Annotated in this window: 103 protein-coding genes and 2 tRNA genes (2 of these 105 running past the window's edge); 43 read left to right on the forward strand and 62 right to left on the reverse strand. The window is 64.1% G+C overall.

The window, feature by feature from the left end; all coding sequences use genetic code 11:
* The 3 genes in view from gshB to rsmI are tightly spaced (at most 9 nt apart) and all read right to left on the reverse strand, a layout consistent with a single transcriptional unit that may run on beyond the window.
* On the reverse strand, window positions 1-908 hold the 5' portion of the coding sequence (gshB, locus tag ACM9ME_RS01475; RefSeq protein ID WP_415641630.1) for a glutathione synthase. It extends 43 nt beyond the left edge of the window; only the first 908 of its 951 coding nucleotides appear in the window; its start codon is at window positions 906-908; its stop codon lies beyond the left edge, outside the window.
* Between the two features lie 9 nt (window positions 909-917).
* Window positions 918-1,286, reverse strand: coding sequence for a YraN family protein (locus tag ACM9ME_RS01480; protein ID WP_415641757.1), 369 nt, complete (start codon window positions 1,284-1,286; stop codon window positions 918-920).
* Window positions 1,261-2,091, reverse strand: a complete 831-nt coding sequence (gene rsmI / locus ACM9ME_RS01485; RefSeq protein ID WP_415641631.1) for a 16S rRNA (cytidine(1402)-2'-O)-methyltransferase — start codon at window positions 2,089-2,091, stop codon at window positions 1,261-1,263. The genes ACM9ME_RS01480 and rsmI overlap by 26 nt, the downstream gene beginning before the upstream one ends.
* Before the next feature lie 14 nt (window positions 2,092-2,105).
* Between rsmI and ACM9ME_RS01490 the strand changes: the two genes are divergently transcribed.
* The gene (locus tag ACM9ME_RS01490; protein ID WP_415641632.1) at window positions 2,106-3,278 is read left to right on the forward strand and encodes a penicillin-binding protein activator; all 1,173 of its coding nucleotides are present in this window, start codon (window positions 2,106-2,108) and stop codon (window positions 3,276-3,278) included.
* Here ACM9ME_RS01490 and hemW read toward each other — a convergent pair.
* A complete protein-coding gene (hemW, locus tag ACM9ME_RS01495; RefSeq protein WP_415641633.1) occupies window positions 3,275-4,411 on the reverse strand; it encodes a radical SAM family heme chaperone HemW in 1,137 nt (378 codons plus the stop codon). The genes ACM9ME_RS01490 and hemW overlap by 4 nt on opposite strands.
* Window positions 4,412-4,449: 38 nt before the next feature.
* Here hemW and ACM9ME_RS01500 point away from each other — a divergent pair, with 38 nt between their 5' ends.
* A complete protein-coding gene (locus tag ACM9ME_RS01500) occupies window positions 4,450-5,094 on the forward strand; it encodes a CAP domain-containing protein (protein WP_415641634.1) in 645 nt (214 codons plus the stop codon).
* On the opposite strand, the gene rdgB is transcribed toward ACM9ME_RS01500, so the two are convergent.
* Window positions 5,049-5,648 (reverse strand): RdgB/HAM1 family non-canonical purine NTP pyrophosphatase, encoded by a 600-nt coding sequence (gene rdgB / locus ACM9ME_RS01505; RefSeq protein WP_415641635.1) that lies wholly within the window; start codon window positions 5,646-5,648, stop codon window positions 5,049-5,051. The two genes, ACM9ME_RS01500 and rdgB, sit on opposite strands and share 46 nt — an antisense overlap.
* Complete coding sequence (rph, locus tag ACM9ME_RS01510) at window positions 5,645-6,361, reverse strand: ribonuclease PH (protein WP_415641636.1); 717 nt, start codon at window positions 6,359-6,361, stop codon at window positions 5,645-5,647. The genes rdgB and rph overlap by 4 nt, the downstream gene beginning before the upstream one ends.
* Window positions 6,362-6,419: 58 nt before the next feature.
* On the opposite strand from rph, the gene ACM9ME_RS01515 reads away from it, so the two are divergent.
* The 3 genes from ACM9ME_RS01515 to grpE are packed head-to-tail and all read left to right on the forward strand — an operon-like array spanning window position 6,420 to window position 8,225.
* A complete protein-coding gene (locus ACM9ME_RS01515) occupies window positions 6,420-6,608 on the forward strand; it encodes a hypothetical protein (RefSeq protein WP_415641637.1) in 189 nt (62 codons plus the stop codon).
* Window positions 6,609-6,639: 31 nt separating this feature from the next.
* On the forward strand, window positions 6,640-7,683 hold the full coding sequence (hrcA, locus tag ACM9ME_RS01520) for a heat-inducible transcriptional repressor HrcA (RefSeq protein ID WP_415641638.1): 1,044 nt from the start codon (window positions 6,640-6,642) through the stop codon (window positions 7,681-7,683).
* Window positions 7,680-8,225: a nucleotide exchange factor GrpE gene (gene grpE / locus ACM9ME_RS01525; protein ID WP_415641639.1), complete on the forward strand. Its 546-nt coding sequence runs from the start codon at window positions 7,680-7,682 to the stop codon at window positions 8,223-8,225. Before hrcA ends, grpE begins: the two co-directional genes overlap by 4 nt.
* Here grpE and ACM9ME_RS01530 read toward each other — a convergent pair.
* Genes ACM9ME_RS01530 through ACM9ME_RS01540 form a run of 3 tightly spaced genes read right to left on the reverse strand, consistent with a single transcriptional unit; the run spans window position 8,222 to window position 9,338 of the window.
* Window positions 8,222-8,413 carry a hypothetical protein gene (locus ACM9ME_RS01530; RefSeq protein WP_415641640.1) on the reverse strand — a complete coding sequence of 64 codons (192 nt, stop codon included), beginning with the start codon at window positions 8,411-8,413 and terminating at the stop codon, window positions 8,222-8,224. The two genes, grpE and ACM9ME_RS01530, sit on opposite strands and share 4 nt — an antisense overlap.
* A 23-nt stretch (window positions 8,414-8,436) precedes the next feature.
* On the reverse strand, window positions 8,437-8,895 hold the full coding sequence (locus ACM9ME_RS01535; protein ID WP_415641641.1) for a vgr related protein: 459 nt from the start codon (window positions 8,893-8,895) through the stop codon (window positions 8,437-8,439).
* A complete protein-coding gene (locus ACM9ME_RS01540; RefSeq protein ID WP_415641642.1) occupies window positions 8,895-9,338 on the reverse strand; it encodes a copper chaperone PCu(A)C in 444 nt (147 codons plus the stop codon). The genes ACM9ME_RS01535 and ACM9ME_RS01540 overlap by 1 nt, the downstream gene beginning before the upstream one ends.
* A 136-nt stretch (window positions 9,339-9,474) precedes the next feature.
* Here ACM9ME_RS01540 and dnaK point away from each other — a divergent pair, with 136 nt between their 5' ends.
* The 4 genes from dnaK (at window position 9,475) to ACM9ME_RS01560 (ending at window position 13,653) form a co-directional block, all read left to right on the forward strand.
* The gene (gene dnaK, locus ACM9ME_RS01545) at window positions 9,475-11,385 is read left to right on the forward strand and encodes a molecular chaperone DnaK (protein ID WP_415641643.1); all 1,911 of its coding nucleotides are present in this window, start codon (window positions 9,475-9,477) and stop codon (window positions 11,383-11,385) included.
* A gap of 89 nt (window positions 11,386-11,474) precedes the next feature.
* Window positions 11,475-12,575, forward strand: a complete 1,101-nt coding sequence (gene dnaJ, locus ACM9ME_RS01550) for a molecular chaperone DnaJ (RefSeq protein WP_415641645.1) — start codon at window positions 11,475-11,477, stop codon at window positions 12,573-12,575.
* A complete protein-coding gene (locus tag ACM9ME_RS01555) occupies window positions 12,575-13,126 on the forward strand; it encodes a DUF4337 domain-containing protein (RefSeq protein WP_415641646.1) in 552 nt (183 codons plus the stop codon). Before dnaJ ends, ACM9ME_RS01555 begins: the two co-directional genes overlap by 1 nt.
* Before the next feature lie 41 nt (window positions 13,127-13,167).
* The gene (locus ACM9ME_RS01560) at window positions 13,168-13,653 is read left to right on the forward strand and encodes a hypothetical protein (protein ID WP_415641647.1); all 486 of its coding nucleotides are present in this window, start codon (window positions 13,168-13,170) and stop codon (window positions 13,651-13,653) included.
* Window positions 13,654-13,891: 238 nt separating this feature from the next.
* On the opposite strand, the gene purB is transcribed toward ACM9ME_RS01560, so the two are convergent.
* Window positions 13,892-15,202 carry an adenylosuccinate lyase gene (gene purB, locus ACM9ME_RS01565; RefSeq protein WP_415641648.1) on the reverse strand — a complete coding sequence of 437 codons (1,311 nt, stop codon included), beginning with the start codon at window positions 15,200-15,202 and terminating at the stop codon, window positions 13,892-13,894.
* A gap of 142 nt (window positions 15,203-15,344) precedes the next feature.
* Here purB and ACM9ME_RS01570 point away from each other — a divergent pair, with 142 nt between their 5' ends.
* Window positions 15,345-15,821: an EF-hand domain-containing protein gene (locus tag ACM9ME_RS01570; protein WP_415641649.1), complete on the forward strand. Its 477-nt coding sequence runs from the start codon at window positions 15,345-15,347 to the stop codon at window positions 15,819-15,821.
* Window positions 15,822-15,873: 52 nt separating this feature from the next.
* On the opposite strand, the gene radC is transcribed toward ACM9ME_RS01570, so the two are convergent.
* Window positions 15,874-16,551 carry a RadC family protein gene (radC, locus tag ACM9ME_RS01575; RefSeq protein WP_415641650.1) on the reverse strand — a complete coding sequence of 226 codons (678 nt, stop codon included), beginning with the start codon at window positions 16,549-16,551 and terminating at the stop codon, window positions 15,874-15,876.
* 166 nt (window positions 16,552-16,717) lie between these two features.
* Here radC and ACM9ME_RS01580 point away from each other — a divergent pair, with 166 nt between their 5' ends.
* Genes ACM9ME_RS01580 through ACM9ME_RS01605 form a run of 6 tightly spaced genes read left to right on the forward strand, consistent with a single transcriptional unit; the run spans window position 16,718 to window position 19,426 of the window.
* Window positions 16,718-17,005: an AtpZ/AtpI family protein gene (locus ACM9ME_RS01580; protein WP_415641651.1), complete on the forward strand. Its 288-nt coding sequence runs from the start codon at window positions 16,718-16,720 to the stop codon at window positions 17,003-17,005.
* Window position 17,006: 1 nt separating this feature from the next.
* Window positions 17,007-17,759, forward strand: coding sequence for a F0F1 ATP synthase subunit A (locus ACM9ME_RS01585; RefSeq protein ID WP_415641652.1), 753 nt, complete (start codon window positions 17,007-17,009; stop codon window positions 17,757-17,759).
* A gap of 29 nt (window positions 17,760-17,788) precedes the next feature.
* The gene (locus tag ACM9ME_RS01590) at window positions 17,789-18,016 is read left to right on the forward strand and encodes an ATP synthase subunit c family protein (RefSeq protein ID WP_415641653.1); all 228 of its coding nucleotides are present in this window, start codon (window positions 17,789-17,791) and stop codon (window positions 18,014-18,016) included.
* Window positions 18,017-18,032: 16 nt separating this feature from the next.
* Complete coding sequence (locus ACM9ME_RS01595; protein ID WP_415641654.1) at window positions 18,033-18,521, forward strand: F0F1 ATP synthase subunit B family protein; 489 nt, start codon at window positions 18,033-18,035, stop codon at window positions 18,519-18,521.
* A gap of 1 nt (window position 18,522) precedes the next feature.
* The gene (locus tag ACM9ME_RS01600; protein ID WP_415641655.1) at window positions 18,523-19,095 is read left to right on the forward strand and encodes a F0F1 ATP synthase subunit B family protein; all 573 of its coding nucleotides are present in this window, start codon (window positions 18,523-18,525) and stop codon (window positions 19,093-19,095) included.
* A 25-nt stretch (window positions 19,096-19,120) separates the two neighbouring features.
* Window positions 19,121-19,426, forward strand: a complete 306-nt coding sequence (locus ACM9ME_RS01605) for a hypothetical protein (protein ID WP_415641656.1) — start codon at window positions 19,121-19,123, stop codon at window positions 19,424-19,426.
* Here the strand turns inward: ACM9ME_RS01605 and ACM9ME_RS01610 are convergent, their stop codons facing one another.
* Window positions 19,427-20,542, reverse strand: a complete 1,116-nt coding sequence (locus ACM9ME_RS01610) for a glycoside hydrolase family 130 protein (protein WP_415641657.1) — start codon at window positions 20,540-20,542, stop codon at window positions 19,427-19,429.
* 132 nt (window positions 20,543-20,674) lie between these two features.
* Between ACM9ME_RS01610 and ACM9ME_RS01615 the strand changes: the two genes are divergently transcribed.
* Window positions 20,675-20,749, forward strand: a tRNA-Glu gene (locus tag ACM9ME_RS01615).
* Window positions 20,750-20,829: 80 nt separating this feature from the next.
* Here ACM9ME_RS01615 and ACM9ME_RS01620 read toward each other — a convergent pair.
* From ACM9ME_RS01620 to ACM9ME_RS01645, 6 genes are all read right to left on the reverse strand, one after another.
* Complete coding sequence (locus tag ACM9ME_RS01620) at window positions 20,830-21,450, reverse strand: glutathione S-transferase family protein (protein WP_415641658.1); 621 nt, start codon at window positions 21,448-21,450, stop codon at window positions 20,830-20,832.
* On the reverse strand, window positions 21,447-22,313 hold the full coding sequence (gene yghU, locus ACM9ME_RS01625) for a glutathione-dependent disulfide-bond oxidoreductase (protein ID WP_415641659.1): 867 nt from the start codon (window positions 22,311-22,313) through the stop codon (window positions 21,447-21,449). Before yghU ends, ACM9ME_RS01620 begins: the two co-directional genes overlap by 4 nt.
* Before the next feature lies 1 nt (window position 22,314).
* Window positions 22,315-23,064: a 3'(2'),5'-bisphosphate nucleotidase CysQ gene (locus tag ACM9ME_RS01630; RefSeq protein WP_415641660.1), complete on the reverse strand. Its 750-nt coding sequence runs from the start codon at window positions 23,062-23,064 to the stop codon at window positions 22,315-22,317.
* Window positions 23,061-24,887, reverse strand: coding sequence for a sulfate adenylyltransferase subunit CysN (cysN, locus tag ACM9ME_RS01635; protein WP_415641661.1), 1,827 nt, complete (start codon window positions 24,885-24,887; stop codon window positions 23,061-23,063). The genes ACM9ME_RS01630 and cysN overlap by 4 nt, the downstream gene beginning before the upstream one ends.
* Complete coding sequence (gene cysD, locus ACM9ME_RS01640; RefSeq protein WP_415641662.1) at window positions 24,887-25,786, reverse strand: sulfate adenylyltransferase subunit CysD; 900 nt, start codon at window positions 25,784-25,786, stop codon at window positions 24,887-24,889. The genes cysN and cysD overlap by 1 nt, the downstream gene beginning before the upstream one ends.
* A 169-nt stretch (window positions 25,787-25,955) precedes the next feature.
* A complete protein-coding gene (locus ACM9ME_RS01645) occupies window positions 25,956-28,838 on the reverse strand; it encodes a TonB-dependent receptor (RefSeq protein ID WP_415641663.1) in 2,883 nt (960 codons plus the stop codon).
* 180 nt (window positions 28,839-29,018) lie between these two features.
* On the opposite strand from ACM9ME_RS01645, the gene folE reads away from it, so the two are divergent.
* The gene (gene folE / locus ACM9ME_RS01650) at window positions 29,019-29,624 is read left to right on the forward strand and encodes a GTP cyclohydrolase I FolE (protein WP_415641664.1); all 606 of its coding nucleotides are present in this window, start codon (window positions 29,019-29,021) and stop codon (window positions 29,622-29,624) included.
* Here folE and ACM9ME_RS01655 read toward each other — a convergent pair.
* From ACM9ME_RS01655 to rpsF, 4 genes are all read right to left on the reverse strand, one after another.
* On the reverse strand, window positions 29,621-30,283 hold the full coding sequence (locus ACM9ME_RS01655) for a Fe2+-dependent dioxygenase (RefSeq protein ID WP_415641665.1): 663 nt from the start codon (window positions 30,281-30,283) through the stop codon (window positions 29,621-29,623). The genes folE and ACM9ME_RS01655 overlap by 4 nt on opposite strands.
* 85 nt (window positions 30,284-30,368) lie before the next feature.
* Complete coding sequence (rplI, locus tag ACM9ME_RS01660) at window positions 30,369-30,971, reverse strand: 50S ribosomal protein L9 (RefSeq protein WP_415641666.1); 603 nt, start codon at window positions 30,969-30,971, stop codon at window positions 30,369-30,371.
* A gap of 11 nt (window positions 30,972-30,982) precedes the next feature.
* Entirely contained in the window at window positions 30,983-31,207 is a 225-nt protein-coding gene (rpsR, locus tag ACM9ME_RS01665; RefSeq protein ID WP_415641667.1) for a 30S ribosomal protein S18, read from the reverse strand.
* A gap of 14 nt (window positions 31,208-31,221) precedes the next feature.
* A complete protein-coding gene (gene rpsF, locus ACM9ME_RS01670; RefSeq protein WP_415641668.1) occupies window positions 31,222-31,623 on the reverse strand; it encodes a 30S ribosomal protein S6 in 402 nt (133 codons plus the stop codon).
* Between the two features lie 271 nt (window positions 31,624-31,894).
* Here rpsF and ACM9ME_RS01675 point away from each other — a divergent pair, with 271 nt between their 5' ends.
* From ACM9ME_RS01675 to ACM9ME_RS01685, 3 genes are read left to right on the forward strand one after another with little or no spacing between them, the layout of a single operon-like run.
* Entirely contained in the window at window positions 31,895-32,644 is a 750-nt protein-coding gene (locus ACM9ME_RS01675) for a class I SAM-dependent methyltransferase (protein WP_415641669.1), read from the forward strand.
* Window positions 32,641-33,192 carry a hypothetical protein gene (locus ACM9ME_RS01680; protein WP_415641670.1) on the forward strand — a complete coding sequence of 184 codons (552 nt, stop codon included), beginning with the start codon at window positions 32,641-32,643 and terminating at the stop codon, window positions 33,190-33,192. The genes ACM9ME_RS01675 and ACM9ME_RS01680 overlap by 4 nt, the downstream gene beginning before the upstream one ends.
* 3 nt (window positions 33,193-33,195) lie before the next feature.
* Window positions 33,196-33,435 (forward strand): hypothetical protein, encoded by a 240-nt coding sequence (locus ACM9ME_RS01685; protein ID WP_415641671.1) that lies wholly within the window; start codon window positions 33,196-33,198, stop codon window positions 33,433-33,435.
* On the opposite strand, the gene ACM9ME_RS01690 is transcribed toward ACM9ME_RS01685, so the two are convergent.
* Entirely contained in the window at window positions 33,436-35,175 is a 1,740-nt protein-coding gene (locus tag ACM9ME_RS01690) for an N-acyl-D-amino-acid deacylase family protein (RefSeq protein WP_415641672.1), read from the reverse strand.
* An 80-nt stretch (window positions 35,176-35,255) separates the two neighbouring features.
* On the opposite strand from ACM9ME_RS01690, the gene fabD reads away from it, so the two are divergent.
* The 3 genes from fabD to ACM9ME_RS01705 all read left to right on the forward strand — a co-directional run bounded on the left by fabD (window position 35,256) and on the right by ACM9ME_RS01705 (window position 38,445).
* The gene (gene fabD / locus ACM9ME_RS01695) at window positions 35,256-36,188 is read left to right on the forward strand and encodes an ACP S-malonyltransferase (RefSeq protein WP_415641673.1); all 933 of its coding nucleotides are present in this window, start codon (window positions 35,256-35,258) and stop codon (window positions 36,186-36,188) included.
* A 2-nt stretch (window positions 36,189-36,190) separates the two neighbouring features.
* Window positions 36,191-36,928, forward strand: coding sequence for a 3-oxoacyl-[acyl-carrier-protein] reductase (gene fabG / locus ACM9ME_RS01700; RefSeq protein WP_415641674.1), 738 nt, complete (start codon window positions 36,191-36,193; stop codon window positions 36,926-36,928).
* 116 nt (window positions 36,929-37,044) lie between these two features.
* Entirely contained in the window at window positions 37,045-38,445 is a 1,401-nt protein-coding gene (locus ACM9ME_RS01705; protein ID WP_415641675.1) for an esterase-like activity of phytase family protein, read from the forward strand.
* A 38-nt stretch (window positions 38,446-38,483) separates the two neighbouring features.
* Here ACM9ME_RS01705 and ACM9ME_RS01710 read toward each other — a convergent pair whose 3' ends face one another.
* The 13 genes from ACM9ME_RS01710 to ACM9ME_RS01770 form a co-directional block, all read right to left on the reverse strand.
* A complete protein-coding gene (locus ACM9ME_RS01710; protein WP_415641676.1) occupies window positions 38,484-42,431 on the reverse strand; it encodes a multiheme c-type cytochrome in 3,948 nt (1,315 codons plus the stop codon).
* Window positions 42,431-44,317, reverse strand: a complete 1,887-nt coding sequence (locus ACM9ME_RS01715) for a hypothetical protein (protein ID WP_415641758.1) — start codon at window positions 44,315-44,317, stop codon at window positions 42,431-42,433. The genes ACM9ME_RS01710 and ACM9ME_RS01715 overlap by 1 nt, the downstream gene beginning before the upstream one ends.
* A gap of 48 nt (window positions 44,318-44,365) precedes the next feature.
* On the reverse strand, window positions 44,366-46,252 hold the full coding sequence (locus ACM9ME_RS01720) for a heme-binding protein (RefSeq protein ID WP_415641677.1): 1,887 nt from the start codon (window positions 46,250-46,252) through the stop codon (window positions 44,366-44,368).
* Entirely contained in the window at window positions 46,249-47,613 is a 1,365-nt protein-coding gene (locus tag ACM9ME_RS01725; protein WP_415641678.1) for a multiheme c-type cytochrome, read from the reverse strand. Before ACM9ME_RS01725 ends, ACM9ME_RS01720 begins: the two co-directional genes overlap by 4 nt.
* Before the next feature lie 44 nt (window positions 47,614-47,657).
* On the reverse strand, window positions 47,658-48,596 hold the full coding sequence (locus ACM9ME_RS01730; protein WP_415641679.1) for a D-2-hydroxyacid dehydrogenase: 939 nt from the start codon (window positions 48,594-48,596) through the stop codon (window positions 47,658-47,660).
* Window positions 48,593-50,023, reverse strand: a complete 1,431-nt coding sequence (cysS, locus tag ACM9ME_RS01735; protein WP_415641680.1) for a cysteine--tRNA ligase — start codon at window positions 50,021-50,023, stop codon at window positions 48,593-48,595. The genes ACM9ME_RS01730 and cysS overlap by 4 nt, the downstream gene beginning before the upstream one ends.
* A gap of 19 nt (window positions 50,024-50,042) precedes the next feature.
* Window positions 50,043-62,774 (reverse strand): beta strand repeat-containing protein, encoded by a 12,732-nt coding sequence (locus ACM9ME_RS01740; protein ID WP_415641681.1) that lies wholly within the window; start codon window positions 62,772-62,774, stop codon window positions 50,043-50,045.
* A complete protein-coding gene (locus tag ACM9ME_RS01745; protein ID WP_415641682.1) occupies window positions 62,765-64,504 on the reverse strand; it encodes a ShlB/FhaC/HecB family hemolysin secretion/activation protein in 1,740 nt (579 codons plus the stop codon). The genes ACM9ME_RS01740 and ACM9ME_RS01745 overlap by 10 nt, the downstream gene beginning before the upstream one ends.
* 178 nt (window positions 64,505-64,682) lie before the next feature.
* Window positions 64,683-65,399, reverse strand: a complete 717-nt coding sequence (locus ACM9ME_RS01750; protein ID WP_415641683.1) for a hypothetical protein — start codon at window positions 65,397-65,399, stop codon at window positions 64,683-64,685.
* Window positions 65,386-67,344: a CHASE2 domain-containing protein gene (locus ACM9ME_RS01755; protein WP_415641684.1), complete on the reverse strand. Its 1,959-nt coding sequence runs from the start codon at window positions 67,342-67,344 to the stop codon at window positions 65,386-65,388. Before ACM9ME_RS01755 ends, ACM9ME_RS01750 begins: the two co-directional genes overlap by 14 nt.
* Before the next feature lie 68 nt (window positions 67,345-67,412).
* Complete coding sequence (locus tag ACM9ME_RS01760; RefSeq protein ID WP_415641685.1) at window positions 67,413-70,478, reverse strand: CHAT domain-containing protein; 3,066 nt, start codon at window positions 70,476-70,478, stop codon at window positions 67,413-67,415.
* A 58-nt stretch (window positions 70,479-70,536) separates the two neighbouring features.
* Window positions 70,537-70,610: transfer RNA gene (locus ACM9ME_RS01765), tRNA-Cys, on the reverse strand.
* A gap of 64 nt (window positions 70,611-70,674) precedes the next feature.
* Window positions 70,675-71,118 (reverse strand): type II 3-dehydroquinate dehydratase, encoded by a 444-nt coding sequence (locus ACM9ME_RS01770; protein ID WP_415641686.1) that lies wholly within the window; start codon window positions 71,116-71,118, stop codon window positions 70,675-70,677.
* A gap of 74 nt (window positions 71,119-71,192) precedes the next feature.
* Between ACM9ME_RS01770 and ACM9ME_RS01775 the strand changes: the two genes are divergently transcribed.
* Genes ACM9ME_RS01775 through fghA form a run of 3 tightly spaced genes read left to right on the forward strand, consistent with a single transcriptional unit; the run spans window position 71,193 to window position 73,525 of the window.
* The gene (locus ACM9ME_RS01775) at window positions 71,193-72,305 is read left to right on the forward strand and encodes an S-(hydroxymethyl)glutathione dehydrogenase/class III alcohol dehydrogenase (RefSeq protein WP_415641687.1); all 1,113 of its coding nucleotides are present in this window, start codon (window positions 71,193-71,195) and stop codon (window positions 72,303-72,305) included.
* A gap of 18 nt (window positions 72,306-72,323) precedes the next feature.
* On the forward strand, window positions 72,324-72,698 hold the full coding sequence (locus ACM9ME_RS01780) for a VOC family protein (protein WP_415641688.1): 375 nt from the start codon (window positions 72,324-72,326) through the stop codon (window positions 72,696-72,698).
* A complete protein-coding gene (fghA, locus tag ACM9ME_RS01785) occupies window positions 72,698-73,525 on the forward strand; it encodes an S-formylglutathione hydrolase (protein ID WP_415641689.1) in 828 nt (275 codons plus the stop codon). The genes ACM9ME_RS01780 and fghA overlap by 1 nt, the downstream gene beginning before the upstream one ends.
* On the opposite strand, the gene ACM9ME_RS01790 is transcribed toward fghA, so the two are convergent.
* Window positions 73,522-74,811: a glycoside hydrolase family 130 protein gene (locus tag ACM9ME_RS01790; RefSeq protein ID WP_415641690.1), complete on the reverse strand. Its 1,290-nt coding sequence runs from the start codon at window positions 74,809-74,811 to the stop codon at window positions 73,522-73,524. The two genes, fghA and ACM9ME_RS01790, sit on opposite strands and share 4 nt — an antisense overlap.
* A gap of 152 nt (window positions 74,812-74,963) precedes the next feature.
* Here ACM9ME_RS01790 and tkt point away from each other — a divergent pair, with 152 nt between their 5' ends.
* The 6 genes from tkt to ACM9ME_RS01820 are packed head-to-tail and all read left to right on the forward strand — an operon-like array spanning window position 74,964 to window position 84,130.
* Entirely contained in the window at window positions 74,964-77,027 is a 2,064-nt protein-coding gene (gene tkt, locus ACM9ME_RS01795) for a transketolase (protein ID WP_415641691.1), read from the forward strand.
* A complete protein-coding gene (locus tag ACM9ME_RS01800; RefSeq protein ID WP_415641692.1) occupies window positions 77,024-79,771 on the forward strand; it encodes a bifunctional transaldolase/phosoglucose isomerase in 2,748 nt (915 codons plus the stop codon). The genes tkt and ACM9ME_RS01800 overlap by 4 nt, the downstream gene beginning before the upstream one ends.
* A gap of 14 nt (window positions 79,772-79,785) precedes the next feature.
* Window positions 79,786-80,766: a phosphogluconate dehydrogenase (NAD(+)-dependent, decarboxylating) gene (gene gnd, locus ACM9ME_RS01805; RefSeq protein ID WP_415641693.1), complete on the forward strand. Its 981-nt coding sequence runs from the start codon at window positions 79,786-79,788 to the stop codon at window positions 80,764-80,766.
* Window positions 80,767-81,585 carry a Cof-type HAD-IIB family hydrolase gene (locus ACM9ME_RS01810; protein ID WP_415641694.1) on the forward strand — a complete coding sequence of 273 codons (819 nt, stop codon included), beginning with the start codon at window positions 80,767-80,769 and terminating at the stop codon, window positions 81,583-81,585. It begins immediately after the preceding gene.
* A 4-nt stretch (window positions 81,586-81,589) separates the two neighbouring features.
* Window positions 81,590-82,339: an HAD-IIB family hydrolase gene (locus tag ACM9ME_RS01815; protein WP_415641695.1), complete on the forward strand. Its 750-nt coding sequence runs from the start codon at window positions 81,590-81,592 to the stop codon at window positions 82,337-82,339.
* Between the two features lie 57 nt (window positions 82,340-82,396).
* The gene (locus tag ACM9ME_RS01820) at window positions 82,397-84,130 is read left to right on the forward strand and encodes a cation:proton antiporter domain-containing protein (RefSeq protein ID WP_415641696.1); all 1,734 of its coding nucleotides are present in this window, start codon (window positions 82,397-82,399) and stop codon (window positions 84,128-84,130) included.
* Here ACM9ME_RS01820 and ACM9ME_RS01825 read toward each other — a convergent pair.
* The 6 genes from ACM9ME_RS01825 to ACM9ME_RS01850 are packed head-to-tail and all read right to left on the reverse strand — an operon-like array spanning window position 84,078 to window position 91,384.
* A complete protein-coding gene (locus ACM9ME_RS01825) occupies window positions 84,078-84,983 on the reverse strand; it encodes a C13 family peptidase (RefSeq protein WP_415641697.1) in 906 nt (301 codons plus the stop codon). The genes ACM9ME_RS01820 and ACM9ME_RS01825 overlap by 53 nt on opposite strands.
* Window positions 84,980-87,640: an alanine--tRNA ligase gene (gene alaS, locus ACM9ME_RS01830; RefSeq protein ID WP_415641698.1), complete on the reverse strand. Its 2,661-nt coding sequence runs from the start codon at window positions 87,638-87,640 to the stop codon at window positions 84,980-84,982. The genes ACM9ME_RS01825 and alaS overlap by 4 nt, the downstream gene beginning before the upstream one ends.
* Before the next feature lie 31 nt (window positions 87,641-87,671).
* The gene (nusB, locus tag ACM9ME_RS01835) at window positions 87,672-88,163 is read right to left on the reverse strand and encodes a transcription antitermination factor NusB (protein WP_415641699.1); all 492 of its coding nucleotides are present in this window, start codon (window positions 88,161-88,163) and stop codon (window positions 87,672-87,674) included.
* On the reverse strand, window positions 88,160-89,428 hold the full coding sequence (hisD, locus tag ACM9ME_RS01840) for a histidinol dehydrogenase (RefSeq protein ID WP_415641700.1): 1,269 nt from the start codon (window positions 89,426-89,428) through the stop codon (window positions 88,160-88,162). Before hisD ends, nusB begins: the two co-directional genes overlap by 4 nt.
* Entirely contained in the window at window positions 89,425-90,072 is a 648-nt protein-coding gene (gene hisG / locus ACM9ME_RS01845; RefSeq protein WP_415641701.1) for an ATP phosphoribosyltransferase, read from the reverse strand. Before hisG ends, hisD begins: the two co-directional genes overlap by 4 nt.
* A 52-nt stretch (window positions 90,073-90,124) precedes the next feature.
* On the reverse strand, window positions 90,125-91,384 hold the full coding sequence (locus ACM9ME_RS01850; RefSeq protein WP_415641702.1) for a low temperature requirement protein A: 1,260 nt from the start codon (window positions 91,382-91,384) through the stop codon (window positions 90,125-90,127).
* A gap of 38 nt (window positions 91,385-91,422) precedes the next feature.
* Between ACM9ME_RS01850 and ACM9ME_RS01855 the strand changes: the two genes are divergently transcribed.
* Complete coding sequence (locus ACM9ME_RS01855) at window positions 91,423-92,475, forward strand: DUF2332 domain-containing protein (protein WP_415641703.1); 1,053 nt, start codon at window positions 91,423-91,425, stop codon at window positions 92,473-92,475.
* Between the two features lie 12 nt (window positions 92,476-92,487).
* Here the strand turns inward: ACM9ME_RS01855 and ACM9ME_RS01860 are convergent, their stop codons facing one another.
* Together ACM9ME_RS01860 and ACM9ME_RS01865 are read right to left on the reverse strand one after the other, a co-directional pair.
* On the reverse strand, window positions 92,488-93,384 hold the full coding sequence (locus tag ACM9ME_RS01860) for an alpha/beta fold hydrolase (protein WP_415641704.1): 897 nt from the start codon (window positions 93,382-93,384) through the stop codon (window positions 92,488-92,490).
* 1 nt (window position 93,385) lies between these two features.
* Window positions 93,386-93,664, reverse strand: a complete 279-nt coding sequence (locus ACM9ME_RS01865; protein WP_415641705.1) for a BolA family protein — start codon at window positions 93,662-93,664, stop codon at window positions 93,386-93,388.
* A 20-nt stretch (window positions 93,665-93,684) separates the two neighbouring features.
* Here ACM9ME_RS01865 and ACM9ME_RS01870 point away from each other — a divergent pair, with 20 nt between their 5' ends.
* Window positions 93,685-94,257 (forward strand): J domain-containing protein, encoded by a 573-nt coding sequence (locus tag ACM9ME_RS01870; protein WP_415641706.1) that lies wholly within the window; start codon window positions 93,685-93,687, stop codon window positions 94,255-94,257.
* 102 nt (window positions 94,258-94,359) lie between these two features.
* A complete protein-coding gene (locus tag ACM9ME_RS01875) occupies window positions 94,360-94,995 on the forward strand; it encodes a PEP-CTERM sorting domain-containing protein (RefSeq protein ID WP_415641707.1) in 636 nt (211 codons plus the stop codon).
* On the opposite strand, the gene ACM9ME_RS01880 is transcribed toward ACM9ME_RS01875, so the two are convergent.
* The 9 genes from ACM9ME_RS01880 to ACM9ME_RS01920 are packed head-to-tail and all read right to left on the reverse strand — an operon-like array spanning window position 94,992 to window position 100,173.
* Entirely contained in the window at window positions 94,992-95,627 is a 636-nt protein-coding gene (locus tag ACM9ME_RS01880) for a glutathione S-transferase family protein (RefSeq protein WP_415641708.1), read from the reverse strand. The two genes, ACM9ME_RS01875 and ACM9ME_RS01880, sit on opposite strands and share 4 nt — an antisense overlap.
* Entirely contained in the window at window positions 95,624-96,100 is a 477-nt protein-coding gene (locus tag ACM9ME_RS01885; protein ID WP_415641709.1) for a VOC family protein, read from the reverse strand. Before ACM9ME_RS01885 ends, ACM9ME_RS01880 begins: the two co-directional genes overlap by 4 nt.
* A 5-nt stretch (window positions 96,101-96,105) precedes the next feature.
* Window positions 96,106-96,882, reverse strand: a complete 777-nt coding sequence (locus ACM9ME_RS01890) for a VOC family protein (protein ID WP_415641710.1) — start codon at window positions 96,880-96,882, stop codon at window positions 96,106-96,108.
* 11 nt (window positions 96,883-96,893) lie between these two features.
* Window positions 96,894-97,601 carry a DUF1428 domain-containing protein gene (locus tag ACM9ME_RS01895; protein ID WP_415641711.1) on the reverse strand — a complete coding sequence of 236 codons (708 nt, stop codon included), beginning with the start codon at window positions 97,599-97,601 and terminating at the stop codon, window positions 96,894-96,896.
* A complete protein-coding gene (locus ACM9ME_RS01900; protein ID WP_415641712.1) occupies window positions 97,598-98,287 on the reverse strand; it encodes a glutathione S-transferase family protein in 690 nt (229 codons plus the stop codon). The genes ACM9ME_RS01895 and ACM9ME_RS01900 overlap by 4 nt, the downstream gene beginning before the upstream one ends.
* The gene (locus ACM9ME_RS01905; RefSeq protein WP_415641713.1) at window positions 98,287-98,712 is read right to left on the reverse strand and encodes a VOC family protein; all 426 of its coding nucleotides are present in this window, start codon (window positions 98,710-98,712) and stop codon (window positions 98,287-98,289) included. The genes ACM9ME_RS01900 and ACM9ME_RS01905 overlap by 1 nt, the downstream gene beginning before the upstream one ends.
* Complete coding sequence (locus ACM9ME_RS01910) at window positions 98,712-99,155, reverse strand: SRPBCC domain-containing protein (protein WP_415641714.1); 444 nt, start codon at window positions 99,153-99,155, stop codon at window positions 98,712-98,714. Before ACM9ME_RS01910 ends, ACM9ME_RS01905 begins: the two co-directional genes overlap by 1 nt.
* A gap of 2 nt (window positions 99,156-99,157) precedes the next feature.
* Complete coding sequence (locus ACM9ME_RS01915) at window positions 99,158-99,574, reverse strand: DoxX family protein (protein ID WP_415641715.1); 417 nt, start codon at window positions 99,572-99,574, stop codon at window positions 99,158-99,160.
* Complete coding sequence (locus ACM9ME_RS01920; protein WP_415641716.1) at window positions 99,571-100,173, reverse strand: TetR/AcrR family transcriptional regulator; 603 nt, start codon at window positions 100,171-100,173, stop codon at window positions 99,571-99,573. The genes ACM9ME_RS01915 and ACM9ME_RS01920 overlap by 4 nt, the downstream gene beginning before the upstream one ends.
* Before the next feature lie 90 nt (window positions 100,174-100,263).
* On the opposite strand from ACM9ME_RS01920, the gene cobS reads away from it, so the two are divergent.
* The 3 genes from cobS (at window position 100,264) to ACM9ME_RS01935 (ending at window position 103,407) form a co-directional block, all read left to right on the forward strand.
* Window positions 100,264-101,268 carry a cobaltochelatase subunit CobS gene (cobS, locus tag ACM9ME_RS01925; RefSeq protein WP_415641717.1) on the forward strand — a complete coding sequence of 335 codons (1,005 nt, stop codon included), beginning with the start codon at window positions 100,264-100,266 and terminating at the stop codon, window positions 101,266-101,268.
* A gap of 106 nt (window positions 101,269-101,374) precedes the next feature.
* Entirely contained in the window at window positions 101,375-101,740 is a 366-nt protein-coding gene (locus ACM9ME_RS01930; RefSeq protein WP_415641718.1) for a hypothetical protein, read from the forward strand.
* Window positions 101,741-102,195: 455 nt separating this feature from the next.
* Window positions 102,196-103,407, forward strand: a complete 1,212-nt coding sequence (locus tag ACM9ME_RS01935; protein ID WP_415641719.1) for a CaiB/BaiF CoA transferase family protein — start codon at window positions 102,196-102,198, stop codon at window positions 103,405-103,407.
* On the opposite strand, the gene ACM9ME_RS01940 is transcribed toward ACM9ME_RS01935, so the two are convergent.
* The 4 genes from ACM9ME_RS01940 to ACM9ME_RS01955 all read right to left on the reverse strand — a co-directional run bounded on the left by ACM9ME_RS01940 (window position 103,356) and on the right by ACM9ME_RS01955 (window position 107,120).
* On the reverse strand, window positions 103,356-103,625 hold the full coding sequence (locus tag ACM9ME_RS01940; protein WP_415641720.1) for a hypothetical protein: 270 nt from the start codon (window positions 103,623-103,625) through the stop codon (window positions 103,356-103,358). The two genes, ACM9ME_RS01935 and ACM9ME_RS01940, sit on opposite strands and share 52 nt — an antisense overlap.
* Before the next feature lie 83 nt (window positions 103,626-103,708).
* Window positions 103,709-104,947, reverse strand: a complete 1,239-nt coding sequence (locus tag ACM9ME_RS01945; protein WP_415641721.1) for an N-succinylarginine dihydrolase — start codon at window positions 104,945-104,947, stop codon at window positions 103,709-103,711.
* Complete coding sequence (locus ACM9ME_RS01950; RefSeq protein WP_415641722.1) at window positions 104,947-105,921, reverse strand: arginine N-succinyltransferase; 975 nt, start codon at window positions 105,919-105,921, stop codon at window positions 104,947-104,949. The genes ACM9ME_RS01945 and ACM9ME_RS01950 overlap by 1 nt, the downstream gene beginning before the upstream one ends.
* The gene (locus ACM9ME_RS01955; protein WP_415641723.1) at window positions 105,918-107,120 is read right to left on the reverse strand and encodes a hydrolase; all 1,203 of its coding nucleotides are present in this window, start codon (window positions 107,118-107,120) and stop codon (window positions 105,918-105,920) included. Before ACM9ME_RS01955 ends, ACM9ME_RS01950 begins: the two co-directional genes overlap by 4 nt.
* A 107-nt stretch (window positions 107,121-107,227) precedes the next feature.
* Here ACM9ME_RS01955 and ACM9ME_RS01960 point away from each other — a divergent pair, with 107 nt between their 5' ends.
* Both ACM9ME_RS01960 and ACM9ME_RS01965 read left to right on the forward strand, forming a co-directional pair.
* A complete protein-coding gene (locus tag ACM9ME_RS01960) occupies window positions 107,228-109,258 on the forward strand; it encodes a malate synthase G (protein ID WP_415641724.1) in 2,031 nt (676 codons plus the stop codon).
* A gap of 56 nt (window positions 109,259-109,314) precedes the next feature.
* Window positions 109,315-109,851, forward strand: a complete 537-nt coding sequence (locus ACM9ME_RS01965; RefSeq protein WP_415641725.1) for a DUF4199 domain-containing protein — start codon at window positions 109,315-109,317, stop codon at window positions 109,849-109,851.
* Here ACM9ME_RS01965 and ACM9ME_RS01970 read toward each other — a convergent pair.
* The 3 genes from ACM9ME_RS01970 to ACM9ME_RS01980 are packed head-to-tail and all read right to left on the reverse strand — an operon-like array spanning window position 109,848 to window position 111,765.
* Window positions 109,848-110,315: a CcdC protein domain-containing protein gene (locus tag ACM9ME_RS01970; RefSeq protein ID WP_415641726.1), complete on the reverse strand. Its 468-nt coding sequence runs from the start codon at window positions 110,313-110,315 to the stop codon at window positions 109,848-109,850. The genes ACM9ME_RS01965 and ACM9ME_RS01970 overlap by 4 nt on opposite strands.
* On the reverse strand, window positions 110,312-110,788 hold the full coding sequence (locus ACM9ME_RS01975) for an RNA pyrophosphohydrolase (RefSeq protein WP_415641727.1): 477 nt from the start codon (window positions 110,786-110,788) through the stop codon (window positions 110,312-110,314). Before ACM9ME_RS01975 ends, ACM9ME_RS01970 begins: the two co-directional genes overlap by 4 nt.
* Entirely contained in the window at window positions 110,785-111,765 is a 981-nt protein-coding gene (locus tag ACM9ME_RS01980; RefSeq protein ID WP_415641728.1) for an alpha/beta hydrolase, read from the reverse strand. The genes ACM9ME_RS01975 and ACM9ME_RS01980 overlap by 4 nt, the downstream gene beginning before the upstream one ends.
* Before the next feature lie 50 nt (window positions 111,766-111,815).
* Between ACM9ME_RS01980 and ACM9ME_RS01985 the strand changes: the two genes are divergently transcribed.
* The gene (locus ACM9ME_RS01985; RefSeq protein WP_415641729.1) at window positions 111,816-112,703 is read left to right on the forward strand and encodes a histone deacetylase family protein; all 888 of its coding nucleotides are present in this window, start codon (window positions 111,816-111,818) and stop codon (window positions 112,701-112,703) included.
* On the opposite strand, the gene ACM9ME_RS01990 is transcribed toward ACM9ME_RS01985, so the two are convergent.
* Window positions 112,700-113,563: an alpha/beta hydrolase family protein gene (locus ACM9ME_RS01990; RefSeq protein WP_415641759.1), complete on the reverse strand. Its 864-nt coding sequence runs from the start codon at window positions 113,561-113,563 to the stop codon at window positions 112,700-112,702. The two genes, ACM9ME_RS01985 and ACM9ME_RS01990, sit on opposite strands and share 4 nt — an antisense overlap.
* A 75-nt stretch (window positions 113,564-113,638) precedes the next feature.
* Here ACM9ME_RS01990 and ACM9ME_RS01995 point away from each other — a divergent pair, with 75 nt between their 5' ends.
* Window positions 113,639-114,648, forward strand: partial view of a 2-oxoacid:acceptor oxidoreductase subunit alpha gene (locus ACM9ME_RS01995; RefSeq protein WP_415641730.1) — the 5' portion only. It continues 865 nt past the right edge of the window; the window shows 1,010 of its 1,875 coding nt (coding positions 1-1,010); the start codon lies at window positions 113,639-113,641; its stop codon lies off the right edge, out of view.

Consider the following 114,648-nt stretch of genomic DNA (forward strand, 5'->3'; position numbering starts at 1 on the left):
GCCGTATCGGTCCCGTTGAACCGGTCGATCGCCACGATGCCCGTCGGACTCGTCACATTGATCTCCGTCAGCCATTCGCCGCCGATTACGTCGATGCCGACGAAGATCAGCCCGCGCCGCTTCAACTCCGGTCCCATGGCCGCGCAGATTTCCTCTTCGCGCGCGGTCAGTTCGGTCTTCGCCGCCGTGCCGCCGACCGCCAGATTGGAGCGAATTTCGCCTTCGCCCGGAATGCGGTTGACCGCGCCCGCCACCTCGCCATCGACCAGCACGATGCGTTTGTCGCCCTTGACCACACCGGGGACGAACGCCTGAATCATATGCGGCTCGACCCACATCGTGTTGAACATTTCGATCAGCGAGGACAAATTGGCACCGTCGGCTTCGACCTTGAAGATCGCCTTGCCGCCATTGCCGTGGAGCGGCTTGACGACCATCGCGCCGTGTTCGGCGAGGAAACCCCGCGCCGCGCCCAGCGAGCGCGTGATCATCGTCGGCGGCATGAAGCGCGCATAATCGAGCACGAACAGCTTTTCGGGGGCGTTGCGGACGCTCGCCGGATCGTTGGCGACCAGCGTTTCACCCTGAATGCGCTCGAGCAAATGTGTCGCGGTGATATAACTCAGGTCGAACGGCGGATCCTGCCGCATCCACACGACATCGACATCGCGGCCAAGGTCGAGGATGCGCGGCTCGCCTTTGGTGAAGTGATTGCCTTCCTCGCGCCGCACCTCGACCGGCCACGCCATCGCGTACAGCCGACCGTCCTGCCACGTCAGGTCATCGACCGAATAATGCCACAAGGCGATGCCGCGCGCCTGCGCCGACAGCATCAGCGCAAAGGAAGAGTCGCCGCCAATCGACAGCGTCTCCATCGGGTCCATCTGAAAGGCTGCGGTCTTGATCATTCGTCTGCCTTAGCCGCCGTGCCACACATTGGGGAGATGCTTTGGCCAATCCCGCCCGATCAGAATGACATCGATGCGAATGCTGTCGCCGGGGTGGGCATAACGATGCGCCAGCCAGTTCGCAGCGGCGGCGACACGGCCGAGACGCCGTTCATCGATCGCCAAGGCCAGATCGAAGGAAGTGCTGCGCGCCTTGACCTCGACGAAAGCCAGAGTGCGGCCCCGCCGCGCGATCAGATCGACCTCGCCAGCGCGTGTCTTCACCCGCTGCGCCAGGATTCGCCAACCGTGGACGCGCAGCCACCATGCGGCGATGGTTTCGGCCCGCCGCCCGCGCGCTTCGGCGGCGCGCTTATTTGAGCGCGAGGGCGCGGGCATAAAGCGTACGGCGGTCGGCACCGGTCGCCTTGGCGACTTCGGATGCGGCCTTGGCGACGGGCAGGCGGGTGAGGGCATTGGTCAGGAGCGCATCAAGAGCGGCATCATCCTGTTCGATCTCGACCGGTGCGGGCGGGGCGATGACGACGACGATCTCGCCGCGCGGTGCTTCGGTCGTTCCGGCGGCGAGTTCGGTTAGTGTTCCAGCGCGAACATCCTCATGCAACTTGCTGATTTCACGAACGACTGCCGCTTGGCGATCCCCCAACACCTCCGCCATCGCCGCAAGCGAAACGGCCAGACGCGGCCCGCTTTCGAAAAACACCAAGGTTGCGCGGAGCGGTGCAAGTTCCGCAAGCGCCTGCGCCCGCGCACCTGCCTTGACCGGCAAAAACCCGGCGAACAGAAACCGGTCGGTCGGCAGGCCCGACAATGTCAGTGCAGCGATTGCAGCGTTGGCGCCGGGCAGGGTGGTGATCGCCACATCCGCCGCGCGCGCCGCGCGGACCAATTCGTAACCGGGATCGGAGATCAAGGGCGTCCCCGCATCGCTGGTCAGCGCAATCGCTTCGATGCGGCATCGCTCGACCAAGGTGGCGACGGCACGCGCATCGCTATGATCGTCATGGCGAATCAGCGGGCGCTTGATCCCCAGCAAATGCAACAGCTTGCCGGTGACGCGCGTATCCTCGCACGCCACCGCATCGACGGCACAGAGCGTCTCGACCGCGCGGCGGGTAATGTCTCCCAAGTTGCCGATCGGGGTCGCAACGATGTAGAGGCCGGGAGATAATTTTTCAGACATAGGACAGGATGACCATGACAGACGGTCGGCAGCCGCGCAAAGCCGCGCGTGCGCTCGGTTTGCTCGCGCTGGCTTTTCTCGCGGGGTGCCAGGTGGTGCCCAAGCGCCGGGTTGCGCCCCCGCCGCCCGCGGTCGTGTCGGAAGCACCCCCACCGCCCGTCACGCAAGGACTGCCGACAGACCAGCAACGCCACCGTGTCGCCTTGCTCGCCCCCTTGACCGGTCCGAACGCCGCAGTGGGCAATTCGATCGCCAATGCGGCGAACATGGCCGTGCTCGATACCGGCGGCGCACTGATCCGCGTGACCGTGTACGATACCGGCGCAGGCGCAGCGGCGGCGGCGCAAAAGGCGATTGCCGAGGGTAATCGCCTGATTCTCGGTCCATTGCTGGCTGAAGAAGTCCGCGCGGTGAAGCCCGTCGCCGCCGCGGCGCATGTCCCGCTGGTCGGCTTTTCCAACGACATGAGCGTCGCGGGCGATCACGTTTACCTGATGGGCTATGCCCCCGAACAGGCGATCGCGCGCGTCGTCAATTATGCGCACGGGCGCGGCGTGACGAGTATCGCGGGACTGGTGCCGGCGGGCGTTTATGGCCAGCGCGCGTCAGGCGCGTTGCTCAAGGCGGCGGGCGATGCCGGGACACGCGTCGCCTCGATCCAGATATTCGACCGCAGCCCCCAATCGGCGGCGGCAGCGATCAATCGTTTGGGATCAAACCCCTATGGCGCGTTGCTGATCGCCGATACCAGCCGTGTGGCAGCTTCGGCGGCAACGCTGGCGCGCAAGTCCGGCGGCGGCACCAATGCACGCCTGCTCGGCACAGAATTGTGGAATACCGATCCTGGTCTTGCCACCCTATCGTCGCTTCGAGGGGCGTGGTTTGCCAGCGTGTCCGACGGCTTGTATCGCCAACTGGCCAGCAAATATCGCGTTCGCTTCGGTTCCGCGCCGTCGCGGCTGGCGAGCCTTGGCTATGATTCGGTGTTGCTGGTCACCAAGATTGCCGCCGACTGGCGGATGGGCAGCGCATTCCCTGAGGAGCGCCTGAGCGACAAAGGCGGCTTTGCCGGGATCGACGGCGCGTTCCGCTTCGGCCGCGGGGCGATCGCCGAGCGGATGTTGGAAGTGCAACAGGTCGATGCCGGTGCGATCACCGTGGTCGATCCGGCCCCAACCGGCTTCTAACGCGCCACCTCGGCCAGGATCGCGTCGAGCAGCAGCATGCCGCGTTCGCTAACGCCGATGCGATCGCCGTCGCGCCACGTCAGCCCTTGTGAGACAAGTGCATCGAAGCGCGCATTGTCGAGCATCGCGTCAGGCTTTACGCCGATCCGCGATGCCGTTGCGGCCAGATCGATCCCCTCGGTCAGGCGCAGCCCCATGACCAGCGCCTCACGCGCCCGATCGCCCGTCGCCAGCACACCCTCGCTCGCTAGGCCATGCCCGTTGCGTTCGACGGCACTCAGCCAGTTTTCGGGCTTCTTGTGGCGCACCGTTGCCATGCCGCCGCGCCGCCCGTGCGCGCCCGGGCCGACACCGGCATAGTCGCCGTAACGCCAATAGGTCAGATTGTGGCGGCTCTCCGCCCCCGGCACAGCATGGTTCGACACTTCATATGCCGGTAGACCCGCGGCCGCGGTGACCGAGCGAGTGTGTTCGAACAGCCCGGCGGCGGTTTCCGAATTGAGCGGCGTCATGCGCCCCTCGCGCACTTCGGTCGCAAACCGCGTGCCGGGCTCGATCGTCAATTCGTACATCGATAGGTGCGTGGTGCCGAAACCCAACGCGCGTTGTAGCTCGATGTCCCATGCCTCTACCGTCTGGCCGGGCAGCGCATAGATCAGGTCGAAACTCACCCGGTCGAACTGCTGCTGCGCGATCGCCAGCGCGGCCAGCCCTTCATCGACCGAATGGGCGCGGCCCAACATCCGCAACGCCGCATCGTCGAGCGATTGCAACCCGAGCGACGCGCGGTTGACACCCGCCGCCGCCAGATCGGCGAAACGCGACGCCTCGACCGAAGACGGATTGGCCTCCAGCGTGATCTCTACATCGTCGGCGAACGTCCACGACTTCGCGGCGGTATCGATGATTGCCGCGACGGTCGCAGGCGGCATCAGCGAGGGCGTGCCCCCGCCAAAGAAAATCGACCCGATCGTTCGATCCGCCAAAAGGTCGTTTTCATACAATACATCGGCGGCGAGTGCGCGCATCCACGCCGCCTGATCGATCTTATCTCGGACGTGGCTGTTAAAGTCGCAATAGGGGCACTTCGACACACAGAATGGCCAATGGACGTAAAGAGCGATCGGTTGCATAGACGGTTTGTTCACAACCGGGGGGTACGAACGTGAGGATGTCAGCGCTAGCATTGTTCGGCGCCTCCCTCGTGGCGGCCATCAATCCCTCGACACCCGTGCGCGCCCAGGGCGCAGTCCAGACCGTTGCTCTTCTCGGAGAAGGCGCGATCGAGACGACGTCCGAATGGAAAGATGCCAAGCCGGCGGATCGCGGCGGGCGCCAGTTCGTCGAATCGATGCTCGCCGCACATAATGGGTTGCGGCAGTCGCTTGGCCTCGGCGATCTGACTTGGGATCCCGGCTTGGCGGCAGACGCCGGTGTGTACGCCGCCCAGCTCGCGCAGACCCGCCGGTTCGATCATAGTGTCGAACTGCAGAAAGTTTCGCAGGGTGAGAACCTTTGGATGGGGACACGCTCGGCGTACAGCTATACCGAAATGCTTGCCAGCTGGTCCGACGAAGGCGCCGACTTCATGCCGGGCGCCTTCCCCAAGGTCAGCAAGACCGGATCGTGGCACGATGTCGGCCACTATACGCAGATGATCTGGGGCGGCACGCGCCAGGTCGGCTGCGCTGTGGCCAGCAATGCCGACGACGATTTCCTGGTCTGCCGCTATTTCCCCGCCGGCAACGTCTATGGCGGGGACGTTTTCGCTCAGAAGACCAAACCGACCAATTTGGCGAACGCATCCGCCCGGTGAGAAATACGGTGCTTGAGGTCGGGATCGATCTCGCCAAACGTCTGGTCGTCGCCTGACCGCACAAACATCGGATCATAGCCGAAGCCCCGGTCGCCGCGCGGCGGATTGACCAACGCGCCATCGACGCGACCTTCGACTTCGACTTCGCCACCATCGGGCCAGCACAAAGCCAGCGCGCACACGAAATGCGCGTCGCGTGGCGCATCCTTGATGTCGCCGAGTTTGGCTTCGATGCGGCGCATCGCCTCACCGAAATCCTTGCTCTCGCCCGCCCAACGCGCCGAGAAAATTCCGGGATCGCCGTTGAGCGCATCGACGCAAAGCCCCGAATCGTCGGCTAGGGCAGGGAGCCCGGACAGATCCGCTGCCTGTCGCGCCTTGAGCAGCGCGTTCGCCGCGAACGTCGTCCCGGTTTCCTCGGGTTCGGGCAAGTCCATTTCCGCCGCCGATACCGGCTCGGCGCCATAAGCGCCGAGCAAAGCCGTAATCTCACGCACCTTCCCCGGATTGTGGCTGGCCACGACAAGACGGCCGGGGAGGAGCTTTCGACTCACCGGTCCACGGCTTTCAATTGGGCAGCGAAAATATCGTTACACCCGATCCGAGCGAGACGAAGGAGGCGGAGCAGGGCTTCCTCATCATACGTCGCGCCCTCGGCGGTGGCCTGTGCTTCGGCGATGTTGCCGTCCGACAGCAACACGAAGTTCGCATCGGCATGGGCGTTCGAATCCTCGATGTAATCGAGGTCGAGCACCGGCATTCCCTCGTAAATGCCGCAGCTGACCGCTGCGACCTGCGCGGTCAGCGGATCGGCGGTCAGTTTGCCTTCTTTCATCAGCCCGTCGATCGCCAGCCGCAGCGCCACCCAGGCGCCCGAAATCGACGCCGTACGCGTGCCACCGTCGGCCTGAATAACGTCGCAATCGAGCACGATCTGGCGCTCGCCGAGCAGCTTCATGTCACATACCGCACGCAATGAACGTCCGATAAGCCTCTGAATCTCCTGAGTGCGACCCGATTGCTTTCCCTTGGCCGCCTCACGATTGCCGCGCGTATGCGTTGCGCGGGGCAGCATGCCATATTCGGCGGTGACCCAGCCTTCGCCCTTGCCGCGCAGGAACGGCGGAACGCGCTCCTCGATCGATGCGGTGACCAGCACGCGCGTGTCGCCGAAACTGATCAGCACCGATCCCTCGGCATGTTTGGTGAAACCGGGTTCGATGGTAATTGCGCGCATCTGGTCTGCGGCGCGGCCGGAGGGTCGCATTCGGCTCAGTCCTCGTTCATGGGAAACCGCGCCCTTAGACGTGCGTTGGAGGCCTGTCATGAAGATTGTCCTGATCATATTCTCGCTGCTCGTCATTGCCATGGGCGTTCTGTGGGTGGGGCAGGGCAGCGGCATGGTGATGTGGCCGGCGTCGAGCTTCATGCTCGGCGAACAGCGCTGGACCTTGTGGGGCGCGCTCCTTGCCCTCGCGGGGATCATCATCCTGTTGCGCGCCGCGCGCCGTTGAACGGACGTCTGTCGCCGCCTAGGTCGGGCCGGTGAGCGTTCCCGTCGATGAACTGACCACCCGCGCGCGGGATGTGTTTCGCACCATCGTCGAAGGTTATTTGCAGACCGGCGTCCCCGTCGGCTCGAAGACGATCGCGGCGGGCGGCTTCGGCCTGTCTCCGGCGTCGATTCGCGGCGTCATGGCCGACCTCGAGGGGCTGGGCCTGTTGACCCATCCGCATACTTCCGCAGGCCGAGTTCCCACCGAAACCGGGCTGCGCCTGTTCGTCGACGCGATGATGCGCACCGCCGAGCCGACGGTCGAGGAACGGGCGATGATCGAAGGATCCACGCGCGGCCCGGTCGAGGATGCGCTGGCGGCCGCCAGTACGACCTTGTCCGGGCTTAGCGCCTGTGCCGGCATCGTCATGGTGCCCGGCCGCGAGTTGCGGCTGCGCCAGATCGCCTTCGTGCCGCTGTCGCCGCTGCAAACCCTGGCCGTCGTCGTCGGCATGGATGGGGAGGTCGAGAACCGCGTTGTCGACCTGCCCGCACCGATTCCGTCGGCCGCGTTAAACGAGGCGGGCAATTTCATGACGGCGCGCCTGGGCGGGCTGACGCTGGGCGAGGCGGCATTGCGCTTGGCTGAGGAGGTCCGCTCGGGCCGTGCGGCGCTGGATGCGGCGGCGCAGTCGCTGATCGAGCGCGGGATGGCGGACTGGTCGCGCGACGGGGCGCAACGCCCGGTGCTGATCGTGCGCGGTGCGGCGAACCTGATCGATGACAGCGCCGCCCGTGACCTGGATCGCGTGCGCCAATTGCTCGACGAAATCGAAGGCGCGGAAGAAATCGCGCGTTTGCTCGAAGGCGCGCGCGAGGGCGCCGCGACCAAAGTGTTCATCGGCGCGGAGAATAAACTTTTCGCGCTCAGCGGCTCGTCGGTCATCGCCGCACCCTATCGTGGACGCGAGGGGCGGGTGGTCGGCGTCGTTGGCGTGATCGGGCCGACGCGGTTGAACTATGCGCGCGTCGTGCCCATGGTTGATCTGACCGCGCAAGCGCTCTCCCAAACCTTTCAAAGACAGGCCGGATGACCGAAGAAACGAACATGAACGACATTGAGCAGGAAGACGCGATGATCACCGAGGGCGGTCCCGCCGAACCCGATCCCGAAGCCGGACTGGCGAAGCTCGAAGCCGAACTCGCGGAGGCGAAACAGGCTGTGCTGTACGCGCAGGCTGAGACACAAAACGTCCGCCGCCGCGCGGAACAGGAAGCCAAGACCACACGCGATTACGCCGTGGTGCCTTTCGCCCGCGACATCCTGTCAGTCGCCGACAATCTTGCCCGCGCGCTTGATGCCATACCGGTGGACTTGCGCGACGACGACAAGTTCAAGGGCTTGGTCAACGGCCTCGACGCCACTGGTCGTGAGCTGACTGCTATCTTTCAACGTCACGGCATCACGCGCATCGACGCAGTAGGCCAGCCGCTCGATCCCAACCGGCATCAAGCGATGATGGAATTGCCGAGCGACGAAACGCCCGGCACGATCGTGCAGGAAATGCAGGCCGGCTACATGATCAAGGACCGCCTGTTGCGGCCCGCGATGGTCGGCGTAGCGAAAGCGGGTTAAGCCGCGCGGGGCAATTGGATCCGTTCGATTTGAGCGCGGATCTGGTCCGCCAGCAGATCGGGTGTGCGCGGCGCGGAACCCGCCGACAACGACCGCAACTCCCGCGCGATCCCGCGCAATTCCTCACGCATGGCCGCCAGATCCTGGGCTTCGGACGCCGGCGGAAAAAAGTCGTGCTTCGGGAACATGCGGCGACGCTAGGCGCACCCGGTTAACGCAGCGTAAACGGCAGGATCGTCTCGTAAACCGCCAGCGGTGGCGCGCCCGGGATCATGCGGTTGTGGCGCAACAAAAACGCATGACGGACGATCTCCGCCTGCTGCTCGATCCCGTAGCGGCGAAACACCTTGCCCGGCTTGATCGCATAACCGTATCGGCAAAACGGATGCCGCGCGAGCGGCAGGTAGATACCTTGCTGACGCTGCCAGACGTGCGTCATCTCATGGATGAACAAGCCCTGCCGGTCGATCGGTTGTTGGGAAAAATCAGCGCAATACAGTTCGCTTTTGGGATGCAGCCACAATTGTCCGTCGGGTGCCATGATCGTATCGCGCGGCTGGAAAAACGCCCATTTGCGGTTGTTGATGCGAACCTCCGTCGTGTCGATCGCGTCGCCGAACACTGACCGGGTCAGCGCGACCTCGGCATCGGTCAGCCCGCGCGATTCCACTATTTCTTGATCGGTGCCGACGCGCTTTGCGTGCCTGCGTCGACCGCGATTTCCTGCCCGCTGGCAAAGGTGAAGGTCAGGGTCACCGGCGTACCCGGCTTGATCGCCGGGTTCATCCCGAACAACATCGCATGCCGCCCGCCGGGCTTGAACTCGACCTTGCCGCCCGCGGGCACATCGACCGGGCCGGTCGGCTTCATCGACGCCATATTTCCGTCCGTCATCGATTCGTGCAGCTCGGTCTTGGTGTTGACCTCCGACGACACCTGCAACAGCCGGTCGGCCTTGGGGCCGCCATAGACATTGAAATAGGCAGCGGCGGGAGCGGTATCGACCGCGCCGAGGCGGATCCATACGTCGGTGACCTTTTGCACCGGCTCGTGCTTCTGACAGGCAGTCAGGGCCAGCGTTGCAGTCAGCATCGCCATTGTCGTCTTGAGCATCTCTGCCTCCGCTAATTCGCCGCCGATCTAGGCATGCCGCCCCGTTGCAGCAAGATTTCGGCTTCCTATATCCCGTCCGTAACGAACGACCGGATGCCTTTTCAGGGTCCGCAGAGAACGAGGGTATTGGAACGACATGGCTAAAGTTATCGGGATTGATCTGGGCACCACCAACAGCTGCGTTGCCGTGATGGAAGGCGGCAAGCCCAAGGTCATCGAAAATTCGGAAGGCGCGCGCACCACGCCGTCGATCGTCGCTTTCGCCAAGGATGGTGAGCGGCTGGTCGGGCAGCCCGCCAAGCGTCAGGCCGTGACCAACGGCGACAATACGATTTTCGCGGTGAAGCGCCTCATCGGCCGCCGCTTCGACGATCCGGTGACCAAGAAGGACACCGAGTTGGTCCCCTATACCATCGTGAAGGGCCAGAATGGCGATGCGTGGGTCAAGGCGGGAGGCGAGGACTATTCGCCGTCGCAGATCAGTGCCTTTACGCTCCAGAAGATGAAGGAAACCGCCGAGAGCTATCTCGGTGAGACGGTGACCCAGGCGGTGATCACCGTTCCCGCTTACTTCAATGACGCGCAGCGCCAGGCGACCAAGGACGCCGGCCGCATTGCGGGTCTCGAAGTACTGCGTATCATCAACGAGCCGACCGCGGCGGCACTGGCCTATGGGCTGGAGAAGCAGGATGGCAAGATCATAGCGGTTTACGACCTTGGCGGCGGCACGTTCGACGTTTCGATCCTCGAAATCGGCGATGGCGTGTTCGAAGTGAAGTCGACCAACGGCGACACGTTCCTGGGCGGCGAAGATTTCGACGCCAAGCTGGTCGAATTCCTTGCGGACGATTTCAAGAAGTCCGAAGGCATCGACCTGACCAAGGACAAGCTGGCGCTTCAGCGTCTCAAGGAAGCCGCTGAAAAAGCCAAGATCGAACTTTCATCGGCGGCATCGACCGAGGTCAATCTGCCCTTCATCACTGCCGATGCGACGGGCCCGAAGCATCTGGTCAAGACGATCAGCCGCGCAGACCTCGAAAAGCTGGTCGACGGGCTGATCAAGCGCACCATCGAGCCGATGAAGAAGGCACTCGAAGACGCCAAGCTGAAGGCCGCGGACATTTCCGAAGTTGTGCTGGTCGGCGGCATGACCCGCATGCCGAAAGTGCGCGAAGCGGTGAAGAACTTCTTCGGCAAGGAACCGCACACCGGCGTCAACCCGGATGAAGTCGTCGCCATGGGCGCGGCGATCCAGGCGGGCGTGCTCCAGGGTGACGTCAAGGATGTGCTGTTGCTCGATGTGACCCCGTTGTCGCTGGGCATCGAGACGCTGGGCGGGATCATGACCAAGATGATCGACCGCAACACGACGATCCCGACCAAGAAGTCGCAGGTCTATTCGACTGCCGACGACAATCAGAACGCCGTGACAATCCGCGTCTTCCAAGGCGAGCGCGAAATGGCGCAAGACAACAAGGTGCTGGGTCAGTTCGATCTGGTCGGCATTCCGCCGGCGCCGCGCGGCGTGCCGCAGATCGAGGTCACGTTCGACATCGACGCCAACGGCATCGTCAACGTCAGCGCCAAGGACAAGGGCACCGGCAAGGAACAGCAGATCAAGATCCAGGCTTCGGGCGGTTTGTCCGACGCGGATATCGATCAAATGGTCAAGGACGCCGAACAGTTCGCGGATGACGACAAGAAGCGTCGCGAAGCGGCTGAAACCAAAAACAATGCCGAAAGCCTGATCCATTCGACTGAGCGCCAGCTGGCGGATCATGGCGACAAGATTGACGAAGCCCTGAAGACTGAAATCGAGGCGGCGATGGCCGAGGCCAAGACCGCGGTCGAGGGTGGCGATGTCACCGCGATGCAGGACAAGACCAATGCGCTGACCCAGGTCGCGATGAAGATGGGTCAGGCGATCTACGAAAAGGAGCAGGCCGCGAACGCCTCGCCCGAAACCGGTGGCGAAACCGCAGGCGCGGGTGGCGAAGACGTGGTCGATGCCGAATTCTCGGAAGTCGACGACAACGCCAAGGCGTAATGCGATGATTTGGGCCAACGACGAGCGCGGTATAGCGACGCGTCGTTGGCCTAAACTTTGACTAAACTTCCGATGGGCCGGGGGCTCGATTGACCGACATCGATTATTACGAGCTGCTGGAATGCGAGCGCACCGCCGACGGTGCGACGCTGAAGTCGTCTTATCGCAAGCTCGCCATGAAATGGCACCCGGACAAGAACCCGGGCGACGCCGATGCGGAGGCGAGGTTCAAGGCGATTTCCGAAGCCTATGGCTGCCTGAGCGATCCGCAAAAACGTGCGCAATATGACCAATATGGCAAGGCCGCATTCCAGAACGGCGGCGGCGGCGGTCAGGATTTCTCCGGCTTTTCCGACATTTTCGAGAGCGTCTTCGGCGAATTCATGGGCGGAGGCCGGCGCCAGGCGGGACCGCGGCGCGGCGCCGATTTGCGCTACGATCTCGAAATCAGCCTCGACGAAGCGTACCACGGCAAGAGCGAGGAGATCGTCATCGACGTCTCCACGCAATGCGCACCCTGTGGCGGTTCGGGTGCCACCCCGGGTACGTCGGCGACGACCTGCAAGACCTGTGCCGGGCATGGCCAGGTGCGCGCGCAACAGGGTTTTTTCGTGGTCGAGCGTGCCTGTCCAACGTGCCACGGCGCGGGCCAGGTCATCGCCGACCCGTGCAAGACTTGCCACGGCGCAGGGCGCGTCGATCAGGAACAGCGGCTTGAGGTCAACATTCCGCCGGGCGTCGATGAAGGCACGCGCATCCGCTTGTCCGGCAAAGGCGAAGCGGGCGCGCGCGGTGCGCCGGCGGGCGATCTGTATATCTTCCTTCACGTCCGTCGCCACACGCTGTTCGAGCGCGAAGGCGCGACCCTGTTCTGTCGCGCGCCGGTCAGCTTTACGACAGCGGCCTTGGGCGGGGAGATCGAGATTCCCGGGCTCGACGGTGAAATGCACGTGATCAAGGTGCCCGCCGGCATCCAGCCGGCCAAGCAATTGCGTCAACGCGGTGCCGGTATGCCGGTGCTCAACGGGCGCGGTCATGGCGACATGGTCGTCCAGATCGACGTCGAGACCCCGACAAAGCTGAATGCCCGGCAGAAGGAACTGCTGCTGCAATTCCGCGAAACTGAAACCGGCGAGGAATGCCCGCAATCGCACGGGTTCTTCGACAAACTCGGCAAGATGTTCGGCTGATGGAAGTCGAGGTCAGCGCTGAGGCCAAGGACAAACGCCTTAACCGCCTCGTCGCGATCACCGTCGTCATCCTTTCGGTGGTCATGGGCCTCGGCAACATCAAGGACGGCAACATCGTCCAGAACATGGCGCTGGCGAAGGCGGATTCGGTTGATCGCTGGAGTGAGTATCAGGCAACCAAGACCAAGGCGCATATCGTCGAAATCGCGCGCACCCAAGTTGCGCTCGGTGCCGCGCCGGGATCGGAAAAGGTGCTGGCCGGCTTCGATCGCGACCTCGCCAAATATCGTGTGGAAGCCCCACGGCTCGCCGCGGAAGCAAAGGGGCTGGCTGACCGATACGACGCGCTCAACGTGCATGACGATCAGTTCGATGCGAGCGACGCGGCGCTGTCGACCGCGATCAGCCTGGCGGCGGTCGCGGCGTTGGTCGAGAGTTTCGGCGTCCTTGCTGCGGCATGGGTGTTTGGCGGTTTCGGCCTGTTCATGGCCCTGTGCGGCTTCATGGGCTGGGGCTTTCACCCCGATATCCTGAGCACCTTGCTCGGCTAGGCGCGCTGGTTATTCTGGCGCGCAATCAGGGGGAGCGGGACATGCCGACGAAGCAAGCGATCGTCACGGGCACACTGGTCGCGGGAACACTCGATTTGCTCAGCGCCTTCGTGTTCAGCGCGATGCCGGGCGGCGACGTGTCGCAATTCGCGGAGAATTTCGATCCCGCCAAAGTGCTCCGCGGCGTCGCCTCGGGCCCCTTCGGCGACGCGATGGCAGGCGGCGGGGCAGGGGCGGCGATGCTTGGCCTGGTCACGCACTATGTACTGATGATGGTGATCGTGACGGTGTTCGTGCTCGCGGCGAAACGCATCCCGTATCTGACGCGCCAATCCGTCACGAGTGGCTTGGGCTACGGATTGCTGGTCTATCTGGTGATGTACTGGATCGTGTTGGCGAACCGCTTTCCAGGCATCGCAGCGCGGATCGGCACCCCGTGGGGCATATGCAACGCATTGGTTAGTCACTTGCTGCTGGTCGGTCTGCCGATCGGGATGATCACGGCGCGGGAGCTTCGGCGGAGGTGATCGCCGCCCATCCGCCCCTCCTTGTGAGAGAGGCGGTCGGGCCGATCGTCAGATGGTGGTAAACACCGCACCGACCACCAGCGCCTGGGTCGCGATTGCCAGCAAGGCGCTGGCCGCGAACACAAAGCTACGCATATGTGGTCTCCGATGCCGGCTTCATTGCCGACCAGAGTGATATAGTATCGCCGATGCTGCGCTGCAACAAACTAGGTTGCAATCGCCGTTGCACCTTTTGCAATCAGCCGAAGACCCGCGCGAAAATCGTATCGACGTGCTTCAGATGATAATCGAGATCGAACTCCGCCTCGATCTGCGCGGGCGTCAGCTTCGCGCCAACCTCGTCATCGGCCTTCAGCAGTTCGAGCAGCGACAATTGGCCGTCCGATTCCCACACCTGCATCGCGTTGCGCTGGACGGCCTTATAGGCATCCTCGCGGCTCATCCCCGCTTGCGTCAGCGCGAGCAGCACGCGCTGCGAGTGAACCAGACCGCCCATGCGATCCAGATTCTTCTGCATCCGCGCCGGATAGACGAGCAGCTTGTCGATCACGCCGGTCAGCCGCGCGAGCGCGAAATCGAGCGTAATCGTCGCATCGGGTCCGATGAACCGCTCGACCGACGAATGCGAAATATCGCGCTCATGCCACAAGGCGACATTTTCCAGCGCCGGCATCACTGCCGACCGGACCATCCGCGCGAGACCGGTAAGATTTTCGGTCAACACCGGATTACGCTTGTGCGGCATCGCCGACGAACCCTTCTGCCCCGGCGAGAAATATTCTTCGGCTTCCAGCACTTCGGTCCGCTGCAGATGCCGGACTTCGGTGGCGAGGCGCTCGATCGAACTGGCGATGACGCCGAGCGTCGCAAAATACATCGCGTGCCGGTCGCGCGGGATAACCTGGGTCGAGACCGGCTCGACGGTGAGATCGAGCTTTGCCGCGACGTATTCCTCAACGCGCGGATCGATATTGGCGAAGGTGCCGACCGCTCCGGAAATCGCGCAGGTTGCAATGTCCTCGCGCGCAGCGATCAGCCGCTTCTTGGCACGGCTGAATTCAGCATAGGCTTCGGCGAGTTTAAGCCCGAAGGTCACTGGCTCGGCGTGGATGCCGTGGCTGCGCCCGATCGTCGGGGTCAGCTTATGCTCCTCGGCGCGACGCTTGAGCACGGCCAACAATGCATCCAGATCGGCCAGCAGGATATCGGACGCGCGCGCCAGCTGTACCGCCAGTGCGGTGTCGAGCACATCGCTGCTGGTCATCCCCTGATGCAGGAACCGCGCTTCGTCGCCGACATTTTCGCTGACCCAGGTCAGGAAGGCGATCACATCATGCTTGGTAACCGCTTCGATCGCATCGATCCGATCAACGTCGATCGGCGGGTTGGTCGCCCACCAGTCCCACACCGCTTTGGCCGCGGACTTTGGAACAGTGCCGAGCTCGGCCATCGCATCGAGCGCGTGGGCCTCGATTTCGAACCAGATGCGGAATCGGCTTTCGGCGGACCACAGGTCGACCATCTCGGGGCGTGAATAGCGGGGAACCATGGCTCGGGCCGGTATCAGGGACGAGCCGCGCCGTCCACGCGACGAAGCGCGGATAAATCTCGATCAAGGCACGTTGGATGTGGGAGGCTGGCGCCGGTTCCCCCCTTCCGGTGCCGCCCACCCGATTTTTAGGAGAACGACCATGAAATATCTGATCAGCGCTGCCGCGCTTGCTTTGTCGACGACCGCCATGGCGCAGACCGCGCCAGCTCCGGCCACCCCCGCCGCGCCTGCGACGGTACCGGCGGCGACCGTGACCGAATCGACGACGACGACCACGACAGCACCAGATGCAGTTGAACCCGCTGCTGCGCCGGCCCAGACCACAACATCGACCACCGAGACCAAAACGGTTGCCGCAGCACAGCCCGCTGCCGATCCCAAGGCGGTGCTCGCGCAGCAGTTTCCGACGTACGACAAGGACGGCAACGGCACGCTGAGCCAAACCGAATTCGCAGCGTGGTTGACCGAGATGAAGACGGCGCAGAACACCGAAAAGCTGACGCCCGACCAGATTTCGAAATGGGCGAATGGCAGCTTTGCAAAGGCCGACAAGGACAAGTCCAAGTCGGTGACGGTCGCGGAGCTTCAGAATTTTTTGATCCCCGCCGCCGCATAACGACGCAAACCCGATTACGAAGGGCCGTTCCTGTGCGGGAGCGGCCCTTTCGCTAAATCAGCCCGAGCGCGCGCATGCTGCTATGTCCGTTCGCGCCGATGATCACGTGATCGTGCACCGCAATGCCCAGATTGCGCGCGACCTCGGTGATCGTTCGCGTCAGGCGGATGTCCGCCTGGCTCGGCTGCGGATCGCCCGATGGGTGGTTGTGCACGAGGATGATCGAGGTCGATGCCAGTTCCAGCGCCCGGCGGATGACTTCGCGGACGTGCACGGCAGCCTGATCGACGGTGCCCTCGCTCATCATCTCGTCGCGGATCAGGACGTTCTTGCCGTCGAGGTGCAGGACCCAGAATTGCTCCGTCGCACGGTGCGCCAATGTTGCGCGAAGGTAATCGAGCAACGCTTGCCAGCTCGACAGAACGGGCCTGTCGACGACCGCGCCGCGCAAGATGCGCTCGGCGGCAGCCTGCACGATGCGGATGGCGGCCGCCGACCGGTCGCCCATACCTTTGACCCGCATCAGCGATTGCGGATCGGCGGCGAGGAGGGCGCCGATGCCGCCAAACTCGGCGAGCAGGTCCTTCGCGATCGGCTTGGTGTCGATCCGCGGGATCGCCAGCATCAGCAAATATTCGACGATTTCATGGTCGAGCAACTCGCGATGGTCGCTGAGCAGCCGCTCGCGCAATCGTTCGCGATGCCCGGCGTCGTGGGAAATCTCGGCCATGACCGCTGGCTAGAAACGCCCGAACCGTCCGTCAATAATGTTCCATACTCGTTCCCAATGTGACATCATTCGTTGACTCGCTGCACTGCAAAACCTAAGGGGCTGCACAGTCGCCGCGCGGTTACGCGTTTGGCGGCATTTTTCTATTTGCTGACCCGAGGGTTCATTGTCCGACACCGATCCCGACGCGCTGGACCGGCGCATCGCCGAGGCTAAAGCCGCGAGCGAGCGTCCGATGGCGCAGCCCCAGGCCGAAAGCCGTGGCTGGGCGATCGGCATCGAATTCGTCGGCACCGTGCTGGTCGGCGCACTGCTCGGCTGGCTCATCGATACCTATGCCGGATTTGGCACCAAGCCATGGGCGATGATCGTCCTGTTGGTGCTCGGCTTTGCGGCCGGTACGCGCCGCGCAATGCAAACGTCGAAGCAATTCGACGCGAACCCGGGAGCCTGAAATGGCCAATCCGATGGAACAGTTCGAAGTTACTCGCATCGGGCCGCCGCTCGGCGCGATGGGTTATGACGTCAGCTTCACCAATTCTTCGCTGTGGATGGCGATTGCGATGGTCGCGATTGCCGCGTTCTTGTTCATCGGCACCGCGCGCCCGCAACTGGTACCGACCCGCGCGCAGGCCGCCGTCGAATATCTGTACGATTTCGTGAGCAAGATTCTCGATGAGAATGTCGGGCCCGAGGGGCGTCGTTTCGTCCCGCTGATATTTAGCCTGTTTATTTTCGTCCTGGTTTGCAATTTGCTTGGCCTGATCCCTTGGGTCGGCGCCTTTACGCCGACCAGCCATATAGCGGTGACCTTCGGATTGGCGTTGCTGGTCTTCGTGATCGTCTGCATCGTTGGTTTTGCGCGGCACGGACTCCATTTCTTCAGCCTCTTCTGGCCGAAGGGGACGTTCTTCCCGCTGGCGGTGTTCGTCGCGGCGATCGAGTTCATGTCCTTCCTTAGCCGCCCGTTCACGTTGGCCATTCGTCTGTTCGCCAACATGACGGCAGGCCACGTGTTGCTGAAGGTATTCGGCACGTTCGTCGTGGCGCTCGGCTCGTTCGGCGCACTGCCTTATGTGTTCGGCGTCGTGCCACTGGCGGTCAACGTCGCACTATCGGCACTCGAAGTGCTGATCGCGGTGGTGCAGGCCTATGTTTTCGCGCTGTTGGCGTCGATCTATCTCAACGACGCAGTCAATCTTCACTAATTCCATCACGTTAGACAAAGGACTTTATTATGGATCTCGGTTCGGCAAAGGTTATCGGCGCAGGCCTGGCAGCGATCGGCGCGGGCCTCGCGGCGATCGGCGTGGGTTCGATCTTCGGTCAGTATCTCGGCAGCGCGCTGCGCAATCCCGAAGCTGATGCGAAGATGGGCGGTCGCCTGATTTTCGGTTTCGCAGTGACCGAAGCGCTCGGCCTGATCGCGGCTGTCGTCGCGCTGGCGCTGGCGTTCAGCAACTAGGCATAGCGGCGCTTCTATGCCTCAGTTCCAATTCGCGCAGAACCTGATCCCGCAACTTGCGTGGCTCGCAGTGTTCTTCACGATCCTGTATTTCGGGATCGTACGCCTGACTTTGCCCAAGTTGGGCCGGGTCATCTCGGCGCGTGAAGGACAGGTGTCGGGCGATCTGGCTGCTGCCGAAACGGCCAAGAATGCGGCCGACGCGGCGGCGACCGAGCATAAGGCGGCAATCGATGCCGCACATGCGTCGGGCCGGTCGACGATCCTCGATGCACAATCGCGGGCGGCGGCGAACCTCGCCAGCGCCGTGGCCGCAACACAGGCCGAACTGCTCGTGAAGCAGGGGGAGGCCGACAAGGCGCTCACTGCTCGCCGCAATGCGGCTCTCGCCGAAGTCGATGGTGCGGCACAGGACGTCGCCGCCGATATCGTCGCGCGGCTGACCGGCAAGCGCCCGGCTGCGGGCGTTCTCACCAAGGCGGCGAAGGCCGCACAGGGAGCCTGACATGGCTGACGTCGGCGCATCGAGCCTGCCCCGTGAAAACCTGGCGATGACCGAGGCGCATGGCGGCGTCGAGCACGTCGAGCCGACCCTGCTCGGTCTTGGGGCCGAGGGCTGGGTCTATGTCGGCCTGACCATCTTCTTGTTGATCACGATTTTCGTCGTCAAGGCGCCGAAGAAGATCACCGATGCGCTGGACGAGCGGATTGCCGAGACGAAACGCACGCTCGACGAAGCCAAAGCGCTACGCGCCGAAGCCGAAGCTATGCTTGCCGACGCCAAAGCCAAAGCGGCGGCCAGTGCCGGCGACGCACAATCGATCGTCAACCATGCCGAAGCCGAAGCAAAGCATCTCATCGAAGAAGCCAAGGCCAAGGCAACCGACCTGACACAGCGCCGCCAGAAAATGGCCGAAGACAAGATTGCCGCCGCCGAGCGCGCGGCGATTGCCGACGTCCGTGCGCGCGCGGCTTCGGCGGCTGCGGGCATTGCGGCGCAGGTGATCCGCCAGTCGCACGACGCAACCGCCGACGCGGCGCTGGTCGATACGTCGATCAAGGATTTGCAGCGCGCTTGATTAGTTTTTTTGTGGGAGACGGTCGATGAAGGCAATTATCACGATCCTGGCAGTGGCGCTCGCGACGCCGGCATTGGCTCAAACGGCCACCCCGGCACCTGCCGCGCCGATGGCGGCGGCCAAGTTCAATCTCGACACGCCGATCGAACAGATCGTTGCCGATCCCAAGGCAAAGACAGTGCTCGACGCCGACCTGCCGGGCCTGACGACCAACGAGAAGTACGAAATGTTCAAGGGCATGTCGCTCAATCAGGTCGCGGGTTTCGCTCCCGACAAGATGACCCCAGAGCGTCTGGCGAAGACTGCCGCCGACCTCGCGCCACTGAAGTAATTACGCGAAGACATCCTTCGGGATGTGCGTGATGCGGCAAGCGAGGTCCGCCTCGCCCGAAGCGATAATGTAATGGGCTCCGCCATCGGCAATGCCGGTGGTGAAGACCACGTCGCGCAAATATATCAGGTCGTCGAGCGGCGCGGTTAATGCCGCGTTCGGCTCGATCAACGGCGCATGCTCGGTGCGGACGCAACGCGACGGATCGTCTCGGTCGAGTATCGACCAATAGGTTCGATAGATGCCGACATCGCCGCCCGGCTCGACGCCGTGCCACAGGGTCAGCCAACCTTGGGGCGTCAGGATCGGCGGCGCGCCCCCGCCCATTCGCGCCGTATGAAGCGTCGCGGTATGGGGGCGGATGCCGGGCCGTTCGGAGGGCTTCCAGTGCAGTGCGTCTGGTGAGGTCGACAGGTTGATCGACGGTCCGGCACGCCACTCGCTATCAGGCGGATAAGCGAAATAGAGATCGCCGAGCGGCCGCGTCTGCGCCCAATATTTGCCGCCGATCAACCCTTCGAAGATCAGCATGTCCTTGTTCTGGTGATCGAGAACGATCCCTTCCATCGTCCAGTCGAGCGCGTCGGCCGAGCTGTACAGCGTCGTGCAATGCCGTTCCGGGCTGACCGAGCAGGTCGTCATGAGATAGCGGTCGCCGACACGGCTGATCCGCGCGTCTTCGACGCCATGCGACTGGTATGACGCGGCAGGGGTAACGGCGCGGTCGTAATGCACTTGGACCACGCTCAGCCCGTCCGCGGACAATTCCACCGGCAGCAACCATGACAAGGACGTCAACACCATGACGCGCCACGGCTGCCCGCGCAGCACGAATTGGCGCGGGTCGGTCATGTCGACAGCCTCGAGCGGGTAGCTGTCGAGGACATACTGCCCGGCGTCCCACCGGACGGCCCGAACCGCGCCGTCACACACCGGTTCGGTGAGCGCCTCGGCGATGCGCACCATCATGAGCAAATTGCCGTTGGCGAGGCGCGTCAGCCCCGGATTGAACGCGCCCAGGACGAATGTTTCTGCCGGAATATGCCCGGCCAGCGGCGAGCGTGACAGATCGACATCCCGCGGATCGAACACCAATCGGTCGATGATGTGGTTCATACGCGCGCGATCCGCGGGGTGTGCGGTAGTTCGGTCATCGAAACTCCTGGGGCAGGGCTTAAAAGCGGGAATGAACGCTGCGTTCCATCTTGCGTGTTTCTCGTTGCTCGCCTAGGGCGCGCACTCGCTAACGGCCCCATCGTCTAGCGGTTAGGACGCGGCCCTTTCACGGCTGAAACACGGGTTCGATTCCCGTTGGGGTCACCACAGACTCAAATCGCGCGGGGCGCGATTTGTGCTTTGGTGACGGGAGCGCAAGCGACCTCATCATCGAGACGCGAAAGTCATCAACCAACCCCAGCCTGCGCCGCCGGCCGTGCCCGCATCATGTCCGCCCAGCGCGCCAGATCGGTATGCGCCTCATCCGGCCGAAACTTGATCATCCGCGCAAAATCCAAACTGCAAAACGCCACGATATCCGCCATCGTCACGCGGTGGCCGGCGATGAATTCGCTGTCTGCCAATCGCTGGTTGAAGAACGACAATGCCCGCTCGGCACCCTGGCGCTGGACCGCCGCGAACTCCGCAGATTTCGTTTCGATCGCCGCCAGCGCCGGATGACTGTGCCGCACGGTGAGCATCAGCGGCGTTGCGACCATCATCTCCGCGCGGCGCGTCCACATCTCGATCACCGCCACTTCCCTGGCATCGCGCCCGAACACATTCGGCTCGGGATAGACGCTCTCCAGATAATGGCAGATCGCGAGGCTCTCGGTGATCGTTGTGTCGTCGTCGATGGTGAGGGCGGGGACATTGGGGACTCCCGCGCGCCGGACATAGTCGGGCGTACGATGCTCGCCCTTGAAGATGTCGGTTTCGACGATTTCCACGTCGGTGATGTTCTTTTCTGCCATGACCCAGCGGACCCGGCGTGGGTTCGGCGCACGGGCGCTGTCGTACAGGATCACGTCAGCGAAGCTTCCATCTTGTCCTGCGTTTTCGTGTCGAAATCGCTGGCGTCGTGCCGTTCGTGAAGCTGACTTGCCGGATCGCCCATGGCGCGATTGACCATCCGGCCGCGTTTCACCGCCGGGCGCTGAGCAATCAGGTCGGTCCAGCGTGCGACGTTGGCATATTCCTGTACCGACAGGAATTCGGCCGCCTCATAGACCAGCCCCTTTACCAGCGCGCCATACCACGGCCAGATCGCCATATCGGCAATGGTGTAATCTGCGCCCGCGACATATTCGCTCTCGGCAAGCCGCCGGTCGAGCACGCTCAGCTGGCGCTTCACCTCCATGGCGTAGCGGTCGATCGCATATTCGACCTTGATCGGCGCATAAGCGTAGAAATGGCCGAATCCGCCGCCCAGGATCGGTGTCGCGCCCATCTGCCACATCAGCCAGCTGAGCGCTTCCGCCCGCGCCGGACCCGAGGCCGGCAGGAAGGCGCCGAACTTTTCCGCAAGGTAAATCAGGATCGCACCGGATTCGAAAATCCGCACCGGTTCGGGCCCGCTATGATCGACCATTACCGGGATTTTCGAATTGGGATTGGCCGCGACGAACCCGCTCGAAAATTGGTCGCCGTCCATGATCTTGACCAACCACGCGTCATATTCGGCCCCCGAATGCCCGGCAGCCAACAACTCCTCGAGCATCACCGTGACCTTCACCCCGTTGGGCGTGGCCAGCGAATAAAGCTGCAGCGGATGCTTGCCGACAGGCAGATCCTTGTCGTGCGTCGGGCCGGCAATCGGGCGGTTGATCGCGGCGAAACGACCCTCTGCGGGCTTGGCGATCCAGACTTTGGGAGGCTGATAGTCGCTCATGTCAGGTTTCCTTCGCGAGTAGGTGGAGAATGGGCTCGGCGAGTTCGTGCCGGCAGATCAGCAGATCGGGAAGCGATGGGTCCTCGCAGTTATACACCAACGGTGCGCCATCGACGCGCGATACGTGCAATCCGGCGGCCAGAGCGACCGCGGCGGGCGCGCAATTGTCCCATTCATACTGCCCGCCGGTGTGAAGGTAGATTTCGGCATCGCCACGCACCACCGCCATCGCCTTGGCACCCGCCGAGCCCATGGGCAGCATTTCGGCGCCAAGCGCTTCAGCGACCATGAGAGCCTCTTTGGCGGGACGGGTACGGCTGACGACCATGCGCAGTGGCCGTGCGATGGGATGGGGCGGGTACGGGGCGTCGCTCGACCAGCATTCGTTACGCGCGGGGATCGACACCGCGCCGACTGTGGGCACGCCGTCGATCGCAAGGCCGATATGCACTGCCCAATCGTCGCGTCCCTCGGCATATTCGCGCGTGCCGTCGAGCGGATCGACGATCCAAACCCGCGACGCCTTGAGCCGCGCGCCGTCGCACAGGCGTTCCTCGGACAGCAGCGCATCTTCCGGGCGCTCGGCAAGCAGCCGCTCGACGATCAGGGCATTGGCCTGCGCATCCCCCTCGCGGCCGGCTTCCGCGCCCGAGAATGTCTTGCGCAATTCGAGAAGCAGCGAACCCGCGCCACAGGCGATCTCGCGCGCGAGTTGAGCATCCGACCTGTCCTGAGCCTGTCCAAGCGTCACGGGATCAGCGCCGCGATGATCGCGTCGGCGGCTTCGTCGGCCGTCATGCGCGACGTATCGATCCTGACTTCCGGATCTTCCGGCGGTTCGTAGGGGCTGTCGATGCCCGTGAAATTGGCGAGCTGGCCCGCCCGCGCTTTGGCATACAGGCCCTTCACATCGCGGCGTTCGGCTTCGGCCAGCGACGTGTCGATAAACACCTCCACAAATTCGCCCGGCGGCAGCATCGCCCTGACCAATTCTCGCTCGGCACGAAATGGCGAGATGAACGCGGTGATCACGATCAAACCCGCATCGGTCATCAGCCGCGCAACTTCGCCAACGCGCCGGATATTCTCGATCCTGTCGGTCTCGGTGAAGCCCAGATCGCGGTTGAGCCCGTGGCGGACATTGTCGCCATCGAGCAGGAAGCTGTGCCGGTTCATCCGCGCGAGCTTGGCCTCGACCAGATTGGCGATGGTCGATTTACCCGCGCCCGACAGGCCGGTCAGCCACAGCACGGCCGGACGCTGATTCTTGAGCGAGGCGCGGCGTTCGCGCGTCACCTCGGTCGGTTGCCACTGGATGTTGGTGGCACGGCGCAGCGCAAAATTGATCAGGCCCGCGCCGACAGTGGCATTGGTCAATTTGTCGATCAGGATGAAACCGCCGAGCGCCTTGTCCCCAGCATAAGGCGTGAACACCATCGGTCGGTCAGTGCTGACGTTCGCAACACCGATGGCGTTCAGGCCCAACGCTTTCACCGCGAGATGCTCAAGCGTGTTGACGTTGACCTCGTATTTCGGCGGCTGGACGGTCGCCGACACCGTCTGGGTGGCAAGCTTGAGCCAATAAGCACGACCGGGGATCAGCGCGTCTTCGCTCATCCAGATCAAAGTCGCTTCGAACTGGTCGGCGACCTGCGGTGGATCGTTCGCCGCAACGATGACGTCGCCGCGCGAACAATCGACTTCGTCGGCCAGCGTGACCGTGACCGACTGACCTTCGCGCGCGTCATCGAGATTGCCGTCAAGCGTAACGATCCGCGCGACTTTGCTCGTGCGGCCGGACGGCAGAATGCGAACCATGTCCCCCGGGGCGACTCTGCCCGAAGAGATCAGGCCGGCATAACCGCGAAAATCGAGATTGGGCCGCGCGACCAACTGGACGGGCATGCGGAACGGCTCGACGCGGTCCTCGAGGTCTACGCCGTCGAGATGTTCGATCAACGACGGGCCGTCATGCCACGGCATTGCCGCCGAGCGGCTGCTGATATTGTCGCCCTTGAATCCCGACACCGGGATAGGCGTAAAAGCCGTGATGCCGAGCGATTGCGCGAACGCCGCATAGTCGCTGACGATCAAATCATAGGTCGCTTGATCGTATCCGACCAAATCCATCTTGGTCACTGCCAGCACGATGTGGCGGATGCCAAGCAGATGGGCGAGGTAAGAGTGCCGCCGCGTTTGCGTCAGCACCCCTTTGCGCGCGTCGATCAGGATCACCGCGAGATTGGCGGTCGACGCGCCGGTTACCATGTTGCGGGTATATTGCTCGTGGCCCGGCGTATCGGCGACGATGTATTTGCGCGTTTCGGTGGCGAAGAAGCGATACGCGACGTCGATGGTGATGCCCTGTTCACGCTCCGCGCTGAGGCCGTCCACGAGCAACGCGTAATCGATCGCTTCGCCCTGCGTGCCAACGCGTTTCGATTCGGCTTCCAGCTCGGCGACCTGATCGGCGAACAGCGCTTTGGAGTCATGAAGCAGGCGTCCGATCAGCGTCGACTTGCCATCATCGACCGATCCGCAAGCGAGGAAGCGGAGAAGGGTCTTCTCCGCCATCAGAAATACCCCTCCTGCTTCTTGCGCTCCATCGCGCCGGTGCCGCCGTCCCGGTCGATCGCGCGGCCCTGGCGTTCGCTGGTTGTCGCGGCGCGCATTTCGGCGATGATGCTGTCGAGATCGGCGGCGTCGCTCTCGACCGCCCCGGTCAGCGGGTAACAGCCGAGCGTGCGGAACCGGATCATGCGATCGACGGGCGTTTCATCGTCGAGCGGGAAACGGTCGTCATCGACCATCAGGATCATGCCGTCGCGCTCCACAGTCGGGCGTAGCGCGGCGAAATAGAGCGGGACGATCTCGATATTTTCGCGCGCGATATATTCCCAGATGTCGAGCTCGGTCCAATTGCTCAGAGGGAAGACACGGATGCTTTCGTCCGGCGCGTGGCGAGAATTGTACAGATTCCACAATTCCGGGCGCTGGTTCTTGGGGTCCCAGCGGTGGCTGGCCGAGCGGAAGGAAAACACCCGTTCCTTGGCGCGGCTTTTTTCCTCGTCGCGCCGCGCGCCGCCGAACGCCGCGTCGAAACCGTGTTCGTCGAGCGCCTGTTTCAGCCCCTCGGTTTTCCACATGTCGGTGTGCAGCCCGCCATGATCGAACGGGTTGATGCCGCGCGCGACGGCTTCGGGATTTTTGTAGACGATCAACTCCATGCCCGCAGCGGCAGCCGCGCGGTCGCGCAATTCGTACATCGCGCGGAATTTCCAGGTCGTGTCGACATGGAGCAGCGGGAAGGGCGGCGGGGCTGGGAAGAACGCCTTGCGCGCGAGATGCAGCATCACCGCGGAGTCCTTGCCGATCGAATACAGCATCACCGGCTTGGTCGCCTCGGCCACCACTTCGCGCATGATGTGGATCGCTTCGCCCTCGAGGCGGTCGAGATGGGAGAGGGCGGTCATGCCGCCGCCGATAAGCCCGGTGCGAAGGCGCGGCTAGTTAGGATAGGTTGCCTCCCCAAAAGGAAACGGCGTGGCAAAAGCCACGCCGTCGGTCCTTCGGGGGCCCGAAGGCCGGCCGGTCTTGCGGGAGTCGGGGCGTAAGTTGCCTTACGTCCACGCCCCGCTGCGACTAGAATTTGAAGCCCGCCGCGACGCCATAACGACGCGGTTCGAGGGTGAAGGCGTTGGTGAACAGACCAGACGACTGATCGGTGACATACAGACCGGTGATCGCGTTGTTCTTGGTCAAATTCTGCACGAACGCCTTGACGAAGAACCGATCGTCCGGACCGTTCAGCTGGATCTGCGCATTGATGACTTCATAACCGGCGATGCGGTTGATATTCTTGTTGAAGATGCTCGCATAATATCCGCCGGTGTAGGTCAGGTCGATCCGCGGAACGAGGCTCCAGGTTCCGAAGTCCGCCGTATACTGGATTCCCGCCGAGAATTTATAGTGCGGCGATTGCGGCAGTTCGTTGCCCTTGACGTTCGTCGTGACGCCTTCCTGCAGCACCGTGACGCCCGCCGCCGGGTTGGCGGCATTGGCCGTCAGGACCGAGCACAGGCTGAACGCGCCGGTGGTGTTCGTGCCGGGAATGGCCGTCGGCGCGCGCAGGCCCAGGCCCGCATTGACCGCGCCGACGAAACCGTTCGACGCCGCCGCGTTGCCGCTGTTGGAGATAACGGCGCAGTTATTGCCGAATTGAAGATCCTTGATGATCACCGCATCGGCGCGGCCACCCGAAGGATCCTGCGTATTGGCAAAGAGTTTGTCGGACTTGATCTTGGTGTGGAGGTAGCTGGCGTTGAGATTTACCAGCACCGAGCGGGAGGGTTTGATAATGCCCTCCGCTTCGAGCCCATAGATGTTGGCGTCAACGTTATCGTTTACGGCGGTGCGCGCGACGATGCGGCTCAGCTGGAGCGACTTGTACTGATACATGAACGCGGTGAGGTTGAAGCGGAACGTGCCGTCGAGGAACGTGTTCTTCGAACCGATTTCATAGGCGTTGACCGTTTCCGGGCCGAAGCCGGTGGCAACCGTGAACACCGGGGTCAGCGGCGGATTGATGCCGCCCGACTTATACCCGCGCGAATAGGAGGCGTAGATCAGGTTGTGCGGCGTGATCTGCCAGTCGAGCACCGCACGACCGGTCCCGCGACCGAACTTCACGTCGTTGACCGCCAGCGGCTGAATACCCGCTTTGGCCGGATCGGCGTCATAATTGGCATATTGTGGCGATGTGTAGAAATTCGTCGTGCCATAGGGCACCACAGTTCCGGTCAACAGCGTCGTTCGTGCCTCGACGTGCTTGTCATCGTGGTTGTAACGCGCGCCCACGGTGAGCTTCAGATTGTCCGAGAAGTTTACATAGGCTTCGCCGAAGATACCGTAAGACTTCAGCTCATAGAATGACGAGTTGTTACGATAAAACGGCGTTGCGGAGAAGCCGGTGCCGCCACCGAACAAGGCGGACGCATAGTCGAGGTTGAACGAGTTGACGTAATAGTCGTTGTCCTTGACCTGATAGTCCAGATAACCCGCGCCGACGAGGAAGTTGAACATTCCGTCGAACTTCGTGCTGACGATCGCTTCGCCATGATATTGTTTACCATAGCCGGTCGACCGGTCGAAATCGAGGCTCTGCGGAGCGCAGATGCTGTGGCCGCCATAGACGCCGGTGCCGGTCGGCTCCGCGAGCGACTGGCACGGCATGCCCGTGCCCTTCGCCAATAGCGCGTTGCGCGCCGCCAGGAAGCCCGCGCCGAGTGCGCCCGATCCGGCGACCGCGTTAAACGCGTTGAGACCCGGGTTGGCGGCCAGCGACCCCTCGATCGCCAGGTTGTAGTCGACGGTCGAGTCGGTGAAACCCTTGGTATACCCACCGTCGATCTTCAAAGTCGCGGCGCCGAAATTCTGCGAGAAGTTGACCAGGATCTGCTTTTCCTGGGTGCGGAATTGCGGCAGCGAGTCGATATTCACGGTGCGCAGATCGGCCGGATTATTGAAATTCGCATAGGTGTCCGGGCCGTACACGCTGCCCAGGGCGAAGGGCGCGAGCGGTGCCGCGGCGATCCGCAGGAATTCGGTGCTGGTCAGCGTCGCCGCGAAGCTGGCATTGCCGTTGAGCGTGTCGAAACCGAGGCGGTCGGGCAAGCAACCCAGCACACCGGTCGGGTCGCGATGGCACAGTTGCTTCTGAATGCGCGAGCGATCGTCGCTTTCGTGGAAATAATGCCCGACGATGTCGAGCGTCGTGTCGGGGCTCGGCTGCCAGCGGATCGACGCGCGGACGTCATATTGATCGCGGCCGTCGATCTGGCTGTTGGTGGCGACGTTGTGCGTGAAGCCGTCGCGTTTCAGGTAATAGCCGGCGACGCGAATACCGATCGTATCGGTGACCGGCAGGTTGAACATGCCCTTGATACGATAGCTGTTGTAATTGCCGTACTCACCCTCGACCGAGGCATGGATGCCCGAGAGGTCGGGCTTGGCGGTGATGAAGTTGATCACGCCGCCCGTAGCGTTACGGCCGAACAGAGTACCCTGCGGCCCGCGCAGCACTTCGACGCGCTCCAGATCGAAATATTCGTTCTGGAAGATCGGCGAGGCGATGATCGGCACGTCGTTGACGTGGATCGCGGTCGCCGCGTCGCAGGTGACGCCCACGCACAAATCGCCGATGCCGCGAATGTTGAAGCTGGACGACGAGGTGAAGTTGCCCTTGGTGAACGTCACGTTGGGCAGGGTCAGTTGAAGATCGGATGTCGTGTTGATCTGCTGCGCCTTCAGCGCTTCGGCACTGAACGCCGAAATCGCGATCGGCACGGTCTGCAGCGTTTCGGACTGACGCTGGGCGGTCACGACGATGTCGGCAATGCCGTTATCGGCGACGTTCGCCGCTTCTCCCGAAGGCGCGCCCGACGTTTCGGTCGCGGCCTGGGCAAATGCGGCTTGCGCCGTCAACAAAGCAATCGCGGACGCGCCGATAAGGTGCAGCTTGCGCATGGTCATCCCTCCCTTTGGCGATGCTGTGTTCGCATCGTTTCTGGAGCGATTCTTGGCCCCATGCGGGACTCGCGTCAACACGTCTGTCAGCAAGGCTGTGGCACATATGTCTCAAACCGGCTTGCCGTAGCGTCACGGGGCGGGGCTTGGCAGCGCCGCCCGGCGGCCTAGACTAAGCGCATGGCCCAAATCGACCTGATCCCCGACGGCGAATCGACCAAGATTCCCGTGCCGCAAGACGTGACCGATGCGATCCGCACGCTGATCCGGTGGGCGGGCGACGATCCCGACCGCGAAGGGCTGCTCGATACGCCGAAACGCGTCGGGCGTGCCTGGAAGGAATATTGCCAGGGCTATGACGAGGATCCGTCGATCCATTTGTCGCGGACCTTCGCGGAGGTCGGCGGTTACGACGATGTCGTGTTGCTGAAGGACATTCCGTTCCAGTCGCATTGCGAACATCACATGGCGCCGATCATCGGCAAGGCGGCGATCGCCTATCTGCCGACCGATCGTGTCGTCGGCATTTCGAAACTGGCGCGCGTGCTACAGGGATTTGCCCGGCGGCTGCAGGTGCAGGAACGGCTGACCGCGCAAGTCGCCGACTGCATCTGGGACCATCTGCGGCCGCAAGGCGTGGCGGTGGTGATCGAAGCGAGCCATGCGTGCATGTCGGCGCGCGGGGTGCGCACGCCCGGCGTGGCGATGACGACCAGCCGGATGATGGGGGTGTTCCGCGACGACGAACGGTCGCGGCGGGAAGTGTTGGCGTTGATGGGGTACTAAGGCCCGTCCGACCACCGGCGCAGCAGGTTGGACAACACCGCCTGCAATCGCGTGTAATTCGCGAACTCCATTTTCAGGCCCTCGAGCGCCGCGACTTCGTGCAGTTCGTACAGCATGTCGCGCTTGAGCGGGTCCGACACGAAGCTCTGGATAAAGGTGAGCGCGACGAGCCGCGCGCCGCGCGTGACCGGCTCCACTTCATGCAACGTCGTCGAGGGATAGACGATCGCGGTGCCGGCGGGCTCCTTGAAGGTCAGGGTGCCACTGCCCAAGGTCACGCGCAACGCGCCGCCGTCATAGCTGTCGGGATCGCTGAGAAACACGGTGCACGACACATCGGCGCGGATCAGGCCGCGCGGCAGCTGCATCAGCGCGGTGTCCGCGTGCAGCCCGTAATTCATCCCGACATCGTAACGGGAAAGCATCGCGGGCGCGATCGCCTTGGGATAGACGCTGTGGCGAAAATCATCGTTGGCGAGGATCGCTGCGCGGACGATTTCGGCCGTGCGCGCCTGCGCCGGTCCGTCGTGCAGCTGAAGGTTGTTCTTGACCGTCGAATGCGGGTTGGTGATCCGCCCGTCGACGAACTGATGCGCCGCCGCAATGGCCCGCAATTCGGCGATTTCGGGTTCGGCGAGCAACGGGATCAGGCGAAACATCGTTTGCCGCCTATCGCCTCACCACGCCGGGGCCAAGAGGCCGCTGCCATCCCCTCCCGCTGGAGCGAGAGGGGACAGGCAGATATCAGGCTTCGCTCGCCTCGGCCGCGGGGGCAGCCGGTGCGTCGCTGGCGATTTCGCCCGGTTCGGCATTCGGGTTGTACGCCTCGGTAAAGCCGGCCTCGTCCTTTTCGAACATCTGGGCCATCACGTCGACGCCCTGCGATTGCAGGTCGGCTTCTTCGGGGCTGCGTGCCACGTTGACCTTGACGCTGATCGCGACTTCGGGGTGCAGCTGGACGCGCACGTCGTGCACGCCGATCGCCTTGATCGGATTGGGCAACAGCACCTGGCTCTTGGTCACATGAGCGCCATCGGCTTCGAGTGCCTCGACGATGTCGCGCACCGCGACCGAGCCGTACAGCTGGCCGGTGCTCGACGCCTGACGGATCAGGGTCACCGACTTGCCGTCGATCGACTTGGACGCGGTTTCGGCGTCCTTTTTGCGATCTTCGTTGTCGGCGACGATCTTTGCCTTGTTCGCTTCGAACACTTTCAGGTTCGCGGCGTTGGAGCGGAGCGCCTTTTTGTTGGGCAACAGGAAATTGCGTGCGAAACCGGTCTTCACGGTGACGACGTCACCGATCTTGCCAAGCTTTTCGACGCGTTCGAGCAGGATCACTTCCATGTCTGTAATCCTTACTTAACGACGTAGGGGAGGAGGCCGAGGTGGCGCGCGCGCTTGATCGCGGTGGCGAGCTCACGCTGTTTCGGCGCGGAGACGGCGGTGATACGCGACGGGACGATCTTGCCGCGTTCGGAGACGAAGCCCTGAAGCAGGCGGACGTCCTTGTAATCGATCTTCGGCGCATCCTTGGCCCCGAACGGGCAGGATTTGCGGCGGCGGAAAAAGGCGCGGGCCATGTCTGTCTAACTCCTCAAGCCGCCATCGGCGTGAAATCGTCGCGGTCGCGACGGGGACGCTCACCGCGCTCGGCGCGTTCGCGCTCGCGGCTTTCGTTACGGCGCATCATCGCCGACGGACCGGCTTCGTGGCCGTCGACCTTGATGGTCATGTAACGAATGACGTCTTCGTTGATCTGGGTCTGGCGCTCCAGCTCGGCGACGACGGCGCCGGGCGCGTCGAATTCGAGCATGACGTAATGCGCCTTGCGGTTCTTGGCGATGCGGTAAGCGAGGCTGCGCAGGCCCCAGGTCTCGGTCTTGACGATCTTGCCGCCGCCGGTTTCGACAATTTGTGTGGCCGTCGCTGCCAGCGCGTCGACCTGGGCCTGAGCCAGATCCTGACGCGCGAGAAACACGTGCTCGTATAGAGCCATCTCGCTGTCCTTCCTGCCGATCGCTGACGCCGCACCATGCGGAAACGCCCCTCCGGCCTTCTTCAAGGTTGCGGCCCGTAGCGGGGAGGGGCGCGAAACGCAAGCGCGGCGCGAATTCACTTTCCTACACACGGCACGCCGATGCATGCTCGCATCAAGACGATTCGCTCCATCGACGGAACGCCGGTCTTCCGGATTCATGATCGAAAGGAGACATGAATCGGCATGAATCGCCATGAATCAATGGCGGTGTGGGGATGGGAGATTGGCCATGAGACGGATTATTTTGACGGCTGGCATGCTCGCTGTGGCGGTCCCGCTGACGGCGAAGACAATGTATATGTCACCCTATGCCGAAGTGCTGGCCAACCCGGCGCGTCCGGCGGACGATCGCGCCAAGGATGCCGCGCGCAAGCCCGAAGTGGTGCTGCAGTTCATGGGCGTAAAGCCCGGCCAGCATATCGGCGATTTCGTCACCGGCGGCGGCTATTTCAGCCGCATCCTCGCCAGCGCAGTCGGGCCGAAGGGCAAGGTCTATGCGTTTCAACCCGCCGAGTTCATCAAGTTCAAGCCGAGCTATGCGGATGCCCCCAACGGCATCCATGCGGCGTTCCCGAATGCCGACCCGGTCATCAGCCCGTTCGATGCACCGGCCTTTCCCGAAAAGCTGGATGCCATCGTCACGATCCAGAATTTTCACGATCTGTACCTGAAGCCGTGGCCCGCGGGCGAAGGCGACCGCGCGGCGGCGGCGTTGTTCGCGGCGCTGAAACCCGGCGGCGTGCTGGTCGTCGTCGACCATGCGGCGGTCGCGGGCAGCGGCACGACCGCTTCGGACAGCCTCCACCGCATCGATCCGGCGGCAGTCATCGCGGCACTGACCAAGGCAGGTTTCAAGCTGGAGGCCAAGGACATGACGACCTTCGCTAACGTCGCCGACCCGCACACCGCCAGCGTGTTCGCGCCCGAAATTCGCGGGAAGACCGATCAGTTCATGTTGCGGTTTCGGAAGGGGAAATGAAGCTTCTCGCCCTGCTCGTCGCGTTGCTTTGGCTAGCGGCGTGCAGCGAGCAAACTTTCATCGATAAGCTGGCCACAAGTCAGGAACAGCAGACCGTCAAGCAACTGGTCCAAGCGGCGCGCGCCGGGGATGTTCCGGCAGTCGACCGGTATTCGCAGCCAGCTTTGTCACCACAGGTGCCCAAGCTGGTGGCGGCGGTGCGGCCTGTGCTCCGGCTAGTTCCCGGCGACTTCAAGATCGTCGGCCTGAACGTCTTTAAGATGAGCGGCGAGCTCACGCGCAAGAACTACACGCTGATCGGCGGCGCGGGCGACAAATGGGCGAGCGTCACCGTGGTGATGCTCGGCACCGATGCCGAGATGGATATGGCCGGTTTTTGGGTCCAAGCGTGGAACAGCGATCCGCTGGCGGCCAATGATTTTTCGAACGGGCAGGCGGGCGGATTTGGCTATTTCGTTCTGGCAATAGCGGTTATTAGTTTTGTGACGTGCGTTACCGCCGTGACACTGATCTGGCGACGCAAATGGTTGAAAAAGCGCTGGCTGTAGACCTTGGGCAGCTTGATCGGCGTAACCAGCTTCTCTCTAAACTGGACAACTGGGATCTGGTTCTTTCAGCCGATTTTCGCCTTGTTGTTCGCCGCTGGCGCTCTTCGTCCCAACTATGGTCCGTGGAATATCAGCTTTGGCGTTCCGGTTGTCGCCATCATTGTCATAATCAAGTGGATCAGAACCGGGCGGCATGCGCTTGCGGCAGACCGCACCGATGAGGGCATCGAAGCGATCGCCTGATCACTCCGCCGCTAGCGCCATTGGCTCTCGTTGTGGTCCACGGATCAGGCGGCCGGGGTGGGTGCCGAGGTACTTGCCATTCCGAAACGTTACCTCGCCGGATTTGATCGTCGCGACATAGCCTTCGGCTTTTTGGAGCAGGCGCTTGCCGCCAGCGGGGAGGTCGAAGGCGAGCCAGGGCTTGCCGAGCTTGATCGCGGCCATGTCGATGACGTTAATGTCGGCGAGGTAGCCGGGCGCGAGGAGGCCGCGGTCGTCCATGCCGTAAAGCACGGCGGTGTCGCGGCACTGGCGTTTGATCGCGTGTTCGATCGGCACGCGGCCGCGCGCGCGGTCGCGCACCCAATGCTGGAGCATGAAGGTCGGCGAGGCTCCATCGCAAATCGTGCCGCAATGCGCGCCGCCGTCGCTGAGCGAATTGACGGTATCGTCCGCGCGCTGCAGCGTTTCGAGGAAGTCGAGATTGCCGTCGGCGTAATTGAGGATCGGGAAGTAGATGAAGCCCTTTCCCTCGTCCTTCATCAGCAAGTCGTAGGCATATTCGTCGCCCGCCACGCCGGCGGCGGCGGCGCGTGCCATGATGCTGGCGCCGGCGGGCGGCTCATAATCGAAATCGGGATCCATCTCGAACTGGATGAACCAGCCGCCGGCGACGATCTTCAGCAGGTCGAGCACGTCGCTTTCGGGCCAGACATTGTCTTCGGACAGCATTCGCGCCTTGAACGAGGGGTCCTGCAAATGCGAGAGCTGCTCGGCCCAGGGCAGTGCTTCGATGCTGGTCCAGGCCGGTTTGAAGCGGAACGGGTGCACCGTGCCCTGCCACGCCATGATAATGCCGGTGCCGCGCAACGCGATCTGCGCGACGATGTTCGCGCCCTTCGCATTTTCGGCGCGCATCGTCGCGATCTGTTCGTCGAGCGGCAATTCCTTGGCGATCGATTGCAGCGCGGCAAAGGTCACGGGCAGGCCGGTTTCGCGGCTGAGCTCGCCCATCCACTCGAACTCGTTCCATTCGCGCTTCAGGTCGGATGCCATTTCGAACACGCCTTGCCCGGCGCGGCCCATAGCGCGGCCGATGCCGATCAGTTCTTCCTTGGTCGCGGTCGTGCCGGGGACCAGTTCGCCGTCGATCGATTTGTGCAGGATAGTGCGCGACGTCGAGAAGCCGAGAGCTCCGGCGCGAAGGCCTTCTTCGACGATTGCCGACATGCGCGCGATGTCGGTTTCGGTCGGCGCCTCGTTCCTCGCGCCGCGATCACCCATGACATAGGCGCGCACCGCGCCGTGCGGCACATGCGTCGCGACATCGATGGTCCGCGGCAGTTCGTCGAGCGCATCGAGATATTGCGGAAAGGTCTCCCAATTCCACTTCATCCCCTCCGCCAGCGCGGTGCCGGGAATGTCCTCGACGCCCTCCATCAATTCGATCAGCCATTGATGGCGGTCGGGCGCGGCGGGCGCGAAGCCGACGCCGCAATTGCCCATGACGACGGTGGTGACGCCGTGCCATGACGATGGGGCCATTTCCTGGTCCCAGGTCGCCTGGCCATCGTAATGCGTGTGGATATCGACAAAGCCGGGGGCGACGATCTTGCCGTTCGCGTCGATCTCCTCGCGGCCATTGGCGGTGACGTTGCCGATCCGGGTGATCGTGCTTCCATCGATGGCAATGTCGCCAGTGAACGGCGCGCCGCCCGAGCCATCGACGATGGTGCCGCCGCGAATGACGAGGTCGTGCATCGGATATCCTCTCTCGTTTTGACGGCAGCTTGCACCGGTTTGCGCGTTCCGCCTAGTGCCCGCGACAAAGGAGAGTTTCGATGCGTGCATTCATCTTCCCGGGGCAGGGGAGCCAGGCGGTGGGCATGGGATCGGCGCTGGCCGATGCCAGTGCGGCGGCGCGGGCGGTGTTTCAGGAAGTCGACGATGCGCTGGGGCAGAATTTGTCGAGGCTGATGCGCGAGGGGCCGGACGACCAATTGATGCTCACCGAAAATGCCCAGCCGGCGATCATGGCCAATGCGATCGCGGTGTTGCGCGTGCTTGAAGCGGGGGGCGTGCGGTTGGCGGACAAGTCCGATTTCGTGGCCGGGCATTCGCTGGGCGAATATACCGCCTTGTGTGCGGCGGAGGCGTTCGACCTGGCGACGACTGCGCGGCTGTTGAAGGTCCGTGGTGAAGCGATGCAGGCGGCGGTGCCGGTCGGTGAGGGCGCCATGGCAGTGCTGCTGGGTCTCGATTTCGACGCGGCGGCAGCAGTGGCTGCGGAGGCCGCCGATGGCGAAGTCTGTCAGGCGGCGAACGACAATGGCGGCGGGCAGGTGGTCATTTCAGGCCATGCCGGGGCCGTCGCGCGGGCGATGGAACTGGCCAAGGAACGTGGGGCCAAGCGCGCGCTGCCGCTGGCGGTGAGCGCGCCGTTCCATTGTTCGCTAATGGCGCCGGCGGCGGACGTGATGGATGCGGCGCTGGCGGCGGTGGCGATGCAGGGGCCGCTGGTGCCGGTCTACGCCAACGTCACCGCCGCGCCGGTGACCGATCCGGACGACATCAGGCGGCTGTTGGTGCAGCAAGTCACGGGCACGGTCCGCTGGCGCGAAAGCGTCGAGGCAATGTGGACGGCGGGCGTGACCGAGGTCGTCGAATTCGGCGGCAAGGTTTTAAGCCCGATGGTCAAGCGCATCGCCCCCGACATGGTGACGCGCAGCGTGGTCTCGATGGACGATGTCGAAGCGCTGGCGAAGGAGATTTGAGCATGTTCGATCTGACCGGGATGACTGCGTTGGTAACTGGTGCGAGCGGCGGGATCGGATCGTCGGTGGCGCGGGCTCTGGCGGCGCAGGGCGCGCGAGTGGCGCTTTCGGGGACGCGGGCTGATAAATTGGCCGAGGCGGCGCAGGGGATGGAGGGCGCGGTGACTTTGCCGTGCGATTTGTCAGACCCGGCAGCGGTCGATGCACTGGTGCCGCAGGCGGTCGAGGCGTTGGGCGGCAAGCTCGATATCCTCGTCAACAATGCCGGGGTGACGCGCGACAATCTGTTGATGCGGATGAAGGACGAGGAGTGGGCGGCGGTGATCGGCGTCAACTTGGAGGCCGCGTTCCGTCTGATGCGCGCCGCCGCCAAGCCGATGATGAAGGCGCGGTTCGGGAGGATCATCTCGGTGACCAGCGTGGTCGGCACCACCGGCAATCCGGGGCAGGCCAATTACGCCGCGTCGAAGGGCGGCCTGGTCGCGATGACCAAATCTGTGGCGCAGGAACTGGCGAGCCGCGGCGTGACCGCCAATTGCGTCGCACCCGGGTTCATCGCCACCGCGATGACCGAAGGGCTGCCCGACGCGCAGAAGGACGCGCTCAACGCGCGCATTCCGGCGGGCGCGATGGGCACCGGCGACGATATCGCCGCCGCCGTCGTCTATCTCGCGAGCCGCGAGGCGGGGTACGTCACGGGGCAAACGCTGCACGTGAATGGTGGCATGGCGATGCTGTGAACCGTGCTTATGCCTAAGTCTTGAAACTGTAACGGGCGCGCAACTCGCCTGTCATCTGCGATGGTTAACGGCGCGATAATCCGCGCGACCCCCCGCGCGGTTGCAAAGGGGAAATCATGCGTCACGTCATACTGTCCGCCGCCATCGCGGCGAGCCTGTCCGCGACCGCCGCCCACGCCGATGTCCGCCTGCTGGCGATCGGTGATTTCAAGAATACCGCCGATCGTTCGGGCCTGACGGGCAATCTGGAGAACGGACTGGCGGCGAATGTGTTTGGCGGGATCGGTTCGGCGCTGGCTTATGCTGGCGGCACCACGTTCCTGTTCGCGCCCGACCGCGGTCCCAATGCGACGCCGTGGAACTCCGCAGTCGACGACACCACGTCGTATATCTCGCGCTTCCATACGGTCGACCTGACCCTGAAGGCATCGACGAGCGGCGCGTTGCCCTTTTCGCTCACGCCGGTGCTTCAGGGGACGACCTTGCTGTCGAGCCCGACCGCGCTGACCTACGCCGCCGGTGCCGCGCCCGCGCAGAATACCAGCGGCAAATATTATTTCAGCGGGCGATCGGACAATTTCGGCGCGGGCCTGTCGACCAATCCAGCCAATGCGCGCTTTGACCCCGAGGGCCTGCGTGTGTCCAATGACGGCAACAGCGTGTTCGTGTCCGACGAATATGGCCCCTATGTCCGCCAATTCGATCGCCGCTCGGGCGAGTTGATCCGCACCTACGCGCTGCCCGGCAATCTGGCGATCAGCAATCTGTCATCGAAAGGCGACACCGAAATCGCCAACAATCCCACGGGTCGCGTCGCCAATAAGGGTATGGAAGGGCTGGCCATCACCCCCGATGGCAAGACTCTGGTCGGCATCATGCAGGCACCGCTGGCGCAGGATGCTTCGGTCAATGCGACCAAGAAGATGGTCCGCATCGTGACCATCGACATCGCCACCGGCGCGACGCACGAATATGGTTACAAATTGACCAACGGTTCGGGCGTCAGCGAAATTACGGCGATCAACGATCATGAATTCCTGGTCGACGAGCGTGACGGCAAGGGGCTGGGCGATGGCAGCGCCGCTGCGGTCAAGCAGTTGTTCCGCATCGACCTGAGCGGTGCGACCGACATCACCAACCTGAACGGTGCCGCCGCGGCAAACGCGTCGGTCGGCAAGACGTTGTTCCTCGATCTGGTGCCCAGCCTGTCGGCGGCATTGGGCGGCAACACGCAAGTGCCATCGAAGATCGAGGGCTTCACCTTTGGTCAGGATGTCGTGCTGAACGGTGAGACATATCACACGCTGTTCATCGGCAACGACAACGACTTTGTGCCCGCTTCGGCCGGACCGAGCCGCGTGTTCGTTTACGGGTTCAAGGACGGCGACCTGCCCGGGCTGACGGCGCAATCGGTCGCCGCGATCCCCGAGCCCGACGTGTGGGCAATGCTGCTCATGGGCTTCGGCATGGCGGGCACGGCACTGCGCAAGCGGGCCCGCCGACTGACCCGGGTCTGATCAATTCGGGGCGGGAGCGAGGGTTCCCGCCCCGAATTCTATTTCAGGTAATCCGCCATGCTGGCGGTATCGACGACTTTATAAGGCACGCCGCGGCGACCGAGGAACAGGCGTTCCATCTCGCTGCGGGTGAAGGGGCGGCTGCCGAGGCGGCCGAACACCGCAATCTGGCCGCCGGTTTCATCGACGGCTCGGTCGCGGTCGAGGCCCTTGCTCAGCGCCAGCGCGGGTGACGGCGTCTTCGCCCAGGCGATCAGTTCGGGCATCGGCGCGGGCGAGAAGCCGTAGAAATTGGGCTGGCTGGCGGGGCTGGTCAGCTGGATGACCTTGAGGCCGTTCTTGCCGTCCGCGACATAGGCGAACAGCGAGGCGTTGGTGCTGCCGACGATCACGTCGCGGGCATCGTTCATTTTTCCGCCGAATGTTTCCTTGCGGTAGATCACGGGGGTCATCGGCTTGGTGACATTGACGATCACCAGCCCTTCGGCACCGCCCGCGACATAGGCATAGGTCCGCGCGATATAGACGCGGTGCGCATCGGCGAGGGCGACATCACCCGAAGGCCGCGCCTGTGGGTGGGTCAGGTCGGTGACGTCGAACAGCTTCAAGCCCTGTTGCGTCGTCACCCACAGATAGCGGAACTGCACTGCGGTCGCGCGGGCATCGTCGAGCGGAATGTTCGCGGTCAGCACCGGCTTCAACGGGTCGTCGAGGTCGATCACCGCCAAGCCATGCGGCGTGGTGACATAGGCGATGTGCCCGGCGAGCGTGATGTGCCGCGCCCCGGTCAGCACGCCGCCCGGGTTCCACGTCAGCGCGCGCGTGAGCCGGTTGTTGCGGAACTCGCCATCGGCCAGCGTATCGACATTGGCGAGGATCAGCCCCTCCACCGCGTCGGTGATCACGGCATAGTGATAGATCGGATGGAATGCCTGTTCCTGATTGGCATCGCGCATTGCCTGGGTGTTGCGCGTCGGCGCGATCGGCTGGTCGGTCGGCAGCGCCATGCAGGTGGCATTGGGGCTGGCGATGTGCAGATCCTGGCCCAGTTTCGAAAATGGTGCACTGACGATCGGGTTCGAGAAGCCTTTGTTGGCGATCGAGGCGACGTCGTAAGCGCGGAAACCGCCGCGCCCTTCGGCGACGAACATATATTCGCCGCGGAGCTGCAGGCAATTCGCCGCGTCGCTGGTGCCCTGAACGACGTTGCGGAACAGTTCCGGCGCGTTGGTTTCGCCTGACAAATGCTTGTCGAGCACCGTGCCGCGCTGCCAGTCGATCAGCTCGCGATCATGCGCGAGATGCTGTTTGTAATAATCGGGATAGGCCCAGCGCTGGAGGTACGAGCCGATGACCGCCTGCGGTTCCTCCCATTCGGTGACGCGGATCGCTTCGAACCCGCCTGCCAGGCCGGTCCAGGCGTTCATCCCGACGAAATTCACGAAATTGGTGCCGAGCAGCATCAGCTGCGACATGATCGCGTTATTGTCCTCCGCAGCGGAGAGGTGGCAGTCAGAACAGGTCTTTGTCTCGGTCGTGCGCACGGTGTGCGGGAAATGCGGCGCAAAAGCTTGTGACGAGAAGCCGATCGCGGAGATCGGCGGCTGTTGAATGTAGATCCGTTCACGATTGACGTTGGTCGAACTGAGCACCAGCGCTGAAGTCGAACGGACGGGCGCGATGATGTTGCCCTTGGTCGTCTGGTGGCGCCCAAGCTGGAACATGTCGTCGCGCGCGACCTGGGGGTTGTAACTCGCCCAGTTGCGCGTTTCCTCACCGCCATATTTGTGACTGGTGGTTTTCCAGTTGGCCTCGATCGGCAGATGGCAGCCGCCGCACGACGTCGTCCACGACAAGTGACAGGTGAAGCAGGTCATCTTGTCGTCGCCGTGCGCGCGCGCGGACGCCGGGACGCCCGGCCCCCATTGCATGCGATCGGACAAGCCCATCAGCTTGGCGCGTGCCGCCTTGATGTTGAAACCGGAATAGGTCGGATCGACCGAGTCCTTGACCAGATGGACGCGCCATTCGAGCTTCGGATCGCTGGCCGAGCGTTGCACGAGGACCTGCCGCCCGCTGTCGTCGGTCGACCATTCGAAGCGGCGCTGGCCATCGGGATTGCGCGCCAGCGTCAGATTGGTGCCGCCGGGAGGCGCGGCGGGGCCGCTGGTCAATAGCGTCGGCAGTTTATCGGCGGTGCCGTGGCAATCCTTGCACCCGATTTCGACCGCATTGGCGACTTCGGTCATGATCAGGCCGTTGCCGTGATTGTCCTGCGCGAAGTGGCAGTCGGCGCACTGCATGCCCTTTTCGGCATGGATATCCATCATATGGACGGTCTTGCCGGGGTTGGTGCCGACGGGGACGAACTTGCCTTCGCCATTCTTGCGCCATTTCTCGGGATCGTCGGGGCTGACGATCTTGCCCTCCGCATCGAGCAGATTGCCCTCGCGGTCGCGTTTGAAAATCGCGCGGAAATTCCAGCCATGGCCGTGATAATCGGCGAACTGCGTGTCCTTCAGCCCCGGATTCTTGTCATAGGTGTTGCGGAGCACGTCGAGGTCCGCCCACGGCGCGTGCGTCGCGGCCATTTCGGGGTTCCGGTCGAGCACCCGGCGGCGCATTTCCGCAGTCGGATAGGCCTGCTTGTCGCCCCACATGGCCGGCGCGTCGGATTCATAATCCCACATCGTGTAGCCGAGGAACGAGTTCAGGAAGATGTTCGGCTGATGCATGTGACAGGTCATGCACTGGCTGGTCGGAATCGCGCGGGTGAAGGCGTGTTCGACCGGATGGCCCTTTTCCTTTTGCCCGGGTTCGCGCGTGGCATCGCCATTGACCGCGACGCTGCCGAACACGTCGTGATGATCGGGCGGGCCTTCGAGCTTGTCCTTGATCGTCGGATCGATCGTCGCGGTTTGCCCGTCGCGGCCGTATTTCGCCCAGACCGAGGAATGGCGCGGCTCGCGGTCGTTGGCATAGACCACATGGCACGACGCGCAGCCCGATGAGCGGTAATCGCCCGGTTGGTCGTTGGTGCCAAGGAACCAGGTGAACGGGTCGTTCAACCGCGTCTTGTGGATGTTGAGAACCGGGATGGCCACGCGCAGGCCCGTACCCGGACCGCGATTGCTCTGCTTCAGATCGGGGCGGCCGGGCTCTTCCAGCCGCTGAATGCTGCCGGTCGAATTGGGAATGCCGACCTCGGCAAAGCCCGTGCTGATATTGCGCCCGCCACGTTCGAAGACGCGGAAAATGTCGGCGGGCGGAACGACGTGCCACGTGGGCAGCGGGTAGAGCGCGGGGAGGGCGCCGCGCGCTTTCTGTTCGGGCGTGACGGTGCCGGGCGGATCGCCGGGGCTGACGATCTTCGCCGGTTCGCCTTCGCGGGTATAGGCCTCGCCGAAGACGTAATTCTTGAACGGCACGATGCCGTTATTGTAGCTCGCGCCGCCCCACAGCATCGCGCCCGACGCCATGATCGAGCGTTCGGCCGCCTGGATCACCTCCATGTGGCACGCGCCGCAGCTTTCGCGCGCGACACGGTAATCGGAGGGGTTCACGAACCGGACGAACTCGGGCGATTCCTTGTTGAGCAAGGTATAACTGGCACGCGGATTGGCGGACGACGGCCAGTTCCACGCCTTGGGAAAGCGCGGCATGACGTGCGCGCGGGACAGCGTGGCGCGATAGGCAGGGTCGTCGGGCTTCAGGCGGCGGTCGGCGAGGGTGACGGTCGCGTCGCCACCGTGGCAGTCGGCGCAACCGAGCACGACCGCGTCCGATTTGTGCATCGACAGCGCGTCGGTCGCCGTGTGGCAGCTGAGACAGCCGGCGGATTTGCTCTGCGCTTCCTCGGCCGTCTGCGTCGCCGGCGCGGGGGGCGTGACGGGATAGTGGCGCATTACCGGTTTTTCCGCGTCGGATGCGAGACTGACGGCCGGAATTGCGAGCAGCAACGCGACGAGAGCGAGCAGACGGCGCATCAATAGCTCACGATGGCGTTGAACAGGACGCTGTAATAGCGGCCATCGCGGCGGCTGTTGGTGAACAGGTCCTTGAAGCCTTTGGACGGTTGCAGCACCGCGCCCGACAGGCGGAACACGACGTTCTGGATCGCCTTGGGCCGGACGATGGCGGCGAGGCTGGCATCATAGCCGATCGAGCGCGGGATGCTGCCTTCCGATCGCAGCGCCTGAAGCGTCGCGGTGTTTTCGAACCACAAATGGTTGAGGTTGCCCGACAAGCGGAATTTGGGCGTGACATCGGCGTCGAAGCCGACCCCGGCGAGGATCGTGCCGGGATTGTTGAAGTTCGACTGACCCTGTTCCTTCGACGACCGCAGCGAGTTCAGGATGCCGTTGCGCCCGTTGATGCCGATGGCGCGCCCGCCGCCCGCGAACGGGATCGACTGGCGGATCCAGTAGCTGGTGTCTGCACCCGCGAAGACCGGGTTTTCGAAGATCGCGTCGAACCCGGTTTCACGATTGTCGTACGGGTTCTTGTCGCCAGTCGCGTACAATGCCGAGGCGCGCAGGCGAACCCAGTCGAGATCGATCGACGGCTCTACCGCTGCAAAGAAGGCGCGGACTTCGGTGGCCCGCGAAGTGAAGAAGCTGTTCCGATCCTCGCCGAACGCGCCGTAAAAGCTGCCGGTCAGGTTGATGCGGCCGATATGCCCATCCATCGAATAGCCGACATAAACGATGTCGTAATCGCGTCCGCGCAAGTCGCCGAGCAAAGCGGGGCGGACGGGAAAGCCGTTGGTATCGACCTCAATCCGGCCGCCCTCGCGGTTGAGGTTGTAGGTCAGCGAAACCTCGCTGGTCAGCCCGACGACCGGGAAATCCTGGCGGTATGCATTCGCCGCAAAGACATAATCGTCGCGCGGTCGTTTGGTCACGCTGTTCAGGCCCGAATTGGTATCCTTTTCGAGGCGGCGGAACGCGGCGAGGTTATACTGCCAGCGATTGTCGTCGCGATTGCCGAACAGGCGAATGCCGAGCTGCGAATCCTGGAACAGGAAGCCGCGGAAATCCTGCTGGAACGGCTGGATGCCGATGCGGATGGAATCGAAATCGTAGCGCGCCGACGTGTTGCGGATGTGGTAATCGATAAACGCTTCCTGCACGCCGAAAAACTGGTCGTAGCGGGTGTTCTTGCGCGACGGACGGACGTTAAGGATGCGCCGTTCGGGCACGTCGGCATAGTTGATCTGGTAAGCCAGCTGGACCTTATATTCGATCTCCGGCGGCTTGTACGCGGTCGAGCCTTTGAACAGATCGAACCCGGCGAGGAAGGTCTGCGCGGCGACGAAGCTCTGGCTGCGCCCGAACACGTCTAGGCTGCCGGGGCGGCTGGTCGTCTGGACGCCGACGGGGATGGGGAAACTGCGCGGTTCGATCACGGTATCGGACGCCAGATTGACCACCAGGAACCAGTCGTCGTGGTGGAGCAGGCCGGGCGTCGCACAGCGCGCGATGCCGGCGAGTTTGCGGCGTTCGTTCTCTTCCTTGGTGGCGATGCAAAGCGGGCGATCGCCCTTCAGCACATTCTGATGATAGGGATCGCGGATCGTGTGGCCGACCGGGCCGCACAAGCCGCGCGTCGTCGGATCGCCCGCCAGCGTGCCGCACAACGTCTTCATCAGACGCCAGCGATCGGGGACGGCATAGTCGTAACTGTCGGGCGGGAAGGCTTCGGGCGGCGGCGCCTGGATCGCGCCCTTATTGTCCTGCGTCACCTTGTCGGGCAGCGGCAGGTTGAAGCCGGGGCGGCGGCGGCCGTCGATGATTGCGTCGTCCGGCGTCGTTTCCGGGGGTGCGGCTTCAGGTGGCGCGGCATCGACCGGCACCGGCACGGCGGGCATCATCGCAGCGGGCGTCGTCGCGGTTTGGGCGGCGAGGAGCAACGCGAACACTCAGCGCCCCTCGCACACATTCTGGTCGCTGGTGTCGAGGAACGGCGCGAACGGGCAGGAGATGTAGCGCAGCCGCACCCCGGGTGAGCCCGGCAGCGCGATGACGATCTGGTCCGCCCGGATCGCCACGGGTGCGTTACCGAGCCCGGTCCCCAGCTTCGTCCCGGCATTCGACGTGCCGAGGAAGCCGATCATGTCGTCCTGATCGATACCGTCGCCCGACACGCCGATCGCGCCGATCAACGTGCTGCCGCGATAGATTGGCACCGAGCCGGGGAAAATCTGGATGCCGTTGCCGAGACGGGGCGTGGAGGTGCAGCGCAGCGACGACCGGCTGTTCAACGCATCGGCGAGGTTGAGCGCGATCAACGCCGATTGCAGCCCCGTCGAGAACGGATTGAACCCTTCGATCGAGCGCGAGAAGGGGCCATTCGGCCTGCCGACCTCGCCATCGGGGAAATAAGGCCGATGCAGATTGCCGTTGGCGCGGTCGGTAAAAGCGTATTTCCCGGTCAGCGCCGTTGGCCCAAGAAATGCACGCGCGGCATTGGCGTAGAACTGAACCTCGGTCCGCGGATCGGCGTCGAGCACGGCCCCCGCCGTGGCACTGGAGAAGAACACGGCGGTGCGCGCCTTTTGCAGCGAGACGTCGCTGCCGAAGATCCCCGCATCCGGGGCGCGAACGATGCCCAGCACCGCGCCATTGGTGTCGACCAGGCTGATCGAGACCTGGGCACGGCTATCGACGGGGCGGCGGATCTGGCCCCGCGCCCGGCTCATGATCGTGAAGGCTTCCTCGAGTAAAGTGCGGGCTTCGGTGGCGGTGATCAACCCATCGGTGCCAGCGCGGATCGGAAAGCGAGGATTGCCGGCGCCATCGGTGAAGATGAACGCATCGGGGTTCGAGAATTCGGATGCAGTTGCAGCGCGGACGCCAGAGGATTCGGTGCCGTAAATCGCGCCCGCGCTGACGACCGCGGACGAATAGCCGCTGAGCGCGACTAACGCGCCGGGCAGGCTGGCAAACGCCGGTGGCGTCGCCGGATTGCTCTTCAGCACGGCGCGCGTCGCGTCGCTGTACCGCAGCGATGTGCCGTCGATCGTGATCCGGTCGGCGGTGACGATGGTCGGTGCGTCGAACCCGATCGTCCCGGCCAGCGCGATGGCCTCGTCATCGCTGGCATCGACGTCGAGGATATCGGGATCGAAATCATAGAGGCCGTCGGACATCACGCCGATGCCGCCGACCAGTGTGCCGTTCTTGTACAGCGGAAACCCGCCGGCATCCGCGGCAAGGCCCAGCGGCGCGCGTTTGGGACCGATCAGCGGCGCACCGGTCCCGAACCGCGTATTGAAATCCGAGCACGGCAGTTGCGAGAACTGGACACCGTACAGCGGGCCGCTTTCCAGTCCGACCGTGTTCGGCGCGGGCGGGAAATGCTGCTGGACGATCTGGCTGGCGGTGCGCGTCGAAAAGGCGTTCTGGTCCGACGACAGATAAGTGCCGGTCACCGCCTTGGAAATCGCGCCGAATTCCTGCGATGCCGACAGTCCCTGAGCATCGAAATTCTGGCCGTTGGGCGCATCGGCGATGTGCATGCTGGATCGCGCCCCGGTCATGCGGAACAGCGCGAGGACGTTGCCGACGCGATCGACCACCGCGATGACCGCGGGCTTGCCGCGCGCCGAGGCTTCTGCCGAAGCCTGCGCGACGATTTGCGACACCTCGACCGTCGTCAAGCCGACGCGCGCGGGCGGCGTGTACAGTGCCGTCGTCGGTGCCGGAGACGGCGCGGCGGGCGACGTGCTGGTGTCCGGCGTCCCGCCACCACCGCATGACGCGAGGACGAACGCCAGCGTCGTCAATGAAGCAATGGCGCGTTTCACCGCAGCGACCGGATGCCACGGATCGCGCTGCCCAAAGCCTGGCGGTATTCGAGCGGCTTGTACGCATTGGGATCGCGGACCGCGGCGTATGCGCGGTTGATGTCGCCGCGCACCGCAGCAGCGTTGGCCGCGCTGACCGACCCCTGTGCCACCAGCCCCCCAAGCAACGTGTCCATCGCCATCACCGCCTGGGTGCTGCCGGCATAATCGGTGAAGCGCGGGGCGATGGCTTCGCTGCCTATCGCGTCGAGCATGGCGAACGTCTGCTGGCGCGAGAAGGCGGTGCCGTTGAACGTGGCGGCAAGCGTCTGGGCCGAGGTGCGCAACCTGGCGGCGGCGGCGATCGCTTGTGGACGGCCCTGCGCCATCGCGGCGTGGAACGCGCGGCTGTCTGCATCGAACCGCTGCGCCAGTTCGGGCGCGGCAATGCGCGCGGCCGCCGAGAGCATGATCATGTTTTCGTCATTGAACGGCGGGCTGCCCGGCGGGAGCGGTCGGCCGGGATTGGCCAGCACGGTCGGCGAGAAGCTGGCGCCATCGCGGATCGCGCGGTGGCAGCTGTGGCAATCGTAGAAGGTGAATTGCGGGAACGCGCCATCCTGTCCCAGCGATCCGACGAACAGGCCCAGCGCGCGATCGACCGCCATCGCCTGGCCAACCGCCCAGACACGCACATTGTTGGTGCGGCCTTTGCGAGCGGCATAATCGCCGTCCTCGTTCCAATGCTGTTGCAGGGTCGAGAACAGGTCGAGCTCGAAACTGATGCGCGGGTGTCCCGCGGCCATCATGCGATGCGTGACGAACTGTCCGCCGTCCGCCGATCCGAAATGGCAATCGAGGCACACCGCCGCCTTGGCCATCGGCCGGTCGAGCGGGACCATGCCGCGCGCGACATTGGCGCTGTGTGTGCCGCCGACGGCATAGTGGCTCGCGAGCCAGTTTTGCGCGCCGCCGTGGCACGCTTCGCAGCCCACGCCGTCGCTCAGGTGGAATTGCCCGCCGCGCTTGCCCGGGTCGGAATGACACCCGAGACATTCGGTCGCGGCCTGCGGATTGCCGAGGCCGAGGCGTGCCGCGATCTGTCGACCGCGCGCATTGCCGAGCACGCCGAAGGCGCGACTATGCGCCCCCCCCGAAGCCGAAGGTTCCTGCCAGCGCAGAATCTCGTCCTGACGCACCACCTTGCCATCGGCATATTGGCGACCGTGGCAGGTCGTCCCGCCGCAGCTGGCGACGCCGAGATGCGTCGCGTCGTTGGGGAGGGCGGCACGGCTGGGGCCGGTCAATGCGATCAGCAACGCGATTCCTGCCAGCGCGAGGCACAAAAATGCCCCCGCCAGACCGGCTCGCTTCTTGTTCATCGTCCCCTTCAACAGCATCGTGCCCCCGTGCTGGGGCCTTGCTATCAATAGCCGAGCGTCAAGTCGACCTGATGTTGCAGTGATTCACCGCGTTGCCAGCGCCCGAGATTGGCGATGAACCGCTCCGCCGCGCGCACGAACATCTTGTTTTGCGCCCGCCCCGACAAATGCATCGTGAGATGCGCGTTCGGCAGCGCCCATAAGGGGTGTTCGAGCGGCAATGGTTCGGGCGTCGTGACATCGAGAAATGCCGCCGCAATGCGCTTGTCGGTTAAGGCCGCGATCAGCGCATCCTGATCGATCACCGTCCCGCGGGCGACGTTGACGATCATGGCGGAGGATTTCATCGCGGCGAGTTCAGCGGCGCCGATCATCCCGTCGGTATCGGGCGTCGCGGGAACCGCAAGGATGATCCAGTCGAACTCGCCGAGGCGCGGGCGCCAATCTTTCGGGCCGATCTCTCCCGCACCCGGCGTTCGGCGAACTGTGACGACGTCAATGTCGAACGCTTCCAGCCGCGTGCGGACCAAGGTGCCGATCGCCCCGGCCCCGAGCAGCAGCGCCTTGCTACCCGCAAGTTCGATCTTGCCCGGCGAATCCTGCAGCCATTCGTGCCGGTCACGCGCTCGAACTACATCGTCATATCCCTTGGCGACGGTCAGCATCCCCATCACCACATATTCGGCGATCGTCAGGGCATTGATCCCCGCACCGTTGGTGACGACGGTGCCGCGTTCGCGCAGCAGGTCGAGCGGCATGCCGTCCACGCCCGCATAGACTGACGTTAGCCACTTCAGATTGGTGGCGCGGCTGATCGCTTCGGCCATTTCCGCCTTGTCGTACATGTCCAGCCAGCCGATTTCAGCGTCCGGCGCAAAGTCGAACGCGTCCGCCTTCGACGCAAACCAGCGTGCCTCTACGCCTTTCGGGAGATGGGGTTCAAGCAACGGGCGAGCCAAAGCGGGTAGCACGGCGATGGTCACAGGCTTGGTCTCCAATCCCAACCCAATGGGTCACCGTCCATCACATCGACGCCCTTTGCGATAAGTTCGTCGCGCAACACGTCCGAACGGGCAAAGTCCTTATTGGCGCGGGCGTCCTTGCGGGCGGCAAGGGCCGTTTCGATGGCTTCTTCGGCGATGGTTGCGCTCTTTGGGCGCACGCGAAGGTCGGCGCGGGTCAGGCCGTCAAGGCGTAAGCCGAAAACCTGATCCATATGTTCCACGAGGTGAAGGCGCAGCGCCGCCGAAAATGCCTTGGTCGTCAGCGCTTCTTCGAGCAGCGGAAGTGCCTTGGGCAGGTTCAAATCGTCCGCCACCGCGTCAGCGAACCGATCGAGTAACGCTTGGGCGGCGGCAGTGACGGCAACGTCGCTATCGGCTTTTGTGCGCAATGATTCGAGCTGCATCACCATCCGCTTGAGCCGGGTAAGCGCGGCGAGCAGGTTCTCCCCTGAAAACTCCAACTCGCTACGGTAATGCGCGCCGAGGCACATCAGGCGATAGGCGAGGGGGTGGACGCCCTTGTCGACGATGCTGGCCAGCGTCGCGAACTCGCCTTTGGATTTCGACATTTTCCCGTCACGCATGACCAGAAAATTATTGTGCATCCACCAATTGGCGCCGGTGCAATCGGTACCGGTGAATGCCTGGTTTTGCGCGATTTCGTTGGGATGATGAATCTCGCGATGATCGATCCCGCCGGTGTGGATGTCGAATTGCTGACCGAGATAGTCGATCGACATCACCGAACATTCGAGGTGCCAGCCTGGCGCGCCTTTGCCCCAGGGCGAATCCCATTCCATCTGCCGTTGTTCGCCCGGTGGTGATGCGCGCCAGATCGCAAAATCGGAGGCATGGCGCTTGCCGTCGACATCCCCGATGCGGCTTTCGACCGGACCCGCGGCGTGGCCCGCGAGCCGCCCGTAGTCAGGGACGGTCGACGTGTCGAAATACAAGCCGGTCGGCAGCGCGTAACAATGTTCGTCGGCAATCTTCTGTCCGAATTCGATCATCTGGGGGACATGTTCGGTGGCAACGGTCCAACGGCTCGGTTCGTGGATGTTAAGCGCGGCGACATCGGCCTTGAAAGCTTGCGTGTAATGCGCGGCGATATCCCAGATCGATTTTGATTCGCGCGCCGCCGCGGTCTCCATCTTGTCGTCGCCGGCATCGGCGTCCGACGTCAGATGGCCGACATCGGTGATGTTGATGACGTGCGTCACCTCCAGCCCCGACAGGCGCAACGCGCGCGTCAACGTGTCGGTGAAGACATAGGCGCGCAGGTTTCCGAGATGCGCGTAATGATAGACCGTCGGCCCGCACGAATAAACGCGCGTATGGCCGGCCTCGATCGGCACGAAATCACGGACCGAGCGGGTGAGGCTGTCGAATAAGCGAAGCGGCGGCATCACCGCCCTCTCGCGGACCCTAGGGCTTGGTGCAAGTCTCGGTCGCTGGATCGCACTCCTTGCCGTCCTTGTCGGCCAGCAGATCGTCATTGCCAGAACCCGTCACCGGATCCTCGATCAGCGGTTGGCCGATCAGCGAATTGAAGCCCGGCAATTCGACCAGCACGTCGGGCGTGTTGATCGCGTTGGTCGCGGCCTCAAGCGCGTCGTCAAGCAGGTCGGACGCCTCGATCGTGTCGCGCGCGACGCTGCCCGGCTCGATCAGGTCGGGGATCGCGTTGCAATTGCCCCCGCTCGAAATCGCGCAGCCGTTGATCGACGACCCGGCGACCAAAGCGGTCGGGACATTGGCGCTGCCGATCCCTACCAGTGGGATCAGGGCCGTACCGGTAATGAAGCCGCCGGTGGCGGCGGTCGAGACCTGTCGCCCGTTGATCGCCACGGTGACGGGTGTGCCGGCGTTCGACACGATGTTCAGCCCGCCGCTGCCAACGGTGAAGCCACGCCGCGCATCGGCCATGTTCGTACCGAGTGCCGGCGCGCCGCCGGTGTTCTGGACGAACAGGCCGTGGCCGATGCTGATGTTGACGGCGTTCGCGGCAAAGAAGCCGGTATCGTCGGTCGCGCCCGGATTGGTCGCGAGCAGATTGCCCTGGGCCTTGGCGTCGGCGGCGTTGGCGAGCGACGTGAGCGTCGTCGCGTCGCTGGCGATGATATCCGCTGCCGTCAGCACCAGCGTGCCGGCGAGGTCGGTGCCGTTGACCACGGCGGCCGAGCCGCCCGGACGAATCTCGATCGCAGGACCGCCACTGAGTTCGAGGCGGTTGCCGCTGTTCGCACTGGCCAGCTTGACCGCGCCGGTGACGCGCATCGTGCCGGAGGTCTGGAACCGCAGCGTGCCCGCATTGCCGAGATTGCCCGTTGCCTGTTGCCCCTGGCCCGCCGCGCTGAGCGTAAGCGTGTCGAGCGTCATCGACGGCGTGGCATTGGGGTCGATCGCGTCGCTGCCCTGACCGTTGGTCGCAGTGGCGATGGTGATGTTGTTGGCAAAGGCGCGCAGCAGCTCCGACTCGCTCAGGCGATAGCCGGTGCCCGTCGAGCTGCCGCCAATGACGCTGCTGCCGGCGATGCTGGTGAAGGTTAGCTGGCTGGTGCCCGTGACGCTGCCGATGCGCGCCGTGCCGCCGATGGCGATGTCCGCGGAGCGGATGCCGATCGTCGGCGCGGTCATCGTGCCGTTGAGCGTAGCCAGCGTCCCTGCGCTCAGATTGATCGCATTGCTGGCAGTGGCGTTGCCGAGCGTGATCGAACCAGCCGCCGTCAGCGTGGCCGCAGTCGGGTTCGACTGTCCGCCGATAGACCCGACCGTCACATTGCCGCCGCTGCTGGCCAGGATCAGCGCCCCTGCGGCGGTGGCCGAGGTAATGCTGAGATTGCCGGCGGACGCAATATCGACATCGCCGGTCGAAGACTGGATCTGATTGAGCGTCAACGCGCCGGGGGTGCGGAGGAAGATCGATCCCGCGTTGACGATCAGATTGCCGGTCGTAACCTCGGTATTCACACGGACCGCGCTGCTCGGCGCATTCAGCGTCGCGGTGCCCGTCGATCGCAGCGTGCCCAGCGTGATGCCCGACGGCGCGGTGATCGTCGTCGCGCCGCCCGACACCAAAGTCGTGCCGGTGACGGTCGTGCCCGCCGCGATCGTCGTCGCGCCCGCCGAATTGATCGTGGTGAAGCCGAGCGCCCCCGCCGTGCCGATATCGATCGCCCCGCTGGTCGAAATCAGCGAGGCGGCGTTGAAGCTACCTAGCGAGCGGAGATAGAGCGACGATCCGCTGGCCGTTAGGCTCGAAGATGCGAGGTCGTTCGAAATGCGCACCGCGCCGTTCGAATTCAGCGCCGCCGCGCCCACGGCGCGCAGATTGGCAATGTCGATTCCACCCGGCGCGGTGACACTGATCGCGCCACCGGAGGAGAGGGTGGTGCCGGTGGCGCTCGTTGCGCTGACCAGAGTGGCGTCGCCGCCGCTGGCCAAATTGGTGAAGCCGAGCGCGCCGCTCGACGAGCGCGCGTCGAGCGTGCCGCTCGCGCTGCCCGTGCCGAGCGCCAGACTCGTGCCGCGCAGTGTCAGGGCACCCGCCGTCGCCGCCAGGTTCGACGCGTTGAGCGTACCGGGTGCGGTCAGCGCAATGCTGCGCCCGGTGGCAACTGTATCGCTTGCCGTGTCGTTGCCGACGGTCAGCGCGCCATTAATCGCGGACAGCATCGCTGCGCCGCCGGACAGGTTCGTCAAAGACATATTGCCGGTGTCGGCGGTCAAAACGCTGCCGGCGCTGCCCGAAACATTGGTCGCAGTCAGTGACCCGACTCGAACATCGAGCATACCCGCGGTCGCGGCAAGGATTCCGGCAGTCAGTCCCGCGGTGCCGCGCAACTTCACGCTGCGGGCCGAGGCATCGAGCGACTCGACGGCAACGCCGCTCGCATCGATCGCGCCCGCGGCGGCAGACAGGATGGTAGTGCCGCCTGCCAGCGACGCCACGGTCAGATCGCCGTTGGTGCTGGACAGTGTGGCCGCGCCGGTGGCCGACGCCGTGCCAAGCGTCAAATTGCCTGCGCTGGCGACGTCGATGCTGCCTGCTGTGGCGACAACGCTGGTCACCGCCAAGGGCCCCGTGGCGCGCAGGCGGACCGAACGTGCGATCGCGCTGTAATTGCCCGTGCCGACGCCCGTTGCATCGATCGTGCCGTTGGCGGCCGACAAAGTCCCTATGCCTGCGACGGTAATGCCGGTCAGCGTGACGCCGGTCGAACCATCGACAATCGCCGCGCCTCCGCTGTTCAACATGCCGCCGGTAACGGTCGTTCCCGTCAACGTCGTCGAGCCGCCGCTCGACAGGGTCGTGAATCCCACAGCGCCGCCGCTGAGAATGCTGAGGGTGGTCGCGGCGTTGGCCGTGCCCAGTGTAATGTCGCCGCCGAAGTTGAGGTCGAGCAAGCCACCGGTGGCGTTCAAGCTGCTCGCGCTGAATGTCCCCGCACCGCCAAGCTTGATCGCGCTGGCGGTAACGCTGACGTTGCTGCCGACCAGTCCAGACACATCGACGAGGCCGTTGGCTGCGGAAAGTTGGCCTGTGCCGGTGACATTGAGGCCCGAGAGCGTGATGCCATTCGGCGCCGTCAGCGTGGCATTGCCACCGACATTGACCGTGCCGCCCGCGATGATAGTGGCCGCCGACAATTGGGTGTCGCCGTCGCTGGACAATGCGCCGATGGAGATGTCAGCGGCCGTCGCAGTACCGCGGATCTTGCCGCTGGCGGTCGCGGTGCCGAGGGCGAGGCGCGTTCCGCTAAGCGTTACATCACTCGCGGTGGCGGTCAGGCTGCTAGCAACAAGCGCGCCAGCCGAAGTCAACGAAATACTACGCCCGGTGGCGATCACGTCATTCGCCGCTAGGCCGGTAACCAGGACAGCGCCGTTGCTCGCCGCGAGCGATGCGGTGCCAGAGGTTGACAGGCCGGTGAGGGAGATCCCGTTCATGGCCGTGAGCCCCGCGCTGCCGCCAGCGGTGAGCATACCGCCGCTGATCGTCGTCGCGCCCAGCGTCGCGTTGCCGCCGCTGGTCAGGGTGGTGAAGCCGAGCGTGCCGCCGCTGACCACGTTCAGCGTGGTCGCCGCGCTGGCCGTGCCCAGCGTGATGCCGCCTCCAAAGTTGAGGTCGAGCAGCCCACCCGTCGCACTCAGGTTGTTCGCGGCGAACGCGCCGGTGCCCGACAATCGGATCGCGCTCGCATTGGCGGTGACGTTGCTGCCGACCAACCCCGATACCTGAATGAGGCCGTTGGGCGCGCTGAGCTGGCTGGTGCCCGACACATTCAGCCCGGTGAGCGTGATGCCTCCGGGCGCGGTCAACGTGGCGTTGCCGCCCGCGACCAGTGTGCCGCCTGTAATCGTCGTCGCCGCCGACAAGGTCGCGTCGCTTCCGGCGCTGGCGGTGGAGAAGCCGAGCGAGCCGCCCGTGCTGGCCAGCGTCAGCGCGGTGTTCGCGCTCGCGGTGCCGATCGCCAGATTGCCCGTGGTCGATACGTTTGCCGCGCCGACCGTCGCTTGAACGCCGGTCAGCGTCACCGCGCCGAGAGATTTGAGCGTCACCGCTTGCCCGGCGATTGTGCCGCTACTCGCGCGCAGATCGGTGCCGACCGTGACGTTGCCGTTGAGCGACGTGATGTTCGCCGCGCCGGTGCTGATCGTCGCGACATTGATGGCACCCGGCGCCGTCAGTGTTGCATTCGCCGCGGTCAGGCTGTTGCCCGAGAGTCCGGCACCCGAATTGAGCGTGGCATTGCCACCCGCATTGAGCGTGGTGAAGCCCAACGCGCCGTTGCTCGTCGCCAGCGTGACCAGACCGCTGGCCTGAACCGTCGCCGCAGTGAGTGTACCCGCGGCTACATCTACATCGCCCGCGGTCGCGCGGAGCAGCGACGCGGTGAGGGGCCCCGTAGCGCGCAGGAACACCGAGCGTCCGTCGGCGGACAGCGACGTCGCGGTCAGGTTGTTGCTGACGTTGATCGCGCCCGATGCGGCGTTGAGCGCGACTTGCGCCTGTCCGGCGACCGTCGAAATGGCGACGCCGTTGGTGCCGGTGATCGCTGCATTGCCCGTCGAAATAAGTTGCGTGCCATTGATCGTCCCACCCGCGGTGAGGGTAGTCGCGCCGCCCGAAGTCAGCGTGCCGAACCCCAAAATACCGCCGGTGCTGGCCGCCGCCAGCGAGGTTGTCGCGCTGCCGGTGCCGATCGTCAGATTGCCCGCGGAGAGTATGTCGAGCGCCCCCGCAGTCGCCTGGGCATTGGTGATGTTCAGCGCGCCCGTCGCGCGCAGCCGCACGCTTTGCGCCGTGGCGGTCAGCGCGCTGGCCGCCGCGTTGATGCCGATGTCGATCGCGCCGCCGGTGGCGGAGAAGTTGCTGGTGCCGGTGCTGGTCGCGGTGGCGATGGTGATCCCGCCCGGCGCGGTCACGCTGCTATTGCCGCCCGACGTCAACGTCGTGCCCGCGATGGTGCTGGCGGCGATCAGGGTGGCATTGCCGCCGGCCTGCGCGGTGGAGAAGGTGATGCCGCCCTGGACAGCGCGCGCGTTGAACGTGCCGGTGGCGTCCGCCGTGCCGAGTGCGAGCTGCGCGCCGCGGACATCGATATCGCCCGCCGTCGCGCTTAGCTGACTCGCCGAGAGCACCGTGGGTGAGGTGAGGGTGATACCGCGCGCGGTGGCGGTGACGTTGCCCGCATTGACGTTGGTTGCGCTGATCAACCCGTTGGTGGCGAGGATCGCCGCGGTGCCAGTGGTCGACAAACCGGTCAGCGTGACACCGTTAAGCCCATTGAGGGTCGCCGCATTCGCGCTCAGCGTGCCGCCGGTAATCGTCGTCGCGGCGGACAATGCGGCATTGCTGCCCGCGACCAGCGTCGTGAAGCCCAGCGATCCACCGGTGCTGCCCAGCGTGAGCGCCGATTTGGCGTTGGCCGCGCTGACCACCATGTTGCCGCCGGTCTGAACGTCGATGCCGCCGACGCTGGAGACCAGGTTGGTCACCGTTAGCGCACCCGGGCCACGCAGGAAAATGTCGCGCGCGGTGGCGGTCAGCCCGTTGCTGGCGACGCCGGTGACGTTGATGTTGCCCCCGGTCGCGCTGAGCGACGCGGTGCCGCCGGTCGTCAAGCCGGTGAGGGTAATTCCGCCCGGTGCGACCAGGATCGCATTCGTGCTGGCGGAAATCGCGCTGCCGGAGATGGCGCCGCCCGCTTGCGCGTCGAACACGCCTGCGGTTGCCTGGCCGCTCAGGCCGTTCAATGAACCCGTCGATCGCAACGTGACACTGCGACCAATGACGTTGAGGCCGGGCGAGGTGATGTTGCTTGAGACAAGCACTGCGCCATTCGCGGCGTTGAGCATGCTGGCCGCACCGGCGCTGAGCGTCGACAGCGTGACGCCACCCGGTGCGGTGATCGCCACCGCGCCGGTCGCCGTGGCGCTGGTGCCGGAGAAGCTCGCGGCAGTGATGTCGATGTTTCCAGCGGTGGCGTTGAGCGTCGGGGCAAGGATCGCCTTGTTGCTGGATAGGGCGATCGATTGTCCGCTCGCGGTCACGCTGGGCGCATCCAGCTGGGTGTAAACCTGAACGCCGCCATTGGGCGCGGAGAGGGCCACTGCCCCGGTCGATACCAGGGTGCCGACACCGATACCGGCATCGCCACTGAGTGTCGTGGTGGCACCCGAATTGATCGAGGTGGCGGAAATGCCTCCGCCGGTCGCGGTCAGCTGAGTGAAATCGCCAGTGGTCAGCGACACGAATTGGATCGTCTGCCCGGTCACGTCGGCATGACCGCCAGCGCTCGAATTGCCGAGGTCGGCAAGCCCCGCGACGTTGATGTCGATATCGCCGCCAGTGATGATCGAGTGGAGTCCGGTCATGAAGCTTGCGCCGTTGACCAGCAAATTGCCCGTGGTCTCGGCATGCGTCAGCGTGACCGCGCCCGCCGCATTGACGGTGATGGAGCCCGGCGTGCCGAATGGCACATTGCCGACCGACCCGACGCTGACCGAGCTGCCGGTCGAGGTGAGCGATATGGACACGCCGTCATTGACTTCGATCTGGCCGAAATTGATCGCGTTCGTCGTCGACAGGATCAAATCGCCGCTGCCCAACCTGAGCCGGTCGGAGACATTGAAGGTGCTGAAGCTCTCACCAGCGGGTATGAACTGGCCGCCGATGACCAGGTTGGCGAGCGTCACGCCGCCGGGCGCGCCCAGCACCAGATCGTAGGTCGCCAGCACGCTGCCCTGCGGTCCGAACAATGCCCCGCCCGCGATCAGCGAGAAGTCGTTGTCGCCCTGCAAGGTGACCGGGCCGTCGAGGACGATGTTCCCGTTGGTGGACGTCACGTGGAAATAATCGGTGCCCTCGATCGTGAGGGCATTGCTGCCGTCGCCGAAGTGAATGTCGCCGAGGGCGTTGATCGTCAGGTTGCTGACCGACAACGGCCCCGTCAGCGACGCCGCCAGCGGCGCACCACGCACGCCGATTTGAACCGTGCTGCCTGCATTGAGACCGCCGAGGCAGATCAGCCCTTCGGTGCAGCCGGTGCGAAGACGGCCGAAATCGTCGGAGCCGCCATTGGTCGCATTGAAAATGTCCGCGCGGATATATTGCGCCGATGCCGTGGAATCGGTGGCGTCGATCGCCGCGCCAGCGATGCTGATCGAGCCGTTATTCGCATCGAGGTTCCCGCCGATCACCACCGAGCTGATATCGCCCGGCGAAAGACCGAAATTGCGCGGGTTCGACCCGGCCTCGATGGTCAGCATGCCGTTCTGGTTGAACGGATCGAACTGGCCATAGCCGTTTTCGGCGAGCGGCGTGCGTCCGGCAAAGACGTTCACGCCGCTCCCGATGGTCACATCGCCATCGGCGAACAAGCCGACACGATTGTCCGCGCGGAGATTGCCACCTGAATAGATCGACACGTCGTTGCTGGCGGTCAGCGTGATGCTGCCGGTCGCATCAAGCGTGCCGAGAACCGTCAGATTGCCATATTGTGGCGGGAAAAACTCGTTGAACGGGTCGCCGCCACCGGCTGCGCGAATTTCCGCGCCGTGCGGGCCGTTGGAGTCCGCATAAGTCGAACCACCGGAGACGTGCGCGCTGCCCAGCGTCACGTCGTTCGTCGCCGCGATGTCGATCAGGTCGACCGCACCGAGGCGCGCTGAGCCGGTGTCGATATAGCTGCGCGATTTCAGGGTGATGGTGTTGGCGTTGAGCGTATCGAGGCCATCGGGCAGGAAGTCATGGCTGATCGTAATGTCTTCGTTCGCTTGCGCGTTGAAGCTCGCACCGCCGAGGATCGACGCATTGTCGCTCAAGGCGAGGTCGATGCTGCCCGACGATATCAAGAACGTATCGCCGAGATCGAGGCTCGCGTTCGTACCGGAAATGCTGATCAGGCCGCCATAGCCACGATCATGCATGTCGCCGGCATGGGCTTCCAGCCCGCCGAAGGTCAGATGGCTGTTCGCGTCAGCTGCGCCGATCCGAATTTCTCCGGGTCCGTCTTCGACCAGAATTTCCCCGCCACTGATCGATCCCGCGCTATACAGAATCGTATAGCCAGTCGACAAAGTGCCGCCGCCGGTTTCGTCCGATCGCGCAGTGATCGAAATCAAACCGCCTTGCGTCTGGCCATAGGCCCCATCGGATCCGAAATTGCCGGAGCTCCCGTAGAAACCCTGGTTGCCGGACGGACCGATATTCTCCTGCGCGCCATAACCGCCTTCGCCGCCATTGCCGCCTTGGCCGCCACCACCGGCATAGCCGAATTGGCCGCCCGTCCGCGACACGGCGGTGGCAAATGCCGACAGATTCCCGGTCGTGATCGACCCGCCATGGGCGTCGAGCGCGAATTCACCGCCGATGGCGTTCGCGCCGTCGCCACCGATGCCGCCGTCGCCACCACTGCCGCCGCTGCCGCCCATCCCGCCCGTGCCGGGATTGACGAATGTGCCGTTGCCATTGTCGAGCCCGAGACCGCCCATGCCGCCGGGTCCACCCATGCCGCCATAGCCGCCTTCGCCGCCGCTGCCCGAATATCCGGCGGCGGCGAACAGGTCCACGTTGAGATCACCCAAGGCAACGACGGCACCCGAAAGGCTGTTGACGGCAAAACGTCCGCCGGTCGCGGAGCCGCCGCGCGCACCACTGCCACCGGTACCACCGGTACCTCCGGTGCCGCCCATTTGTCCGTCTTGGCCGGTCCCGCCGTCCGCGCCGGTGACGCCCGTGACCCCGGTCCCGCCCATGCCTCCGGAGCCGCCGACGCCGCCGGCGGTGCTCAAATCGAGCGAGAATTGCGGCAGGGTGATGAACCCGCGGTCGCTGGCAGTGAAGACCAACTGTCCGCCGGTCGCGCCGCCACCATTTCCGCCGTTCCCGCCCGTTGCCCCGGTATAGCCGCCAGGGGCGCCTGACCTTCCGTCGCCGCCCAACGCCCGCAGGTAGAAGCTCACCGCCGACGAATTGGACCCGTCCAATGATCCTTGGCCGACAGATATGTTGAGTATGCCGGCGGTGGCTGCGCCGCCAGCGCCGCCATTGCCGCGACCTACGAAGCTATCTGAGCCTGCACCACCGAGAGCCTGCGCGTTGAACGACGCCCCATCGGACGGCAGGGTGAGGACGCTGGCGGCCCCTGACAGCCGCACGTCCATAGCGCCCGCCAGCGCTGTGCCGCCCGCGACACCCGAGGCCAGCGCGCTGTCCGCGGCGTTGCCGCCAATCGCGCTCGAATCGAGCGACAGAGTCGATGGCGCGATCGTGCTTGCCCCGACCTGCATGGTCAGCGCGCCGGCAGTCGCATTGCCGCCAAGCCCGCCCGTTTGGCCGCTTCCACCCCCGCCACCCACGGCATAAGACGCAACAGCGATGTCACCGAAACTGCTTTCGGCGCCGGAAATATTGAGCACGGCAGCCGCGCCGGTCGCGTTGCCGCCGTTGCCGCCACGACGGTCGGTCTCGGCATTGCCGATACTGGATGCGTCGACACTGCCGCCCGCGCCGCCAGTCGCGGTCGAACCAAGGGTGATAGTATTGATGGTCGAGTTGTCGGCAAACAGGTCGAGCGTCGCCGTGCCGGCCGTCGCGCTGCCGCCATCGCCCGCGCCCGACACTAAAGAAGTGCCACAATTATAGCTGCAATACAGGCTGGAACCGCCCCCGCCGCCCGTCGCGGTGCCATAGACCAGCAACGAGCCGTTGAGCTGGGTAAAGTCGAAAGAAGCATGGGCGGTGCCGCCCTGCGCCGATCCGCCGGCCGCGCCGTCGGCCGTTTGGCCGCTCCCGCCGAACCCGCCAACGCCGCTGGCGTCGATTTGGATTTCGCCGCCGAGGCTGCCCCCGGTCGCGTTGATCAGGGCCATCCCGCCGGTGCCAGATCCGCCACGCGCGGCGAGGCTGTCCCCGCCGGATTCGCCGGGTTGATAATCCCGGCCGCTGCCGCCGCTGCCCGTGGCCAAGACGGAGATCGAACTGCTGTTGATCGTGCTGTTGCTGGTGCCGAGCGACGCTGTGCCGCCGAACGCGTTGCCGCCAGCCCTGGTCACATCGTTGAAGTTCGACGCTCCGCTGCCACCAATGGCGCTAGTGTCGAGCAGCAGGCCGCTGCCCGCGTTGATCGTCGAATTGAACAGCGTCGCGGTGACCGTCCCGCCGCGGATGTTGCCCTGCGCCCCGACATCGCCGCCCTTTTCGGGATCGGTCCGCCCGGTCGCGCTCAGGGTGACCGAGCTGAACGTCAGCGTCGCCGAAGTCGCCGCCGTTCCCATGTCGAGCGTGACAGAACCACCGGTCGCATCGCCGCTGCGTGCCTGATCGACGACAGCGCCGAAATTGCCAAGGTCGGTCGATCCGGCAACCGCGTTCGCCCGCGCCTGAAAATAGCCGGCTACCGAGGGATCGATCAGGCCGCTCGGGAAATCGACGACGATCGAGCCGCCCAGCGCATTGCCGCCGATCGCGCCACCGCCACCGACCGCATTGGTGTTGAGATCGACATACGATGGCGCGATGATCGAAGAGGCTGAGACGCCCAACGTGATCGACCCGCTGGTCGCCGCGCCGCCATGGCCGAACGCCTCCGCGATATGATCGCCATCGGCGTCGTAATTCAGGTTGCTGCTACCACCGCGCGCCTGCGCCGACAAAGCCAGGTCCGAGTTGAATGCAGAGCCATTGCCCAGAGTGAAGGCGATGACGCCGCCGGTCGCGATCCCGCCATCGCCGGTATACGAAAAGCCGCCCGATGTATCGGCGTCGGCATTGAAATTATTGTCGACCGTCAGGGTGGCATTGTCGAGCAGCAGGCTAACATTGCCGCCCGTCGCCAAGCCGCCATTACCGCCGACGCCACCGATCTGATCGTAATTGCTGCCTGCAGCCGCGCCTGTGCTGGCGGTCATCGCGCCGATGGCGGTGGTCGAGTTCAGGAAGTTGAGCTGAATAGTGCCGCCGGTCGCCGCTCCGCCACTGCCGAGGCCTCGTCCATCCGCGCCGTTGGCCCTGGCGCTGATGAACAAGCCAAAGCTTTCGATCGTGCCGGCATCGTTGTCGATCCGTACAGTGCCGCCGGTGCCCGAACCGCCGGCCGCATTTTCGCCATAGCCGGTTTCACCCGCCGTGCCTTCCGCGTTGGCGTAGATATTGTCGGCATGCAGGCCGTCATTAGCAACGGTATTCTTGACGTTGATCGTGGTCAGTCCGCCAAGTCCGGCACCACCCTGATCGTCGCCACGTCCGCCAAAGCCGGATGCGCTCAGCGACAGGGTGTTCGGCGTGGAGATGCGGCCATTGTCGATCGTGATCGACACGGTACCGCCCTGGGTGTTTTCACCGATGCTCGGCTGGACCTGACTAACCCCGTCGGCGCCGAGCGTGATATCGTTGCCGGCGTCGATCGATCCGCCGTTGCTCGCCGACAGGCGCGCCGTGCCGCCCAGCAACGGACGGGTGGCATCAAGGGTGAGAAAACCGCCAATACCCACCGATGCCGCATTGGCATCGACCAGCAAATTGGGTCCCTGAAGCAGGACATTGTCGGAGAAGTTAGTAGACTGTGCCGTGCCCGGCTTGATCGTGATCGTGTCGGTCGCGGCGGCGCGGAAGGACGATGTGACGTTGCCACCGGTAACTAATATGCTCGCCAGCTTGGGCTCGGTATAATTGATCTGCGCATTGCCGTTGATCAGATTGATGCCCGCCGACAGGACGACGACGCCGTTTTCCATACTCGCCGATGCCGCAGGCTGATAACCGACCGTGCCGCTGAGCAGCATCGAAATCGCCTGGTTCTTGGGCATCGCCGCGAGGAAGATGCCGTTATTCGTAAATTCACCGTTGGTGCTGCTCGTCGTGCCGGTGTGGCTCAGCACATTACCGCTGGCCGACGTGCCGCCGTTCGCCAGGAAGTTGATGTCGAACAGTCCGGAATTGATCCGCACATCGACACTTTCGCCTGTGATATAACCGACCGAACCCGTCGTCTGAACCGTGCCCGCCATCGACACCACCGGCGCGACCAAGGCAAGGTAAGACCCCGAGCCGAGCGTGTTGATACGCGCACCGCTTTGGATGTCTATTTTCGACTGGCGACCCGCAGCTTCGGCCACGAAATGGAGTGTGTTGTCGTTGCCAAACAGATTGCCACCGGTCGCGGCGCCCGCGATATCGCTGGCGGTCAGCACGAGGTTGCCGACGTTGAACGTCGCCGTCGGCCCGGCAATGATGCCGCCCGGCGAATAAAACCATACTGCACTATTCGATGGCGCCGTGACCGATCCGTTGAAAACGATTGGACGGGTGTGATCCGACGGCAGGACCCGGTTGAGAACAGTGAAGCTGGCGCCGCCATAACCGGACTCGAACGATGCGGTACGTCCGGTCGGCAAAAAATTTATCGGGCCGGGCGGCAATTGGCCATAACCCGTTTCCGGGTTCCAATTGATGATCGCCTGCGCCGAACTGACGGTAATATGATCGATCGTCGACGAGCGGCTGATGGAGACATTGCCCGAAACCGTCGTCGAAGACCCCTGCAACGCCCGGTCGGGATAGCTTTGGGCATGCGCATGGCCGGCCAAAGCCGTCGCCATTGCGCAGCCGGTGAGCAGGCGCGTACGCCGGCCGGGAAGAGTCATCGCCATGGCAAAAGCCTTGTTGTGAGCGTCAGGAGAAAACGGGTATCGCCGCGCCGCGTCTGCAATCCGGCACGCCGCAACGGAACCGCAGCGGTGCCATCGACCTGGAACCGGTCGCCGAACGCGACACGCACGCCACCGCCCGCCGATTGCAGCTTTTCGGGATCGAGGCCGTTCGACGCGCTGTCCTTGTTCCAGACCCACGCCGCGTCGAAAAAGCCATAGCCTTGCACGGCGAACGATTTTGCCGAACGCGGGATCAGCGAACCGTATGCGATCTCGCTGCGAAACCCGACGCCGCTGTCGCCGATGATCGTGCCCGGATCGAAACCGCGGCCGACGGTGTAATTGCCTGCTGAAAATTCTTCGTAGCTGAATAGCGCATGCGGCGCATATTGCGCGCGTGGTTGCAGACTGAAGGTCAGGCGCGGGATCGGCCGGAATTCCGCTACCGCAGAAATGCGCCCGACGAACGCAGTCGGATCGCCCTCGGTGCGGCTCGGCAGCACCATGCCGGCGCACGCGGCGAACGGCGCACCGCCGCAGCCGTCGGATGCGCCGAGCAGACCCAACCCCTGACGCAGTTCCACGCCACCCAGGATACGCCACCGCGGCTCGGCAGAGCTATAGCCGCGCGTGCTGGCGATGCTATCAGGATCAACCGCATCGTAATCTAGGCGCGCAAATGCAACGCGCAAGCGGTCGCGGGTCAATGGTAAGGTGCTCAAGCGGCTGGTCTGATTGATGAAATCGAGCCCGCCCGCGACATATAAATCGTGGTTCTGGCGGCGGATGATCGGATAACGCAATCGGGCCGTCGCGGTGAATGTGCGGCTGCGCAGGTCGAACGTCGGCCCCAGTGACGGGCGCGTCCAGGCGTAATTGCCATCAAGCCCGAACGTCAGCCCATCACCGCCGATGCGGATTTCCTCACCCGCCTGCAGCACTTGCTGTTCGCGCGTCTGCGCGGTCGAGAAAATACCGAGCGTCGTGCGATCACCCAGACCGAGCAGCCCGTTGAGGCGCAATTGCAACGTGCCACCCCAACGACCAACCTCGTGGCTGCCGTAATTCTGGAAGTTCGCATCGAGTTCGATCGGCACGCGCACCACGCGCGCTTCGCCGATGACTTCGCCCGGCACGGTCCCGGCAGGACGCAACGCGAGGCGCACATCGATCCCCGGCAAGTCGCGCGCCAGCAGCAGATAGCGCTCGGCTTCGATGACGTTGAACACCGGCTGGCGCTGGATGGCCGCCAAATAGCGCTGGATCACGCCCTCCGAAGCGCCGGCATCGCCGCGCACCTGAATACCGACCAGTTTGGCGAGCAGCACGTCGAAATGGACGACGCCGTTTTCGATGCGCTGCGCCGGCACTTGCACCGCCGCAAGATAGCCGGCGCGCCGCAGGATCGTCGCCGCACGGTCGCGGATTTCGCAAACTTCGGCGATGGCCAGCGTCTTGCCGATCGCATCGCCATAAGCCGGTCGCAACATCGCCGGATCGATCGGACCCAGCCCGTTGAATTCGACCTGCGACAGCGTCACCCGGACATCGGCATAAGCCGGGTCGGCGAGCGGGCAGGGCGCGCGCTCGATTTCGCCCTCGACGGTTACCCGGCCCGTGGGTGGCGCCGTCGGCGCAACGGGAATTCTCTGGATTTCTTCGCGGGTCGGCACGGGCGGTGCGCTTTGGGCAAGCGCCGCCCCGCCCGCCATCGCGGGCACCAACGCCATTAATGCTCCAACCCTCGATCGCATGCTTCCCCCATGGGCTCTTTACCAACAGAGCCATGTCTGACGCCGACGGCGCGACCAACGCCAACGTCACCACTAACGCGCTCGTTCTTGCGAGTCGCGGGCGCGGCCGACCGATCTGGCTTAACCGCTAAGCCATTTCATCTCAAACGCTTAGTTACCCGGTAGGCGTAGCTTGCCCAGCCTCAACCAACTGGTCCAGCTGGCGCGTACACCCCTTTGCGATCAGCGCGGCACCAACGGCGTCCGCCGAATCACCAGCGTTGCCGATCGGCTGCACCACGATCTCGACCGGCGCGCCGTTTGGTGCTGCCAGGCGATAACGGGCACCTGCGGTCAGCGGCAACTGCGCGGGCCAGGGCCGAACGCTCTGTCCGGCGGCAAAATCGAGCGGCACGTTCTTGCCGCCGCTCCAGATCGAATAGCTGGCGGCGCTCGTCATGTCTGGACGCCACACATTGGTCGCAGCGGGATCCGTGACGCACATGGTGCCACCACGGCTGGCATCGACATACCATAGATTCGGCGATTTGGCTGGACCGGTCAGTGCGCCGCGTACGGCTCCGGTGCGCACCTGACGCGCGCCGCTGGAGCGGATCAATGCACCCAATGCCGAAGGTGCCACCGACGCTGTGCCCCCGGCAATCGCGTGAACCCCTGCGCCGGACAGAGTGTGCGTGCCCTTCGCGTCGAGCAGAACCAGGGTGTCACCCGGCTTCAGCGTGATCGCCGCGGCGGTGATCGCTTTTCCCGGCGGATACATGGTGGCGGACGGTCCGCTGGCGCGGACGACGATGGTGCCGGCGAGCGCGCCGGTGGCAATCATACCCGCGGCAAGCGCGGCAAGTTTCGATGCAGATTTAATCAAGGACAAAATAGCCTCCCTCGGCCTCATGTTCGAGACGATACACCAAGTTACGCAGCGGGGCATCATCTGGATGGTTAATCGAGTCTCGTTCTAGGTCAGCGCGCGCCGTCGCGTCACCCCGAACCGCAGCATCGACCTTGTGCGCAAAGGCTGTCCGCTTTTCCGCCAACAGGTTAGGGACCGGCTCCCAAATCGAGATCGGCGTCGCCCGGCCGCGCAGCACCACCCGCCCAAGGGGACGGAAAATCGGTACCCCCGCCCGTGCGACGAGCTCGCCGGACGCGAGGACATTGGTCTTGGTCTGCTTGTTCGCCGATTCGAGTCGCGCGGCGGTGTTCATGGCATCGCCCAGCGCCGTATACTGGATGCGACCTTCGCCGCCAAAATTGCCGACGATCGCTTCGCCATAATGAATGCCGACGCGGGTCTTGCCGATCGCCGGCACGCCCTCGGGTGCCTCGGCGCGAAAGCGTTCGCCCGCTTCGTGCATCGCCAAAGCGGCCGCCACCGCGCGCGCGCCATCGTCTTCGCGCGCAATCGGCGCGCCCCAGAACGCGACCACGGCGTCGCCGACGAACTTGTCGATCGTCCCGCCTTGCCCCAGCACCACGTCCGACAACATGTCGAGATAGCGGTTGAGCAGCGTCGCGACCATCTCTGGTTCGATCGCGTGGCTCAACTTGGTAAAACCCTCCAGGTCGGTGAAGACCACGTAGATCGGGCGCTTTTCGCCGGTCAGGCTCAAACTGTCGGGGTTGCGCAGGATCTCGGCGGCAATATCGCGCGGAAGGTATTTACCCAACGCCGATTGGGCGAAACGCCGTTGTTCACCGCTCAAGGCTCGCGCCGCCGATCCGGCCGCGAGGAACGCGATCACCCAACCGACGCCCCAACCGAATTGCGGCAGGGTCTGGGTGTCCAGCCCGATCATTTCGGCACCCACAGGCAAGGAAGCGAAGAGTGCACCTTGCGCCAACACGAACAACGCGACCCCCCAGACCGGCAACCCGCTCAACGCAGTGAGTGCGCCTGCAAGCACAACCAGCAAGGCGCAGGCCCAGATTGCCGTATCGGGCATCGCCTGTTTCCAACGCCCGTCGAGCAACTGCGCCAACATATGCGCGTGGACCTCGAGCCCGATCGTCTGGCCGTTGCGCGGGCGATCCTCGAGCGGGACACCGTTCGAGTCGGTCGCCTTGTCGATGTACCAAGTCATCGGTGTCGCAAATTGGTCGGTGTCGATAATGTCGCCGCCGATCAGGACGTAGCGACCGGCAATCTGATCCTTTAACGCCATCGCAACGTCCGGATTGGCGAGCAGGTCGATCGGCAGCTTGGTAAACACCGGTCGCGATGCGTCCTGCGCCAGCCGGTAAGCGATTGCCCGGTTATAATTGCGCAGGCTTTCCGGGGCGCCCGTCATCGCATTAGAAAGCAATGGAGGCAGGCTGCGCGGCTGTTCGGGCCAACTGCGCATCGTGCCGTCGAGATCGGGAAGAAAGAAGACGCTCGCCGGATGGACCGCTCCGCCGGCGATAGAGCGCTGGAAATTCGACAGAAATTGCTCCTGCCAGTCGCGCATATTGGCGTTGTTGGTATTGTGAGAGGCGAACGCGAGGTAGGTCGGCGTCTTCATGGCGCGAAAGGCATCGATCAGTTGCTGGTCCTCAGGCTGTGCCTGGTCGATCAGAATATCGATCCCGATCGACTTCGCGCCCATCCCGTCGAGCGCGGTCAAAGCCTTGGCAAGGATTGCGCGATCGAGTGGTGACCGTTTGGCAGTCGCAGCGAGCGTCTCGTCGGTGTAGGTCACAAGGACGATACGCGGGTCCTGAGCCACGCGGGGCGCGGTGGCGACGGCGCGCAGATCGTACAGCGATCGCTCTGCAGTTACGGCGAGGGGGATTTCCCAGCTGTACCGCGCAAACAACAGTGACGCGATCAACAGCATCCCCGTCGCACCGCTCCGCAACCAGCCGAGCGACCGCGTGGTTTGGCTCAGCCGTGTCGAAAAGGCATTCAACGTCCGGCGAGGAGCGTTCGGCTGCCGTCGCCGACGATCGCAAAGCCCGACCAGTAATAGGGATGGCTGGTCTGCGGATCGTCCATCAGCTTGACCTCGGCTTGACGCAACGCATCGCCGACGGTGTCGCCCTTGCCTTCGAACAGGCCGGTGATCAGGCGTTTGGTCGCGTTGAAATCGTCCGGGGCGGGCCAGTGGCTGGCGATCACGGCGCGACCGCCCGCTCCGATGAACGCGCGGACCAGCCCGTCGAGCGCATTGCCGCCACCCGTCGTCACGCCTGCTTCGCGCGTCGCGGCGATGGTTGCCTTGCCCGCCGTATCGCACGCGGAAAGGATGACGAGGTCGGCGTCGATCTTGAGGTCATAAATCTCGCGGAAAGATAGCAGCCCGTCCGATCCCGCAGCGCCGAAACTGGTCAGCAGGGCAGGGCGCGCCGGGCATTCGGGACGCGGTGCCGTCACCAGCCCGTGCGTCGCGAAATGCAGGATCCGATAATTGGCCAGGTCGGGCCGCGTCATCACCGCCTGGTCGGTGAAATCCGCGCCGGTGACGACTGCGGACTGGCTCGCGCCGACGATCATCGCCGCCTGATGCAATTCGTCGGCGCTGATCGGCTTGTCCCATTCGGCCTTGGGCCAGTTGCAATCGACGGCGCCCACGCCACTCAGCCCGCGCGTCGAGGCGCGGGTGACATTGGCGGTCAGCGGGGCATTATTTCCGAAGCCGAGGTATTGTTTCTGCGCGGTCGAGGCCGGTGCACCGCGCGCATCGCGGAACGACCGCGCCGACACGGCCGTGCTAACCGAAGCCGAGCGCCCGAGCCATTTGATCCCGGTAAAATCGAACTCGTCGGCATTGGGCCGCGCCGTCCGCGCCTTATATGCCGCCACGCTCGCGTCGTCGGCGACCAGCAGGTTGATCGGGAGGCGCAGCATCGCGCCATCGGGTTCGAAGATGATGTGTTTCGCGGTCGCCAGTTCGTCCGCATAGGGTCCGAACAACGCTACAAACAGCTTGCGGCTGGCCGCGACGTCGAACGGGTAGGTGTTGAGCTGCCCATTTTCCTCGACGACGATGGTCGAGCGGAGTTCATCGACGGCGGTGTCGAGTTGGTCCGGCGACATGCCGATGCGCCACGCGCGCGCACCATTCACGGTTACGCCCAGCGCATAGGCGTTGCCACCCGCGATCAGCATTTTGACATAGGCTTCACCCGGCTTCAGCGCGGTCTGCAGAGCGGGAAGCGTCAGCACGGACGAATCGAGCGCGCGATATTGCGGAAACGCGCCGAGTTCGGCCTGCGTCGCAGTCTGTTGGTCGGTGAAGGTCTTGAGGTCGCGTTCCAGCGTGGCGATCGCCGCACCGGTCGCAGCATCGCGCTGGGGCAGCGCGACAAGCGTGGCGAGTTCGACGCGGGTACGCTCGATATCGCGTTCCAGCGTGCGCGCCTGACGGAACAGGCGCGATCCTTCGCCCGCGCCTTCGCTGAGCTCGCGCGCGAGGATCGCCTGCGTATCGGCGACGCCTGGGCGCACCAGCGCTTGCGTCGCCATAAAGAAATCACCCGCCAGCGCCGGTCGCGCAGCCATGTCGTCGATCAACAGACCGAGATATGGATTGAGCAGATTACCGAGGCCGGTAACCGAATTGCGCGTCGTCGCCGAAGCCTGCACGACCTGCGCATACATCGTCAGCGCCTCTTCGCGCTTGCCGTGGCGCGCGAGATAGGCCGCGAGCCGCGCCTTGGCGCCATTGACGGCCGCCGTTTCGGGATAGCGTGTTTCGAGCAACGCCAGCGCGGTGCGCAGCTTGGCTTCGCCACCACTGACGTCGCCCGTCGCTTCGTCGACCAACCCTTCGTCGGATGCGATCTGCGCGCGCAATCGGGTGATCGAGACGACGCGACCGCCACGGACCGCCACGGCTTCGCGCTCGGCTCCCGCCAATTCTGTGCGGGCGCCGGCATAGTCGCCTTTCAGGCGCAGCGCCGTGCCGCGAATCTGCCGTGCCTGTGCATCGAGGATGCGCGCGCGTTCATCGGCCGACAATTGCGACGATTCGCTCGCCCCCAGACGCTGGGCCACCGGAATGCCGGAATTGATCTCGGCCGCCACCTGAGCGCCGATCTCGATCGCGCTCGACGTAAACTCGGTCGGGGCGCCGATCGGCGCAACCGGCTGGTTCAGGCGCAACAAAGCGCCATCGAAACGCCGTTGGTTGAGCAGGTGAATCGCTTCGAAATTGCGCCGCAACCGGCTCTGCACCCGGTCGTTGCTCGCGACCTTGCGAGCTTGCGCGAACAGTTCGTCGGCCTCGCCGAAATCGCCCAGATTAGATTTCTGCAGCGCGCGATTGATCAGATATTCGGCCGACTTTCCGCCAGCATCATCATCGGCAACGCGCGACTGCAGCGTGTCGAAAAACTCCGCCGCCTCGGCATAATTGCCGCTGTTGTTCCGGCGATAACCCTCCGCAAGCGCTTGTTCGGGATCGAGCGTGCCCGCCTGAACCCGCGCAAAAGCGACCGGATCGATGACGTTGGTCGTGGCGACCGTGACCTTTCCCGCGACCGGACGGTCGGCGACCACGGTGCGCAGCGCGAGCTCAAGCGCGCTGTCATATCCGCCGAGCCCTTCGGCGACATAGGTGATCCGCCCGCGATGGTATTGATAGACATGATAGGCGACGTTCGCGCCTTTCAACCGGCATTGCAGGACGGGCAGTTTGCCCAGATCGGCGACATCGACGTCCATCGTTTGTCCGCCGCATTCGACATCCTGCGCGCGCACCGCGGCCAACCGCTGGGCTGCATCGCCCGGAGAGACGCGCAGCGCGCGAACCTGTCCGACCGCGCGTGCGGCATCGCGGCAGACGATCGACCAGGTGCGATCGAACATGCCCGTCGTTGCGGCGTCGCGGACTCGCGATTGAACCTGGCACAGCACGCCGCCGCCGGTGCCGAGGCGAAAGCTGTCGGCGAGGCTGGGACGCACCGATTGCGCGCTCGCGGGCGCGCTCACTACGATCAGGCTTGTCGCGATAATAAGTGCAGCGCGCATATGGCCTCCCCAAGCCGAATCATCGGCAGTCTAACGGCTGGCGCGCCCGTTGCCAGTATGGAGGCCCGAGCCGGAATCGAACCGGCGTGCAAGGATTTGCAGTCCTCTGCGTAACCACTCCGCCATCGGGCCCGCGATGCGTGGATCGTCGCGCCGCCTAGCCAGCGTGGGCGCGCTTGGCAATGCCGCGAAGGACTTAGCCGCGGGCCAGTGTCCCGATGTGCCGCACCGCGAGCGCATAGCCCTGCGCCCCGAGACCCGAGATGATTCCGGTGGACACGGCCGTCATGATCGATTTGGCGCGCCATGCCTCATCGCGGCGATGGATGTTCGACAAATGCACCTCGATCACCGGGCAATCCACCGCCTTCAGCGCGTCAAGCACGGGAAAAGCGGCGTAACTGAACGCGGCTGGATTGATGACGATGCCGGCAGCGCCTTTTCGCGCGGCCTGGATCAATTCGACCATTTCATGTTCGGCATTGGTCTGGCGGAACACGACCTCCAACCCGTGCGCGTCGGCTTCGGCCCGGCACAAGGTTTCGATATCCGCGAGCGTAGTGCGGCCATAAATTTCGGGCTCTCGCTCGCCCAGCAGATTGAGGTTCGGGCCATTGAGGATGTGAACCGTCTTGGTCATGTGGTCGCATCAGCCCCCTTGCCTTTGCACGTTCGTTAGCGGAACGACTCCACGCTGCAAAGGAGACAGCTTTCGTGAAGACCCGTGCCGCCGTCGCGTTCGAGCCGAAGAAGCCGCTAGAGATCGTCGAACTCGATCTGGAAGGCCCGAAGGCGGGCGAGGTGCTGGTCGAGATCATGGCGACAGGCATTTGTCACACCGATGCCTACACGCTCGACGGGCTGGACAGCGAGGGGCTGTTCCCCAGCGTGCTTGGCCATGAAGGTGCCGGGATCGTCCGCGAAGTCGGCGCGGGCGTGACCAGCGTGAAGCCGGGCGATCACGTCATTCCGCTTTACACACCGGAATGCCGTCAGTGTAAGTCGTGTCTCAGCGGCAAGACCAACCTCTGCACCGCGATCCGCGCGACGCAGGGGAAGGGGCTGATGCCCGACGGCACGACGCGGTTCAGCTACAAGGGCCAGAGCATCTTCCACTACATGGGTTGCTCGACGTTTTCGAACTTCACCGTGCTGCCTGAGATCGCGGTTGCAAAAATCCGCGAGGACGCACCGTTCAACAGCGCCTGTTATGTCGGCTGCGGCGTGACCACGGGCGTCGGCGCAGTGGTCAACACGGCCAAGGTGCAAGTGGGTGAGAACGTCGTCGTCTTCGGCCTTGGCGGCATCGGGCTCAACGTCATTCAGGGCGCCAGGCTGGCCGGTGCCAGCGTCATCGTCGGTGTCGACATCAATCCCGACCGCGAGGACTGGGGTCGTCGCTTCGGCATGACGCACTTCCTCAATTCCAAAGGGCTGAGTCGCGAGGAGACGGTCGCCAAAGTCGTCGCGCTGACCGATGGCGGTGCGGATTATACCTTCGATGCGACCGGCAATACCGACGTGATGCGCACCGCACTCGAGGCGAGCCATCGTGGCTGGGGCACCTCGATCATCATCGGTGTGGCCGAAGCGGGCAGGGAGATCAGCACACGGCCGTTCCAGCTGGTCACCGGTCGCAACTGGCGCGGCACCGCGTTCGGCGGCGCCAAGGGGCGCACCGACGTGCCCAAGATCGTCGACTGGTATATGAACGGCAAGATCGAAATCGACCCGATGATCACCCACGTCCTGTCACTCGACGAGATCAACAAGGGGTTCGACCTGATGCACGCGGGCGAAAGCATCCGCAGCGTCGTGGTTTACTGAGGCAAAAGGAGAGAGAAAATGTATAGTCACATGATGGTCGGTTCGAACGACATCGATAGGTCGAAGAAATTCTACGACGCCACATTCGAAGCCATGGGCGGCAAAGCCGGTATGAAGGACGACAAGGGTCGCCTGATGTACATGCACAATAACGCCATGTTTCTGGTCACTCCGCCGATCAACGGTGAGCCCGCTACGCATGGCAATGGCTCGACCATTGGCTTCGCCATGACCAAGGAACAGGCCGACGCCTGGCACGACGCAGGCGTCAAGGCCGGCGGCACCGCGATCGAGGATCCGCCGGGCGTGCGCGAGGGCGGCGGCATGAAGCTGTATCTTGCCTATCTCCGCGATCCCGACGGCAACAAGCTCTGCGCGCTTCAGCGAGTCTGATGGAAACAGTATCGGAGAATTGCGCCCACGGTGGCGTGCAGGGCGTCTATCGCCATGCCTCCGCCGCCACGGGCACGGACATGACCTTCTCGGTTTACGTTCCGCCCAAACCGAGCGGGGCAATTCTCTGGTATCTGTCGGGGCTGACCTGCACGCACGCGAATGTCACTGACAAGGGCGAGTTTCGCGCCGTGTGCGCTGAAACTGGGATTACCTTCGTCGCGCCGGACACGAGTCCGCGCGGGGAGGGCGTGCCCGACGATCCGGATGGGGCGTATGATTTCGGGCTGGGGGCGGGCTTTTATGTCGATGCGACCGAAGAACCGTTCGCGGCGAATTACCGCATGTGGTCCTATGTCACTGAAGAACTGCCCGCGCTGATTGCGGCCAATTTCGCGGTCGATGCGGCGCGGCAAGGGATCACCGGTCATTCGATGGGCGGGCATGGTGCGTTGACCATCGGGCTGACGCATTCCAGCCGCTATCGCTCGGTCAGCGCATTCGCGCCCATCGTCGCACCGTCACAGGTGCCGTGGGGACTAAAAGCGTTGGGCGGATATCTCGGCAACGACGAAGCGGCCTGGCGACTCCATGACGCCGTCGCGCTGATCGAGGATGGTGCGCGCCTGTCGGCAATTCTCGTCGATCAAGGTGCGGACGATCAATTCCTCGCCGGGCAACTACGTCCCGAACTTCTTGCAGAAGCCTGCGCCGATGCGGGGATCGACCTGACGCTGCGGATGCAGCCGGGTTACGACCACAGCTATTATTTCGTCTCCACCTTCATGGCCGACCACGTCCGTTGGCACGCCGAACGACTGGGTTAGACCCGCTCCATCGCGGCCAGCAGTTCGTCGATCGAGCAGGTCGCGATACCGGTAAAACTGTCCGCGACGCCGAACGGCAGCAACAGCTCGCGCCCACGCGCAATCGATCCGCAGCTATAAACGACGTTCGGCACATAGCCGTCGCGCTCTTTGGGACTTGGCTCCAGGATCGGCAGTGGCGTGCGCGCAATGACCTTTGACGGGTCGTCTTTGTCGAGCAAGGCTGCGCCGAGACAATAGTTACGCACCGTGCCGACGCCGTGGGTGATGACTAGCCAGCCCTCGTCGATTTCGATTGGCGGGCCGCAATTGCCGATCTGGACGAATTCCCACGAGTAATGCGGCACTAGTATCTTTTGCCCATCGTCCCAGTGAAACAGATCGTCGGAGGTTTGAAACCACAGATTTTCGCTGTCCTGCCGCCCCAGCATTGCAAATTTGCCTCCGATCCGCCGCGGGAACAGCGCCATGCCCTTGGCCTCCGCCATGGCCCCGGTCAGCGGGCGCATCGTCAAATTCCAGAAATCTTTAGTCGTGAGCAATTCGGACCGCGCGGTGCGCCCGTCATAGGCCGTATACGTGCCGTAATACGTGACCGCCCCGTCATCCTCCACGAAACGGCACAGCCGCATGTCCTCGATGCCCTGACGCTGGCTGGGCAGGGTCGGAAACAACACGGTCTCGGACAGATGCTCGCTCTGGCTGCAATCGAGCTCGACCACCGGATTGCCATCGGTCTGCTTGATGATCGGCGGGACGGCCGTCTGGCTGGCCTCATAAATCTCGATCGTGCCATCCGCATGCCAAACACCGGAACGCAGCGCGACCGACGAAACATGGCCTTCACCGATCCCGCGCAGCGACATGATGAACCGCGTGTCACCTTCGCCAATACCCGCCTGATGAGGGTGGATGACGGCGCTGGGATTGAACAGTGCCGCGGACTCGAATGAAAACTCCGCTGAGAAATAGGCGCCGATCAAGCGCTTTCGGTTCTCGTCGATTGCCACCGTACCTATGTCGCCAGACACATCGGCAAATCGGCGCAACAATAATGCATCGACACCACGGTGCCGCGCATCAATCGCCTCGAGCGTCCCACCCAGTTCGCGTTCGACACCGGCATCGTCGAGCGACAGGATGCGGTCGATGATGACTCGCCGGCGCGAATTTTCGCCGGTCGAATAGGCTTGCGGATATTCCGGATCGAACGGCCGCACCACCGTCCGCGATGGATCGGGCTTCAACATCACATCGCTGTGCTTCAGCAAATTGTCGTTCGACATGTATCCCCCGATCGATGGATGTTCGCCCCGAACGCATCATCCACACTTTCCGTCGCATCCTAAGCAAAGATCGGGCGTTGAGCGGCTGGACGTGCGTCACTGTCGGCGCGATGGGGGCTATGGCCGAAACGACTCCGGATGAAAGCTCCAGCATGACCGATACGAACATCCACGAAGACGGGTCGCCTGAACGACTCCAGATCGACACCATCCGCACACTGTCGATGGATGCGGTGCAGGCGGCGAATTCCGGGCATCCCGGAACACCGATGGCGCTCGCGCCGGTCGCGTGGACGATCTGGACCAAGCATTTGCGGTATGATCCGGCCAAACCCGACTGGCCCAATCGCGACCGTTTCGTACTGTCGGTCGGCCATGCGTCGATGCTGCTCTATTCGGTGCTGCACCTTGCCGGCGTGGTGGAGGTCGATGCGGACGGGAAAGAGACCGGCAAGCCCGCTATCTCGATCGACGACATCAAGGCGTTTCGTCAGCTGGATTCGAAAACGCCGGGGCATCCCGAATATCGTATGACCACGGGCGTCGAGACGACGACGGGTCCGCTGGGCCAGGGCTGCGGCAATTCGGTCGGCATGGCGATTGCGGAGCGCTCGCTCGCGGCGCGGTTCGGGCAAGATCTTTTCGATTACGACATCTACGTGCTGTGCGGCGACGGCGATATGATGGAGGGGATTTCGGCCGAAGCGGCATCGCTCGCCGGGCATCTCAAATTGTCGAACCTGTGCTGGCTTTACGACAGCAATCACATATCGATCGAAGGCTCGACCGACCTCGCATTCGACGAAGATGTCGGCAAGCGTTTCGAAGCCTATGGTTGGCAAGTCATCCACGTCGACGACGCCAACGACACCGACGCGATCGACGCGGCGATCGTCAAATTCAAGGCATGCAATGACAAGCCGACCTTCATCGTCGTTCATTCGGTCATCGGCTACGGTTCCCCCCGCGCCGGCAGCGAGAAAGCGCATGGCGAACCGCTCGGCGAGGAGAATATCCGCCTGACCAAACAGGCTTATGGCTGGCCTGAGGATCAGTCGTTCCTCGTCCCCGACGGTGTGATGGCGGGATTTCACGATGCTGTGTCTGCGCGCGGCAAACCGCTGCGCGAGGCATGGGAAGCCAAGTTCGCCGACCTGCGCGCAAAGGACGCGTCGCTTGCCGAAGCCTTCGACGGGATGCGTCAGGGCAAATTGCCCGCGGGTTGGGAAGCCGATTTGCCGAGCTTCGACGCCGATCCCAAGGGGCTGGCGACACGCGATTCGTCGGGCAAGGTTATCAACGCCATCGCCGCGAAATTGCCGATGCTGATCGGCGGCGCGGCGGACTTGTCACCCTCCACCAAGACCGACGTGAAGGGCGATAAAGCCGGATCGTTCGAAGCCGACAATTATGCCGGCCGCAACATGCATTTCGGCGTGCGCGAACACGCTATGGGCTCGGTCGCGAACGGCATGGCGCTCAGCTATCTGCGTTCGTACACTGCGACCTTCCTCGTGTTTCTCGATTACATGCGTCCGCCGGTGCGGCTCGCCGCGATCATGGAATTGCCGGTGGTGTTCGTCTTTACGCACGATTCGATCGGCGTGGGGGAGGACGGCCCTACCCACCAGCCTATCGAGCACCTCGCTACCTTACGCGCGGTGCCGGGGCTCGACACGATTCGCCCGGGCGATGCCAACGAGGTCGTCGAGGCGTGGCGCGTCGCGCTGACGCACACGCATGAACCGACCGCGTTGATCCTGTCGCGACAGGCAATGCCGACGCTGGACCGCACGAAATACAGTTCTGCCAAAGGGTTGGAACAGGGTGCCTACATCTTGTCCGATTGCGACGGTGAACCCGATGTCATCCTGATCGGCACCGGCAGCGAATTGTCGCTGGTCGTGGCGGCCGGTGAGAAACTCGCCGAAGAGGGCACGAAGGTCCGCATCGTCTCAATGCCCAGCTGGTATTTGTTCGAGAAACAGGACCGCGCTTATCGCGACAGCGTGTTCCCCCGCGCCGTGCGCGCGCGCGTCGCGGTGGAACAGGCGGGCGAACTCGGCTGGGACCGTTATGTCGGCCTCGACGGCGCCACAGTGATGATGTCGACCTTCGGTGCTTCTGCTCCGATCGCCAAATTGCAGGAAAAATTCGGCTTCACCGTGGACAATGTCTGCGCGGTCGCGAAACGCGTGATGGAGAATTCGAAGTGAGCAAACTCGCCGATCTCGCGGCCGCCGGACAGGCCGTGTGGCTCGACAATGTCGATCGCAATTTCCTCAAGGCGGGCGGGCTGCGCAAATTGATCGCCGAGGACGGTCTGACGGGGGTCACGTCGAACCCGGCGATTTTCGAGAAAGCGATCGGCAGCGGCGACGCCTACGACGCCGGATTGGGTGAGTTCCTGACCAAGGCGGATGCCAGCGTCGCCGACACGTTTGAAAGCCTGGCCATCGCGGATATCCGCGCGGCCTGCGATGATTTGCGGCCGGTCTATGACCGGCTGGAAGGCAAGGACGGCTATGTCAGTCTCGAAGTTTCGCCGTACCTCGCGCTCGAAACCGAAGCGTCGTTGTTCGAAGCGAAGAAGCTGTGGGCGGCGGTCGATCGTCCGAATTTGATGATCAAGATTCCCGGCACTGCACCGGGCACGCCGGCGATCCGCGATGCGATCGCCGCCGGGATCAACGTCAATGTAACTTTGCTCTTCTCGCTCCACGCCTACAAAGCCGTCGCGCATGCCTATCTCGAAGGGCTCGAAGCGCGCGCGGCCAGGGGTGAAGCCGTCACCGGCATCGCCAGCGTCGCCAGTTTCTTCGTCAGCCGTATCGACAGCGTGATCGACAAAAAGATCGACGAACGTATCGCAGCGGGGGACAAGGATGCATCCGATCTCAAAGCGTTGCGTGGCCAAGTTGCCATCGCCAATGCAAAGCTCGCCTATGCCTGGTATCAGGACTTGATCGCTTCGGATCGCTGGCAGAACCTAGCCGCCAAGGGCGTGATGCCGCAGCGGCTGTTATGGGCATCGACCGGGGTCAAGGACAAAGCGTATCCGGATACGCTTTACGCCGATGCGCTGATCGGTCCCGACACCGTCGATACGATTCCGCCCGCGACGATGGACGCGTTTCGCGACCACGGCACGGTCGGTCAGACCTTGACGGCTGAGGTCGACGCAGCGCGCCAGGTGATTGCCGACGCCGAACGCCTTGGCCTCGACCTGGCCGGCGTGACCGCGCAACTGGTGGTCGATGGCGTCAAGTCGTTCGCCGACGCCGCCGACACGCTTTACGGCGCGGTTGCGGCCAAGCGCGCGGCATTTCTCGGCAACAAGCTCGCCACGCTCGAGGCCCATTTGCCGGCGGACCTCCAGACCGCGGTCGATGCGCGGTTGAAGCAATCCACGGCCGATGCATGGAGCCGCCGCTTATGGGCGGGCGACGCCACGCTGTGGACCGGCAAGGACGAGGGCAAATGGCTCGGCTGGCTTGCCGCCGCCAGGGGCGAGCAGGTCGATCTCGCCGCGCTCGAGACGCTGGCCGACGAAGCGCGCAAATATCCCGATGTCGTGTTGCTCGGCATGGGTGGTTCGAGCCTCGGTCCCGAAGTGATCGGCTTGATCCTCGGCAGCGGTAGGGGCGCGCCCCGCCTCCATGTGCTCGATACCACCGATCCGGGGCAGATCGCCACGGTTGAGGGCGAGATCGATGCGAAGAATACGCTGTTCATCGTCTCGTCAAAGTCCGGCTCGACGCTCGAACCCGAATTGTTGCGGGCATATTGGTTTGACAAGGCCGGGCAGGACGGCACCCATTTCGTCGCGGTGACCGACCCCGGTTCCAACCTCGAAAAAACCGCAAAGTCCGATAGTTACGCGCATATCTTCCACGGCGATCCGAGCATCGGTGGGCGCTATTCGGTAATGTCGGTGTTCGGCATGGTTCCGGCGGCGGCGAGCGGCGTCGACGTTGCCGCCCTGATCGCCAACGCGCGAACGATGGCGACGTCGTGCGGACCAGACGCGCCGCCCGCCGCGAACCCCGGCATCCAGCTCGGCGCGATCCTAGGCGAGGCGCACAATGCCGGACGCAACAAGCTGACCATCGTGACGTCCGATGCGCTGAAGCCATTCGGATCGTGGCTCGAACAATTGACCGCGGAATCGACCGGCAAGCTGGGCAAGGGCATCGTCCCGATCGACCTCGAGCCGCTTGGTGATCCGGCCGATTACAGCGCCGACCGCATATTCGTACAATTCGGTGTCGCGGGCGATGCCGACCACGCCAAGCTTGCGGCACTGCAAGCTGCGGGCCACCCGGTGATCCGCGTCACGCTCACGGATCTCCCGCAGATCGCGCAGGAATTCGTCCGCTGGGAAGTCGCCATCGCGATCGCCGGCGCCGTGATCGGGATCGATCCGTTCGATCAGCCCGATGTCGAAGCCGCCAAGATCGAAACACGCGAGCTGGTCGATGCCTATGAGAAATCGGGCCAGCTCGATTTGCCCGCGGTCGGCGGTGAGCAGGGCGATCTCGTCGTCTACGATGGCGACGCCGCTGCTCTCGGCAAGCTGTTCGACGGTGCCGAATATGCCGGCGTCCTAGCGTACATCGAGCGTGACGCCGCGCATGAGGCCGCGATCGAGAAGATGCGCGTGGCCGTCCGCAACCGGACAAAACGCGCCACGGTTGCTGGGTTCGGTCCGCGCTTCCTCCATTCGACAGGGCAGGCCTATAAAGGCGGCCCCAAGGGTGCGGCGTTTCTGGTCATCACCCGCGAACCGTCGCACGACCTGACGATCCCCGATCGCCGCGCCAGCTTTGGCACGGTCGAACGGGCACAAGCGCTGGGCGACGCCAAGGTACTGACCGATCGCGGGCAACGCGTCCTGATCGTCCATTTGAAGCGTGAGGATGCGCTCAGCCAACTCGTCGATCTCGTCACCGCCGCCTGAACAGGAGAAATTTCGTGCAACTCGCAGTAATCGGCCTCGGCCGGATGGGCGCCAATATCGGGCGCCGCCTGATGCGCGGCGGCCACCAGATCGTCGGATTCGACCGCAACCAGCCTAATGTCGACGAGCTGGCGGGGGAGGGAGCAACCGGCGCGTCTTCGCTCGAAGACGTCGTCGCAAATCTGGCGTCGCCGAAGATCGTGTGGGTCATGCTGCCCGCCGGCGATCCGACCGAACAGACCATCCAGGCGCTGATCGGTTTGCTGTCCGACGGCGATATCATCATCGATGGCGGCAACAGCTTTTACCGCGACGACATCCGCCGGTCGAAGGACTGCGCGGCCAAGGGCATTCATTATGTTGATGTCGGGACATCGGGCGGCGTCTGGGGGCTCGAGCGCGGGTTCTGCATGATGATCGGTGCCAGCGACGACGCGTTCACCACGCTCGATCCGGTGTTCGATTGCCTGGCCCCCGGCTATGGCACCGTGACGCGGACCAAGGGCCGCAACCCCAACGATACCGCGCCCGAACGCGGTTACTTGCACGCGGGGCCTCCGGGCTCGGGCCACTTCGTCAAGATGGTCCACAACGGCATCGAATACGGCTTGATGCAGGCCTATGCCGAGGGCTTCGACGTCATGAAGTCGCGCAGCGGCAACAAATACGTGCCAGAGGATGAGCGGTTCGACCTCAATCTGACCGACATTGCCGAAGTGTGGCGGCGTGGATCGGTGATCTCGTCATGGCTGCTCGACTTGCAGGCAAGTGCGCTTGCCGGCGATCAGATGCTGGAAAAGTTCTCCGGCAAGGTCGCCGATTCGGGCGAGGGTCACTGGACGATCAACGCCGCGATGGAACAGGGCACGCCGGTCAATGTCCTCGCCGCATCGCTGTTCGCGCGGTATCGCAGCCGCACCGACGGCACTTTCGGCGACAAGCTGCTGTCCGCGATGCGCTTCGGCTTTGGCGGCCATGTCGAGATGCCGCAGTAAGTGACTGTCCGCCTGCTGGTTTCGGACATTGACGGCACGCTGGTGCGCAAGGACAAGTCCTTGCCCGACGCGAATATAGCGGCGATCCGCCAGATCGTTGCGGCGGGCTGCGCGGTCAGCCTGATCAGCGCGCGGCCGCCATCGGGGATCCTGCCCATCGCCCAGGCACTGGGGCTGCCGGGACCGTTCGCGGCATTCAACGGCGGCACTGTGTTCGATGTGGATGGCGGCATTCGCGCGGCACACCGCCTGTCGCCGCGCATTGCAGGCGACATGGCGGTGCTGTTCGCGCGGCACGATGTGATCCGCTGGCTTTATGCTGACGGCCAATGGCTGACGAATGCGCTGGACGAGGTCCATACGCTGCGCGAAGTCATCGCCGCGGGCATCGACCCGATCGTGACCGAGCGCTGGGGCGATGCGCTCGAGCGCGCCGACAAAATGGTGGCGGTCAGCGATGACGACGCGCTGCTGACCAGGGTCGAGGGCGCGGCGCGCGAACTAGCCGGCGGCGACGCGACGATCGCGCGGTCGCAACCCTATTATCTCGATATTACCGCCAGGGCCGCGAATAAGGGCGACGGGCTTGCCGAACTCGCGCGCATTGCAGACGTGCCCCTCACGGAGGTCGCGGTGATGGGCGATGCGGACAACGACTTGCGGATGTTCGCAAGCGCGGGCCTGTCGGTCGCCATGGGGCAGTCGCACGATCGTGTGAAATCGGCGGCGACCTTCGCGACCGATGCGATCATGGACGATGCGGCGGTCGCGGAGGCGATCGAACGCTTCATCCTGCCGCGCGTCAACAACGAGGTCTAACCTTATGAAAAAACTTGTGGCATTCGACCTCGACGGAACCTTGGCGGCGAGCAAGCAGCCGATCGATGCGGACATGGCCGCATTGCTCGCCGGTTTGCTCAGGGTTGTCGATGTGACCGTGATTTCGGGCGGTGACTGGCCGCAATTCGAGAAACAGGTCGTCGGCCAAATGCCCAAGGACGCCGATTTTTCGCGGCTGTGGATCATGCCGACGACGGGTGCCAAGCTCTATCGCCCCGATGCGCAGGGCGCGTGGCAGCCGGTCTACGCCGACGATTTCAGCGATACGGAGCGCAAGCAGATCCTCGACGCGCTTGACAGCGCAGTCGAAACCACCGGCCTGAAGGAAGCCAAGACTTGGGGTGATCAGATCGAGGATCGCGGCACTCAAATCACCTTCTCGGGTCTCGGTCAGGAAGCGCCGCTCGACGCCAAGACGGCATGGGACCCCGATTTCGCCAAGCGCAAGAAACTGCAGGCGGCGTTGAAGCCGCTGCTGCCGGGCCTGTCGGTCAATGTCGGCGGATCGACGTCGATCGACATTACGCGAGAGGGCGTCGACAAGGGCTGGGGGCTCAACCGCCTCGCCAGCGAAAGCGGGTTCACGCTCGACGAAATGATCTTCCTCGGCGACGCCATCTATCCCGGCGGCAACGATTATCCGGCGCAGCAAGCAGGCGTCGCGTCGATCAAGGTGCGCGATCCCGCCGACACCGCAACCGCGGTGCGCGCCATCACATTGGCTTTAGGTTAAGGTCCGGCACTGTCCTAACGCTGGCGTTTCGCGCGCGCACAAGCGACAAGGGCGGCGATGGCGCTCGATCCTACCGCAACCGCATTTTCCGATACTTTGGTGGTGCTCGGCGCCGCTGGGCTGGTCATTCCGGCCTTCTCGCGGCTGCGCGTCACGCCGGTGATCGGTTTCATTCTCGTCGGCATTCTCGTCGGGCCGCATGGTCTGGGCAGCTTCGTCGATCGCTGGCCGTGGCTGTTCCATGTCTCGATCACCGATCCGCATTCGCTCGAGCCATTTGCCGAGCTCGGCATCATCCTGTTGCTGTTCAGCATCGGGCTCGAACTGTCGTTCGCGCGACTATGGGGGATGCGCCGCGCGCTGTTCGGCTTTGGAGCATCCGAACTGTTTGGATCGGCGTTGTTGATCGCCCTCGCGTTTCTGGCGCTGGGCAACACGATCAATGCCTCGCTGGGCCTCGGTCTTGCGCTGGCTCTATCGTCGACCGCCCTGGTGTTGCCGATCGCCGGGACCGCCAGCGCGGTTGGCCGGCTCGCGTTGGCGATGCTGTTGTTCGAGGACCTTGCGCTGGTGCCGATCATCTTTGTGCTTGGCGTGCTTGGCCCCGGGGGCAGCGACTCGGCGGTGCTGATCCGCACGATTGTCGGCGGTATTGCCGTTATCGCCGCGATGTTCCTCGCCGGACGGTTCGTGCTGCCGAAACTGTTCGGTCAGGCCGCGCGTACCAAAAGTCCCGAACTGTTCCTTGCCGCCAGCTTGCTCGTGGTGATTCTGGCCAGCGTCGCAACGCTGTCGGTGGGCCTGTCGCCGATCGTCGGCGCACTGGTCGCCGGACTGCTGATCGCCGAAACCGATTATGCGGGCGAAGTCGAAACGGTGGTCGCACCTTTTAAGGGACTGGCGCTCGGCGTGTTCCTGATCACGGTCGGCATGAGTGTCGATCTTCGCGCGTTGCTCGACGACTGGAGGATCACGCTCGGCGCGATCGCTGCGGTCGTCGCGATCAAGGCGGGCGTAACCTTCGGCCTGTTGCGGCTGGGCGGCGTTCGCACTGGCACCGCGGCGGAAACGGGGCTGCTGATGGCGAGCCCATCGGAGACCACGCTGATCGTGCTCGCCACCGCGACACAGGCGGCACTGATCCGGCCTGACGCGGCGGCATTCTGGCAGGTGGTGACCGCCATCGGGCTGACGATCACGCCGCTTCTCGCGACACTCGGCAACCGCCTGTCCCACCAGATCGACAAGGGCGCGACCGACGACACCGGCGAGGATCCGGCGCACCGCACCATCATCGTCGGCTATGGCCGCGTCGGGCGGTTGATCGGCGAAATGCTCGACGCGCATGACAAGCAATGGCTGGCCATCGAAGCAGACCCCGAGATTGTCTTCGGCGCCGGCAAGAACGTCCGCTTTGGCGACGTGGCGCGGGCTGGCATACTCGATCGGTTTGCACTCGACCGGGCGGAAGCTTTGGTGCTGACGATGGACGATCCGGCGCAGGCGGCGAAGCTGACCCGCCGAATCCGGGCGTCGCACCCCGATCTGACGATCGTCGCGCGCGCGCGCGATCCGCGTCATGCGGCCGTGCTGTACAAGGCCGGCGCGACCGATGCGGTTCCCGAAACGCTCGAAAGCTCGCTGCAATTGTCTGAAGCGGTGTTGGTCGATCTCGGCGTCGCAATGGGGCCGGTGATTGCGTCGATCCATGAAAAGCGCGACGAATATCGCGCGTTCATCAAGGCCGAGGGCGAGATGGCCGTGGCCCCGCGCCTGAAACTGCGGACTTAGCTGCGGGGGGCGTAGGACCCCATAACGCGGCCATGTCGCGACCGATCGAGGCTTGCGGATCGGACGGCGGAGTCATGTGTTCGGCTACCTCTCGCGCTGCGATCGATCGCTTGGTGATGGCAAATGCGGCGGCAAGCGGCACACCGGGGCGGATGGCGTCTTCGAGCAGAGCATGGCCGAAGAAGGTGATCTTGCTCTCCAGATCGCAACCGAACGACGTCCGGTTGGCGCGCGCCGCCGCCATGACGATCGTCGTGTTGCTGGCAAGGGCAGGGATCCAGCTTCCCGCGAAACACGCGGAAATGATGACGACGCGGCGCTTGATGCCGGCGCGGTCGAGCATCTCCGCCAATCCTGCCGCATCGACCGCAGGGAGCGGCAACGGCCCGGGCAAATCGGTCTGGAGCGCAGCGTCGGGCGACCCATGCGCCGCCAGATAAATCACCAGCAAATCCTGCGTGGGATCGAGGATCTGCGCGACGCCACGGATTGCGGCGGCGACATTCACCGGCGTGGCGAGCGGCACATCGGCGTCGGGGACGCGGTTGGACAGGACCAACGCATGGTCGCTCTCGCCGAAATAGGTCGACAACACGTCGCGCGCGACTTTGGCCTCATGGTCGAACAGCGGCTGTGCGCCGCCGGCCGCCACGGTGATGACATAGACGTCGCGTCGTGCCGGATCCTGCGGCTTCAATCGCGCCAGTGCCGCGGCGACGCGCGCGGGCTGGGCGTCCCAGAATGTCGGCTTGGGCGGATCGGGCCGCAGCTTCCATTCGGACACATAGGCCGGACCGACCTGCGCGACCGCGCCGGTGGAGAGAAACAGCGCGAAGAGCGCCGCCAGCCTCAAGCCGCGACGGGCTCCCGCGCCAACGCCGCACGAATGGCGTCGAGCGCGCCCTTGGCCTTGTCCCCATCGGGGCCACCGCCCTGCGCCATGTCGGGTCGCCCGCCGCCGCCTTGCCCGCCGAGCACCGCGACGCCTGCGCGGACGAGATCGACCGCGCTGATTTGGCCCGCTAGATCCTCGGTCACGCCGACCGCGAGCGTGGCGCGCCCATCGACACTGGTGACGATCGCTGCGACGCCCGAGCCGAGCCGCGTCTTGGCTTCATCGACCAAACCGCGCAGCCCCTTGCTGTCGAACCCGTCGAGCGCCTGTCCCTCGAATTTATAGGCTCCGACCTGTTCGGCTTGCGCCGCCGCCGCGGGTCCGCCGCCGCCAAGCGCCAAAGCCTTTTTCGCCTCGGCCAGTTGTCGTTCGAGCGCACGATTGGCCTCGACCAGCGCCATGACGCGCGCCGGTACGTCGTCGGGCGTCGCCTTGAGCGTCGCCGCCGCGCTGCGCAGCGCCATATCCCGCGTATTGAGCCATTGCCGCGCGGCTTCGCCCGTCAAGGCCTCGATGCGCCGCACACCCGAAGACACCGCGCTTTCGCCGATGATCTTGAACAAGGCGATATCGCCCAACGCGCTGACGTGCGTCCCACCGCACAGCTCGACCGAATAGTCGGCGTCGTCCATCCGGCCCATGTTGAGCACGCGCACCTCGTCGCCATATTTCTCGCCGAACAGCGCCAATGCACCCGCCGCGACGGCATCGTCGGGCGTCATCAGTCGCGTGCCGACGGCGGCATTTTCGCGGATGCGCGCATTCACTTCGGCCTCGACCGCCGCGATATCCTCGGCCGACAGGGCCGACGGATGCGAATAGTCGAAACGCAGCCGGTCGGGTGCAACCAGGCTGCCCTTTTGCGTGACGTGCCCGCCCAACCGATGGCGGAGCGCGGCATGCAGCAAGTGGGTCGCCGAATGATTGGCGCGCAGGCGTGTGCGACGATCGACGTCGATTGCCAATTGGACGACATCGCCGACACCGACGCTTCCCGCCTCGATCGTCGCTTGATGCGCGTGCAGCCGCCCGAGCGGCTTGGCGGTGTCCGACACCGCCGCGCGCAGGCCGCCGAGCGAGGTGATTGTCCCCGCATCGCCCATCTGTCCGCCACTTTCGCCGTAAAACGGGGTCTGGTTAACGACGATCTGCACATTACCACTGCCGACACGACCGATCTGCTCGACGCCATCGACCAGCACCGCGACGACTTCGCCTTCACCCTTGTCGGACGAATAACCGGTGAACTCGGTCGATCCGACGCGCTCGGCAATGTCGTACCACACGTCGTCAGAAGCCTTGGCGCCCGAGCCTTTCCACGCCGCGCGGGCGGCGGCCTTTTGCTGGGCCATCGCCGCATCGAACCCGGCGCGGTCGACCGCAATACCGCGCGGGCGCAGCGCATCCTCGGTCAGGTCGTAGGGGAAGCCGAACGTATCGTAGAGCTTGAACGCGGTCTCGCCTTCGAGCGTGCCGCCTTCGCTCAGCGGCGCGCTGGCTTCATCCAGCAACTTAAGACCGTTGACCAACGTCTTGCGAAAACGCGTTTCTTCTTGGAGCAGCGTTGCTTCGATCAACGGCCGCGCGCGGACCAGTTCGGGGAAAGCGCCGCCCATTTCGGCGACCAACGACGGCACCAGCCGGTGCATCAGCGGGTCCTTGCTGCCCAGCAACTGCGCGTGGCGCATCGCGCGACGCATGATCCGGCGCAGGACATAACCGCGCCCCTCATTGGCCGGCAGCACGCCATCGGCGACGAGGAAGCCCGACGTCCGCAGATGGTCGGCGATGACCCGATGGCTCGCCTGACTGCCGCCGGTCGTCGCCGTGCCGGTCAGCGCGCCACTTTCGGCGATCAGCGCCTTGAAGGTGTCGGTGTCGTAATTGTCGGTGACGCCCTGCATCACCGCGGCGATGCGCTCCAGTCCCATGCCGGTGTCGATCGACGGCTTAGGCAAATCGCCGACGCGGACGTCGTTTTCCTGCAGATATTGCATGAACACGAGGTTCCAGATCTCGACGAACCGATCGCCATCTTCGTTGGGCGATCCCGGAGGACCACCGGGGATATGGTCGCCGTGATCGTAGAAGATTTCCGAACACGGCCCGCACGGACCATCGGGTCCCATCGCCCAGAAATTATCCTTGGTGGCGATGCGGATAATGCGCTCTTCGGGCAGACCAGCGATCTTTTTCCACAGCTCGAACGCCTCGTCATCGGTATGATAAACGGTGGCGGTGAGACGCTTCCAATCGAGCCCCCATTCCTTGGTCAGCAGCGTCCAGGCGTGCGTGATCGCCTGATCCTTGAAATAATCGCCGAACGAGAAATTCCCGAGCATTTCGAAGAACGTATGGTGCCGTGCGGTATAGCCGACATTGTCGAGATCGTTGTGCTTGCCGCCCGCGCGGACGCATTTCTGGCTGCTCGTCGCGGTCGAATAGGGCCGCGTTTCGAGGCCGGTGAACACGTTCTTGAACGGCACCATGCCGGCATTGACGAACATCAGCGTCGGGTCGTTGTGCGGGATCAGCGGCGCGGACGGGACACGCGCATGTCCGGCGCTCTCGAAATAATCGAGGAAGGAGCGGCGGATGTCGTTGGTCGAGGTCATGATGCCGATGTAGGACAGAGCGGCGCGGCGCTCAACCGGAGGACGTCGCGTCCGCTCGCGCCACCTTGGCCACCGCGTCCAGCACACCGTTGACGAAGGCCTTCTCACCCATGTTGTAGAAGGCGTCGGCGACATCGAGGTAACCGCCGATGACCTGGCCGACCTCGATATCGGGACGCGCGATCAACTCGTAAGTGCCTGCGCGCAGGATCGCCTTGATCGCCCTGTCCAGACGGTCGAAGGCCCATTCGGGCGGCAATTGCGCCGTGATCGCCGCATCGACTTCGGCCTCGCGCGCAATCACGCCTTTGACGACATCGTCGAAAAACTCGACCTCGGCCTCGTTATATTTGGCGTCGCCGATGGTCGCGCCGAGGCGATGCTGATGGAATTCGTGAAGCAGCTTTGCTTCGGGCGTGGCCTCCATGTCGCGTTGATACAGTGCCTGCACCGCGGCGAGACGCGCGGCTGCACGGCGGGCGGTCGCCTTGTGGGCGCGGGCGCGAGATTGGGTCCGGCTCACAGGCGGATCGCGACCGAACGCGCGTGGGCGGGCAAGCCTTCCGCGTTCGCCAGCGCGATCGCGGCGGGGCCAAGCGCGGGCAGGGCGCTGGCGGGGCAGGAAATAAAACTCGTACGCTTCATGAAATCGGTCACGGACAATCCTGATGAGAAACGGGCGCGCCGCCCGGTGGGCAGCACATGATTGGGGCCGGCGAGATAATCGCCCATCGCTTCGGGGGTATGACGCCCCAGGAACACCGAGCCGGCATGCCGCACCCGGGCGAAAAATGAATCGGGATCGGCGACCGCCAGTTCAAGGTGTTCGGGCGCGAGGCGATCGATCAGGGCAGGGGCATCACCGAGGCGTTCGAGCAGGATGATCGCACCATGCGCGTCCCAGCTTTGCCGTGCGGCATCGCCCAGATCGGCGAGTTGGGCTTCGACCGCCGCAGCCACCCGGTCGGCAAAACCGGCATCGTTGGTCATCAGAATCGACTGGCTGGTCGGGTCATGCTCGGCCTGGCTGAGCAGATCGGCGGCGATCCAGGCGGGATCGTTGGCGGCATCGGCGACGACGAGGATTTCGCTCGGGCCCGCGACCATGTCGATGCCGACGCGGCCGTAGAGTTGGCGCTTGGCCTCGGCGACCCAGGCATTGCCGGGGCCGGTGATCACATCGACCGGCGCAATGGTGGCGGTGCCGTAAGCCAGCGCCGCCACAGCCTGCGCGCCGCCGATGCGCCACACTTCGTCGACGCCAGCGAGAGCGGCGGCGGCGAGTACCAGCGGATTCGCTTCGCCACCCGGCGTCGGCGTGACCATCACCAGCCGATCGACGCCCGCAACCTTGGCAGGGATGGCGTTCATCAGGACGGAGGACGGGTAGGCCGCCCGCCCGCCGGGCACGTAAATGCCTGCCGCCTCGACCGCGCCCCAGCGTGCGCCAAGGCGAACGCCGAGCGTGTCGGTGACGTCCTTATCGACGGGTCGCTGGCCCTCGTGAAACGAAGTGATGCGCTGAGCCGCGAGTTCGAGCGCTCCACGCAATTCGGGATCGAGTCCGTCCAGCGCAGCCTGACAATCGCTGGCGGCAATGCGCCAATCGAGCGCGTGTCCGTCAAATTTTTCGGTCAGCTCCGCTACCGCGACATCGCCCTCATCGCGCACCCGTGCCAAGATCCCAGCCACATCGCGCGACACATCCTCATCGGTGTCACGACGCGCCTCGACCAATCGCGTAAATTCGGCGGCAAAGGTGTCTGCGGTGGCATCAAGGCGGATCATGCGACGGCGCCCCGAAATGCTTCGACCAGCGCCGCAACCTCAGGTCGCGTCTTGAACGCGGGCCGGTTCACAATCAGGCGTGCCGACACCTCGGCGATGACCTCGACCTCGATCAGGCCATTGTCCTTTAGCGTCCGCCCGGTCGACACCAGATCGACGATCCGGTCCGCCAGCCCCAGCGTCGGCGCCAACTCCATCGCCCCGTTCAGCTTGACGCATTCGGCGCTCACCCCGCGCGCCTCGAAATGGCGGCGGGTCAGATTGGGATATTTCGTCGCGATGCGGACATGGCTCCACTGCGTGGGGTCGTCGTCGCGCGCGAGCCCGGCGGGTTCGGCGATGCTGACGCGGCAATGGCCGATGTCCAGATCGACCGGGGCGTAAAGCTCGGCATAGGCAAATTCGGCGATGACGTCGGACCCGACGATACCGAGATGCGCCGCGCCGTGCGCTACGAAGGTCGCCACGTCGAATGCCCGCACGCGGATCAATTCCAGCCCGTCGCGGTCGGTCCTGAAACGCAGACGGCGATCGTTCTCGTCGCCAAAGCCCGCTTCGGGCACAATCCCCGCGCGCGCCATCAACGGCAGCGCATCGGCGAGGATGCGCCCCTTGGGGACGGCCAGGATTAGCGGCTGCGGCATGCGCGGTGCCCCTAACCGCGCGTCCGCCCGGGGGCAACCAAGGGCATAGCAACTAGAGCCGGGGATTGCGTCCCTTGATCTCCGCGGCGTCGGGCCAGCCGAGGCGGTGGCCGAGGCCCGGCGCCCAGCGTTCCCAGCCGCCGTTGAGGGAACCCCACTCCCACATCGCCGTCGCCACCAGCACGCCGAGCATTGCCACGCCGAACGTCAGCGCCTCGATCCGCGGCGCGACCGCCAGCGCGATCGCCAGAAGGAACAGCCCGACACCATGCGACAGCGGCGGATATTTGTTGGCGACCGTGATCCATTTGAACACCAGATTGCCCAGCAGGAACAGCAACGTGCCGCCACCCGCGGTCCAGATCAGCGCGGTGCTGGTCATCGCATGCGGGTGCGCCAGGATCAGTTCGTCGCCGACCGCCGTCACGACGATCCCGGCGACGATCGGCATATGCCAATAGGTATAGGCGTCGCGGCCCAGCCGTCCGGCGTCCACATCGGCGCGTTCCATGACTTCGCCCGCGCGCCGTGCGCCGCTGTCGAAATAAACCCACCACATCGCCGCCGAGGATAGGAAACTGATCACGAACGCCGCCAGTGACACCATGTCGGGATGGTCGAGCGTCGCAAAAGTGTTGCCGGTGACGACGATCGCTTCGCCCAATGCGATGATCACGAACAGCGACACCCGTTCCGCCATGTGCGCGCCCGAAATGTCCCAGTCGCTGATCTTGCTGCGTCCAAGCACGGGGGTCGCAAAGAACACGAACGGCCCGGCATATTCGACCGCCAGCGCGCCCGCCCATAACGGCAATCGCCACGCGGCATCGGCAAATCCACCGGCAATCCACAACGGGGCGCTGAGCACGAAATAAAAGACGATGCGCAGGAAATTCCGCGCACGGTCGCGGTTGCGCGCATGGACCGACGACACGATCATCATCGCCGTCCGCCCGATCTGCATCGCGACATAGACCAGCGCGAACTGCCAGCCATGTTCGACGAATGCGCCGGGCAACCAAACGGCGAGCAACAGCGCACCAAGCATCATCGCGATCAGCATCGCGCGCACCGGCCCGCGTTCGGGGTCCATCCAGTTGGTCGTCCAGCTGGTGTACATCCACAGCCACCAGAGCGCGAGGAAGAGGACCAGCGTCTCGACCGCTCCGAACCAGTCGAGATGCGTCAACAGGCGGTGCGACAACTGGGTTACCGCGAACACGAACACCAGGTCGAAGAACAGTTCGATATTGGTGACGCGGTGGCTATCCTCCGCCTCGCGCGCCCGAAACAGTCCCCGCTTGTCCGCCATGGCGGGAAGCGTAGAGCGACCGGCGAAAGGGAGCAACGATGACGGTCACCCCGCTCGAAGCCTTCGCCGGCCAGGTCCAATATTGCGACGCCAACGACACGCCTGTGACGAGTGCGATCTGCAGCACGCTGATCGCGGCGCTGGACGACACCACCTTGGTCGGACGGCGCGTGCTGGGCTGGCCGGGCAATGCGACCAAGGACGCCGTTCCGTTGCGGCTGGTCGGCGGAATCCACAATGCGTGGCGGGGCGGCAATGCGCCCGAACTTGCCGCGCTGTTCGAACGGGGCGATATCGACGTGACGGCGATGCAGGCATTCCTCGCGCGTGCGAGCGACGCTCTGTTGCCGTGGCTGGATGGTCCGCCGCAGACCAACGAGCCGGGGCGCTCGGCGCAGTTGATGACGGGCTTGCTCGAAATCGCCGCGCGGCATGGCCCGAAGCTCGAAATTCTCGAAATCGGTTCTTCGGCAGGGCTGAACTTGCTCATCGATCGCTTCCACATCGATCTGGGCGGGGTAACGGTCGGTCCGGAGGACTCGACGGTGCGGCTCAAGCCCGACTGGCGCGGCGCACCGCCTCCCGATGTCCCTCTCGACATCGTTTCGCTGCGTGGCGTCGATGTCGCGCCGATCGATGCGACCGATCCGCGACAGGCCGACCGCTTATTGTCCTATGTCTGGTTCGATCAGCCGCAGCGCGCCGAGCGCGTGGCCGCCGCAATCCAGATGCAACGCGACAAGGCGGTCGTGCTCGACAAGGGCGACGCCGCCGACTGGATCGAAGAACGGCTTGCGGAGCCGCAACCTGAAGGCGTCACGCGCGTCGTGATGCACTCGATCGTCTGGCAATATATCGGCGCGGCAGGGCAGGCGCGGATCACGACCGCGATCGAGGCGGCGGGCGCGAATGCCGATGCGCGGCGCCCGCTCGCCTGGCTGCGCGTCGAAGCCAACCGGACCGTCCATCGCCACGAAGTGACAATCCGCAGCTGGCCGTGCCATGCCCGGTCCATGCTCATCGGCTTTTCCCACGCGCACGGTTTTTGGGTGGAACGCCTCGCCGAAGCCGTACCGGGCGACGTTCCATAAGCGGCTTTGGCCCTAAGTTGCCCTATCCAAAAACGCGTCCATCGCCGCATTGACGGCTTCCGGCGCTTCCCACGGCACGAAATGGCCGCAATCGGGGACCTGCTCGATGGTCAGGTCGGTCACGACTTCGTCCAGTCCCTGAAGATTGCAAGGCGGCAGCGCGAGATCGTCCATCGCCCAGATGACCAGCGTTGGAATGGTCAGCTTCGGAAAGCCCGACAGCGGCTGGGCAGGGGGCACATCCTCGCCGATCGCCGGGACGTTCAGTGGCGTCGCGCGATACCAGTTGAGCATGCCGAATGCCGCGTCGCGGTCCTGCCAGTCCTTCAACAAGGCGTCGCGTTCCTCCGGCTCCATCGCCGAAGGCCGGTCCCACTTCACCGCCTTCATCAGGATGCCGGCCAGCCCGTGTTCGCGGACCAGCGCGTCATTCGCCGGATCGCGAAAGGCGCGCATATACTGGCTCGACGCGCGCTGCTCTTCATTCTCGACCAGCAATTTCTGAAAGATAGCCGGGTGCGGCGCGTTGGCGATGACCGCGCGGGTCACCCGGCCATTGGCCTGTCCCATCAGCGCGACACCCCAGGCGATCGCACCGCCCCAGTCATGCCCGACGATGGTGAATTTATCGACGCCGCACGCATCGGCCAGCGCAAAAATGTCGGCGGTTAGCTTGTCCGGCGTGTAAGCCGAAACCTCCTGCGGCTTGGACGATCCGCGATAGCCACGCTGATCGGGCGCGATGCAGCGGAACCTGTCCGAAAAATGCGCCAGCTGATGGCGCCAGGTGCGGTGGCTTTCGGGAAAGCCGTGGAGGAAGATCAGCACCGGCGCGTCGCGCGGGCCGACATCGACATAATCGAGTTCGACGCCCGTCGACAGTTTCGCGCGCTGCATCCTCTCTGTCATCCTACTCTCCCGGGGCTATCGCCTTGATCGCGAGAGCATGGACGCGTTGCCCTGGCAAGTCACCCAGCGCGCGATTGACCATACGCTGTCGCTCCAACCGCGACACCCCGGCAAACGCGGTGCTTTCGATCTCGACCGAAAAATGGCTTTCGCCTGTGCCGTCGTCGCCCGAATGGCCGCTGTGTTTGGCGCTGTCATTGCTGACCAACAGGCTGTTCGGCGCAAATGATTGCCGCAACAGCGTTTCGATTTCGGTTTGCACTTGTCCTTTGGTGTTCATTCGCCAAGTTTAGGCGACCCATGCCCGAACGCCAAACCCGCTTTCACGGCCGCGTGCCACGCCAGGATCGATGCGATCAGCCCGGCTGCGCCGAACCCGGCGAGTTCCGCGCGCCCCTGAGCGCGGGCGATTTCGACGGGCCGGGCCAGTATCGCTGGCTGTGCCTCGATCACGTCCGCGAATTCAATTCGGGCTATAACTGGTTCACGGGCATGACGACCGAGGAGATCGAGGCGTCGCAACGGCCCTATGCCGGGTGGGAACGCGAAACGCGCGCCTTCGCGCATTCCGGTGCCGATACCCCGCCGCGCTGGACCGATTTCCGCGACCCGCTCGACGCGATCAACGCGCGCTTCCGCACCGGCGAGCGCCCGCGCGGCGACGGCAAGCCATTGTCGGGGGACGACCGCCGCGCCCTCAAGGTGCTCGGCCTTAACGCCGATGCCGACCGCCGCGCGCTCCGCCAGCGTTATTCAGACCTAGTCCGCCGCTACCACCCCGACCGCAATGGCGGCGACCGAAGCAAGGAGGGCGACCTGCAAAAAGTCGTTGAGGCGTATCAGAGCCTCAAGGGGTCGCCAGCCTTCGCCTAATACGACGTTTGACACTGTCCGATTGCTTTTGTTAGCCATCGCATAGACTGCGCTACCGTCAGTCGGATCTTTGGGGGGATTATGCGAGTTTTGATTGGCGCTTTGGCGCTGTTCTTCGCCGTGCCGGCGGTTGCCGCAAACAACATTTCCGATTTCTACACCCGCGTTTCGTCGGGGGAGAATCTGGCCCCTGTATTCACGAACCCGATCGGTGCAACTTCCGTCAGGCAATATTCGGTCTTCGTGGAGATTTATGCGCGTGGCCGGGGGTCGATCGGAATCCCGCCGAATTACGATTGGCTGTCGGATGCGTTTTACACCTACGGCTATGACAATGGCGGCGACTATTACGATCTATCGCTCGGCACTACGGCTACGCCGCTCCAGGCTTACCGTCCTGACCAGACGGTTACGCGCGCGATCGTATTTGCCAACGGAGTCGGTCCCGTGGCCTCACCGTACCGGCCCGCTGCGGCTGGCAATTACGAATATCGGTTTGTCATTGATCTCGCGAAAGTCGGTGTTGTCGCGCCAATCGCGCTTCAATTCGGCGTAACTGAAGGGCAATATAGCGATAACCAGGGCAATTACGATCTGACCATTTGGCAGTTGAGTCCGGGGGCGATGGCGGCCACGCCCGAGCCTGGCGCTTGGCTCATGATGATCATGGGCATGGCCTCAGTTGGCGCGGCTGTTCGTCGTCGAGACCGGATCGCTGGAACAGCGACCTCGTCCTAATCCCGATCGGGCGCGCCGCCGGGGAAATAGTGGCGATAGGGCCGCGCGCCTTCGACCTGCCTGGCTACCGAAGGATATGCCAGTAGCCGCGCGCGATAAGCCCTGAGATTGCTCAGCCGGTCAGGAATTGGGTGCACCCAGTCCGCGTAGAACAATGACGGTGCCGCCGAAATGTCGGCAATGGTGAAGCGGTCGCCCACCGCCCAGCCTTCGCCCAAGCACGAATCGAGCCAGGCATAGGCCTTGTCGAGCACTTCGATCCCGCGCGCCGCGCCATCTTCGCTATCGCGCCCCAGCCGCAGGTTCACCGTGCGCTGCGCCGCGTTCATCACATAATTGTCGAATACCCGGTCGAGCATCCGCGCTTCGACGCCAGCCTTGCCGTCGGGGATCAGCCGGGGTTCGGGATGAATGACGTCGAGATATTCGATGATCGCGGTCGCTTCGAAGATCGTCGTGTCGCCATCGGTCAGGATCGGGAACAGCCCGTTGGGCGACAATTCCGCAAGCTTGCCGCCATGTTCGGGCTCTTCGACCATGCGGTATTCATAGGCCAAATCCTTTTCGTCGAGCGCGATCTGCGCCTTCCACGAGTAAGACGAGAAGGGGTGGGCATAGAGCGCAAGCGTCATCCGCGCACCGCCGCCTCGATGGCCGCGACGTCGATCTTCTGCATCGTCATCATCGCGCCAAATGCACGCTGTGCGACGTCACCGCCCTGTGCCATGGCTTCGGTCAGCGCGCGCGGCGTGATCTGCCACGACAAGCCCCATTTGTCCTTGCACCAGCCGCAGTCGCTGGGCTGACCGCCATTACCCACGATCGCGTTCCAGTATCGATCCGTCTCCGCCTGATCGTCAGTCGCGATCTGGAACGAAAACGCTTCGCTATGCCTGAACATGTCGCCGCCGTTGAGGCCCATGCATGGCACACCGCAAACCGTGAAATCGACGGTCAGGACATCGCCCTGCTTGCCGCTGGGATAAGCACCCGGCGCGCGATGCACCGCGGTCACCGCACTGTCGGGAAAGGTGGCCGCATAGAAGTTGGCGGCCTCCTCGGCGTCGTTGTTATACCACAGGCAGATCGTGTTCTTGGCCGTCATCGCGGTTACTCCTTGCCGCCGACCAGGGCGAACTGTGCGCCCTGCGGATCGGCGCCGATGATGATGTGGTCGCCGCCGGGGATTTGGTGCGGACCCATGACGATGGTGCCGCCGTGTTGCTTGACCGTCTCAACCGCTGCGGGGATCGAGGCGACGCGGAAGTAGAACGTCCACCCCGCCGGCTGCCCGGGAGAAACGCCCGCGACCCCGCCGATCAGACTGCCGTGGCGGATCATGTGATATTTGCCCGCCGGACCCATATCCATCTCGCCTTCCGTCACCCAGCCGAACCGCTGAGTATAGAATTTGAGGGCGTGCTCCGCGTCCGCCGTCCACAGCTCGTTCCATGCGACATGTCCCGCGATCGGCGCGTCATAGGCAAAGGCGTTGCTCGACGCGTCGGGATTTCCCGCCGTCGGTCGGGGCGTCATGATGTAGAATCGCGAACCGGCCGGATCGGCCACCATCGCAAAGCGGCCCGCCTCGGGCAGGTCGCGCGCGGGCATCAATACCCGACCGCCACCATGCTCAACACTGGTCACGGTCTGGTCGACGTTCTCGACCTTGACGTAACCGACCCAGCCCGGCGTTGCGCCGCCGGCCTGCATTTCTGCCGTCAGCGTCATCATTCCGCCGACATGTCCTGCGCTCGTCTCGATCTCGCGATATTCGGGCTGATCGCCGACGGTCCAAGGCAGGATCGCGGCGTAAAACGCCGCCGCGCCCTCCGCATCGGGCGTCATCAACTCGTACCAGATCCAGTCGCCATGTTTGTTGGTCATCTCGACCTCCGTTATTTCTTGATGTCGCTCACCACCGAAAAACCGCCGAAGAACATCCGTTTGCCGTCGAACGGCATTTCGGCGGGACCCGGTTCCTTCATCATCTCCGCCCAACCCGCGTCGCGCGTCGCCTTGTCGGGCCAGCCGACGAAGGACAGTCCGGGCATTTCATCGCCCTCCGCTTTGGTCGCGCGATAAAAATCGGTTGTCGAGCCGTGCGGCACATCCTCGCCCCAGCATTCCAGATCGAACAACGCGCCCTGCGCGCCGAACGCCGTCGCGCCGTCCTCGGACATCGTGATGAAGGCGTCTTTTTTTGCCGCAGAGACCGGCGCGATAAAGGCGTCGATATAGCCGGGCTCGCCATCCTTGAACCGCCGTTCGACCACGGGCAGGAAGCTGCCATAAATCATGCGCTTGCCGTCGAATGGCGGCGCTCCCGACATCCGTTCGTCCTTCATCGCAGCACCCATCCCCGCGTCGAGCGCCGCTTTGTCGGGCCATTCCATCCAGCCGAACACGACCTCCTCACCATCTTCGGCAGCAACCGCGCGATAAAAGTCGGTCGTCGTCCCACGCGGGACATCGGCGGCCCAGCCATCGACCACGCGGGTCGCGCCATGTTCGACCATCACTGCATCGACCCGCTTGGCGAATTCGAAATACTCGTCCCTGCGCGCAGTCGGGACCGCCGCGACAAAACCGCTGATATAGGTCATTGCTGTTCTCCATCCTTAGCCACGGGGGCGGGCTCATGGCCCTCGAACGATTTGAGTTGGTCGGCGATCGCGCGCCGGAACGCCGGTCGAGCCTTGGCGCGTTCGAGATAGGCGGTAAGCGTGGGGCGCTGCTTCATCGACGCGCTGCCTTCGCCGACGCGCAGGACGCTGGTCATCGCCAGATCGCCGATAGTGAAATCGCCCTCCAGCCAATCCTTGTCGCCCAGCGAATCCGCCAGCCGGTCGAGCCGCTGCCCCAGAAACTCGTACAGGCTCGGCTTGCGCAGCTTGGCCCACTCCTCGCCGCGCGCGAACACATTGACGTTGGTCAGCTCGAACATCAGCGGCTCGATCGTGTTCATCGCCGCGAACAGCCAGCTGATCGCGCGCGCCCGGGCCTGCGCGCCGGCGGGCAACAGTGTTTCGCCCTTTTCCGCCAGATGGAGCATGATCGCGCCGCTTTCGAACAGCTCGATATCGCCGTCATGCAGCGCCGGCACCTGGCCCCAGGGCTGATCGTGATAATAGCTGTCGGGGCGCGGCGTACCGACCAGCCGTTCGGCATAATCGAGCCCCAACTCCTCGCATGCCCAGCGCGCGCGGTAATCGCGGACATGGCCCCGCGCGAATTCGGGGACCCATGCCAATGACGTGATCACCAAGGGCGACGATGGATCGACCGGCATCAGCTCGCCGCCGGCAGATTATGCGCCATCGCCCAGCGATAGCCGAACGGATCGCGGACCTGTCCGTAACGCGCGCCCCAGAACATGTCGACGGGCGGCATCACGCCCTCGGCACCGGCGGCAACCGCGCGCGCGAACCATGCGTCGGCGTCATCGACTTCGAGGTGCAGCGTGAAGCCGCTCCCCGGCGTCTTGCCGGTGTCCGCCGGGCCCTGATATTCGGGGAACTCGTCGTTGAGCATCAGATCGGCACCGTTCAGCGTCATGCTGGCGTGCATCAACCGGGTGCCGTTTTCCTCGGGCAGACGGAATTGCTCGGTCGCGCCGAACGCCTTGGTGTAGAATTCGATCGCCTCGACCGCGCGCCGGTCGCCGATCGTGAGGTGCGGGGTCAACCCGCCGCGGGGTGTCGGTGCTTCACTCATCACTTCTCTCCTTCGACCAGCGCCGCGAGTTGTTCCGCGCACGCATTCCATCCATCTTCAAAACCCATTGCGCGATGTTGCTCCATCGCTTCGGCGCTCCAATGGCGCGAACTGGCGCGATACAGCGTGCCCTCCGGGTGCGGCTCGACCGACCAGCGGCCGACCATGAATGCCTCGTGCGGCACCCAACCTTTGGTCAGCGCGTCGGTCGACACCCAATGACTCCCGGACACGAATTCGAGGATCACGCCGTCGATTTTGTGTTCCTCACCAGCCGGGCCACGCAGCGTCATCTTGCTCGCGCCGCCTGCGCGCCATTCGATAGTCTCCACGTCGGTGCGCCACGGCTGTGGACACCACCATTCGGCGAAGCGGTTGGTCATCGCGTCCCAGACTTTGTCCGGCGACGCCTTGATGACGCGTTCGATGCTCAGCTCGTTCATTATCACGCTCCCAACAGCGCGCGGACGCGGGCGTCGCGCAAGTACAGGCCGGCCCAGACGAGCACGCCCAGATACACGCCGAACAGCGTGAACCCGAAGAGTGGGCTGCCGACGCGCAGATGGGCGAACACCGCGCCACCCAGATACCCGGTCAGCAATATTGCGCCGAGCGGCGACGTCCGCGGCCAGGCGTAGAACGCGGTGCAGATCGCCAGGACACCACCGAGTAACTGGTAGAAGCTCGTATCCGCCACTATACCAAGCGGCGGACTATTGGCGATCATCATCGCTGGCGCGAACAGCTTTCCCGCCGCGTCCATCCCAAGCAACAGGACGGCCAGCCCGCTCAGGCCGATCCCGAAGCGGCGGCCGGTCAGGCGTGGCGCGCGAGGCACTGCATCGACAGTCAAGCTCGTCATTTCTTCTCTCCTTCTAGCAACATGGCAACGTAGCGTTTCAGGTGCGCGACACTGTCGCGGGCGGCCCCCGCGTCGTTCTTCGCCTTGGCGACGACATAGGCGCCTTGCAGCACCGCCTGAATGTGCAGCGCCAGACCGGTCGGCGACACACCCTTGCGGCCCGCGTCTGTCAGTGCGGCGGCGAGATCGGGCTCGACCGTCGCCGCGGTCGTTTCGATGGCCTGCGCGGCGGCATCGCGGATCGCGGGGTGCGAGATGTGGACCTCCTGCGCCAGCGTTCCGGCGAGGCAGGAGAATTCGTCCGTGCCGCCCTCGATCAACTGCGACCGCAGATCGAGATAGGCGAGCACGCGGTCGCGCGGCGTGGTGCCGTGGACCAAGTCAATTAATTGCTTGCCGATCTCACCCCATCGCGCCGCGACGGCGATGCCCAACGCTTCCTTCGATTTGAAATGATGGAAGAACGCGCCCTTGGTCACGCCCACGGCGGCACACAGATCGTCGACCGACGTCGCGGCAAACCCGCGATTGCGGATGCTGTCCGTCGCCGCCTCGAGCAGGCGCTCACGGGTCGTAACGAGGGGAGGGCGACTCGACATTCACAAGACATACCGACCGGTCGGTATGGTGTCAAATTGTCCAGCACGTGCTTGTCTTTCTTGTCCACCCATAGCATCGCCACAAGCGACATGGCCGAACTCCCCAACACCCAGCCCGACGCTCGCGGCAGCACCATCCTCGACGCGCCCGACAAAAAGGTCAGCGTCCGTGACCTGTTCGGCATCGACACCGACATGATGGTCCCGGCGTTCAGCGAGGCGGACGAACGCGTCCCGGACATGGACGCGAGCTATGTGTTCGACGCGGACACTACCCTCGCGATCCTCGCCGGCTTCGCATACAACCGCCGCGTGATGGTCCAAGGCTATCACGGCACCGGCAAGTCGACGCACATCGAACAGGTCGCGGCGCGCCTCAATTGGCCGTGCATCCGCATCAACCTCGACGCGCATATCAGCCGCATCGACCTGATCGGGCGCGACGCGATCGTGCTGCGCGACGGCCAGCAGGTCACCGAATTCCGCGAAGGCCTGCTCCCCTGGGCGCTGCAGACCCCGACCGCTTTGGTGTTCGACGAATATGATGCCGGTCGCCCCGACGTCATGTTCGTCATCCAGCGCGTGCTGGAAACCGAGGGCAAGCTGACCCTGCTCGACCAGAACCGCGTGATCCGCCCGTCGCCGTGGTTCCGCCTGTTCGCCACCGCCAACACCGTCGGCCTGGGCGATACCAGCGGCCTGTATCACGGCACGCAGCAGATCAATCAGGGCCAGATGGACCGCTGGAACATCGTCGTCACGCTCAACTATCTCCCCGCCGCGGTCGAGGCGCAGATCGTCCTCGCCAAGTCCGGCGAGTACGATCACGAAGGCGGCAAGAAAGAAGTCGATCAGATGGTCAAGGTGGCGGAACTGACCCGCCAAGGCTTCATCAACGGCGACATCTCGACCGTCATGTCCCCGCGCACCGTGATCACCTGGGCGCAGAACGCGATGATCTTCAAGGATATCGGTTTCGCCTTCCGCCTGACCTTCCTCAACAAATGCGACGAAGCGGAGCGGGCGCTAGTCGCCGAATATTACCAGCGCGTGTTCGGCAAGGACTTGCCGGAGAGTGTGGTTGGGAAGGGCTGAGCAGTCGGGCTAGACCAACGTCTGCTAACGACCCAATAGCGGACAATCACTCTATGCAACCCGCCTCTCGATTGCGGACGTTCGCATCATCGTCGATGGTGGGACGATGAAGGCGTTGATTCCTGTGGCACTGCTGGCGGCATATCCAATGCTCGCGCATGCTGATTTTATTGCGACTGGTCCATTTTATTTGCCTACCAATGTAACGACGTCGGACCGAGAGAATATCATGGCAATAGTCGTGGATGCTCAAAAACTAACCGACGGCACAGTATATCTGTGCTCGACATCCACGTCGCTGTCAGTTGGTAGGCAGAACCAGAAGGCTGTGCGCGCTGAGCTAATTGCCGATGGGCTATCCAGCGCGATAATCCGCGTCGGTCAGCGGTGCAGAAGCGAATTGCGTCATCCTTCCATTTCAGAAGCTGCAAGGGATGCCGTCGTCGTGTTTGTCGGCCCAAGCGGCAGCTAACGAGGGGTTGTCAATCATAGCAGCCGTTCCACTTCCCACCAAATAGCGGACTCTCAGCCCCTCACTTCTCCCTTCCAAAATAGGGAATCAAAGCAGAACACACTGCCCGACTCGCGGCCACACTGCAGAGGCGTGGATGCGGATCCAGATGGGGGCGGGGGCTGACAACCTCGTCCGACGGGCGAGAAGACCTGAATCAGCATGAATCAACGGTGCAGTCGAAACGCTTCACAGACATGAATCGGCATGAATCGACCGGCAGGCTAGCAGCACTTTGCGTCAACGTAAGACAACGTAAGCCGTTCGGTGCCGGTTCTCATACCAGCATGTCGCCCCTGCGCAGGCAGGGGCCTAGATGGACCCTCCACACATGCCTTCGTTTCAATTTGTGAGCTCATCTGGGCTCCTGCCTGCGCAGGGGCGACATGGTTGGGATGTTGAGCTAGCGATCTAAAATGACCGACGCCTCCATGACCCGTCCCCCACCACTCACCGGCCGCCGCGTGCTCGATTTGTCGCGCGTGCTTGCGGGGCCATGGTGCGGGCAGATCCTCGCCGATCTGGGCGCGGAGGTCATCAAGGTCGAAAACCCCAAGGGCGGCGACGATACCCGCGCCTGGGGGCCACCGTTCGCGGGCGGGGAAAGCGCTTATTACCTCAGCGCCAATCGCGGCAAACGCTCCATCGCGGTCGATTTGGCGAGCGCGGAGGGGCAGGCGATCGTCCTCGAACTCGCCGCCAGGGCCGACATCCTCATCGAGAACTACAAGCTGGGCGGGCTCGATCGTTTCGGGCTGGATTATGCCAGCGTCGCCAAGGTCAACCCGCGTCTGATCTATTGCTCGATCTCGGGCTATGGCCGCACCGGCCCGGCCGCCGCACGCCTCGGCTATGATTACGTGATCCAGGCCGAAGGCGGCTTGATGGCGATTACCGGCGAAACCGACGGTCCGCCGGTGCGCGCCGGGGTGGCGGTGGCAGATCTGTTCACCGGCATGGCGGCGGCGCAGGCGTGCCTCGCCGCGCTGATCGCCGCCGATCGGGATGGCCTCGGCCAGCATATCGACATGGCGCTGTACGATTGCCAACTCGCGATGCTCGGCAACGTCGCCAGCGACTATCTCATCTCCGGCAACGAAGCGAAGCGCCACGGCAACGGCCACCCGACCGTGGTGCCTTACGAAAACTTACCGACCGCCGACGGCCGCGTCGTCATCGCCGTGGGTAACGACCGCCAGTTCGCGGCGCTGGCGACCCTGCTCGGCCGGGCCGACCTGGCGGCGGACGATCGTTTCACCAAAAACGCCGGACGTATCGTCAACCGCGAAGCCTTGCTGGTCGAGCTAAAACCATTGGTTGCCGAACACACCACCGGCTGGTGGCTGGAAAACCTGCCCAAGACCGGCATTCCCGGCGGCGAAGTCACCCCCGTCAGCCGCGCCGTCGATAGCGAAGTGTCGCACGCGCGCGGAATGGTCGTCGAAGTGCCGCATCCGACGGCTGAGACCATCCGGCTGATGGCCTCGCCGCTCAAGCTTTCCGGCACACCGGTCCGCGCGCCACAGACGCCGCCATTACTCGGACAGGATAGCGATGCGGTGCTGGCGGAACTCGGTTACGACGAAGCGCGGATCGAACGCCTGCGCGCGTCGGGGGCCATCGCCTGAGCAAGCGCCGCCTTGGCCTTGATCCCGTCGAGAATTGCCGCACCTGCCAGAAACACCGACCCGGTGCATGCCGCCGCCAGCATCCAGCCGCCGAAGCCGTGATAGGTGGCCATATAATGCTCGCCACGCTCGATCGCGCCGACCGCGAGCGCATAGATGATCAGAAACGCTTCGGTGCGCGTCTTGATCACGAACAGGCGACCGATCTTGCTGAACATCTTAACAACCTCCGAACGAACCCGGTAAACGAGAAGCTAACGGCCTGGTTGCGCGTGTCGATGCACAAAGAGGGTTAATACAATCAAACGGTCAGGTTGAGTGTTTCAAACAGGGATTCGCGCGCTTTCGTCAGTTGCGCATGCAGCGCCAAGTCGTTGAGTTGCGCTGCTTCGATCGCCTCCGGCCACTCCGCCGAAATCACCGCGGCGATCGCGTCGAGTTTTGCCGCATCAACCATGAATCGTGGGTCGATCGTCCCGGGATCGCACACCACGCGCAAGCGCAGGCACGCCGGTCCGCCGCCATTGGCCATCGACTCGCGGACATCGACCGGCAGCAGTTGGCGGATCGGCCCGTTGCCCGCGATCATCGTCTGCAGCCAGTTCCATACGGCGGGTACGTCTTGCGCATCGGTCGGCAGGATCAGCGCCATGCCGCCCGTCGGCAGGGTTACGAGCTGCGCATTGAACAAATAACTTTTGATGGCGTCGGCCAGGCTGATTTCCGCGGCGGGAACTTCGACGAGTTGAAAGCCGGACACCTTGGCGGCGAGCGTATCGAACAGGCGCTGTTTGTCGGCAAACGCCTGCTCATGCGCGAACAGCACGGTCTCGTTGGCCACCGCGACCACGTCGTTGTGAAAGGCCCCGGCGGCAATCGCTTCCTCGGACTGTTGGGCGAAGACCGTGTCGCGGACGCCGTGCGCGCGGGCGACGGCCTTCGACGCTTCGATATGTTGCCGCGCGGGAAACGGCCCGCCGCGCTCGCCATAGACGAACACCCCAACGCCGGGCGCATCGTGCCGTTCGCACAGGCGCATATGATTGGCGGCGCCCTCGTCACTGAACGGGGCAGGGACGGGCGCATGAACGACGAAATCACTCCCGCCGAATGCCAGCCGCAACTGCCGCAGCGTCTCCGGCCATTCGTGGCTGCGATGCAGCATGGTGACCAAGTTAGCCGCGCTCAAATGGCATTTGCCGTCCAGCGTATCGGGCGCGGGGGAGACTGTCGCCGCGTTCGCCGCCCACATCGCCGACGCGCTGAGCGATTGCGCGAGCAGATGCGGCTCGGCGTGAGCCGCATCGGTCGCAAGGCTCGCTAGCCAGCGCGCATCGGGACGCGGGTGGGGCAACAATATCCCCTGCGGCAGGCCCAGCGCCAGATTGTGCCGCATCTTGGCGACGCCCTGCAACGCGGCGGCGCGCGGGTGCGCCGTCTTGCCCGCATTGCCCGTCGCCGCCAGGTTGCCGAAACTCAGCCCCGCATAATTGTGGCTCGGCCCGACGATCCCGTCGAAGTTGACCTCGACCAGCGGCATTATTCGCGCCCGATCGCCAGCACCGCCGCGTCATTCGCGACACCCAGCGCCGCCGCCGCGTCCGGGCCGGCATAGCAGGCGACGAAATCGGCGAGGCGGCCGGTGGCGACGATGGTCCCTTCGCCGGTCACCGCGTCCAACGCCATGTCGCGTGCATCGCGCACACTGCGAACCCCATCGGTACGCGCCGTCATGGTCGGACCACCATCGAAGATGTCGATATAGGATTCCCAGTTAAACCCCTCGTTTTCCAGCATTCGCATGGCCGCGCGCCCGCTCGGATGCGGCAGGCCGATCGCCGCGCGCGCTGTCTCGGGCAGCATCGCGGTGTAGACCGGATGTTTGGGCATCAAATCGGCGATAAACTGGCCCCCGTTGATCGCATTGAACTGATCGGCTTCCTGGAAATTCATCCCGAAAAACCGCCCGGCGACACCATCCCAGAACGGCGAGCCGCCCGCCTCGTCGATCACCCCGCGCAGTTCGGCGAGGATGCGGTCGGCAAACCGCGCGCGATGCTGCCGGATGAACAAATACCGGCTGCGCGCGATGAGCAGGCCGAGTCCGCTGGCACGCTCGTTTGGATGGAGGAACAGCCCGCCCACTTCGCTCGACCCTTCGAGGTCGGTCGAGAGCGTCAACATATCGGCGCGAAACGTCCGGTTGAGTTCCTTGCTGTGCTGGGTCAGCGCCCCGATGCGATAGGAATAGAACGGCGCGACTTGCCCGACACGACCGAACAATTGGCACGTCCCGCGAACTTCCCCCGTCGCGACATTTTCGAGCACCAGCACAAACAGATCGTCGGCCAGCGTGTCGTCATCGCGCGCAAATGCCGCTGCCGAGCGTTCGAGCTTGGCGCGCAGCGACTTGCGATCGGGTGGCAAATTGGTGAACCCGCCGCCGGTCAGCTTGGCCATTTCATAGAGCGCGCCGAGATCGCTCTCCCGCGCCGCGCGCATGCGAAATGTCATAGGTTCCTCTCCGCCAGTCGCGACAATGTCAGCGCCGACAGTGCCGCGCGTTCGGCCAAACTCGCCAAGATCAGATACTCCTGATCCGAATGGATCGCCCCGCCGCGCACGCCCATAGTGTCGACCACCGGGATCCCGCAGGCCGCGATGTTGTTACCGTCGCACACTCCGCCCGTGGCCTTCCAGGCAATGGTCTGGCCCAAATCGAGACCGGCGTCGCGGACCAGCCCGAACAGCGTCTCTGCGGCGGGCGTCAACGGTTTGGGCGGACGGCCGAAACCGCCATGCATGTGAATAGTGACATCATGCTCTAGCGAGATGGCCGCAGCGATGCTTTGAATCGCCAGTCTGGCCTCCGCTTCCAGCTCCGGAGTGAGCGGCCGCAGATTTGCCCGGACAATCGCCCGGTCGGGCACCACATTATTCGGTCCGCCGCCGTCGATCCGCGCAGGATTCACGCTCAGCCCGTCGCGGCGCAGCGCGCTCAGGCGCAGCACCAGGTCGGCCGCCGCGACGATGGCGTTGCGGCCGTCTTGCGGGTTGCGCCCGGCATGGGCCGCGCGACCGGCGATCGAGAAACTGAAATTACCGCTGCCCGGTCGTGCTCCCGCCAGCGTGCCGTCAGGCAGGGCGGCAGGCTCGTACGTGAGCGCCGACGCCTTGCCGCGCGCCAGTTCGGCGATCAGCGCGGCGGAGGATGCCGAACCGGTCTCCTCGTCGCTGTTGATCATGACGTCATAGCCGAGCGCCGACCCGTCGTTCTCCAGCGCTTGCAATGCCGCCAGCATCACCGCGATGCCGCCCTTCATGTCGGCGGTGCCGGGGCCGTTAATCACGCCGTCGGGCAAGTCGGTCAGCGTCTGAAACGGATGATCTACGGCAAACACCGTATCCATATGCCCGGTCAAAAGGACGCGCCTCTCCGCCCCGGGGCGCACCCGGACGACGAGATGCCGCCCATGCACCACTTCGTTCTCGCGCCCCTCGCGATCGATAGCCGTTACCATCGCGGGTTCGACTAATGCCACTTCACCCGGCAAGACGGCAAAGGCATCGGCGAGCTGCCCGGCGACGTCCGCCAAGCCCGCCAGATTGCCTGTGCCGCTATTGATCGTCGCCCAGGCGCGCAGCTGAGTTTCCATCGGTGCCGCGGCGGCCCGGTCGCAGAGCAGCGTTTCGCGCGCCGTCATCCCCGTCATGCCGCCCCCATAACGACCGGCTCGGCGCTTGTCGAAGGGCCGAATCACCGGCATGGGGTGTGGGCCTCCTCCCCAGGCATTGGTTTTTGCTCGTGGAAGGAGTTCCCATGTATTTCGATCGCGCCGGGCTGCAGATTGCGCCCGAACTGGCGGATTTTGTCGAGCGCGAGGTGCTGCCCGGCCTCAATCTGCCGACAGATCAATTCTGGCAGGGTGCTGCGGATATTTTCGCGCGCTTCGTGCCGGTCAATCGCGCCTTGCTTGCCAAGCGAGACAGTCTGCAAGCGCAGATTGACGCCTGGCACGCGGCACACACCGGGCAGGCGATCGACGCCGCAGCGTATCGCGCGTTCCTGACCGAGATCGGCTATCTCGTCCCTGAGCCTGCTTCGTTCAGCGTCGAGACGGCGAACGTCGATTCGGAAGTCGCGACGATGGCGGGGCCGCAGTTGGTGGTGCCCGCGCTGAACAGCCGCTTTCTACTCAACGCCGCCAATGCGCGCTGGGGTAGCCTGTACGATGCGCTTTACGGCACCGACGCACTCGATGCCCCGGCGGCGACGCCCGGCGGTTACGACAAGGTGCGTGGCGCGGCAGTGGTCGCGCGGGCGAAAGCGTTTCTCGACGAGGCCATCCCTGGCTGGCGCGAAGGCGCGCATTTGATCGCCGAGCGCGCGGGCGGAAAACTGTTCAAGCATAACGGCCTGCACATCGAACTGGTGATCGACCGCGACCATCCGATCGGTCGCGACGATCCGGACGGGATCGCCGACGTCATCCTCGAATCCGCGCTGACCGCGATCGTCGATCTCGAGGATTCGGTTGCGGCGGTAGACGGCGAGGACAAGGTTGCGGGCTATCGCAACTGGCTCGGGCTGATGAAGGGCGACCTCTCCGCCAGTTTCGACAAGGGCGGACGAACGATGACCCGCACACTCGAAGGCGACCACGAATGGGGGGACATCACGCTTCCCGGCCGTAGCCTGCTGTTCGTCCGCAATGTCGGCCATCTGATGACCACGCCCGCCGTGCTGCTGGCCGACGGGAGCGAAGCGCCCGAAGGCATTCTCGACGCAATCATGACATCGACCGTCGCCAAACATGACCTGATCGGCAGCGGCAAGTTCAAGAACAGCCGTGCGGGCAGCATTTATATCGTCAAACCCAAGATGCACGGGCCCGACGAGGCCAAACTCACCAACGACCTGTTCGACGCGGTTGAAGACCTGCTCGCTCTCTCGCGCCACACCATCAAGGTCGGCGTGATGGACGAGGAACGGCGGACATCCGCCAATCTTGCCGCCTGCATCCACGCCGTGCGTGGGCGCGTCGCCTTCATCAACACCGGCTTCCTCGATCGCACCGGCGATGAAATCCACACCTCGATGCAGGCCGGGGCGATGCTGCCCAAGGCCGAGATGAAGCTGCAACCGTGGATCAAGGCGTATGAGGCGCGCAACGTCGCCATCGGCCTGGCCTGCGGACTCAGCGGCAAGGCCCAGATCGGCAAGGGTATGTGGGCCGCGCCCGATCGCATGGCAGACATGCTGGCGCAGAAGATCGGCCACCCGCAATCGGGCGCCAACACCGCCTGGGTCCCGTCGCCGACCGCCGCGACGCTGCACGCGATGCATTACCATCAGGTCGATGTGTTCGCCGAACAGACGGGCAAGACGGCGATTGCGCCACTCGAAGAACTGCTGACAATCCCGCTGGCACAGGGGCGCAATTGGTCCGAAGCGGAAATTACGCGCGAACTCGACAATAATGCGCAGGGTATCCTCGGCTATGTGGTGCGCTGGATCGATCAGGGCGTCGGCTGTTCGAAAGTGCCGGACATCGATGACGTCGGCCTGATGGAAGATCGCGCAACGTTGCGCATTTCGTCGCAGGCGCTGGCCAACTGGCTGCTCCACGGCGTTTGCACCGCGGAACAGGTCGATGCCGCGTTCGCGCGCATGGCGGCGAAGGTCGACGGGCAGAACGCGGGCGACCCGCTGTATCGCAAACTGACGCCGGACGGCCTCGCCTGGCAAGCTGCGCGCGCGCTGGTGTTCGAAGGTGTGGCACAACCCAATGGTTATACCGAGCCCTTGCTCCACCGCTTCCGGCAACTGGCCAAGGCGCGCCATAACTGAGCGAGGCTGGACTCCTGCGTCTCAGCCGCCATGATGCACCAAACGGGGAGGGCGCGATGGCACGGACCATCTTCATCTATGGTCTTGTTGCGGGCGTTCTGACGCTGACGCTGGTCGGCGTGGGCGCGGGCATCCTCGGTTTCGATCATGGCGTAGAGGGCATGGTCTGGGGCTATGTTTCGATGGTCGTCGGCCTCAGCGTGATGTTCGTCGGTGTCCGGCGCTATGCCGAAGCACACGGTCCGCTGACGTTCGTCCAGGCGTTTTTGCCGGCGTTCGGCATCTTCGTTTTTGCCGGGCTGATCTACGTGGTCGGCTGGGAAGCCTATCTCGCCGCGACGCATTACACCTTTGCAGAGGAATTCGCGTCGCAAACCGTGGCGGCAAAGGTTGCCGAGGGTGCGACCGCGGCCGAACTGGTCAAGCTCGAAGCCGACATGGCGCACTTCAAATTACAATATGCCAATCCGTTGTTCCGCCTGCCGATGACGTTTCTGGAAATCGCGCCGATCGGGCTGATCCTGTCACTGCTCGCCGGTTTTGCGATGCGCACGCCGCGCGGTGACGATCACGCTTTCGACGACGAGGACTAAGCGAGCCTCTTTACCCGCTGCCACATCGTGAGCCGCTGGGTGATAATCATACCCAGTGCGAACAGCATCGACGCATCGATCGCCACCGCGCCCGCCGAACTCGCAAACCATTCGCGCGCGCCCTGCCGCAGCAGCATCAGCACGATGAGCAACATGAAGGCGAATGACGACGCCTTCGCCAAAATCTGATCGCCGTCGCGCCGCAACGCGATGGTGTGCGCCCGCCCGTAACCCATGCCGATGCCCGCCGCGAACGCCACGACCAGGATGGCGATATGCAGCGGCGTCGGCGACGGGTGCGGCGAAAACCACAGGCCCAGCGCGATCATCCCGCCCGCCACCACCGGCATGATCCACAATTGCGCGGGATTGAGCGGTCGTTCCTGCCCCGGCCGGACGCGGAGATAGAGGACGCCGACGATGATGATCGGCAGGATCCACGGAAGCGATTGCTGCAACGTCATGCGGCGGACCTCGGCGGCAGATGGGACGCGAATTCTTCAAGGACTTCCTCGTACAGGCGCTTTTTGAACGCGACGATCAGGTCGGGCAGACGCCACGGATCGACCCATTGATAGGCGCGGAATTCGGGATGGGCGGTGTCGAGGTCGATGTCCGCCTCGGTCCCGCGAAAGCGCATCAGGAACCAGCTCTGGCTTTGGCCCTTATATTTCCCGCCCCATAACTTTGTGCCAAGTTCCGGCGGCAGCTCGTAGAGCAGTGGTCGCGAAGCCTCGGCGACGATCTCGACCTTGTCCGGGCCGATGCCGGTCTCCTCCTCCAACTCCCGCAACGCGCCATCGCGCGCGCGCTCACCTGGATCGAGCCCGCCTTGCGGCATTTGCCAGGCATCGAGCGAGCTATCGATCCGCTGTGCGACAAACACCTTGTTTTCGTCATTGAGCAGCATCACCGCCGCCGCGGGGCGATATGTCACGCCGCCTGAGCCGCCTGACGCATCACGCGGTCGGCTTCGGCCTCGGCAATCATCGGCTTCAGCACCGCGAATGCGCCCAGAATGTCGCCGGTCGAAGACGGCACCGCGCGGCGCAAGCAGATGAAGCCGTGAATATTGCCCTCCGCCTCGCGATAACTGACCGTGACACCCGCTTGCGCCAGCGCCGCCGCATAAGCCCGGCCATGATCGCGGATCGGATCGAGCCCCGCCGTCATGATCAGCGTCGGCGGTGTTCCGGTATGCGTGTGTCGCAGCGGCGCCCCGCGAATGTCGCTGGCGGGCGCGGCATAGCTGTCGAAGAACCACGTCATGCTTTCTTCGGTCAACAGCTTGCCGATCTTGTGCTGGTCGTAAGACGCGAACATCTCATGGTCGTCGACCGCCGGGTAGATCGGAAATTGCGCGATCACTGGCACCGCTGCGGATTTGTCGCGCAGCGCCTGCGTCGTCACGATGGTCAGGTTGCCGCCCGCGCTGTCGCCCGACAGCACGAGCGACGTCACCGCGCGACCCAATTCGGCCGGCGACGATGCGATCCAGCGCGTCGCCGCTTCGCAATCGTCGGGCGCGGCGGGGAAGGGGTGTTCGGGCGCGAGGCGGTAATCGATCGCGACCACCGGTATGTCGAGTTGCCGCGCAGCCTCCGCACAATAGGGTTCGTGGCTTTCGAGATCGCCAATCACGAAGCCGCCGCCGTGGAAGAACACCATCACCGGCCCCGGCTCACGCTTGTCGCGCGCGTCGTACAGCCGCGCCGGAATGTTGCCCGCGGGGCCGGGAATACTGATATTCTTGAGTACCGCCAGTTCGCCGACATCGGCATCGGCCAGCGGGCGCATCGCGACATACATCGCGCGGGCCGCAGGCGCGCCCATTTCGTGCATCTTGGGTCCGGGCACATTGTTCAGATAGGCGAGAAATGCCTGCACGTCGGGACGCATATAATCTTCAGCCACGGGCCTCTCCTCTGGCGGGGTTTTGCTTTGCAACCTAGCTAACCCGCACGATGCACGTCGTCCATCACCCCGATTATGTCGCGCATCCCCAGCCGGGGCAGCATAGCTTCAGCAAATATGGCGCGGTGATGGAACTGTTGCGCGCCGACCCTGCATTGATCGAGCATCGGCCCGAGCCATGCCCGCGCGACTGGCTCGAAGCGGCGCATGACTCGGCTTATGTCGATCAGGTGCTGACCTGCGCCGTGCCGCGCGACATCGAGCGCCGCATCGGTTTTGCCGTAACGTCCGACGTATCGCGGCGGGCGCAGCTCAGTCCCGGCGGAACCTGGCTGGCCGCGCGGTTGGCGCTCGAGCACGGCTATGCGGCCAACGCAGCGGGTGGCAGTCATCACGCTTTGCCCGACACTGGCGCAGGATTCTGCGTCTTCAACGACCTTGCGGTGGCGGCGCTGCGATTGCTCGGCGAAGGGACCGTCGCGCGAATCCTGATCGTCGATCTGGATGTGCATCAGGGCGACGGGACCGCGACGATCCTCGCGGGCCGCGATGACATCATGACGTTGTCGCTCCATGCGGAGAAGAATTTTCCGGCAAGAAAGGCGCGTTCGACGATGGATGTCGGCCTGCCGGATGGGCTGGACGATGCGGGCTATCTCGACGCACTGCGGCCCGCACTCGACGCGATGATCGCGCGCAACCGACCGCAATTGATCCTCTATCAGGCGGGCGTGGACGTCCACCGTGACGATAAGCTTGGCCGCCTTGCGCTGAGCGACAACGGTATAGCCGCACGCGACACGATGGTTGCCGAAGCAGCGAAACGACGCGGCATCCCGCTCGCGAGTGTCATGGGCGGCGGGTATGGCGATGATGTCGTGACCGTTGCCGCGCGACATGCCGCCGTCATCCGCACGCTGGCGGCTGTGCTCGGCTAGCGCGGCAACGCCTTGAGCCAGCCGATGAGCAGGTCGGCGAGCGCGATGCGCGCGTCGGAATAGCTGTGGTCGGTGGCAAGATGAACCGTGTGCAGCCGCCCTTTGCCGAACTTGCCGATGGCGGTTGCCAGCGGTGCGGACATCGTTGCCAGCCCGTCGTCCGACGTGACAATCAGGACAGGCATCGCGCTCAACGCCTCGGCTCCGGCCACGAAATCGAATTGGTCGCCTGCCGCGATGACTTCCACGGCCATGGCCCGGGGCGAGGTGCCAGCGAGCGCCTCCACTCCGTTCTCGGCGAACACCTGGGTCGCAGAGTCGCGGTGCAGGCGACCGATCATATTCAACGAGCTGGCCGAGATCAGCGCCGCACCGCGAAGTTCGGGATGTCGCGCGGCGACCATCGCGGTCACCCAACCCCCCAGACTGTGCCCCGCCAGCGCCACGCGCTGCGGATCGATGTTCAGTGCCTTTGTATTCGCGGGAGCGCGAATATAGGCGAGCACGGCATCGGCATCTTCCAGATCGTGCGCAAACCGATAAATGCCGGGACTGCCCCAGGAGCCGCGATAGTTGAAGGTGATGACGGTCCACCCCGCCCGGCGCACCGCCTGTGCCAGATCGAGGTTTTTCTCGTTCCCCGGCAGACCGTGGCACAGGACCATGACCGGATGCGGTCCCGCACCCGCGGCGATATAGGCAAGGCCGTTGATGTTGACCCCGCCGCTTGGAATATGGAGCACCTCCATCCGCGCCGGGTGCTGTGCGTCGCGAGGTGGGTCGGTAAAGATTGCCGGATCTACCGCCGCCAATGCGGGCGTGGCGAAGATGAGGAGGATCGCGGCTAAAGATCTGAGCATGGCCACCCTTGATTTCCTTGGTTGCAGCGCGGAGATGCGCCGTTAGGGGACGGATGTCGAACAACGGAAAGATCGATGGCTTCAGCCACGCATGAACTGACTCTCGAAGAAGCGAACGCAAACCCCGCGCCCGAAAATCTGGTGGTCCGCTTTGCCGGCGATTCCGGCGACGGGATGCAACTGACCGGCGGGCAATTCACGCTGGCGACGGCGCTGGCGGGCAACGATCTGGCGACTTTCCCCGATTTCCCGGCGGAAATCCGCGCGCCGCAGGGCACATTGTTCGGCGTTTCCGCATTCCAGATCAATTTCGGGTCGACCGCGATCGAAACCGCGGGCGACCAGCCCGACGTGCTCATCGCGATGAACCCCGCCGCGCTGAAGGTGAACGTCCAGCAGCTCAAGACCGGCGGGCTGATCATCGCCGACGAGGGCGAGTTCACGGCGCGCAACCTCGCGAAGGCGGGCTACGAAGTCTCACCGCTGACCGACAACAGCCTCGCCAAATGGCAGGTCATCGCCTTCAACATCAGCCAGATGACGCTCGATGCCGTGAAGCCGTTCGGGCTGGGCAACAAGGAAGCGTTGCGCTGCAAGAACATGTGGACGCTGGGGCTGGCGTGCTGGATGTTCGATCGCGAGCGCGGCCCGTTGGTCGATTGGCTCAAGACCAAATTCGCCAGCGCGCCGGTGCTGGCCGATGCCAATATCGCCGCGCTCAACGCGGGCCATGCCTATGGCGAGACCGCGGAGCTTGGGCCGAGCGTGAAGCAGCATTCGATGCCTGCCGCACCTGCCGAGCCGGGGCTGTATCGTACCGTCACCGGAGCGGAAGCGATCGCCATGGGGCTCGTCGCCGGAACTCAGCTGGCCGGGCTGAAGATGTTCTTTGGCGGCTATCCGATCACCCCGGCGTCGGCGATCCTGCACTATCTGTCGCGGCTGAAGGAATTCGGCGTCACGACGTTTCAGGCGGAGGACGAGATCGCCGCGATTTCGAGCGCGATCGGCGCGTCCTATGCCGGCAGCCTCGGCGTCACGTCGTCGTCCGGCCCGGGCATTGCCTTGAAGGGTGAGGCGATGGG

Source organism: Sphingomonas antarctica, assembly GCF_965137005.1.
Lineage (GTDB): Bacteria > Pseudomonadota > Alphaproteobacteria > Sphingomonadales > Sphingomonadaceae > Sphingomonas_O > Sphingomonas_O antarctica.

Excerpts from the sequence above, each read along its gene's own strand:
- ACM9ME_RS01480 (WP_415641757.1), bottom strand. The coding sequence starts at position 1,286 with ATGCCCGCGCCCTCGCGCTCAAATAAGCGCGCCGCCGAAGCGCGCGGG.
- rsmI (WP_415641631.1), bottom strand. The coding sequence starts at position 2,091 with ATGTCTGAAAAATTATCTCCCGGCCTCTACATCGTTGCGACCCCGATC.
- ACM9ME_RS01490 (WP_415641632.1), top strand. The coding sequence starts at position 2,106 with ATGACAGACGGTCGGCAGCCGCGCAAAGCCGCGCGTGCGCTCGGTTTG.
- hemW (WP_415641633.1), bottom strand. The coding sequence starts at position 4,411 with ATGCAACCGATCGCTCTTTACGTCCATTGGCCATTCTGTGTGTCGAAG.
- ACM9ME_RS01500 (WP_415641634.1), top strand. The coding sequence starts at position 4,450 with ATGTCAGCGCTAGCATTGTTCGGCGCCTCCCTCGTGGCGGCCATCAAT.
- rph (WP_415641636.1), bottom strand. The coding sequence starts at position 6,361 with ATGCGACCCTCCGGCCGCGCCGCAGACCAGATGCGCGCAATTACCATC.
- ACM9ME_RS01515 (WP_415641637.1), top strand. The coding sequence starts at position 6,420 with ATGAAGATTGTCCTGATCATATTCTCGCTGCTCGTCATTGCCATGGGC.
- grpE (WP_415641639.1), top strand. The coding sequence starts at position 7,680 with ATGACCGAAGAAACGAACATGAACGACATTGAGCAGGAAGACGCGATG.
- ACM9ME_RS01530 (WP_415641640.1), bottom strand. The coding sequence starts at position 8,413 with ATGTTCCCGAAGCACGACTTTTTTCCGCCGGCGTCCGAAGCCCAGGAT.
- ACM9ME_RS01540 (WP_415641642.1), bottom strand. The coding sequence starts at position 9,338 with ATGCTCAAGACGACAATGGCGATGCTGACTGCAACGCTGGCCCTGACT.
- dnaK (WP_415641643.1), top strand. The coding sequence starts at position 9,475 with ATGGCTAAAGTTATCGGGATTGATCTGGGCACCACCAACAGCTGCGTT.
- ACM9ME_RS01555 (WP_415641646.1), top strand. The coding sequence starts at position 12,575 with ATGGAAGTCGAGGTCAGCGCTGAGGCCAAGGACAAACGCCTTAACCGC.
- ACM9ME_RS01560 (WP_415641647.1), top strand. The coding sequence starts at position 13,168 with ATGCCGACGAAGCAAGCGATCGTCACGGGCACACTGGTCGCGGGAACA.
- purB (WP_415641648.1), bottom strand. The coding sequence starts at position 15,202 with ATGGTTCCCCGCTATTCACGCCCCGAGATGGTCGACCTGTGGTCCGCC.
- ACM9ME_RS01570 (WP_415641649.1), top strand. The coding sequence starts at position 15,345 with ATGAAATATCTGATCAGCGCTGCCGCGCTTGCTTTGTCGACGACCGCC.
- radC (WP_415641650.1), bottom strand. The coding sequence starts at position 16,551 with ATGGCCGAGATTTCCCACGACGCCGGGCATCGCGAACGATTGCGCGAG.
- ACM9ME_RS01585 (WP_415641652.1), top strand. The coding sequence starts at position 17,007 with ATGGCCAATCCGATGGAACAGTTCGAAGTTACTCGCATCGGGCCGCCG.
- ACM9ME_RS01590 (WP_415641653.1), top strand. The coding sequence starts at position 17,789 with ATGGATCTCGGTTCGGCAAAGGTTATCGGCGCAGGCCTGGCAGCGATC.
- ACM9ME_RS01595 (WP_415641654.1), top strand. The coding sequence starts at position 18,033 with ATGCCTCAGTTCCAATTCGCGCAGAACCTGATCCCGCAACTTGCGTGG.
- ACM9ME_RS01600 (WP_415641655.1), top strand. The coding sequence starts at position 18,523 with ATGGCTGACGTCGGCGCATCGAGCCTGCCCCGTGAAAACCTGGCGATG.
- ACM9ME_RS01605 (WP_415641656.1), top strand. The coding sequence starts at position 19,121 with ATGAAGGCAATTATCACGATCCTGGCAGTGGCGCTCGCGACGCCGGCA.
- ACM9ME_RS01610 (WP_415641657.1), bottom strand. The coding sequence starts at position 20,542 with ATGAACCACATCATCGACCGATTGGTGTTCGATCCGCGGGATGTCGAT.
- yghU (WP_415641659.1), bottom strand. The coding sequence starts at position 22,313 with ATGAGCGACTATCAGCCTCCCAAAGTCTGGATCGCCAAGCCCGCAGAG.
- cysN (WP_415641661.1), bottom strand. The coding sequence starts at position 24,887 with ATGGCGGAGAAGACCCTTCTCCGCTTCCTCGCTTGCGGATCGGTCGAT.
- cysD (WP_415641662.1), bottom strand. The coding sequence starts at position 25,786 with ATGACCGCCCTCTCCCATCTCGACCGCCTCGAGGGCGAAGCGATCCAC.
- ACM9ME_RS01645 (WP_415641663.1), bottom strand. The coding sequence starts at position 28,838 with ATGCGCAAGCTGCACCTTATCGGCGCGTCCGCGATTGCTTTGTTGACG.
- folE (WP_415641664.1), top strand. The coding sequence starts at position 29,019 with ATGGCCCAAATCGACCTGATCCCCGACGGCGAATCGACCAAGATTCCC.
- ACM9ME_RS01655 (WP_415641665.1), bottom strand. The coding sequence starts at position 30,283 with ATGTTTCGCCTGATCCCGTTGCTCGCCGAACCCGAAATCGCCGAATTG.
- rplI (WP_415641666.1), bottom strand. The coding sequence starts at position 30,971 with ATGGAAGTGATCCTGCTCGAACGCGTCGAAAAGCTTGGCAAGATCGGT.
- rpsR (WP_415641667.1), bottom strand. The coding sequence starts at position 31,207 with ATGGCCCGCGCCTTTTTCCGCCGCCGCAAATCCTGCCCGTTCGGGGCC.
- rpsF (WP_415641668.1), bottom strand. The coding sequence starts at position 31,623 with ATGGCTCTATACGAGCACGTGTTTCTCGCGCGTCAGGATCTGGCTCAG.
- ACM9ME_RS01675 (WP_415641669.1), top strand. The coding sequence starts at position 31,895 with ATGAGACGGATTATTTTGACGGCTGGCATGCTCGCTGTGGCGGTCCCG.
- ACM9ME_RS01680 (WP_415641670.1), top strand. The coding sequence starts at position 32,641 with ATGAAGCTTCTCGCCCTGCTCGTCGCGTTGCTTTGGCTAGCGGCGTGC.
- ACM9ME_RS01690 (WP_415641672.1), bottom strand. The coding sequence starts at position 35,175 with ATGCACGACCTCGTCATTCGCGGCGGCACCATCGTCGATGGCTCGGGC.
- fabD (WP_415641673.1), top strand. The coding sequence starts at position 35,256 with ATGCGTGCATTCATCTTCCCGGGGCAGGGGAGCCAGGCGGTGGGCATG.
- fabG (WP_415641674.1), top strand. The coding sequence starts at position 36,191 with ATGTTCGATCTGACCGGGATGACTGCGTTGGTAACTGGTGCGAGCGGC.
- ACM9ME_RS01705 (WP_415641675.1), top strand. The coding sequence starts at position 37,045 with ATGCGTCACGTCATACTGTCCGCCGCCATCGCGGCGAGCCTGTCCGCG.
- ACM9ME_RS01710 (WP_415641676.1), bottom strand. The coding sequence starts at position 42,431 with ATGCGCCGTCTGCTCGCTCTCGTCGCGTTGCTGCTCGCAATTCCGGCC.
- ACM9ME_RS01715 (WP_415641758.1), bottom strand. The coding sequence starts at position 44,317 with ATGATGCCCGCCGTGCCGGTGCCGGTCGATGCCGCGCCACCTGAAGCC.
- ACM9ME_RS01725 (WP_415641678.1), bottom strand. The coding sequence starts at position 47,613 with ATGAACAAGAAGCGAGCCGGTCTGGCGGGGGCATTTTTGTGCCTCGCG.
- cysS (WP_415641680.1), bottom strand. The coding sequence starts at position 50,023 with ATGCCGCCGCTTCGCTTATTCGACAGCCTCACCCGCTCGGTCCGTGAT.
- ACM9ME_RS01740 (WP_415641681.1), bottom strand. The coding sequence starts at position 62,774 with ATGGCGATGACTCTTCCCGGCCGGCGTACGCGCCTGCTCACCGGCTGC.
- ACM9ME_RS01745 (WP_415641682.1), bottom strand. The coding sequence starts at position 64,504 with ATGGCGTTGGTGCCCGCGATGGCGGGCGGGGCGGCGCTTGCCCAAAGC.
- ACM9ME_RS01755 (WP_415641684.1), bottom strand. The coding sequence starts at position 67,344 with ATGCTGTTGATCGCGTCACTGTTGTTTGCGCGGTACAGCTGGGAAATC.
- ACM9ME_RS01760 (WP_415641685.1), bottom strand. The coding sequence starts at position 70,478 with ATGCGCGCTGCACTTATTATCGCGACAAGCCTGATCGTAGTGAGCGCG.
- ACM9ME_RS01770 (WP_415641686.1), bottom strand. The coding sequence starts at position 71,118 with ATGACCAAGACGGTTCACATCCTCAATGGCCCGAACCTCAATCTGCTG.
- ACM9ME_RS01780 (WP_415641688.1), top strand. The coding sequence starts at position 72,324 with ATGTATAGTCACATGATGGTCGGTTCGAACGACATCGATAGGTCGAAG.
- fghA (WP_415641689.1), top strand. The coding sequence starts at position 72,698 with ATGGAAACAGTATCGGAGAATTGCGCCCACGGTGGCGTGCAGGGCGTC.
- ACM9ME_RS01790 (WP_415641690.1), bottom strand. The coding sequence starts at position 74,811 with ATGTCGAACGACAATTTGCTGAAGCACAGCGATGTGATGTTGAAGCCC.
- tkt (WP_415641691.1), top strand. The coding sequence starts at position 74,964 with ATGACCGATACGAACATCCACGAAGACGGGTCGCCTGAACGACTCCAG.
- ACM9ME_RS01815 (WP_415641695.1), top strand. The coding sequence starts at position 81,590 with ATGAAAAAACTTGTGGCATTCGACCTCGACGGAACCTTGGCGGCGAGC.
- ACM9ME_RS01820 (WP_415641696.1), top strand. The coding sequence starts at position 82,397 with ATGGCGCTCGATCCTACCGCAACCGCATTTTCCGATACTTTGGTGGTG.
- alaS (WP_415641698.1), bottom strand. The coding sequence starts at position 87,640 with ATGACCTCGACCAACGACATCCGCCGCTCCTTCCTCGATTATTTCGAG.
- hisD (WP_415641700.1), bottom strand. The coding sequence starts at position 89,428 with ATGATCCGCCTTGATGCCACCGCAGACACCTTTGCCGCCGAATTTACG.
- hisG (WP_415641701.1), bottom strand. The coding sequence starts at position 90,072 with ATGCCGCAGCCGCTAATCCTGGCCGTCCCCAAGGGGCGCATCCTCGCC.
- ACM9ME_RS01850 (WP_415641702.1), bottom strand. The coding sequence starts at position 91,384 with ATGGCGGACAAGCGGGGACTGTTTCGGGCGCGCGAGGCGGAGGATAGC.
- ACM9ME_RS01855 (WP_415641703.1), top strand. The coding sequence starts at position 91,423 with ATGACGGTCACCCCGCTCGAAGCCTTCGCCGGCCAGGTCCAATATTGC.
- ACM9ME_RS01860 (WP_415641704.1), bottom strand. The coding sequence starts at position 93,384 with ATGACAGAGAGGATGCAGCGCGCGAAACTGTCGACGGGCGTCGAACTC.
- ACM9ME_RS01865 (WP_415641705.1), bottom strand. The coding sequence starts at position 93,664 with ATGAACACCAAAGGACAAGTGCAAACCGAAATCGAAACGCTGTTGCGG.
- ACM9ME_RS01870 (WP_415641706.1), top strand. The coding sequence starts at position 93,685 with ATGCCCGAACGCCAAACCCGCTTTCACGGCCGCGTGCCACGCCAGGAT.
- ACM9ME_RS01880 (WP_415641708.1), bottom strand. The coding sequence starts at position 95,627 with ATGACGCTTGCGCTCTATGCCCACCCCTTCTCGTCTTACTCGTGGAAG.
- ACM9ME_RS01885 (WP_415641709.1), bottom strand. The coding sequence starts at position 96,100 with ATGACGGCCAAGAACACGATCTGCCTGTGGTATAACAACGACGCCGAG.
- ACM9ME_RS01890 (WP_415641710.1), bottom strand. The coding sequence starts at position 96,882 with ATGACCAACAAACATGGCGACTGGATCTGGTACGAGTTGATGACGCCC.
- ACM9ME_RS01895 (WP_415641711.1), bottom strand. The coding sequence starts at position 97,601 with ATGACCTATATCAGCGGTTTTGTCGCGGCGGTCCCGACTGCGCGCAGG.
- ACM9ME_RS01900 (WP_415641712.1), bottom strand. The coding sequence starts at position 98,287 with ATGCCGGTCGATCCATCGTCGCCCTTGGTGATCACGTCATTGGCATGG.
- ACM9ME_RS01905 (WP_415641713.1), bottom strand. The coding sequence starts at position 98,712 with ATGAGTGAAGCACCGACACCCCGCGGCGGGTTGACCCCGCACCTCACG.
- ACM9ME_RS01910 (WP_415641714.1), bottom strand. The coding sequence starts at position 99,155 with ATGAACGAGCTGAGCATCGAACGCGTCATCAAGGCGTCGCCGGACAAA.
- ACM9ME_RS01915 (WP_415641715.1), bottom strand. The coding sequence starts at position 99,574 with ATGACGAGCTTGACTGTCGATGCAGTGCCTCGCGCGCCACGCCTGACC.
- ACM9ME_RS01920 (WP_415641716.1), bottom strand. The coding sequence starts at position 100,173 with ATGTCGAGTCGCCCTCCCCTCGTTACGACCCGTGAGCGCCTGCTCGAG.
- cobS (WP_415641717.1), top strand. The coding sequence starts at position 100,264 with ATGGCCGAACTCCCCAACACCCAGCCCGACGCTCGCGGCAGCACCATC.
- ACM9ME_RS01930 (WP_415641718.1), top strand. The coding sequence starts at position 101,375 with ATGAAGGCGTTGATTCCTGTGGCACTGCTGGCGGCATATCCAATGCTC.
- ACM9ME_RS01935 (WP_415641719.1), top strand. The coding sequence starts at position 102,196 with ATGACCGACGCCTCCATGACCCGTCCCCCACCACTCACCGGCCGCCGC.
- ACM9ME_RS01940 (WP_415641720.1), bottom strand. The coding sequence starts at position 103,625 with ATGTTCAGCAAGATCGGTCGCCTGTTCGTGATCAAGACGCGCACCGAA.
- ACM9ME_RS01945 (WP_415641721.1), bottom strand. The coding sequence starts at position 104,947 with ATGCCGCTGGTCGAGGTCAACTTCGACGGGATCGTCGGGCCGAGCCAC.
- ACM9ME_RS01950 (WP_415641722.1), bottom strand. The coding sequence starts at position 105,921 with ATGACATTTCGCATGCGCGCGGCGCGGGAGAGCGATCTCGGCGCGCTC.
- ACM9ME_RS01955 (WP_415641723.1), bottom strand. The coding sequence starts at position 107,120 with ATGACGGGGATGACGGCGCGCGAAACGCTGCTCTGCGACCGGGCCGCC.
- ACM9ME_RS01960 (WP_415641724.1), top strand. The coding sequence starts at position 107,228 with ATGTATTTCGATCGCGCCGGGCTGCAGATTGCGCCCGAACTGGCGGAT.
- ACM9ME_RS01965 (WP_415641725.1), top strand. The coding sequence starts at position 109,315 with ATGGCACGGACCATCTTCATCTATGGTCTTGTTGCGGGCGTTCTGACG.
- ACM9ME_RS01970 (WP_415641726.1), bottom strand. The coding sequence starts at position 110,315 with ATGACGTTGCAGCAATCGCTTCCGTGGATCCTGCCGATCATCATCGTC.
- ACM9ME_RS01985 (WP_415641729.1), top strand. The coding sequence starts at position 111,816 with ATGCACGTCGTCCATCACCCCGATTATGTCGCGCATCCCCAGCCGGGG.
- ACM9ME_RS01990 (WP_415641759.1), bottom strand. The coding sequence starts at position 113,563 with ATGCTCAGATCTTTAGCCGCGATCCTCCTCATCTTCGCCACGCCCGCA.